The following is a 113,567-nucleotide window of genomic DNA, read 5'->3' as shown; positions in this document are numbered from 1 at the left end:
CCTGTTCCACCCGGACGCGGGCGACGTGCTCGGCGAGCACGAGCAGGGCTGGTGCCTGCCGATGCTGGCCCACCTCAGGTCCGCCCTGGAGACGTACGGCCACGACCACGAGCTCCAGGCGATCCGCCGCGACCTCGCCCAGGACCCGCTCCTGGAGGCCGCCTACCGGCAGGGCCTGCCGCACTGGATCCGCGCCGTCGGCGAGAGCGCGGCCCGGCTCGACGGGGCCGTGCGGCTGCTGCGCCACCCCGACCCGCGCCGCGGCGCCACCGAGTGCCGGGTCGTCGAGGAGACGCCCCGTGCCCTGCGGGACCTCGGCCACCGGCGCCTGACCCTGGTGCTGCGCGAGGGCCGCCGCCCCGCCGCGCCGGTGCGCCGCCCCCGCCGCCCGCGCGGCCCCGGCGCCCACCTCACGGTCGTCCCGGCCCCCGAGAACTGACCCGGCACCGCCGGCGTTCAGGTCGTCGGCGGCGCCGGGTCGAGGACGCGCGCCCACCCGTCGGCCCCCTGGCGCGACCGGCCGCCTCTCTACGCAAGCCGCTTGCAAGGCTTGCGCTACGCTTGCGTGTATGACACGACGACTTGCGGAAGTGGCGAAGAAGGTCGGCGTCAGCGAGGCGACCGTCAGCCGGGTGCTCAACGGCAAGCCGGGGGTCTCCGAGGCCACCCGGCAGGCGGTGCTGACGGCCCTCGACGTCCTCGGCTACGAACGCCCCACCCAGCTGCGCGGTGAGCGCGCCCGGCTCGTCGGCCTGGTCCTGCCGGAGCTGCAGAACCCCATCTTCCCGGCGTTCGCCGAGGTCATCGGCGGCGCGCTGGCCCAGCTCGGACTGACCCCGGTGCTGTGCACGCAGACCAAGGGCGGCGTCTCGGAGGCCGACTACGTCGAACTGCTGCTGCAGCAGCAGGTCTCCGGCGTCGTCTTCGCCGGCGGCCTGTACGCGCAGGAGGACGCGCCGCACGACCACTACCGGCTGCTCGCCGAGCGCAACATCCCCGTCGTGCTGGTCAACGCGGCCATCGAGCACCTCGGATTCCCGGGCGTGTCCTGCGACGACGCCGTCGCCGTCGAGCAGGCCTGGCGCCACCTGGCCTCCCTGGGTCACGAGCGCATCGGGCTGGTCCTCGGCCCCGGCGACCACATGCCCTCGGCGCGCAAGCTGGCCGCCGCCCGCGCGGTCGCCGGCGACCTGCCCGAGGAGCGCGTCGCCCGGGCGATCTTCTCCATCGAGGGCGGCCACGCCGCCGCGTCCCGGCTGATCGACCGCGGGGTCACCGGCATCATCTGCGCGTCCGACCCCCTGGCACTCGGCGCGATCCGGGCCGCGCGCCGCAAGGGGTACGACGTCCCGGGGCGGATCTCGGTCGTGGGCTACGACGACTCGGCCTTCATGAACTGCACCGAACCCCCGCTCACCACCGTCCGCCAGCCCATCGAGGCCATGGGCCGCGCGGCCGTCGAGCTGCTGAACGCGCAGATCGGCGGCAGCGCCGTACCCGCCGAGGAGCTGCTGTTCGAGCCCGAGCTGGTGGTGCGCGGATCCACCGCGCAAGCCCCGCGCGGCTGAGTGCCCGGAGCGGATCGAGAAGATCCAGCTGGCTGTCAAATAATTACAGATTTCGCGCGACATCTTGCGGACCGATGTCGGCGGTGCTTGAGTGTGCGGCGCCCACCGCTCCTGCCCTGCGTGCCATCTGGGGGTCCACCGATGAGAAGTGCCGGGTTCCGCCGTACCGTCGTCGCGATCGGCGTCGTCACGTCGCTAGCCCTCGCCGCCACCGCCTGCGGCTCGGGCGGCGACGACTCGGCGAGCGGCAAGACGCGCATCACCGTCAACTGCGAGCCGCCCAAGAGCGCCAAGACCGACCGCAGGTTCTTCGAGGAGGACCTCGCCTCCTTCGCCAAGCAGCACCCGGACGTCGACGTCGTCGCCCACGACGCCTTCCCCTGCCAGGATCCGAAGACCTTCGACGCCAAGCTCGCCGGCGGCCAGATGGAGGACGTCTTCTACACGTACTTCACCGACGCCCGGCACGTCGTGGACATCCACCAGGCCGCCGATCTCACGCCGTACCTGAAGGAGCTGAAGTCCTACGGCAGCATCCGCAAGCAGCTGCGGGACATCTACACCGTGGACGGCAAGGTCTACGGCATCCCGCGCACCGGATACAGCATGGGGCTGATCTACAACCGCAAGCTCTTCCAGAAGGCCGGACTCGACCCCGACAGGCCCCCGGCCACCTGGGACGAGGTCCGCGCCGACGCGAAGAAGATCGCCGCGCTCGGCGGCGGCACCGTCGGATACGCCGACTACAGCGCGCAGAACCAGGGCGGCTGGCACTTCACCGCCGAGCTGTACTCCCAAGGCGGCGACGTCGTCGGCGCCGACGGCAAGAAGGCCGCCATCGACACCCCCGAGGGCCACGCCGTGCTGCAGAACCTGCACGACATGCGGTGGACCGACGGATCCATGGGCAGCAAGCAGCTCCTCGTCATCAACGACGTCCAGCAGATGATGGGTTCGGGCAAGCTCGGCATGTACCTCGCCGCCCCCGACAACATCCCGATCCTGGTCAAGGAGAAGGGCGCGAACTACGACGACATCGCCATCGGCCCCATGCCCGGCGGCAAGGCCACCCTCATCGGCGGCGACGGCTACATGTTCAACAAGCACGACACGCCCGCCCAGATCCGCGCCGGCCTGAAGTGGCTGGACCACATGTTCCTCACCCCCGGATCCGGCTTCCTCGGCGACTACGCCCGCGCCAAGAAGAACAACGCCCCGGTCGGGCTGCCCGAGCCGCGCCTGTTCACCGGCGCCGCCGACGCCAAGGACCAGCAGGTCAAGAAGGCCAACGCCAACGTGCCGGTGAAGAACTACCAGTCCTTCCTCGACGGCAGCGCCCGGCTCCGGCTGAAGATCGAGCCGCCGGACGCCCAGCAGATCTACTCCGTCCTCGACTCCGCCGTCTCCGCCGTCCTCACCAAGAAGGACGCCGACATCGACCAGCTCCTCAAGGACGCCTCCGGCAAGATCGACAGCATCCTGGCCCGGAGCTGACCGCCATGACGAAGACGGCCGAACGGCGGCCCGTGACGCAGGCCGCCGTCCCCCCGGTTCCGGCGCCGACCCGGACAGGGAGCCTCCGGCGCCGCCGCCTCGCCGACCAGGCCCGCGCCTACGCCTTCCTCCTCGGCGGCCTCGTCTGCTTCGCCCTGTTCTCCTGGTACCCGGCGATCCGCGCGGTCGTCATCGCCTTCCAGAAGTACACGCCGGGCTCGGCGCCGCAGTGGGTGGGCACCGCCAACTTCACGCGCGTGCTGCACGACCCCGAGTTCGGCGCGGCCTGGCGCAACACCCTCACCTTCACCCTGCTGGCCCTGCTCCTCGGCTTCGCGGTTCCCTTCCTGCTCGCCCTGGTCCTCAACGAACTCCGGCACGCCAAGGCGTTCTTCCGGGTCGTGGTCTACCTGCCGGTGATGATCCCGCCGGTGGTCAGCGCCCTGCTGTGGAAGTGGTTCTACGACCCCGGCGCCGGCCTGGCCAACGAGACGCTGCGCTTCCTGCACCTGCCGACCTCGAACTGGTCCAACGGCACCGACACCGCGCTCGTCTCCCTGGTGATCGTGGCGACCTGGGCCAACATGGGCGGCACCGTCCTGATCTACCTCGCCGCCCTGCAGTCCATCCCCGGCGAGCTGTACGAGGCCGCCGAACTGGACGGCGCCGGCCTGCTCCAGCGCGTCCGGCACGTCACCGTCCCGCAGACCCGGTTCGTGATCCTGATGCTGATGCTGCTGCAGATCATCGCGACCATGCAGGTGTTCACCGAGCCGTTCGTCATCACCGGCGGCGGCCCCGAGAACGCCACGGTGACCGTGCTCTACCTGATCTACAAGTACGCCTTCCTCTACAACGACTTCGGCGGCGCCTGCGCCCTCAGCGTCATGCTCCTGGTCCTGCTCGGCGCCTTCTCCGCCGTATACCTGCGGCTCACCCGCAGCGAGGGGGACACCGCATGAGCACCCGCACCCTGATCTCCCCGGCGGCCCTCGCCCGCCGCCGAGGCAAGGCGGTCTACTGGACCGTGTTCACGGCCGTCGTCCTGCTCTTCGCGCTCGCCTTCCTCTTCCCCGTCTACTGGATGGTGACCGGTGCCATGAAGTCGCCGGACGAGGTCGCCCGGACCCCGCCGACGCTGATCCCGGAGCACTGGCACCTCAGCGGCTACACCGACGCCTGGGACCTGATGCAGCTCCCGCGGCACCTGTGGAACACCGCCGTGCAGGCCGCCGGCGCCTGGGCGTTCCAGCTGGTCTTCTGCACGGCCGCCGCCTACGCCCTGTCCAAGCTGCGGCCCGCGTTCGGCAAGGTGATCCTCGGCGGCATCCTCGCCACCCTCATGGTCCCGGCGCAGGCCCTCGTCGTACCGAAGTACCTGACCGTCGCCGACCTGCCGCTGCTGCACACCAGCCTGCTCAACGACCCGCTCGCCATCTGGCTGCCGGCCGTCGCCAACGCCTTCAACCTCTACCTGCTCAAACGGTTCTTCGACCAGTTGCCGCGCGATGTGCTGGAGGCCGCCGAGATCGACGGCGCCGGAAAGCTGCGCACCCTGTGGTCGGTGGTGCTGCCCATGTCCCGGCCGGTGCTCGGCGTGGTGTCGATCTTCGCGCTGGTCGCCGTCTGGCAGGACTTCCTGTGGCCGCTGATGGTCTTCTTCGACACCGACAAGCAGCCGATCAGCGTCGCCCTGGTCCAGCTGTCGCAGAACATCCAGCTCACCGTGCTCATCGCCGCGATGGTGATCGCCAGCATCCCGATGGTGGCGCTGTTCCTGCTCTTCCAGCGGCACATCATCGCCGGGATCAGCGCGGGCAGCACCAAGGGCTGACGCCGCCGCCTCCTCCACAGAAAGGCCAAGCTCCGTGGGACAGCCCACCCATGCCCGCAAGGACCGCGACTGGTGGCGCTCGGCCGTCATCTACCAGGTCTACGTCCGCAGCTTCGCGGACGGCGACGGCGACGGCACCGGCGACCTCGCGGGCGTCCGCTCCCGGCTGCCGTATCTCGCCGAACTCGGCGTCGACGCCCTGTGGTTCACCCCCTGGTACCTCTCGCCTCTGAAGGACGGCGGCTACGACGTCGCCGACTACCGCACCATCGACCCGGCCTTCGGCACCCTCGCCGAGGCGGAGAAGCTCATCGCCGAGGCGGCCGGGCTGGGCATCCGGACGATCGTCGACATCGTGCCCAACCACGTCTCCGACCAGCACCCCTGGTTCCGCGCCGCCCTCGCCGCCGGACCGGGCAGCCCCGAGCGCGAACTGTTCCACTTCCGCCCCGGACGCGGCCCGGACGGCGGACTCCCGCCGAACGACTGGCCGTCGCAGTTCGTCGGCTCCACCGAACCGGTGTGGACCCGCCTCCCCGACGGCGAGTGGTACCTGCACCTGTTCACCCCCGAGCAGCCCGACCTCAACTGGGCCCACCCGGCCGTCCGCCAGGAGCACGAGGACATCCTGCGCTTCTGGTTCGAACGCGGCGTCGCCGGCGTCCGCATCGACTCCGCGGCCCTCCTCGCCAAGGACCCCGCCCTGCCCGACCTGGCCACGCACCCCGAGCCGCACCCCTTCGTCGACCGCGACGAACTCCACGACGTCTACCGCTCCTGGCGCCGGGTCGCGGACGAGTACGACGGCGTCTTCGTCGGCGAGGTCTGGCTGCCCGACGCCGAGCGCTTCGCCCGCTACCTGCGCCCCGACGAACTCCACACCGCCTTCAACTTCTCCTTCCTCGCCTGCCCCTGGGACGCCGGCCGGCTGCGCGCGTCCATCGACACCACCCTCGCCGAGCACGCCCCGGTCGGCGCCCCGGCCACCTGGGTGCTGTGCAACCACGACGTCACCCGCACCGTCACCCGCTACGGCCGCGAGGACACCGGCTTCGACTTCGCCGCCAAGGCCTTCGGCACCCCGACCGACCTGGCGCTCGGCACCCGTCGGGCCCGCGCCGCCGCCCTGCTGTCGCTGGCGCTGCCCGGCGCGGTGTACCTCTACCAGGGGGAGGAACTGGGGCTGCCGGAGGCGGAGATCCCCGTCGACCGCATCCAGGATCCGATGTACTTCCGCTCCGGCGGCACCGATCCGGGGCGCGACGGCTGCCGGGTGCCGCTTCCCTGGGCCGCCGGCCTGCCGTACGCGGGATTCGGCGCGCAGCAGGAACCGTGGCTGCCGCAGCCGGCCGGCTGGCCGTCGTACGCGGTCGACCGGCAGCAGCGGGACCCCGGCTCCATGCTCTCCCTGTACCGCCGGGCCATCGCCGCCCGTCCCGTCTTCGGCGACGGCCCCCTGACCTGGCTCCCCGCCCCCGACGGCGTCCTCGCCTTCACCCGCGCGGGAGCGGTGTGCGTGGTGAACCTCGCGCCCACGCCCGTCGACCTCCCCGCGCACTCCCGGCTCCTGCTCGGCAGCGGCCCGCTGGACGACGCGGGCCGGCTGCCGCAGGACACGGCGGCCTGGCTGCACGCCTGAGCCGCACCCGTACCGCTGTCCCACGAACCCCCACCACGAAGGGATCAGCCCATGCACACCAGCACCGTCAGATATGTCAGGCGCATGCCGGCCATCGGGGCGGTCGCCGCCCTCGCCGCCGGGATGCTCGTCACCCTCGCCCCCGCCGCGCACGCGGCCGCGGGCGCCACCCTCCCCTTCACGTCCGTGGAAGCCGAGTCGGCGACCACCACCGGCACGAAGATCGGCCCCGACTACACCCAGGGCTCCCTCGTCTCGGAGGCCTCCGGGCGGCAGGCCGTCCGGCTGTCGGCCGGGCAGCGGGTGGAGTTCACCGTGCCGCGCGCCGCCAACGCCGTGAACCTCTCCTACAGCGTCCCGGACGGCCAGTCCGGCTCGCTGAACGTGTACGTCAACGGCACGAAACTGGCCAACACCCTGCCGGTGACGTCCACCTACTCCTACATCGACACCGGCTGGATCCCCGGCGCCAAGACGCACCACTTCTTCGACGACACCCGGATGCTGCTCGGCCGGACGGTCCAGCCCGGCGACAAGGTCGCCGTCGAGGCGACCGGCACCCAGGTCACGGTCGACGTCGCCGACTTCGAGCAGGTCGCGGACGCCGCCACCCAGCCCGCGGGCTCGGTGTCCGTCGTCTCCAAGGGCGCCGACCCCACCGGCAACGGCGACTCCACCCAGGCCTTCCGGGACGCCATCGCCGCCGCCCAGGGCGGCACGGTCTGGATCCCGCCGGGCGACTACAAGATCACCTCCTCGCTGAACGGCGTGCAGAACGTGACGCTCCAGGGCGCCGGCAGCTGGTACTCGGTGGTGCACACCTCCCGGTTCATCGACCAGTCCAGCTCCGCGGGGAACGTCCACCTCAAGGACTTCGCCGTCATGGGCCAGGTCACCGAACGCGTCGACTCCAGCCCCGACAACTTCGTCAACGGCTCCCTCGGCCCCAACTCGTCCGTCTCCGGCATGTGGATCCAGCACACCAAGTGCGGCATGTGGCTGACGGGCACCAACGACAACCTGGTCGTGGAGAACAGCCGCTTCCTCGACACCACCGCCGACGGCATCAACCTCAACGGCAGCGCCAAGGGCGTCGTCGTCCGCAACAACTTCCTGCGCAACCAGGGCGACGACGCCCTCGCCATGTGGTCGCTGTACTCCCCGGACACCGGCTCCAGCTTCGAGAACAACACCATCTCGCAGCCCAACCTCGCCAACGGCATCGCGATCTACGGCGGCACCGACCTGTCCGTGAAGAACAACCTGGTCTCCGACACCAACGCCCTCGGCAGCGGCATCGCGATCTCCAACCAGAAGTTCATGGACCCCTTCTCGCCCCTGTCCGGCACCATCACCGTCTCCGGCAACACCCTGGTCCGCACCGGCGCGATGAACCCCAACTGGAACCACCCCATGGGCGCGCTGCGCGTCGACTCCTACGACAGCGCGATCGACGCGACCGTGAACATCACCGACACCACCATCACCGACAGCCCGTACAGCGCCTTCGAGTTCGTCTCCGGCGGCGGGCACGGCTACCCGGTGCGCAACGTCGACGTCTCCGGCGCGACCGTGAAGAACACCGGCACGGTCGTCGTCCAGGCCGAGACGCAGGGCGCGGCCGCCTTCAAGAACGTCACCGCCACCCAGGTCGGCTCCGCCGGTGTCTACAACTGCCCCTACCCGGCGAACTCCGGGTCCTTCACCCTCACCGACGGCGGCGGCAACTCCGGCTGGAGCAGCACCTGGTCGGACTGCTCCACCTGGCCCCAGCCCGGCCAGGGCAACCCCGAGCCCGACCCGAACCGCAACCTCGCCAAGGGCCGCCCGGCCTCCGCGACCGGCTCGCAGGACGTCTACACGCCGGGCAAGGCGGTCGACGGCGACGCGAACTCCTACTGGGAGTCGGCCAACAACGCCTTCCCGCAGTCCTGGACGGTCGACCTCGGCTCGTCCTACGCCGTGCGCCGCCTGGTGCTGAAGCTGCCGCCGTCCTCGGCCTGGGGCGCCCGCACGCAGACCATCACCGTGCTCGGCAGCACCGACGGCTCGGCCTACTCGACCGTCGTGGGCTCCCAGGGCTACCGCTTCGACCCGGCCACCGGCAACACGGTCACCGTCTCCCTGCCGAGCGGCACCAGCCTGCGGTACCTCCGCCTCACCGTCAGCGCCAACACGGGCTGGCCGGCGGGGCAGTTCAGCGAGGTGGAGGCGTACCTGACGAGCTGACCCCGCCCGGGCGTGCCCCCTCCCCTCTCCGGTGCGGTGTTTCGGCCGCCGGCCCTGCGCGTGAGAAACCGGTTACGAAGCGTTCCTCCGCGCCGCGCACCGCACCGGAGAGGGCTCTGACGGCCCGGTAACGGTCCCCTCACGCCCCGGCAAGACCGAGGCGCGACGCTGGGGCCATGACCGACACCTCCGGCACCCCGGCCGCGACCGTCTCCCCGAGCCTGTTCGAGCAACTGGGCGGTGAGGAGGCCGTCGCGGCCGTCGTCGACGCCTTCTACGCCAAGGTCCTCGCCGACCCCGCCCTGGAGCCGTACTTCACGGGCGCGGACCTCGACCGGCTCAAGCGGCATCAGCGCCGCTTCATCGGCCAGGCGCTGGGCGCCGCCCGTCCCTACACCGGCCGCTCCATGCGCAAGGCCCACGAGCACCTCGCGGTGACCCGGGCCGCCTTCGACCGCGTCGTGACCCACCTGGCCGCCGCCCTGTCCGAGGCCGGGGTGGCCGAGGGGACGATCGGCACGATCGCCGACACCCTGCTGCCCCTGAAGGAGGACATCGTCACCGCGTGACGGTCCGGCCGGTCCTCACAGGTCCAGCACGAGCCGGGCACCCCGGCACCGGGAGACACAGATCATCATCGTGTCGCCCGCCGCCCGTTCCTCCTCGGTGAGGACCGAGTCCCGGTGGTCCGGGGTGCCCTCCAGCACGTCCGTCTCGCAGGTGCCGCACGTCCCCTCCGTGCAGGAGTACAGCACCTCGACCCCGGCGGCGCGCACCGCGTCCAGCACGGAGACGCCCGCCGGGACGGTCACGGTGAGCCCGCTGCGGGCGAGCGAGACCTCGAACTCCTCCTCGCCGCCCGCCGGTCGCTCCTTCGGCTGGAACCGCTCCACCCGCAGCGCCGCGGCCGGGCAGCGCGCCTCGACGGCGTCCAGCAGCGGCCCCGGGCCGCAGCAGTACACCAGGGTGCCCTCGGCCAGGTCGTCGAGCACCGGAGCGAGGTCCAGCAGGCCGGTCTCGTCCTGCGGGGCGAGGGTGACCCGGTCGCCGTAACGGGCCAGTTCCGCGGTGAACCCCATGGAGGCGCGGGTGCGTCCGCCGTACAGCAGCGTCCAGTCCGCGCCCGCCGCTTCGGCCGCCGCGAGCATGGGCAGGAGGGGGGTGATGCCGATGCCGCCCGCGACGAACCGGTAGCGCGGCGCGGGCTCCAGGCGGAAGTGGTTGCGCGGCCCGCGCACCCGTACCTTCCCGCCCTCGCCCACCTGCTCGTGCACATACGCCGAGCCGCCCCGCCCGGCCGTCTCGCGCAGCACCGCGATCCGCCACGCTGACCGGTCCGCCGGATCGCCGCACAGCGAGAACTGCCGTTCAAGACCCGGTCCGAGCAGCAGGTCCACATGGGCGCCGGGCTCCCAGCCGGGCAGCTCACGGCCCAGCGGATCGCGCAGGGTCAGCGCCAGCACGCCGTCGGCGGCCGGCTCCCGCCTGCTCACCACGAGTTCGAGTTCGCTCACCGCACGGCTCCTTCGCCGGTGTCGTGCCCTTCGGGATGCGCCAGCATCCACTCCCACATCAGCACCGGATCCTCGGCGGTGTGCTCCGCACCGCAGTGGCAGGTGCCGTGCAGCACATCGGTGCCCGGCACCCAGTCGATGCGGTACACCTCGCCGGTGCGGGGGCTCACCGGACCCCCTCGGCCGGCTTGTCGCCCTCCTCCACCAGCCGGGCCAGAATGCGCCGGGCGGCCAGACCGCCGGTGTCGATGTTGATGCTCAGCTCCTGGTACCCGGTGCGTTCGGTGCCGAGCGTGCGCTGCAGCAGGTTGAGCGCGTCCACGTCCTGCATCACCACGGTGTGGTTGTTGGCCCGCAGGAACTCGGTGACCTCGGCGTCCTCGGTGGCCCAGTCCCGGGACACCGCCCAGAAGTCGTACACCTTGCCGTCCGCCGACGGGGTGATGGCGTAGGTGATCTCGGTGTGGAAGCCGCGCGGATCGCTGCCGTCCGGCTCGGGCACGACGCCAGCCGGCGCGATCCGGCTGTGCAGCAGATACAGGCAGGGCGCGTGGTACTCGATGTCCTGCCAGCGGGTGATCCGGCCCTCGATGCCGGTCGAACGGGCGTAGAACGGCGGGCACTCGGCGTCGTCCATGTGCCGGCTGACCCGGACCACGCCCGCGCCCTCGTCCACCTCCGTGGTGATGGGCGTCTCGGCGACCTCGGGCGTGCCGATGTAACCGCCGTGCAGATACGTCTCGTGGGACAGGTCGAGGAGGTTGTCGACGAGCAGGCCGTAGTCGGCGTCGATCGGCTCCATGCCGCGTACGGTGGTCCAGCCGGGGGAGTCCAGGTGCCGGGCCCGGGGGATGGTCTGCGGGTCGGCGAGCGCCGGGTCGCCGATCCACACCCAGACCAGCGAGTCCTGCTCCACCACCGGGTAGGAGGCGACACGCGCGGTCCGCGGGACGCGCTTCTGCCCCGGCACGTACACGCAGGCGCCGGTGCGGTCGTAGGTGAACCCGTGGTACCCGCACACGATCCGGTCGCCGTCCAGGCCGCTGGAGGAGAGCGGGTACCTGCGGTGGACGCACCGGTCGTGCAGGGCGACCGGGGCGCCGTCCTCCTCGGAGCGGTACAGGACGAGCGGTTCCCCGAGGACCGTGCGGCCGAGCAGCTCGCGCCCGACCTCCTCGCCGTAGGCGGCGACGTACCACTGGTTCCTCGCGAAAGCGGTCATGTGAGGCATCTGTGCGGCTCCCGTCTGTGGGTGTGGCCACATCGTCGGGATGCGCCCGGCGGGCCGCAATGCCCGCTTCCGCCTCACGGAAGAACCGTTCGCCGGAGGGCTTAGCCGGACGCCCGCGAAGCCCTATCGTCGAGAGGTGACGTACGCACCGCCGCACGACGCGGACCACGGGGCCGGCTGGCCGAGAGGCAGCTTCCTCGGCAGGCTGTCCGACGCGGCGCTCGACGACCTGCTGGCGCTCGGGCGCCCACGCGACTTCGGGGCCAGGGACCTGTTGATCCGTCAGGGGAACACCGACCGCCACACGCTGCTGCTGCTGGCCGGCCTCGCCAAGGTCACGGCGACCGCGGAGAACGGCCGGGAGTCGCTGCTGGCCATCCGGCTCGGCGGGGACATCGTCGGGGAGATGGCGGCGGTCGCGGGCATGCCGCGGACGGCGACGGTCACCGCGTGCGGACCGGTGACCGCACGCGCCGTGTCCCAGGAGGCGCTGCGCGCGTTCCTGCTGCGCCGCCCCGACGCCGCGGTGGAGCTGGCGGGTATCGTCTCCGAGCGGCTGCGCTGGGCGAACAACAGGCGGCTGGAGTTCCGCGGTTACAGCGTGAAGGAGCGGCTCGCCAGGATCCTGGTCGACCTGGCGTCCATCCACGGCCGCCCCGGGCGGGACGGCGTGGAACTCGGCTTCACCCTGACCCAGCCGGAACTGGCGGCGCTGACGGGCGCCGCCGAGCCGACCGTGCACAAGGCGCTCAAGGAACTGCGTGCCGCGCACCTGATCGTCACCGGATACCGCAGCACGACCATCCGGGACCCCGACCGGCTGCGCGTCGAGGCGCGCCTGCTGCCGTCGGACCTGGACTGAGCCGTCAGCCCGGGACCGCCCTCAGCAGCACGCACAGCCCCGCTGTCGCGGCCATCAGGGCCGTGCAGGCCAGACCGGCCGTCGCCCAGCGGCACTTGGTCACGGTGACCGCCGCCAGGAACCGGCAGACCTCCCACAGTTCGGCCCCCGCCTGCCCCCCGGGGTCCTCGCCCGCACCGCCGGGCGGGGCCGTCACGGCCCTCGACATGGCGTGGACGCTGTACCTGTTGAACGCGGGCGGACGCCACAGCCGGGGCCGGAGGACCAGGGCGACACAGGTCACCCCCATGAGGAAGGCCAGGGCGAAGAGGGCGGCCAGCACGTCCAGCAGGGTGCCGCCGAAGGCCCGGTGCCCCCACCCGTCGCGGGCCGTGCGCACCCACGGCCCGAAGGAGACGACCAGGGCGGCCTGGACCCCGGCCAGTATCCCCGCCTTCCCGTCGGCGAGTTGATGCGTCGTCTGCAACGACGCCAGCATCACGGCCGGGTCGCCCCGCATGTGCCCGCCGCTGTCCGGTTCGTGTGCCATACCGATACCTCCGTGCCGTGAACCGCCCCTGGCTCGGGGCCCCTTCAGTAAGGCACCGCCGGCGGGGGCGGACCACCTACTTTTCCGGGTTCTCGAGAACCTCGGGAATCCCGTATTTCCACGGGGTCTCGGCCGGCCGGAACTGATACGACGGTGCCCAGTGTGCCGAGCATTTCCGGACGCGAGGTCTGCCTTGTCTCATTTCTGCAACAGCGGCACCCGGTGTCGGAGGTGTCTGTAATGCTGCACGTCCCTTCCCGATCGAAGCGTTCCGACGCGCGGAATTCGATCACCATTCCGAAGGAATAGAACATGAATCGAATGAGAGGTTTCTCGCGTCGACCCCTCCTGGCCGTGGACGCTCAGGGGTACGGGGCGAGCACTCCGCTTCGGAAGCACTGGATACAGACGGCGATCGACCACGCCCTGACCGAGGCGGCCACCGAAGTGGGCTTCGACAGGGGCGCCTGGAAGACGCAGGTCGCGGGGGACTCCGCACTGTCCGTGCTGCCCGCCGAGGAGTCCGAGCCGCTGCTCGTGGACGACTTCATGCGCCACCTCGACTCGGCCCTGTCCGAGGTCAACGACGGCCGCGAGCCCGGCGCCCGGCTGCGCCTGCGGGCCGCCGTCCACCACGGGCCCGCCGTCCCGGCGGCCGGCGGATTCTCCGACAGCGGGCCGGTGGAGATCTCCAGGATCCTCGACTGCGCACCCCTGAAGAAGGCCCTGCGCCTCAGCCCCCGCGCGCAGTTGGCGATGGCGGTCTCCCGCGAGGTCTTCCACACCGTGATCGGCCGCAAGTACACCACGCTGAAGGCGGAGGAGTTCCGGGAGTTCCGGGTCCGCGACAAGGAGTTCGACGACACGGTCTGGATCAGGGTCCTCGGCGGCGACGTCCACGGCCTCGGCGGCCTCGGCGGCCTGGACGGAGACGGCCCCGGGCCGCAGGACCCCGGGGCGCCGCCGTCCTCCCCGCCGGGGCCGGCCGGCATGCCCGGTCAGCAGTCCGTGCAGTACGTCACCGGCCCGGTGCACGGATCCGTCATCGGCATCGTGAACAACCCGGGCGCATGAACGACGGGACGGCATTCCCCGGGGTTCCGCGGCGCGAGACGGAACCGGGCGGCGGGGAAGGAATTACGGATTCGCGCACTCCGGAACGGCGGAAAGAGGAATCCGCGCGGCCGGTACCGGAAGACCGGACAGCCGAAGTGAATTCTGCGACGGATGAGGAAACCGAGGCGGCATCGCATCGCGCCTCTTCCCCGGAATCGGAGAAAGGAAGAGAAGCCGGGCCGGAGAACCGGAAGGCGCCGAAGGCAGGGAACCGAATGGCGTCCGGCGGGGAACCGGTGAGGTCGCCGGAGGGCGAGCCGCCCGCCGGCCAGAGCCCGAAGCGCGCCGCGGCCGAGGCCAGCGAGCAGGTGTCCGCCGTCCACACCACCTACATGACCGTCCACCAGAACCTGTCCGGCCCCGTGGGACCCGGCGGGGTGGTCGGCATCGCGGGGGCGGCCCCCCGCCCCCCAGGGCCGCGCCACCGGGCCCGTGCGGGAGGAGGAGGTCACCTTCCTGCTCAAGCGCTACGCCACGCCCGCCGCGTTCCCCGAAGCCCTCGAAGCCCTGCGCGCCGACCGGGTGGTGACCCTGATCGGAGAGTCCGGGACGGGCAAACGGTCCGGAGCCGTCGCCCTGCTGAAGAAGGTGATGCGCGGCGGGGGCCGGATGATCGTGCTGTCCCCGGACATCACCCTGGAGGACCTCGCGGAGCGGACCTTCGACAGCGGCAACGGTTACGTCGTACTGGACCGCGTCGACGACGGCGCCCTCAGGGACGCCCAGGCGGACTTCGCCTGGCGCCGGGTGCAGGAGCGCGTCCACAAGTGCGGGGCCCATCTCGTCGTCACCACCCGCCCGCGCATGCGGCCCGCGCTGCCCACCTCGGTCCGCCACGTCCTGTGGGAGGCCCCGTCCACCGAGGAGGTGCTGCGCCTGAGGCTGAACCTCGGCGGCTGCTCGGAGGAGACGATCGAGCAGGCGGTGAACCTGATCCGGCCCAACTGCCCCGTGGCCAAGGCCGCGGAGGTCGCCGACGGCATCTGCGCGGGACGCACGCCCGCACAGGTCTGGGAGGAGTACGACACCAACACCTACGAGACGGTGCAGCGCTGGTTCGACGCACCGGGCCGCACCATGCGGGAGATCCTCCAGGTCACCACCGTGGCCTTCGCGGCCGGCAACGGCATCAGGGCCTGCGAGCAGCTGTTCGCCCTGCTCGACTCCCACCTGAGCCGGGAGTTCACGGGCGCGGGCGCACCGCGGGGCGCGTTGAACAGCGTCCCGGTGTCCCTCACCGCGGCCGGCGTGCCGGCCGCGGCGGGCAAGGACAAGGCCCCGGCGGGGAAACGGGCCGGCGGCGCCGAGGCGGCCCTGTTCGACCACCGGCGCGCCCTGCTCGACATCGAGCTGCTGACCACCCGGCGGATCCCGATGGGCACGGTCACCCGTGAGGTCGTGCTGTTCGGCACGCCCTCGCACCGGCGCTGGGTGTTCACCGAGCTGTGCGCCCGCTTCGGGGTGGAGTTCTGGGACGCCGTGCAGACGTGGCTGACCGCCTTGCTGAGCGAGCCCGACGCCCCGTGCCCGTCCGGCACCGTCTCCGGAGACGAGTTCGAGGTGTCCATGGCCGCCGGGCTCGCGATCCTGGCGACCACGGACTTCGAGGAGGTCGTCCGCAGCTACCTGCTGCCGTGGGCCGCGGGCCACGCCGGCCGGCGCGGCCAGCGCATGGCCGTCTACGTGCTGTGGGACATGAGCCAGAGCGACCTGGGACTGGACACGGCGGCCCTCGCCATCGCCCGGGACTGGGCCCTGTCCGCCTCCCCGGAGCTGCGCGGCACCGCGGCGCTGGCCTTCAGCGGGTGGCTCGGTGTGCGCTTCCCCTCCGACGCCGTGAAGTGGCTGTGGCACCTCATCGCGAACGAGAACGGCTCCGGCATGGGCGCCGCCGCGCTGGCCCGGTTCTTCGCCCTGCTCGTCTACCACGACGAGGACCCCTCCCGCGTCCTCGGGCTGCTGACCTACCGGCTGGGCAAGCACGCCTCCACGTCCGCCCGGTCCCGTCTGAAGTCGCAGACCTTCGCCGTCGTGGTGACCATCCTGTGCATCCGGGACGCCTCGGGCAGGCCGGTGGCCATGCGCTACTTCGTGCTCCATCCCGACCGCGCGGACGCGCTTCTGCACCTGTGGGCCGGCGCCTTCTGCTACCGGCCGGTGCGCCGCATCGCGGTGCAGGCGTTCGCCGACCACCTCAGGGCCCTGCCGGTCCTCACCGAGGAGACCGAGACGGCGGCCCGCGCCCTGGGCAGGGGCTTGCGCGCCCACCTGCCCGACGCGGCGGAGCGCACCGCGCTCGGCACCGACCTCGTGCGGCTGACCCGGGGCAAGGGCCCGCACGACGCGATCCGCGCCCTGCTGGACGAACTGCGAAAGGCATGAAGATGAACGACGAGTCGCGTCCGCCCTATCCCGTGGTGTCGAGCCGGCACCTCGACCCCCCGGCCACCCGAGGCTGGCGCAGCCTGGGCGGCCCCCGGCGCGAGCCCGCGGAACTGCCCAGGCTCGGCCCTCACCAGGTGGCCGTGTACCGGGTCGGTGAGACCTGGGTCGAGGACCGGGGAGGCCTCGACCCGCGCTCGGACACGGCGGTCTCGGCCACCTCGGTGAGCGTGGTGGACAAGCGCAGGAACGTCCTGGTGGAGGCCATGGTCACCATACCCTCGGCCGACACCGACGACTTCGCCGTACGCGGCCGCTTCCGCTGCACGGTGGACGACGCCGTCGCCCTCATGCGCGACGGGGGACCGCCGGAGGCCGCCGAGGCCCTCGCCTCCTACCTGCGGGGCTGCCCCGGGCTCGGTGACGAGGGCCTGGACTACGGCGCCGGACAGCTCACCGAGGCACGCAAGACGGTCTCCGCCCGGGTCACCGCCTACTCCCTCACCGAACCGCCCCGGCTGCCCGGCATGTCGGCCGAACTGGTCGGTGTCGAGCTGCTGACACCAAGTCAACTCCGCGATTTCCACAAGAAGCTGGAGGAGCTGGAGCTGCGGCGCCGGCAGGACGAGGTGGAGCAGGCGGTCGAGCAGGACCGCAAGGTGCGCGAGCAGGAGCACCGGCAGCAGCTGGAGCTGCGGGACAAGCGGCACCAGGAGGAACTCCAGCGGCGCGACCAGGAGATCGAGCTGCAGCTGGCCGAGCAGCGGGCCGCCTACGAACGCGAACAGGAGGAACTGGACGCCGGCCAGACGGCGAAGCTGGGTTCCCGCTGGGCCCTGCTGCGGGCCTACCGCAGGAAGGAGCTGACGGCCGAACAGCTCGCGGACCGGCTCAGCGCGGCCGAGCAGGAGGTGCGGCAGGCCGAGGAGCGCCGGGACGAGACCGAACGGGCCCTGCTGGAGCGGCTGTCCACCCTCTGGCGCGAGGACCTCGTGCGCGACACCGAGCGGGCCGACCGGCGCTGGGAGCTGGAGCGGGAGCAGAAGATCCGCGAACTGGAGGCCATGCGGGAGGACCGCCTGGTGCGCAGCAAGGAGCAGCGCGAGGACCAGCTCCGCCGCGAACAGCACCAGCGCGAGGACCTGCTGCGCCACGAGCGCGACAAGAAGGCCCGCGTCGACCGACAGCAGGAGATGTACTTCGAGCTCTACAAGAAGCTCATCCAGGAGGGCCACACCGACACGACCCCGATCAACATGCAGACGCTGCTGGAGCGGATCGTCGGCGCCGGCCTCGGACCGGACGCCGGCGATGCCGGCAAGCAGCTGGAGAACGGCGACCCCATCGAGGGGGAGGCGCTCCAGGACCCGGCCGGCGAGAGCCCGTCCGACACTCCCGCGGACGGCGCCGCCCGGGTCGGCAAGGACGCCCCGCCGCACGACGAGGACCACGACAGCGACACCTACGACATCGGCGACGTGGGCAGGGAAGAAAATGGCTACTGACCGACGCATATCCCCCCTCCCCGCGGACCCGGCACGCGGGGACCGGGCCGGCCGGGGCCCGGGGCGGCTGCTGCGCGCCCAGATCGGCGTCCACGAACCCGTCCTCGACCGCGTTCCGTCCGAGCGCGTCGCCTACAGCCGGTACGGCGGGATCGTCCTCGCCACCGCGGTCCTCGGTGGCATCGCGGTGTGCCTGGCCCTGAACTCCCTGCTCGGGTCGGCCTCGCCCTGGGCTCTGCTGGCGGCCGGGACGGTGTGGGCCGTCTTCGTCTTCCTCGTCGACAGCTGGCTGGTCTCCAGCACACACGGCAGGATCACGGGCCGCCGGCGTCTCGCGCTGCTGCCGCGCTTCCTCCTGTCGCTCCTGCTGGGGCTGGCCATGGCGGAGCCGTTGCTGTTCCAGGTGTTCGCGCCCGAGATGAACAAGCACCTGGCCGGGGAGCGGGAGCAGGCCGTGCAGGCCTACTACCGCGACCTGCTGCGCTGCAACCCGGCCGACGGAACCTCCACCGAGAACCTGCCGGGCTGCGCCCACGCCCAGCTGGGGCTCCAGGGCTCCCCGGCGGCGCTGCGCACCCAGATCGGATCCGTGAAGGACCAGCTGGCGAAGCTCACCGCGCACATCGACGCGGTGGACAAGCGGCAGGCGAAACTGGACGCCACCTCCAACGAACTGTGCAGCAGGAAGAACTACATCCGCGTGGGCGGCGGACTGGACGTCACCCAGCAGTGCCGGATCGCCCGCCAGGAAGCCGACGGCTACCGCCACGGCAACGACGTCGACGCCGACCGCGCCAGGGCCACCGCCCTGCGGAACCGGATCGACACGCTGACGACCCGGATGAAGTCGGCCACCGACGAGTACCGGGTCAAGGTCCTGGACGCGGCCCGGACCAAACGCGCGGCCAAGGACCGGGAACTGCGCTCCACCGGCCTGCTCGACCGCGCGGACGCCCTGTGGGCGGTGATGACCAGCGCGTTCTATCCGTGCTTCCTCGGCATCGTGCTCCACCTGCTGCTGCTGGTCCTGGATTCCCTGCCGGTCCTGGTCAAGCTGATGGGCGGCGTCAGCCGCTACGACCGGCTGCTGCACCGCCACCTGGAGAGCGCGGAGCGCAGGTACGAGGCGGAACTCCGCGCGGAGGAGGACCGGCACCGGGAGCGCCTGGAGAAGGAACTGGCCGTGCTGCGCGCCGAGGGCGCACAGGTCAGGGAAGCAGCGTCCCACGAACTCGCCAAGGCCCGCGCCCGCCGTGAGTCGGAGCGCCGCGCCCTGATCGACGAACTCGCCGAGCGGCTGCTGCGCCGGGACGCCGAGAAGGACCTGACGGCCACCGCTCCCGACCTGGCAGGCGACGACCTGGCGCCCTGGGGTGCCGGGCGCTGAGACGCACGCCGAGGAGGCCGGCCGGCCCGCGCCGCCCGGCCCACCGGATCCGGGCCGGCGCCGGCCCGCCACCCCGCTCTCGCCGTACCCCCGACTTTCACACGGGCGCCATCGCACCCTTCCCTGACGTTTGCTGCTCTTGGAACACTCGCTCCGCGCAGATTCCGTCAGCCGAACGGCATCACGTACGTCAGGACGAGAGGACCCCCAGACCCATGCCCGAAGTCAACCGGCGCCGATTCCTCCAACTCGCGGGCGCCACCACGGCGTTCACCGCGCTGTCCAGCAGCATCCAGCGCGCCGCCGCGCTGCCCGCGCTCCACCGCACGGGCACGGTCCAGGACGTCGAGCACATCGTCGTCCTGATGCAGGAGAACCGATCCTTCGACCACTACTTCGGCACGCTCCGGGGCGTCCGCGGCTTCGGCGACCCCCGCCCCGTCACGCAGAACGGCAGGTCCGTCTGGAAGCAGTCCGACGGCACCCGGGACCTGCTGCCCTTCCACCCGGACGCCGACGACCTGGGTCTGGCCTTCATCCAGGACCTGCCGCACGGCTGGCAGGACACGCACGCCGCCTTCAACGGGGGCAAGTACGACAAGTGGGTGCCTGCCAAGGGCTCCACGACCATGGCGCACCTGACCCGCCAGGACATACCGTTCCACTACGCGCTCGCCGACGCCTTCACCGTCTGCGACGCCTACCACTGCTCCTTCATGGGCTCCACCGACCCCAACCGCTACTACATGTGGACGGGGTACGTCGGCAACGACGGCCAGGGCGGCGGCCCGGTCCTCGGCAATGACGAGAAGGGCTACGGCTGGACGACGTACCCCGAGCGGCTGGAGAAGGCCGGGGTCTCCTGGAAGATCTACCAGGACGTCGGCGACGGCCTCGACGCGAACGGCGGCTGGGGCTGGATCGACGACGCCTACCGCGGCAACTACGGCGACAACTCCCTGCTGTACTTCGACCAGTACCGCGACGCGGTGCCCGGCGACCCGCTGTACGACAAGGCCCGCACCGGCACCGACGCCCGCAAGGGCGAGGGCTTCTTCGACCGGCTGAAGGCCGACGTCAAGGCGGGCAAGCTGCCGCAGGTCTCCTGGATCGTGGCCCCCGAGGCCTTCACCGAGCACCCCAACTGGCCCGCCAACTACGGCGCCTGGTACGTCTCGCAGGTCCTGGACGCGCTCACCTCCAACCCCGAGGTGTGGGGGAGGACCGCGCTGTTCATCACCTACGACGAGAACGACGGCTTCTTCGACCACGTGATCCCGCCCTTCCCGCCGGCCTCCGGCGACCGGGGCAAGTCGGCCGTCGACGCCTCCCTCGACCTGTACAAGGGCGACGCGAGCCATGTCGCCGGCCCCTACGGGCTCGGCCAGCGCGTGCCGATGCTGGTCGTCTCCCCGTGGAGCAAGGGCGGTTACGTCTGCTCCGAGACCTTCGACCACACCTCGATCATCCGGTTCATGGAGCGCCGCTTCGGCGTGCACGAGCCGAACATCTCGCCCTGGCGCCGTACCGTCGCCGGCGATCTCACGAGCGCCTTCGACTTCTCCCGCAAGGACACCGGGCCGGTCGCGCTGCCGTCCACGGCTTCCTACCAGCCGCCGGACCACGACCGCCACCCCGACTACGTGCCCAAGCCGCCCGCCGACCCCGCCCTGCCGAAGCAGGAGCCCGGCAGCCGGCCCACCCGCCCGCTGAAGTACGCCCCCGTCGTGGACGGTTCGGCGGACACCGCGGCCGGCACGCTGAGGCTGACCTTCGCCTCGGGGCCGGAGGCGGGCGCCGCCTTCCTGGTGACCTCCGGCAACCGCACCGACGGCCCCTGGACCTACACCACCGCGGCCGGCACGTCCCTGTCCGACACCTGGAACTCGGCCTACTCCGGCGGCGTGCACGACCTCGCGGTGCACGGCCCCAACGGCTTCCTGCGCGTGTTCAAGGGCAGGGGCAGGGCGGCGGGACCGGAGGCGACCGCGCGGCACGTGGGCGACGACCTCGAGCTCACCTTCACCAACAAGGGTTCCGGCACGGTGAGGCTGAAGGTCGTCAACGGGTACGGCGGCGGCCCGGTCACCGTGACCGTACGGCCCGGTGCCACCGTCCGGCGCACCGTGGACCTCACCGCGAGCAGGCGCTGGTACGACGTGACGGTCACCTGCGAGGCCGACCCGGCCTTCCTGCGCGGCTTCGCCGGCCATGTCGAGAACGGACGGCCTGGCGTCAGCGACCCGGCGATCGCCACGGAGTGAACGGGCGATGAACACCGCTCCGTGCGGACTGGTCAGGTACCGGTCACATCACGGTAGTGTGCCCCGGTGACCACGCAATCGAACACTCCTGCAGGCTGGTACCCGGATCCGCACGGAGCACCGCAGACGCTGCGCTACTGGGACGGCGCGCAGTGGACCGAGCACACCAACCCGGCGCAGCAGCCCGCCGGTCAGGTGCCGCAGCAGCAGGCCGCGCCGCCGCAGCAGACGGCCCCCCAGCACCAGGCCGCGCCCCAGCAGTACGGCGCCCCGCAGGCGCAGGGCGCCGACCCCAAGGTGCAGCGCCAGGTGCAGCAGCAGGCCGGGGTCGCCGCCGGCGGCCCCGGCGGCGGCACCCTCTTCACCGAGCCCGTCCTGGTCGTGAACCAGAAGGCCAAGCTGATCGAGCTGACCAACGAGTACAAGGTCATGGACCAGCACGGCCGGGAGATCGGCTCGGTCACCGAGGTCGGGCAGAGCGCGCTGAAGAAGATCCTGCGCTTCGTCTCCAGCCTCGACCAGTTCATGACCCACAAGCTGGAGATCCGCGACGCCCACGGCCGGCCGCAGCTGCTGCTGACCCGGCCCGCGAAGTTCTTCAAGTCCCGGGTGATCGTCTCGCGTCCGGACGGCTCGCAGGTCGGCGAGATCGTCCAGCAGAACATGATCGGGAAGATCAACTTCGCGATGAACGCGAACGGCCAGCAGGTCGGCGCGATCAAGGCGGAGAACTGGCGGGCGTGGAACTTCGCGATCGTCGACCACGCGGACAACGAGGTCGCCCGGATCACCAAGACCTGGGAGGGCCTCGCCAAGACGCTCTTCACCACCGCGGACAACTACGTCCTGCAGATCCACTACCAGCTGCCCGAGCCGCTGCTGAGCCTCGTGGTGGCGACGGCCCTCACCGTCGACACCGCCCTCAAGCAGGACTCGCGGGGCTGGAACTGAGCGGGCCCCGACGGGGGGAGGTCCCGGACCTCTGAGCTACCTCAAGTCCCTTGTCCGTCAAGGGACCTGCGGCCAGCATGATCCCCATGGCTGTTTTCACGGGGTTGAGCAGGAAGCACGATGTCGTGCCGGTCATCCGGGACGCGGACGTGGTCGCCGACGCGCTGCGTGCGGCGCTGGCCGGGGCGCCGCCCGAGGAGCGCCCGGGCCTGGAGCGCGCCCTGGCACTCGTCGAGTCGGCGGCGTCCGGCAGCGAGGGCCGGGTCCGCGCCCGCTGGACCCGGTCCCGGCTGGCCGCCGTGGGCTTCACGGGGGACCTCGCCTCGGTCGCCGCGGTGAAGGCGCTGCGCCAGGCGGAGCCGAGGCTGAGCCTGCTGGCAGCCGTGCAGCTGCAGAAGGAAGCACTGGTCCACGCGGAGTGAACCGGCCCGCCGGCGCGGGACCCGCGTCGACTGCCGCGCCGGCGTGTCCGGGAGTCCCGGGCGTCAGAGCGCCGTGAGGTGTCCGGGCTGCTCCGGCTGCCGCGGCACCAGGGCCGGTTCGGCCGCCGCCGTGTCCGGTTCCAGGGCCAGCACCCGGGCGACGGGGTGGTCCTCCCCGGCGTCCACCGGCTCGGGTGCGCCCTGCGGCGCGATCCGGGTGAGCAGCACCACGCCCCAGGACGCCAGGCCCGCACCGGCGAGGGCCAGCAGGACGCCGACCGGGCCGCCGTGGAGGCCCTGGCCGAGCAGGGTGAGGCCGATGACCGCGGCGGCCACCGGGTTGGCGAGGGTGACCAGGGCCAGCGGCGCGCCGAGGCCGCCGCGGTAGGCGGTCTGCGACAGCAGCAGCCCGCCGACGGCGAACGCGGCGACGAGTACGGCGACCACGATCACCTCGGTGCTCAGCGCCGGGCCCGTGCGGTCGGTGGCGGCCACGGTCACCGTCTGGGTGAGCGCGGAGGCGACGCCGGAGGCGAGACCGGACGCCGTGGCGTGCCGGAGCCCGGGCCGGGCGCCGGGCCGGGAGAGCGTGCCGATCGCGGCAGCGGCCGTACCGGCGACCGCCAGCGCCTCGGGGAGCGACAGCACCCGCGCGGGCGCCGGACCGGAGGCGGTGACGAGCATCGCGGCGAGCCCGAGCAGCGTCAGCGCCGTACCGCGCCACTCCACCGCGCTGACCCGCCGCCCGGCCGCCCGCGCGCCGAGCGGCACGGCCGCGACCAGGGTGAGCGCGCCCAGCGGCTGGACCAGGGTGAGCGGTCCGTACTTGAGGGCGACGACGTGCAGCAGCGCGGCGGCCGCGTTCAGCCCGACCGCCCACCACCAGGCGCCCGTGCCGAGCAGCCGCAGCAGGCCGGTGCCGGTGGTGCGGGAGGCGAGGCGTTCCTGGGCGACGGCGGCCAGCGCGTAGGCGACCGCGGAGACGAGGGAGAGCGCGACGGCGGCCACGGCGGCGGCGTTCATCGGCCCGCTCCCGCCAGGACGGGCTCGCGCGGCGCGAGCCGGCCGGTACCGCGCCCGGCCGCGGTGGCGGTCCGGTGCGGCGGATGGATCACCGCGAGGGCGGTGCCGAGCATGGCGGTGGCGATGATCGCGTCGAGCCAGTAGTGGTTCGCCGTGCCCACGATCACCAGCAGGGTGATCAGCGGGTGCAGCAGCCACAGCCAGCGCCACCGGGACCGGATGGCCGCGATCAGGCCGACGGCCACCATCAGCGCCCAGCCGAAGTGCAGCGAGGGCATCGCCGCGAACTGGTTGGACAGATGGTCGCTGGAGGGCGGGCCGTACACGTCCGGGCCGTAGACCCGCGCGGTGTCCACCAGGCCGGTGCCGGTCAGCATCCGCGGCGGCGCCAGCGGGAACGTGAACGGCAGCACCAGCGCGGCCGTGGTGACGACCGCGAGGACCCGGCGGGCCCACACGTAGTGCGCGGGGCGCCTGAGGTACAGCCAGACCAGGAAGGCCAGCGTCGCCGGGAAGTGGACGGTGGCGTAGTAGGTGTTGGCGAGGTGGACCAGGGTGGTGCCGTGCAGCAGCGGGGACTGCACCGCGTTCTCGTGCGGCAGGCCGAGGGTCCGCTCCAGGTGCCACACCCGGTGGGCGTTGCGCAGGGCCTCGGCGGTGTGGCCCGTGGCCAGCTGGCGGCCGAGCTTGTAGACGAGGAAGAGCCCCGCGACCAGCAGAAGCTCACGTATGAGTGCGGGGCGCGCGGTCGTGTGCCGCGGCTCCGGCGCCGCCTCTGCAGGCGCGGTTCGGGCAGTCATCCCCCGGCCCCTTCGCTGACGGTGGTGCGTGTGTGGTGCGGACGAACCCCCGCCCTGGGCCGGGGTTCTTCGATACGTCCTCGTACCGATACGACAGTGTACCGATACGCCAGTGTACCGATACGGTCGAGTACCGGTACACTGGCGTATCGGTTGATGTGCGACACACTGGAGCCACAGGCTCCACAGCCCGGTTCGAGCCCTGCTCGAACCGGGCTTGAGTGGGCCGTGCCGAAGTCACCGCCGGACACGAGTGAGGGGAAGCAGCGCATGACGTCGCAGGCCGCGGAGGGACCGGAGACGGTCGTCGCCTCGCGCCGCTCCAAGATCACGCCCGAGCGTGAGCGGGAGTTCTTCGACGCCGTGCTGGACCAGATCCGCGAGTGCGGTTACGAGTCCGTCACCATGGAGGGCGTCGCCGCCACCACCCGGTGCAGCAAGTCCACGCTGTACCGGCAGTGGAAGACCAAGCCCCAGTTCGTCGCCGCCGCGCTGCGCGCCAGCCGCCGGGTGCGGTTCGCCGGCATCGACACCGGATCGCTCGCCGAGGACCTGCGCCGGGCCGCGCGGGCCGCGGGGGACTGGTCCGGCAAGGACACCAAGCTGCTGCAGGCCCTGGGGCCCGCGGTGACCGCCGACCACGAACTGGCCCAGGCGCTGCGCGAGGCGCTGGTGAACCCGGAGATCGCGGCGCTGCAGGAGATCCTCGCGCGCGGCGTCGAGCGGGGCGAGATCAGGGCCGGTCATCCGGCGCTGGAGTTCGTCCCGGCCATGATGTTCGGCGTGCTGCGCGTACGGCCGGTGCTCTGCGGCGAGTACGCCGACTCCGACTATCTGAGCCGGTTCGTCGAGGCCGTCGTGCTGCCCGCGCTCGGACTGGCCGAAGGGCCGCCCGGCGACGAGCACTGACCCGAGCCCAGGCCGCCGTTCAGGGGATGACGGAACGGTGACCTGTCCGCGCCGCACCGTGGGGACGGGGGCGGCGCGCACCGCCGGCCGGGTGGGGCACCCCTTGAGCGGAGGGGTGCCCCGCCCGGCCGCACACGTCCGGGCGCGGCCCGCCCGGGCCGGCGGTCAGACGTCCTGGCCGCTGCCGCCGGCGGAGGAGACCTTGATCCCCTTGAGGATCTCGTCGACGACCGACGTCTTCTGTCCGACGTCGATGCCGAACCGCACCACCACCATCTGCTGGGCGTCGTTCGGCGAGGGGAAGGCGACGGACTCCACATAGCCGTCGGCGCCCTTGCTGGTGACCGCCTTCCAGCGCACCATGTACCCCTTCTGCCCGGCCACCGTCACCGCGCCGGAGCCCAGCACCTGGTGCGAGGTGATGCCGCCGTAGACCTTGCCGCCGTAGGACTCCTCGGCGTTGGCCGCGATGTCCGCCTTGGCGACCTCCTCGGCCGTGTCGCCCTTCGTGCCCACCGCCTGCGCCGGGGTCGAGTAGGCGCCGCCGGGGGTGCAGGTCTGTGCGGAGTCGCCCGGGCACTTGTAGGAGTCGTCGGAGGTCACCTGGGCGCCGGCGCGGAACGTCTGCCCGGTCCAGCCCTTCGGCACCGGCAGGCTGATGCCGTCGACCGGGTCCGGCACCGTGCCGCCGCCCGGCACCTTGGGCGCCTCGGACTGGTCCGGCGACGGCGAGGCGCCGCCCGAGCCCCCCGGACCCTCCGTGCCGCCGGACCCGCCCTGGCCGCCGAAGCCGCCGCCCGGCCCGCCCTGGCCGCCGTTCGGTCCGCCCGCCGCTCCCTGCCGGGAACCGGCCTGGTCGGCGCCGGTGCCGGGGTCCTTGGTGAGGGCCCACACGCCGACTCCGATGCACGCCAGCACCGCGGCCGCCGCCGCCACGGCTATGCCCGTGCGCACCCCGCGCCGCGGCCCGGCCGGGGGCGGCGCGGGATACGGCGGATACGCCGGGTAACCGGGCTGCCCGCCGTACGCCGGCGCGGCCTGCCGGGCCGGCTGCGGATCCCCCACCGGGGGCTGCGGCGGGGGACCCCAGACGGCGGCCGTGCCCGCGGGGCGGGTCCGGTCCGTCCAGGCATTGCCGTCCCACCAGCGCTCGGTGGGCGGGCCGTCGTTCGTCTGCCCGGGGTCGGGGTACCACCCGGGAGGAGTCACCTGCGTCATGACCCCACCGTATGAGGCGTCGGTGAAAGCGGGATGAGAGGATCCGCCGCCAAACCACCGGACCGGACATTTCACCACCGGTTTTTTTCTCCGTGCCGCTCCGGACCGGCGCCCGGCCCGCCCGGACGTCGCCCGTGCGCACCCGCTTTCACCCTCCGGGGCACCACCTGCCCCGTGCGGCCGCCACGTGTCCCACCGGACGGCTACGCTCGGCGTGTACGTCATCCGGGCGACCTGGGGAGGGAACGGCATGACGGAGGGACGGCCGCCGGCGGCTGCCTCGGCTTCCCTGTGGGAGCGGGACGCGGAACTCGCCACCGTCACGCGGGCACTGGACCTCCTGTGCGCCGACCGGTCGTCCGCGGGCGAGCTGCTGGTCTTCCGCGGCGAGGCGGGCATCGGCAAGACCGCCCTGCTGGCCGAGATCCGCCGCGTCGCCGAACGCCGCGGCTGCACCGTGTGGTCCGCGCGAGGCGCCGAGACCCTGCGGTCGGTCCCGTTCAACGTCGTACGACAGCTGCTCCAGCCCGCCCTGCTGTCCTTACTGCCCGAGGAGGCCCGCGAGTACCTCGGCGACTGGTACGACATCGCCGGCCCCGCGCTGGGCATAGCGCTCCCGCAGGAGGCCAGCGTCGACCCGCAGTACGTGTGCGACGGCCTCGTCGCCGCGGTACGCCGGCTCGCCCGCCGCGAATGGCCGCTGGTGCTGCTGATCGACGACGCGCACTGGGCCGACCAGGAGACCCTGCGCTGGCTCGCCGCCTTCGCCGAGCGCCTGGACGACCTGTCCGTCCTCGTCGTCGTCGCCCGCCGCCCCGGCGGGACCGGCGGCGACAGCGCCCGCCACCTCGACGCGGTGGCCGCCGCGGCGGGCCGCCCCGTCGGCAACCTCAAGGCCCTCACCCCCGACGCCGCCGCCGGACTCACCCGCGCCGCCCTCGGCCGGGCCGCCGACGACGCCTTCTGCCGCGAGGTCTGGGCCGTCACCGCCGGCAACCCCTACGAGACCACCGAACTCCTCGCCAAGGTGCGGGACAGCGAGCTGCAGCCGGTCGAGGCGAGAGCCGGTGAACTGCGCGCTCTCAACCGCGCCGCGCGCGGCGGCGGAATCGTCGACCGGATCAAGCAACTCGGCCTGGAGGCCACCCAGTTCGCCTGGGCGGCCGCCATCCTCGGCACCGGCATCACCGCCGGCACGGTCGCCCGCCTCGCCACCATGGAGGAGCCCGTCGCCCGGCACTGCGCCGAACTGCTCTGCGCCGCCCGCATCCTCACCGCGCCCGACCCCGCGGCCGGCGGCGAACACGAGGACGGCGAGCTGGAGTTCGTCCACCCGCTCATCGCCAGCGCGGTCTACGACTCCATCCCGTCCGGTGTGTGCACCGCCATGCACGGCGTCGCCGCCCAGCTCATCACCGAGCTGGGACGCGGCGCCGCCCAGGCCGCCCGGCACCTGCTGAAGGTCCACCCCGACGGCGACGAGGAACTCGTCGAGCAGCTGCGCGAGGCCGCCCGCGAACACCTCGCCGTCGGCGCCCCCGACGCCGCCCGCACCTGCCTCGAACGCGCCCTGCGGGAACCCCCGCTGCCCGAGGTCCAGCCGCACGTCCTGTACGAACTGGGCTGCGCCACCCTGCTCACCGCGCCCGCCGTCACCGTCGAACACCTCCGGCACGCCCTCGGCATGCCCGGCCTCGGCCCCGAACGCCGGGTCGACGCGGTGGTCCGGCTCTCCCAGGCGCTGCTCCACAACGACCAGCTGGAAGAGGCCGTCCGCACGGTCGAGGCCGAGGCCGCCCGGCACCGGCCGGGTCCCGTTCGGATGCGGCTGCAGGCCGTGCAGTTCATGTGGGAGGCCATCCACGGCGAGACCGTCTCCCCGGCCCGCTCCCGGCGCCTGGCCGAACTCGCGCGCACCTGCACCGGCCGCGACAACTCCGAACGCGCGCTGCTCGTCCTGCGCGGCTTCGACGCCATGGCCCACGGCGAGAGCGCCGAGGAGGTCCTGGACCTGTGCGACCGCACCCTCGTCAACGGCCGGCTCGCCCCCGGCCTCGGCTGGACCGACCCCGAGTGGGGCATCGAGCTGCTGATGATGCTCGGCAGCGCGTACGCCTACGCCGACCGGCTGGACCGCGCCGAGAGCCTGTTCGCCGAGGCCCTGCGCGTCTACACCACGGCCGGCTGGCGCGGCGGCCACCTCTCCCTCGCCAACGCCTTCCTCGGGCTCGCCTACCGCAGGCAGGGCCGGCTGCGCGACGCCGAGTCCACCCTGCGCGAGGCCCTCGCCCTCGCCGAACGCGTCGGCCGCCGCCTGCCGCTGTACTGGTCGGCGACCTGCGGACTGGTCGACACCCTGCTCGCCCGCGGCCGTACCGACGAGGCCTGGTCGATCGCCGAGCAGTACGGCTTCGCACCGCCCTACCCGTCCACGATCGTGCTGCCCGACATCCGCTGTGTGCGCGGCCGGCTGCTGCTCGCGGTCGGCCGCACCGAGGACGGCATCCACGAACTGGAGGCCGCCGAGAAGACCGCGGCCTCACGCGGCGGCCACAACCCGGTCCTGTCCCCGTGGTCCGTCGACCTCGCCAAGGCCCTCGCCGGACAGCACCCCGAGCGCGCCGCCCACCTCGCGGCAGAAGCCCGCCGGCAGGCCGAACGCTTCGGCACGGACACCGCCATCGGCGAGGCCCTGCGCTGCGCCGCCGCCCTGGAGACCGGCAGCCGCGCGGTCGAGCTCGCCGCCCGGGCCGTCGCCCACCTGGAGGCCTCACCCTGCCAGTACGAACACGCGGCGGCCCGCGTGGAGTACGGCATCGCCGCCCGTTCCGGCACCGAACTGCGCCGGGGCCTCGACCTCGCCCGGGCCTGCGGCGCGGACGGACTCGCGGCCCGCGCGCGACAGGCACTGGAGACGGCACGCGGGCTGCGGTAGACGGACGGCGGTTCCGCCGCCGGTGTGCGCGGGCCTCACACCGTCAGCAGCTGCTCCGTGACCGCCGCCAGCCGCCGCCGCACCTGAGGGTCGTACGCCTCCTCGTGCGCACGTGCCCGCCGCGTCCCGTCGAAGTAGCCCCCGCTGCCCAGGTCCTGCGTGGCCAGCGCCAGGACGCCGGGCGCGCCGTCGGAGACCGGGTTCCACGGGGCGATCCCGCTCTCGCGGACCATCGCGGTGTCCATGAAGGTGGCCGGGTGCAGGACGTTCACCGAGACGCCGCTGCCGGCGAGTTCCTCGGCGAGGGCGAAGGTGTGCGCGGCGAGGGCGAACTTGCTGCGGCAGTACGCCGACATCCCGCTGTAGCCGCGGGTGAGTTCCGGGTCGGCGAAGTCGAGGGGTTCCTGGCCGGCCGAGCCGACGTTCACGATCCGGGCCGGTGCGCCTGCCCGCAGGACCGGCAGCAGGGACCGGGTGAGGACGACGGGCGCGAGGTAGTTCACGGCGAGCCGCAGCTCGTGCCCGTCGGCGCTCAGCTCCCGCCCGGAGCCGGGTGTGCCGCCGCCCACACCCGCGTTGTTGATCAGCACGTCGAGGTCCGGGCGGGCCTCGGCGACCCGCGCGCCCAGCTCGCGCACCTCGGCCAGCCACGCCAGGTCGGCGACGAACCCCTCGGCCTCGCCCTCGGTGCGCAGCTCCGCGACCAGCCGCTCGGTGCGGTCCCGGTCCCGGCCGTGGGCGAGCACGGCATGGCCGGAACGGACCAGTTCGAAGGCGACGTACCGGCCGAGCCCGGAGGTGGCGCCGGTGATCAGGATGGTGGACATGCCGCCACCCTAGGCACGGGCCGGCGCCGCGAGGGAGGTGCTGCCGAAGCTACGACCGGCAGGGTCACACTCCTTCGCCGTCCTCCTCGGCGAGCACCCGCTGGGCCGTCGCGAACGCCGAGTTGGCGGCCGGCACCCCGCAGTACACGGCGGTCTGCAGCAGCACCGCGCCGATCTCCTCCGGCGTGAGCCCGTTGCGCCGCGCCGCGCGGACGTGCATCGCCAGCTCGTCGTAGTGCCCGTGGGCGACCAGCGCGGTCAGCGTGATCATGCTGCGTTCGCGCCGGGACAGCGTCGGATCGGTCCAGATCTCGCCCCAGGCGTAGCGGGAGATGAGGTCCTGGAAGCGGGCGGTGAACGGGGTCTGCCGGGCCTGCGCCCGGTCCACGTGCGCGTCGCCCAGCACCTCGCGGCGCACCGCCATCCCGACGGCCGGCGGCCCGTCGAGCTGGCTGCGCAGCGCGGCCAGCACGTCACGCGGGCACTCGGCGGGCGCGAGATGGGAGGCGCCGGGCAGCTCCACGAGCGTCGCGCCGGGCACCGCGTCGGCGATCTCCCGCAGATGCCCGGGCGGCGTCGCGGGATCCTGCTTGCCCGCCACCAGGAGCGTCGGTACGGCGATGGCACCGAGCCGGTCCCGCAGGTCGAACGCGGCGAGCGCGTCGCAGCAGGCGGCGTACGCCTCCGGGTCGGCCTCGCGGTGGTCCCGGACCAGCCGCGGCACGGTGAACCCGGGAGTGAACCAGCGGGCGTCGGCGCTCTGAGCCAGCCACTCCATGCCCTCCCGGCGCACCCGCTGCGCCCGCTCCCGCCAGGGCGTCTCGCCGCCGAAGTGGGCGGAGGAACAGATGGCCGCGAGCGAGGTCAGCCGGTCGGGGTGGTGCACGGCCAGGTGCAGGCCGACCGCGCCGCCGAGGGAGACGCCCGCGTAGGCGAACCGGTCGATGCCGAGCGCGTCGGCGAGATCCAGCACCAGCGCGGCGAGGTCGGCGACGGTGGCGCCCGGCCCGATCAGCTCCGGCGCGCTGCCGCCGTGCCCGGGCAGGTCCCAGCGCACCACGCGGTGACGGGCCGACAGTTCCGGGGCGAGCGCGTCCCACAGGGCGTACGAGGTGCCGAGCGAGGGCCCGAGCAGCAGCGCGGGCGCCGAAGCCGGGCCTTCCGTCCGGTGGTTGAGGAGTTTCTCGGTCAACGTCGCTCCAGGGCACGGTCGGTGAGGGCACCGGCGAAACCGGTGTAGCGGGCGGGGTCGGTCAGCTCGGCCAGGTCCAGATCCAGGTCCTTCACCTCGGGCTCCTCCGCGAGGAGTTCGCCGAGCGAGCGGTGCTCGGCGTGGGTGCGGCGGGCGAGCGTGGTCAGCAGCTCCTTGGCCCGGGCGCGGCCGAGCCGGGGCGCCAGGACGGCGGACAGCCGCTCGGAGACGATCAGTCCACGGGTCAGGTCCAGATCGCGGCGCATGGCGTCGGCGTGCACCTCGAGGCCCGCGGCGAGTCCGGCCGCGTCGCGTGCAGCGCCGCCGGTCAGCCGGAGCAGGTCGCGCAGCGGCTCCCACTCGGCGTGCCAGGCCCCGGCCGGTCGTTCGTCCCCGGCGGCGACACAGCCGTACAGGGTGGCCGCGAGCTGGGGGGCGCGCCGGGCCGCGGCCGAAAGGAGGGTGGAGCGCACGGGGTTGGCCTTGTGCGGCATGGCGGACGAGCCGCCGCCGCTGCCCTCGGTCACCTCGCCGATCTCGGTGCGCGACAGGGTCAGCACGTCCTCGCCGATCCTGCCCAGGGCGCCCGCGGTGAACGCCAGGCAGCCGGCCAGGTCGGCGATCGGGGTGCGCAGGGTGTGCCAGGGCAACCGCGGTGCGGCCAGGCCGGTTTCACGGGCGTACGCCGCCGTCAGCGCGGCCGGGTCCTGGGCGCCGTACGCCTGGAAGGCCGCCAGTGTCCCGGCGGCGCCGCCGAGTTGGGCGGGCAGCTCCTCGCGTACCGCCGTGACGCGGTCCCGGGCGTCCAGTACCAGCGACCGCCAGCCGGCCGCCTTCAGGCCGAAGGTCGTCGGCACCGCGTGCTGGGTGAGGGTGCGGCCCGGCATCGGCGTGTCCCGGTGCGCGGCGGCCAGGTCCGCCAGCGCGCGCCCGGTGCGGTCGAGGTCGGCGCGGAGCAGGTCCAGGGTGCGCGCGGCGACCAGCATCAGCGCGGTGTCCAGGATGTCCTGGCTGGTCGCGCCCCGGTGCACATACTGGCCGTACGGCTCGCCCACGGCGGCGGTGAGATCGGCGACGAGCGGGATGACCGGGTTGCCGCCGGCGCGGGCGCGTTCGGCGAGGGAGCGCACGTCGAAGCGGGCGGGGTCGGCGGCCCGGGTCACCGCCTCGGCGGCCTCGGCCGGGGCGAGGCCGAGCGCGGCCTGGGCCCGGGTCAGGGCGGCCTCGGCGTCCAGCATGGCCCGCAGGCCCGCGCTGTCGCCGGTCGCGTCGGCGGCGGGGGAGCCGGCCCACCCGGGGGCGAGCAGGCCGGTGTCGCCGTCCCTGTGGTCTGGGGGCACCGCCCGCCCGAAGGGTGGGGGAGTCACTGGTACTCCAGGAAGACCGTCTCGCCTTCGCCCTGAAGGCGGATGTCGAAACGGTAGGCGGCCGGACCCTCCTCGGCGGCGATCAGCGTGTCGCGCCGCTCGCCCACCCGGGTGAGCAGCGGGTCGGCGGCGAGCGCGGCCTCGTCGCCCGGCAGATAGATCCGGGTGAACAGGTGCACGAGCAGGCCGCGGGCGAACACGCAGACACTGAGGTACGGCGCGCCCCGGCCGCGGACCCCGGGGCGCAGGGTGCGGGCGTACCAGTGGCCGTCGGCGTCGGTCTGGATCCGGCCCCAGCCGGTGAACTCCACGCCGTTGCGGCCGAGATAGCCGCCGGTAGCCGGATCGCGCCGGATGGAGCCGTCCACCTGCGGGACCGTGCCGTCGGGGCGCGGACCCCACAGCTCGACGAGCGCGTCCGGCAGCGGCTCACCCGCGCCGTCGAGGACGTACCCGTGCACGGTGATCGTGTCCGGGTGTCCGAGCGGGGCGATCTCCTCGCCGCCGCGGAAGGGCAGGGCGTAGCCGTAGAAGGGGCCGACCGTGTGGGACGGGGTGGGCAGCACCTGCTCCGGGCTGCTCGTGTCGATCTTCGTCATGGCGGTCAGCGTCCTTCTTCGATCCAGGTGGCGGCCGGGCCGTCCAGCACGATGTCCCAGTGGTAGCCGAGGGAGAACTCCGGCACCGACAGACCGTGGTCGTAGGTGGCGACCAGCCGTTGCCGGGCCGAGTCGTCCGTCACCGACTGCAGGATCGGGTCGTACGGGAACAGCGGGTCGTTCGGGAAGTACATCTGCGTCACCAGCCGCTGGGTGAACGCCGTGCCGAACACCGAGAAGTGGATGTGCGCCGGGCGCCAGGCGTTCACATGGTTGCGCCACGGGTAGGGTCCGGGCTGGATGGTGGTGAAGTGGTAGCGGCCCTCGGCGTCGGTGACGGTGCGGCCGAAGCCGGTGAAGTTCGGGTCCAGCGGGGCGTCGTGCTGTTCGCGCTGGTGGGCGTAGCGGCCGGCCGAGTTGGCCTGCCAGATCTCGATCAGCTGACCGCGCACCGGGCGCCCGTCGCGGTCGAGCAGCCGCCCGGAGACGGTGATCCGCTCGCCGACCGGTTCGCCGCGGTGGTGCCGGGTGAGGTCGTTGTCGATCCCGGTGATGTCGCGCTCCCCGAAGGCGGGGGAGTGCAGCTCCACCATCTCCGGGTCCTGGGCGGTGTCGATGGCGACCAGCGGCTGCTTGGGGTGGCGCAGCACCGAGGAGCGGTACGGCGCGTAGTCGCGGCGCGGGTGGTGCTCGACGGGCGCGCCGTCGGCGACGCGCTTCTCGTACGCCGCGTGCTCGGCGGCGATCTCCTGGTCGATGTCCTGCTGGGTGAGCGTCATGGCGAGTCCTAGGGGTCAGCGTTCGAGGACGAGGGCGAGGCCCTGGCCCACGCCGATGCAGAGGGTGGCCACACCGGTGCCGGAGCCGCGGCGGGCGAGCTGGTGGGCGACCGTGCCGGCGAGGCGGGCACCGGAGGCGCCGAGGGGGTGGCCGAGCGCGATGGCGCCGCCCTGGGGGTTGAGGACCACCGGGTCGAACTCGGGCCACTCGGCCAGGCAGCCCAGCACCTGGGCGGCGAAGGCCTCGTTCAGCTCCAGCACGTCCAGGTCGGCGAAGGTCCGGCCGGCCCGGGCGAGGGCGCGGTTGACGGCTTCGACGGGGGCGAGCCCGAAGTAGTGCGGGTCGACGGCGTGGATGCCGGTCGCGGAGATCCGGGCCAGCGGTTCCCGGCCGGTGGCCTTCAGGCCCTCCTCGTCGGTGAGCAGCAGGGCGGCGGCGCCGTCGTTGAGCGGAGAGGCGTTCCCGGCGGTCACTGTGCCGTTCTCGGTGCGGAAGGACGGCATGAGCCGGGCCATCGCGGCGAGCGAGGCGTCGGGCCGTACGGACTCGTCCTCGGTGAACAGCTCGGGCTCGCCCTTGCGCCGCGGGACGGGCACGGGCACCGACTCGGCGTCGAACAGGCCCTGTTCGCGGGCGGCGGCCGCCTTGCGGTGGGAGGCGAGGGCGAACTCGTCCTGCTGCTCGCGGGTGATCTTGTGCTTGTCGGCGATCAGTTCCGCCGACTCGCCCAGCGGGACGGTCCACTGCGGGTCCATCCGGGGGTTGACCATGCGCCAGCCGAGGGTCGTGGAGTACAGCTCGGCGTGCCCGGCCGGGAACGGGCGGTCGGACTTGGGCAGCACGTAGGGGGCGCGGGTCATGGACTCCACGCCGCCCGCCACGGCGATGTGCGCGTCGCCGACGGCGATGGCGCGGGCCGCCTGGACCACCGCTTCCAGACCGGAGGCGCACAGCCGGTTGACGGTGACGCCGGGCACGGAGGTGGGCAGGCCGGCCAGCAGGGCGGCCATGCGGGCCACGTTGCGGTTCTCCTCGCCGGCGCCGTTGGCGTTGCCGAGGTACACGTCCCCGATCCGGGCCGGGTCCAGGTCCGGGGTGCGGGCGAGGAGTTCCCGGATCGTGTGGGCGGCGAGGTCGTCGGGGCGTACGGAGGCGAGGGCGCCGTTGTAGCGGCCGATGGGGGTGCGGACGGCGTCGACGACGTACACCGTGTTGAGCGGGTTCACAGCAGGTCCTCGCTGATGATGAGTTCGGCGTCGGTGCGGGCGACGACGTCGTCGGCGGTGACGCCCGGCGCGCACTCGGCCAGGGCGAGCCCCTGCTCGGTGACGTCCAGCACCGCGAGATCGGTGATGATCCGGTTCACACACGCTTTGCCCGTGAGCGGCAGCGTGCACTCCTCGAGGATCTTCGGGGAGCCGTCCTTCGCGGTGTGCGTCATCACGACGATCACCTGCCGGGCGCCGTGCACGAGGTCCATCGCGCCGCCGATCCCGGTGACCAGCTTGCCCGGCACCGCCCAGTTGGCGAGATCGCCGCCGGCGGACACCTGCATCGCGCCGAGCACGGCCACGTCGATGTGCCCGCCCCGGATCATCGCGAAGGACAGCGCCGAGTCGAAGAAGGACGCGCCCGGCAGCACCGTGACGGTCTCCTTGCCCGCGTTGATCAGATCCGGGTCGATCTGGTCGTCGGCGGGGTAGGGGCCGGTGCCCAGGATGCCGTTCTCGCTCTCCAGGACGACCTCGACGCCCTCGGGGAGGTGGTTGGGGATCAGCGTGGGCAGGCCGATGCCGAGGTTGACGTACTGGCCGTCCCGCAGCTCCCGCGCCGCCCGCGCGGCCATCTGTTCGCGTGTCCAGGTCATCAGCCGCTCACCGTCCGCCGCTCGATCTTCTTGTCCGCCGCCTGCTCGGGGGTGAGGGCGACCACCCGCTGCACGAAGATGCCCGGCAGATGCACCGCGTCCGGGTCGATCACGCCGGGCTCGACCAGTTCCTCGACCTCGGCGACGGTGATCCGCCCGGCCATCGCGGCCAGCGGGTTGAAGTTCCGGCTGGACTTGCTGAAGACGAGGTTGCCGTGCCGGTCCCCGCGCGCCGCGCGGACCAGCGCGAAGTCCGTGCGGATGGCGCGTTCGAGGACGTACTCGGTGCCGTCGAACTCCCGCACCTCCTTCGCCGGCGAGGCCAGCGCGACCCCGCCGGAGCCGTCATACCGCCAGGGCAGTCCGCCCTCGGCGACCTGCGTACCCACTCCGGCCGGCGTGTAGAACGCGGGGATCCCGGCGCCGCCCGCCCGCAGCCGCTCGGCCAGCGTGCCCTGCGGGATCAGCTCGACCTCGAGCTCCCCGGCCAGGTACTGGCGGGCGAACTCCTTGTTGGCGCCGATGTAGGAGCCGGTCACGCGGGCGATCCGGCCCGCGGCCAGCAGCACCGCGAGGCCGGTGTCCATGGCCCCGCAGTTGTTGGAGACGACCGAGAGAGAGCCGACTCCGCGCTCGTACAACGCCTGGATCAGCACGTTCGGCACGCCGCTCAGCCCGAACCCGCCGACGGCGAGGGACGCGCCGTCCGGCACGTCGGCCACCGCCTCAGCGGCCGTGGCGACCACCTTGTCCATCCGTGAAGCCCCATCTCTTCGCAATTAATCAGGGCACTGAGTATTTCAGCGAGGTGTCCCTCACGCTGCCACCGGCGCGCGAAACCGTCAAGACCTCAGCTTTTACCGGTTTCTGCCGGGCGACATGCGGCCGGGGTGCCGGGTATTGTTCAGTGCACCTACGAATCGATCAGGGGAGTGCACATGGCCGCGGTGGACCTCACCACCCATCCCGGGCACCTGGCGCGGCGGCTGCAGCAGGCGCACTACCTGCTGTGGAACACGATGGTCTCCGAGGAGATCACCTCACCGCAGTTCGCGGTCATGAACGCGCTCGTCGCCGAGCCGGGCCTCGACCAGCGGACCGTGGGGGAGCGGGTGGGCCTGGACCGGTCGACCGTCGCCGAGGTCATCAGCCGGCTCGGCCGCCGCGGCCTGCTGCACAAGGTGCGCGACCCGCAGGACGGCCGGCGCTTCCTGCTCCGGCTCACCGACGAGGGGCTGCGCACCCACCGCAGGCTGACCGTGCGCACCGCCCGGATGAACCAGGTCTTCCTCGCGCCGCTGTCCGCCGAGGAGCAGACCGTGTTCTTCGACCTGATACGCCGGGTCGCGGACGCGGCGGAGGACCTGCGCAACCCGGCCGAGCCGCTCGCCGCGCAGAGCTGACCGGGCGGGAGCGGCAGGCCGCGCGGCACCCGTCACGGCGCCGGCGCGAACACCACCCACACCTGGCCGTCGGCGAAGTTCACCGGGCTGCCGTCCGCCGCCGTGAACGTCGTACCGTCCGCCGCGGCCGGCCGGGACCAGGAGGCGTCGAAGGACCGGCCGTCGCGCAGCACCTGCGCCTTTCCCGAGCCGACCGTCTCGGTGTACGGCGTGGGGTTGCCGAGCACGTCGTGGTAGCGGGAGGCCGTGACCTTCACGTACTGCACGACGACCGTCGCCGCCGCCACCCGTGCGCCGTCCGTCGTCGTCGTGGGCGTGCCGTCCATCGCGACCAGCCAGCGGTGCCGTCCGGGCGACCAGGTGAAGCCGAAGCGGGCGGCCGGGTAGCGGACGGTGCGCGAGCCGGTGGGGGTGCCACCGGACGGGGCCGGGCCGTAGCGGAACCCGGTCGTCAGCGCCGCCCTGCCCGGGGCGGACGGCAGGAGCCTGCCGGGGTGGACGTAGAGGTTGTGCGGGGCTGCCCTGCCGCCGCCCCGGAAGTAGGCGGCGGGGGCCTCGTCGGGGGACTCGGCCCGCAGCGGCGCCTTGCCGATCAGCGGAAGCAGCTTGTGCTGGGCGCCGGAGAAGGCGAGCGTCGGCCGGTGGAACTGGCGCAGCAGCTCCAGATCCGACGCGCGGGCGCTGCGCACCGGCCCGACGGTCCGGGGGAGCCGGGTCGCGTACACCGCCATCAGCCGGCTCAGTCCGCCCTCCACCTGCTCGGCGTACACCACGTCGGCGGCGTCGAGCCCCGTCTGAGGGCGGGCCGCGGACACGTTGTCGATCTTCACGGCCAGCGGTGAACCGGCCGCCGTGGCCGACGGAGCCGGGGACGACGACGGCGGGGGCGCGGTGTCCGTCTGCCGCGGCGGCCGGGCGTCGTCCCGGCCGTGATGGGTGCAGCCCGCCAGCAGGGAGAGGGCCAGGGCCAGGGTCATCGGAGCGGTCAGCGGTGCCGCGCGTCGTATGCGCGCTCTGTGTCCTTCGCCCATGGCGCCCCCGTTCGTTTGTCCGATTGTGCGCTCGTCGGGTCGCCACTGGCCATACCCGCACGTACGAAGGTGCCCCGGGCCGGCCGGTCGGGAGGGGTTCGGCGCAGATGGCCCCGGGTACCCGGGCGCCACCGCGAAACGCCCACGCGAGCGAGGGAGCGCGACCCCATGAAGGCAGTCACTTGGCAGGGCAGGCGGGACGTCCGGGTCGAGGACGTGCCCGATCCGCGGATCGAGGAGCCCACCGACGCCGTCATCCGGATCACGTCCACGGGACTGTGCGGCTCGGATCTGCACCTGTACGAGGTGCTCACGCCGTTCATGACACCGGGGGACATCCTCGGGCACGAACCGATGGGCATCGTCGAGGAGGTCGGCCCCGCCGTGCCGGATCTCAAGGCCGGCGACAGGGTCGTGGTGCCGTTCCAGATCGCCTGCGGCACCTGCTGGATGTGCCTGACCGGGCTGCCGACCCAGTGCGAGACCACCCAGGTCACCGGCGAGCACATGGGCGCCGCACTGTTCGGCTACACCCGCCTGTACGGCTCGGTGCCCGGCGCCCAGGCCGAGTATCTGCGGGTGCCGCAGGCGCAGTTCGGGCCGATGAAGGTGCCCGAGGGCCCGCCGGACGACCGCTTCGTCTACCTCTCCGACGTCCTGCCCACCGCCTGGCAGGCCGTCGAGTACGCCTCCGTACCCGCCGGCGGCACCCTCGCCGTCCTCGGCCTCGGCCCGATCGGCGCCATGGCGTGCCGCATCGCCAAGGTGCGCGGCGCGGAGCGCGTCTTCGGCGTGGACCTGGTGCCGGAACGGCTGGCCCGGGCCGAGCGGGACGGCGTGCAGACCTACGACATCAGGGCCTTCGACGACGAGAAGGCGCTGGTCAACGCCATCCGCGACGAGACCGCCGGCCGGGGCCCGGACGCCGTGATCGACGCCGTCGGCACCGAGGCGCACGGCAGCGCCGCCGCCAAGCTCGCCCAGACCGCCACCGGGCTGCTGCCCCGCAAGCTCAGCGCGCCCCTCGCGGAACGCTTCAGCGTCGACCGGCTCGGCGCCCTCTACATGGCGATCGACCTGGTCCGGCGCGGCGGCACCATTTCACTGAGCGGTGTGTACGGCGGCATGGCCGACCCGATGCCGATGCTCACCCTGTTCGACAAGCAGATCCAGATGCGCATGGGCCAGGCCAACGTCCGCCGCTGGACCGACGAGATCATGCCGTACCTCGTCGATGACGACCCGCTCGGCGTCGACGACTTCGCCACCCACCGGCTGCCGCTCGCCGAGGCGCCGCACGCCTACGACATGTTCCAGCACAAGCAGGACGGCGCCATCAAGATCCTCATGCAGCCCTGAGTCCGGGCGCCCGCGACGGCCGGCCGTCAGCCGCGCTCCTTCTCGCCGAGGATCTCCGCGAGGTCGTAGCGCACCGGCTCCTCCAGCTGGGCGTAGGTGCAGCTCTCCGGTGTGCGGTCGGGGCGCCAGCGGCGGAAGCGGGCGGTGTGCCGGAAACGCTGCCCGTTCTCCATGTGGTCGTAGGCCACCTCCGCGACCCGCTCCGGCCGCAGCGGCACCCAGGACAGGTCCTTCTTGCCGGACCAGCGGCTCGGCGCGCCGGGCAGCCGGGCCGTCTCGTGGGCGGCCTCGTCCGACCAGGCCGCCCACGGGTGCCCGGCCACGTCGTCCATGCGCAGCGGCTCGAGCTCCTCGACCAGCTCCGCCCGCTTCTTCATCGGGAAGGCCGCCGACACGCCCACGTGCTGCAGAGCGCCCCGGTCGTCGTACAGGCCGAGCAGCAGCGAGCCGACCACCGGGCCGCTCTTGTGGAGCCGGTACCCGGCGACGACGACATCCGCCGTCCGCTCGTGCTTGACCTTGAACATGACCCGCTCGTCCTGCCGGTAGCGCAGGTCGAGGGGCTTGGCGACGACGCCGTCGAGTCCCGCGCCCTCGAACCGCTCGAACCAGTGCCGTGCCACCTCGATGTCGGTCGTCGCGGGCGCCACGTGCACCGGCGGTGTCGCGTCGGCGAGCGCCCGTTCCAGCAGGGCCCGGCGGTCGGTCAGCGCCACGTCGAGCAGGGACTCGTCGTCCAGGGCGAGCAGGTCGAAGGCGACGAAGGACGCCGGGGTCTTTTGGGCCAGCATCCGCACCCGGGAGTCGGCCGGGTGGATCCGCTCGGTCAGCGCGTCGAAGTCCAGATGGCCCTCGCGCGCGATCACGATCTCCCCGTCCAGCACGCACCGCTCGGGCACCCGCTCCGTCAGCGCCTCGACCAGCTCGGGGAAATACCTGGTCAACGGCTTGCCGGTACGGCTGCCCAGCTCCACCTCGGCTCCGTCCCGGAACACGATCGAACGGAACCCGTCCCACTTGGCCTCGTAGTGCATGCCCGGCGGGATCCTCGCCACCGACTTGGCGAGCATGGGCTTCACGGGCGGCATGACGGGGAGATCCATGACACCGATTCTGCTCGCATCCGTCCCGTGCCGCCCGGTATGCGAGCAGCGCGGGGTGCGCCTACCGTGGCCGCATGGGTGCTGCGGTGGAACTGGAGGTGGACGGCCGGACCGTACGGCTGTCCAGCCCGGACAAGGTCTTCTTCCCCGATCGGGGCTTCACCAAGCTCGACCTCGCCCGGTACTACATCGCCGTCGGCCCCGGCATCCTGCGCGCCCTGCGCAACCGCCCCACCACCCTGGAGCGCTACCCGGACGGCGTCGGCGGCGAGTGGTTCTTCCAGAAACGGGCCCCGAAGGGCATGCCCGACTGGATCCCGACCGCCCACATCACGTTCCCGAGCGGCCGCAGCGCCGACGAGATGTGCCCCACCGAGCAGGCCGCCGTCGTCTGGGCCGCCCAGTACGGCACGCTCACCTTCCACCCCTGGCCGGTGCGCGCCACGGACGTCGACCACCCCGACGAGCTCCGCATCGACCTCGACCCGCAGCCCGGCACCGACTACGACGACGCGGTCCGCGCCGCCCACGAACTGCGCGCCGTCCTCGACGAGTTCGGCGGGCTGCGCGGCTGGCCGAAGACCTCCGGCGGCCGGGGCCTGCACGTCTTCGTGCCGATCGAACCGCGCTGGACCTTCACCCAGGTGCGCCGCGCCGCGATCGCCGTCGGCCGGGAGATGGAACGCCGGATGCCCGAACGGGTGACGATCAAGTGGTGGAAGGAGGAACGCGGCAGCCGTATCTTCCTCGACTACAACCAGACGGCCCGTGACCGCACCATCGCCTCCGCCTACTCCGTGCGCCCCCGCCCGAACGCCACGGTCTCCGCGCCCCTGCGCTGGGACGAGGTCGGCGTCGCCCGCCCCGCCGACTTCGACCTCGCCACCATGCCGGCCCGCTTCGCCGAAGCCGGCGACGTCCACGCCGACATGGACGACCACGCCTACTCCCTGGAGGCCCTGCTCGAGCTGGCCCGCCGGGACGAACACGACCACGGCCTGGGCGATCTGCCGTACCCGCCCGAGTATCCGAAGATGCCCGGCGAACCCAAACGCGTCCAGCCGAGCCGGGCCCGCAAGGAGCCGACGTCCTGAGACCCTCGCGGCTCGGCCGGTGCGCCCGCTCGCGGTTATCCTGACCCGCAGCCGCCGATGAGGAGAGTCCCGAAGTGACCGAGGCAGTGTCGCGTCCCACGCTGGAGGCCGTGGCCGCGCGGGCCGGAGTGTCCCGGGCCACGGTGTCGCGGGTGGTCAACGGCGGCGACGGGGTGCGCGAGCCTCTGGCCGAGCGGGTACGGCAGGCCGTCGCGGAGCTGGGCTACGTCCCCAACCAGGCCGCCCGCAGCCTCGTCACCCGGCGGCACGACGCCGTCGCCGTCGTCATCGCCGAGCCCGAGACCCGGGTCTTCGCCGACCCCTTCTTCGCGCTGCAGCTGCGCGGCATCAGCAAGGAACTGACCGCCCACGACAACCAGTTGGTGCTGCTGCTCACCGAGGGCCGGGACGACCACGCGCGCGTGGCCCGGTATCTCGCCGGAGGCCATGTCGACGGCGCGCTCGTCTTCTCCCTGCACCTCGACGACCCGCTGCCCGGCCTCATCCACGACGCCGGGGTGCCCACCGTGTTCGGCGGGCGGCCCGGCTGGGGCGACGACGGCCGCGCGAGCGGCGCCGCGCGCCGCACGGAGGACGTCCCGGACGTGGTGTACGTCGACTGCGACAACCGGGGCGGGGCCCGCGCGGCCGTACGGCATCTGGTGGCACTCGGCCGCACACGCGTCGCGCACCTCACCGGCGTGCTGGACCAGACGTCGGCGGTGGACCGGCTCGACGGCTACCGGGACGTCATGGCCCAGGTGCCGGGCGGGTACGACCCCCGGCTGGTCGTGGAGAGCGACTTCACCCCGGCCGGCGGCGAACGCGCCATGCGCGAGCTGCTCGACCGCTGCCCGGACGTGGACGCCGTGTTCGCCGCCAACGACCTGACCGCGCTCGGCGCCCTGCGGGTGCTGCGCGCGAGCGGCCGCCGGGTGCCCGAGGACGTGGCCGTGATCGGCTTCGACGACATGCTGCCCGTCGCCGAGGAGGCCGACCCACCGCTGACGACGGTCCGTCAGGACATCGAGGGCATGGGCCGCCTCATGGCCCGCCTGCTGCTGCGCGGCCTGTCCGACGGCCGTGAGCGGGGCAGCGGCGGCGAGCGCACCGGCGGCCCGGACCGGACCCGGGCCGCGGCGGACGAAACGCCCCACGGGGGCGTGATCGTGCCGACCACGCTGATACGACGGGCGTCCGCCTAGCCACCCGACGACGGACCGAGCACACCGATGCGGGGCGTGCGCCGGCCGGCGGGACCCGGCGGAGCCGGCCGTCTCACCCCTGCCGGGACTCGCTCTTGATGACCGCGAAGCGGGCGCCGTACGGGTCGGCCAGCTTGGCCATGCGGCCGACGCCCTCCATGGTCGTCGCCGGCATCCGCACCCGGCCGCCGAGCTGCTGCGCCTTCTCCACCACCGAGTCCGTGTCCTCGACCTCGAAGTACGGCAGCCAGTACGGGCCGCTCCCGGTTTCGGACGGGTCGTCGGCCAGCGGCACGACGCCGCCGAACATCGCGTCCTCCCCGCCGGTGGACGGGTTGACGCAGGTGTAGGTCCCGCCGGGGAAGGGTGCAGCGGAGGTCTCCAGGCCGAGCACCTGGTGGTAGAAGGCGGCGGCCGCCGCGATGTCCGGGGTGTACAGCTCGACCCAGCACAGCGAGCCCGGCTCGCTCGCCACGTCGATGCCCTTGGTCCGGCCCGGCTGCCAGATCCCGAAGGCCACGTGCGCCTGGTCGGCCAGGACGGCCATGTGCCCCTGGCCCATCACGTCCATCGGCTGGACCAGCACGCTGCCGTGGGCCTGCTCGGCCGCCTTGGCGGTGGCCTGCGCGTCCGCGCTCTGAAAGTACACCGTCCAGGACGGCGGGCCCTGTTCGGGGCCGGACTGCATGCCGCCCGCGACGGTCCTGCCGTCCAGCTGGAAGAAGCCGTAGCCGCCGGCTTCCGGCCCGGCCGACTGGAGCTGCCAGCCGAAGAGACCGCCGTAGAAGGCGGCGGCGCCGTCGATGTCGGGAGTGGCGACGTCGATCCAGTTCGGAGCGCCGTCGACGAAACGGGTGGTGAGCATCTTCGCCCTCCTCGCAAGGGGTCCCGTCCTCTGCACTGCCGAGTCTGGCACCCCCCACTGACAATCGCGGCCGGAGCGCCGCGACGCGCCGGGCCGCGCCCGCTCTCACCATGGGTGACCGGCCGCGCTCGCCGGGTTTTCGCCCCGGGCCCGCGCGCCGCCGTGCGCCGGGGCGGTGCCCGGGAGCATCATCGGAGCGGCCGGAGGCCCTGCCCCGCCGCGTTGACCCGGCGTTGATCGAACGTTTTTCGCCGCACGGCACGATCCTGGCCATGCACTTCGAAGCGATCACCCCGGCCGACGAGACCTGGCAGGCGCAGGCCCTGTGCGCGCAGACCGGGCCGGAATTCTTCTTCCCCGAGCCCGGCAGCTCGGTGCGCGAGGCGAAGCGCATCTGCGCCATGTGCGAGCTGCGCCCCGCCTGTCTGGACTACGCGCTGGCCAACGACGAGCGGTTCGGCGTCTGGGGCGGCCTGTCCGAGAAGGAGCGCCTCGCCCTGCGCCGCACGTCCCGCTGACACACGCCACGCCGAGCCGGCCCAGCTGCCCGGTGAACGGGACTGCGACACCGAGCCGAGGCTGACGCCGACGGGGAGTCGAAGAGGTCGCCGAGGCGGAGTCGATGCGGACGCCGAGGCAGGGTCGAGGCAGATGCCCGGATGAAGCGGACGGCGAGATGCCGGGCCGGGGTAACCTTCGCCCCGAGCCGAGGCTGACGCCGCCGCCGAGTGGAAGCCGACGCCCAGTTGACGCCGAAGCCGACGCCGGGATGCCGAGCCGAGGCGAATGCCTGCCCCGAGCCGAAGCAGACGGCGATGCCGGCGCGACCCGGCCGTCCACCCCCGGGAGCGGACGCCCGGAGCGCTCACCGGGCCGGCGGCCGGCGTCGCGGTGCCGGGCGTCAGAGCGCGGCGCGGCTCGCCATCCGGGCCTTGCGGGCGGCCAGCCTCTCGTCGAACTTCGCGGCCTCCGCGTCCAGGCCGCCCATGAACAGGCCGAGTTCCTCCTGCGCCTGGCGCCCCTCGGGGCCGAGGCCGTCGATCTCCATGACCTTCAGGAAGCGCAGCACGGGCTGCAGCACGTCGTCGTGGTGGATGCGCAGGTTGTAGACCTCGCCGATGGCCATCTGCGCGGCGGCCCGCTCGAAGCCGGGGATCCCGTGGCCGGGCATGCGGAAGTTCACCACGACGTCCCGGACCGCCTGCATGGTCAGGTCGGGTGCCAGCTCGAACGCGGCCTTCAGCAGATTCCGGTAGAAGACCATGTGCAGGTTCTCGTCGGTCGCGATGCGGGCCAGCATGCGGTCGCAGACCGGATCGCCCGACTGGTGCCCGGTGTTGCGGTGCGAGATCCGGGTGGCCAGTTCCTGGAAGGCGACGTAGGCGATCGAGTGCAGCATCGAGTGCCGGTTGTCGGACTCGAAGCCCTCGCTCATGTGGGACATGCGGAAGCGTTCCAGCTTGTCCGGGTCCACCGCGCGCGAGGTGAGCAGATAGTCGCGCATCACGATGCCGTGCCGGCCCTCCTCGGCCGTCCAGCGGTGCACCCAGGTGCCCCACGCGCCGTCGCGGCCGAAGAGCGAGGCGATCTCGTGGTGGTAGCTCGGCAGGTTGTCCTCGGTGAGCAGGTTGACCACCAGGGCGATACGCCCGATCTCGGTCACCTTGGACTGCTCCTTGTCCCAGGCCTCGCCGTCCTCGAACAGGCCGGGGAAGTTGCGGCCGTCGCTCCAGGGCACGTACTCGTGCGGCATCCAGTCCTTGGCGACCGTCAGATGCCGGTTCAGTTCCTTCTCGACCACTTCCTCCAGTGCGAACAGCAGTCGTGCGTCGGTCCATGCGGACGTGCTGCCGAGGTGAGGGGAAGTGATCGTCACGTGAACTCCAGGGGACGCCGAACAACGGGCAGAAGGGGACGGGCCGGCGAGCGGTGCCGGAAACCTACGTGATCGTAGGCTACGAAACCGTAGGTTACGAAGCCGTAGGTTAAGGTTGCTGTAAAGATCGCTGATCAGCGTGGCCGTACCCGCCTCGGCCCACCCCGTGTCCCCGCGCCGTCGCCGAGCGCCCCGGAGGCGCCGACGGCCCCGGGACCTGCGGATCCCGGAGCCGTCGCGGACAGGGAGGGTGAGCGTCAGGCGTACAACTCCCGCAGCCGCACCGAGAGACACGTCACACAGCCCTCCAGCTTCTCGAACTCGCTGATGTCCACGGTGACCACCTCGTGCCCCAGATCGGTCAGCAGCTCCGCGGTCTTCGGGGCGCTCGCCGCCATCAGCAGCTTGTGGCCGCCGAGCAGCACCACGTGCGCGCCGGACTCCTCCGGCACCGACAGGAAGCCGGGGAACAGCGACGGACGGTCCACCTTCGGGATGTGCCCGATCACCGTGCCGTCGGGCAGCGCGGTCACCGCCGACTTCAGGTGCAGCACCTTGCTGACCGGCACGGCCACCACGCGTGCGCCCAGCGGCTCGAACGCGGCCCGCAACTGCTGCACACCGGCCGCGTTGGTGCGCCCGCCACGGCCGACGTACACCGTGTCGCCGACCTTCAGCACGTCACCGCCGTCCAGCGTGCCCGGCTCCCAGATCCAGTTCACCGAGCAGCCGAGGCGCGCCACCGCCTCCTCCACGCCGACGGTCTCCATGCGCCGGGACTCCGCGCCCGGCCGGGTGATCAACGCGACGTTCCTGTACATGACGACGGTGTCCTCGACGAACACCGAGTCCGGGCAGTCGTCCTCGGGGTCGACCTCGACCGTCTCCCAGCCGTGCGTGCGCAGGGCCTCGACGTAGGCCTCCCACTGCTCGACGGCGAGCCCGACATCGACCTTCTCCCGCTCGATGTGCGTCACCAGGCCTTCGGCGAGGCGGGGGCTGGGGCGGCGGACGAGGGCCTTCTTGCTGGGCACGAGGGGCCTTTCGAATCGGTGGTGCGGTGGTGGTGCCGGTGTACGCGGCACCGATCCGCCATCATGCAGGCCCCGGCGGCCCGGACAAAACCCTCGTTGTCAGGCTGTGGCCCTCCTGAGATGCGCCACGTCGTCCGGCGTGATCTCCGTCAGTTCCCCCTCCTCCATCAGCAGCCAGCGGGTGATGCCCACCGACTCCAGGAACGGCAGATCGTGGCTGGCCACCATCAGCGCACCCTCGTACGACTCCAGGGCCGAGGTCAGCTGCCGCACGCTGGCCATGTCGAGGTTGTTGGTCGGCTCGTCGAGCAGCAGCAGCTGGGGCGCCGGCTCGGCGAGCAGCAGGGCGGCCAGGGCCGCCCGGAACCGCTCGCCGCCCGACAGCGTGGCCGCCTTCTGGTCGGCCCGCGCGCCCCGGAACAGGAAGCGGGCGAGGCGCGCCCGGACCCGGTTGTTGGTGGCGTCCGGCGCGAACCGGGCCACGTTCTCGGCGACCGTCAGGTCGTCGTCCAGCACGTCCAGCCGCTGGGGCAGAAAACGCAGCGGCACGTGCGCGCGTGCCTCTCCGGAGACCGGCGCCAGTTCCCCGGCGACGGTCCGCAGCAGCGTCGTCTTCCCGGCGCCGTTGCGGCCGACGAGCGCGATCCGCTCCGGGCCCCGCAGATCGAGGATGCCCCGCACTCGCGCGCCGTAGGCCATGGCGAGGTTCTCCAGGGTGAGTACCTGCCGGCCGGGCGGCACGGTCGTGTACGGCAGGTCGACGCGGATCTCGTCGTCGTCCCGCACCGCTTCCACCGCCTCGTCCAGGCGCTCCCTGGCCTCGGCGAGCCGCTCCTCGTGCATGATGCGGTGCTTGCCCGCGGACTCCTGGGCGGCGCGTTTGCGGGCGCCCATGACGATCTTCGGTTCGCGCTTGGCGTCCCACATCTTCTGCCCGTACCGCTTGCGGCGGGCCAGTTTCACCTGAGCGTCGGACAGTTCGCGCTTCTGCTTGCGCACATCGGCCTCGGCGACGCGCAGCATCCGCTCGGCGGCCTCCTGCTCCACGGCGAGGGCCTCCTGGTACGCCGAGAAGGTGCCGCCGTACCAGGTGACCTCCCCGGAGCGCAGGTCCGCGATCTGGTCGACCAGGTCGAGCAGTTCCCGGTCGTGGCTGACGACGACCAGCACGCCCGGCCATGCGGCGACGGTCTGGTACAGCCGGCGGCGCGCGTACAGGTCGAGGTTGTTGGTGGGTTCGTCCAGCAGCAGCACGTCCGGGCGGCGCAGCAGCAGCGCCGCCAGCCGCAGCAGCACGGACTCGCCTCCGGAGACCTCGCCGACGGTGCGGTCCAGGCCGATGTGGCCGAGGCCCAGCTCGCCGAGGGTGACGAGGGCGCGCTCCTCGACGTCCCAGTCGTCGCCCAGCGTCTCGAAGTGCTCCTCGGCCGCGTCGCCCGCCTCGATGGCGTGCAGCGCGGCCCGCCGGCCGGCGATGCCGAGGGCCTCGTCGACGCGGAGCGCGGTGTCGAGGGTGACGTTCTGCGGCAGGTGTCCGATCTCGCCGGAGACCTTGACGGTGCCGTCGGCCGGGGTGAGTTCCCCGGCCAGCAGCTTCAACAGGGTCGACTTCCCCGAGCCGTTGCTGCCGACGAGGCCCGTGCGGCCGGGGCCGAAGGCGATGTCGAGGCCGTCGAAGACGGCGGTGCCGTCGGGCCAGGCGAAGGACAGGGACGTGGCGGTGAGGGAAGATGACATGAGGGCCTCGCAGGGTTTCGTGCGGTCGGTGGGCGCATGTCGAGACACCGCGAGGCGGAAACCGAAGGGCCGTGGGCGAAGAGGCCATGAAAAAAGGCCTGTGCCGGAGGACGGCTCGGACGCCGAGGTCGCAACGCCGCGCGCGCACCCGAACGGTGCGACGCGATGTCTCGGGACCTCAGACGAGCAACGTCCTTCTCCAATCGACGGCAACAGGACCGAGACTGACGGTAGAAGGGCGTCAGAGGGCTGTCAACGCAATTAAAAAGCGGCTCAGCAGGCGTCGCGCATCAGGACGGCCAGGTCGTGGTCCAGGTCCAGCTGGAGGTGTTCCAGACCGACGGGCACGAGGGCGCTGCATGCCTCCAGGAAGCGCCGGATCTCGCCCGAACGCACGTGCACGACGGCGGTGCCCTCGGGTGCGTGGAACTCCAGCACCGTGCGGTCGTACCCGTACGGCCGCACCCGCACGTCCCCGTGTCCCTCGGGCCCCTGCAGCCCGGCCGTGAGCAGCTCGCGGGAGAAGGTCCAGCACACCTCGACCCCTTCGAGCGTGGCCGGGGCGGGGAAGGTCATGACGACGGCGAACGGATCGCTCCGGTCGTAGCGCAGCGTGGCGGGAATGCTCGGCATACGCGGTGCGGCGGCGACGAGCCGCGCCTCTACGGGCTGCTCGATGACGGTGGACAACGCCCTGCTCCCTCGTGACGGCCTGACTGCGCCCGGGTGTACGCCACCCGGCAGTGGAAGAGACGACGGATCCGGCCGATCCGTGCACACACAGCACGAGTGACCTCGGTCACCGCATTCATGCACGCCGGGGCGCCGGCCGTTCCCGCCCGGGCGACGGGCAGTTGGCCTCTGGACGGCACCCGCCCGGTGGGCTAGCTTCGCCCGCCATGAGGCGCATGGGGAGCACACGACGCACGGGACGCACGAGCAGACTGGTGGCGGCAGGGGTGGCGTGCGGGGCGGCGCTCGCCGCGCTGACCGTGCCGGCGGCCGAGGCCGCGCCGCCCGGGCAGAGGAGTGTGCACTGGGCGCCGAAGGACCCCGGCACCCCGCAGGTCCGCTTCCGGGGGCTCGCGGCCGTCGACCGGCGCACCGCCTGGCTGGCCGGCACCGGCGGCACGGTGCTGCGCACCACGGACGGCGGAGCGAGCTGGCGCGACGTCTCCCCGCCCGGCGCGCAGGACCTGCAGTTCCGGGACGTCGAGGCGTTCGACGCGCGGCACGCCGTGGTGCTGGCCATCGGCGAGGGCGAGGCGTCCCGCGTGTACCGCACCGAGGACGGCGGGGCCACCTGGACGGAGTCCTTCCGCAACACCGACCCCGCCGCGTTCTACGACTGCATGGCCTTCTTCGACCGCCGGCACGGCCTCGCGATGAGCGACCCCGTGGACGGGCGGTTCCGCATCCTGTCCACCAGTGACGGCGGCCGCTCCTGGCGGGTGCTGCCCTCGGCCGGGATGCCGCCCGCCCTGGACGGCGAGGCGGGCTTCGCCGCCAGCGGGCAGTGCCTGGTCACCTCCGGCCCCGAGGACGTGTGGCTGGCCACCGGCGGCGGCGCCCACGCGCGCGTGCTGCACTCCGCCGACCGCGGGCTGACCTGGACCGCCGCCGACACACCGCTGCCCGCCGGCGATCCCGCCAAGGGCGTCTTCGCGCTCGCCTTCCGCGACCGCGACCACGGCCTCGCCGTCGGCGGCGACTACCGCCCCGACCAGCCCTCGCCGCGGGCCGCCGCCGTCACCGCCGACGGCGGCCGCACCTGGACCCCGGCCGCCACACCCCCGCCCGCCTACCGCTCCGGCGCCGCCTGGCTCCCGCACAGCCGCACCGCCGCACTCGCCGTGGGCCCGACCGGCACCGACCTCACCACCGACGCGGGCCGCACCTGGCGCACGATCGACACCGGCTCCTACGACACCGTGGACTGCACGCCCGACCTCGGCTGCTGGGCGGCCGGCGAACAGGGCAGGGTGGCGCGGCTGGAACGCTGAGGTAGACGTCCGGAACCGGGGGTACTCGTTTCCCGCAGCAAAGGACCTGCGCAAGACCCTTGCGCGGGCCCGCCGCACAGGAAGGGAGCGATCATGCCGGCCGGTTCCAGCGCCAAGCGCGAGCGGCAGTACGAGCACATCAAGAAGAGCGCGCAGGACCGGGGCGAGAGCACCGGGCGCGCCAAGGAGATCGCCGCGCGGACGGTCAACAAGGAACGCGCCCGCTCCGGCGAGTCGAAGACCGCGAGCCGCAGCTCCACGCAGGACATGTCGTCCGGCAAGCGCGGCGGTCAGCGGTCCGGCAACCGGGTCGGCTCGCACGGCCCGACCCGCGACCAGCTGTACAACGAGGCGAAGCAGCGCGGCATCGAAGGCCGTTCGCACATGAACAAGGACGAGCTGCAGCGCGCGCTGAACGCCAAGAAGGGATAGCCGCGGCGATCAGACCGATCAGTCCGGTGTCTGCCGGTGGCGCGCCAGCTCCGGCGCCGTCTTCGTGGCGATGAACTCCGTGATGCGGTACGTGCACACGCTGCCGGTCAGGAAGGGGTCGCCCGCCACGATCTTTTCGATGCGTGCGCGGTCCTCGGCGACGGCGAGGATCACCCCGCCGTCGCGGGGCTCCATGCGCCCCGAGGCCAGGAAGAGGCCCTTCTCGTACTGCTCTTCCAGCCAGGCCACATGGTCCGGCAGCAGCGCGTCGACGGCGTCGAGGGGTGCGGTGTAGGTCAGCTCCAGCACGAACATGATCGCGAGCCTACCCCCCGCTCCTCCGGGGCGCCGCAGAACCGTACAGTCGACGTCACCATGACGACCGTAGGCGTACCGGCGGGCTGGCCCGCGACCGAGGAAGAGGCCCGCGCGGTCCAGGACGAACTGCGCGGGCGCGTGGTGCTCGACGAACCGGGACCCGAGCCCCGGACCGGCCGGGTCACCGGCGTCGACGTCGCCTACGACGACGAGCACGACCTCGTCGCCGCGGCGGCCGTCGTGCTCGACGCCGTCACCCTGGACGTGGTGGCCCAGGCGACGGCCGTCGGCCGGGTCTCGTTCCCGTATGTGCCCGGCCTGCTCGCCTTCCGCGAGATCCCGGCCGTCCGGGCCGCCCTGGAGCGGCTGCCCTGCCCACCCGGCCTCGTCGTGTGCGACGGCTACGGCCTCGCCCACCCGCGCCGCTTCGGCCTCGCGAGCCACCTCGGCGTGCTCACCGGCCTGCCGGTGATCGGCGTCGCCAAGAACCCGTTCACCTTCACCTACGAAGAACCCGGCGCACGGCGGGGCGGCGCTGCCCCGCTGCTCGCCGGGGACGAGGAGGTCGGGCGCGCGCTGCGCACCCGCGACGGCGTCAAACCGGTCTTCGTCTCCGTCGGCCACCGGGTGAGCCTGGACAACGCCGTCGCCCACACCCTCGCACTGACCCCGCGCTACCGGCTGCCGGAGACCACCCGCCAGGCGGACGCCCTGTGCCGCCGGGCCCTGCGGGAGGCGGCACACGGCTGCGGCGCCCGCTGAGCGCGCGGCGGCGGGCCGGGACGCCCGTCCGGCGCCCGGCGGCGTCCGCCGCGAGAGTCTCAGCGGGACCGGGAGGCGCCCGCGTCCGTGGCCGCTACCCGGAAGGTGATGCCCGCGGCGCGCAGTCGCCCGGTCAGGGCGTCGCCCATCGCCTGCGCCGTGGTGACCTGTCCGGCCGTGGGCGGCAGGTCGTCGAAGAGCAGGCTGAGGGCCGCCTCGGCGAACATCTTCGCCGTCTCGTCGTATCCGGGGTCGCCGCCCGCCACCTCCGTGAACACGCGCCGGCCGCCGCCCTCGCCGACGAACCGCACCGCGAACCGGCTCCGTGCCCGCCGCTCCGCGGGCGGGCCGTCCCCCGGCCGCAGCCGGCCCGACAACCAGCGCCGCGCGGGCGGCAGTTGGGCGGCCGCCAGCACCGCGCCGACGGTGGCGACCCCGCCCAGAGCCACCGGCAGCCGCCGCACGGCGGCGTAGTGCCGGTAGCGGAAGTCGGGGCCGTACCGGTCGAGGGCCCTGGCCGAGCGGCGCACGATCTGCGGGTCCACGGTCGGCAGCGGCAGCGCCCAGGCGCCGATCTCCCCGGCGAACACCGGCACGCCAGGCGCCGCCGTGGTCCGGCGCCCGATCAGCCGCGGCTCGTGCCGGCGCCGCTCGCGCGCCGCGGCCAGCAGCTGAGGGCCGCGGGCGAACTGGTTCAGCGCCGAGGCCAGGGTGCCGCCGGAGAAGGCGGCGTCGACGGACACATAGCCGTCCACGGTGAGCGGGACCCCCTCCGGCAGCTGCCGGACGGTGAAGTACACACCCAGGTCGTGCGGCACGGAGTCGAAGCCGCAGGCGTGCACCAGGCGTGCGCCCGTCTCGCGCGCGCGTGCGTCGTGCCGGACGTACGTGAGGTCCACGAACTCCGGCTCGCCCGTCAGGTCCAGATACCGGTGTCCGCGCAGGCGGCGACCAGTTCCTCGCCGTGGAGCACGTACGGCCCGACGGTGGTGGCGACCACGCGCGCGTGCTCGGCGAGGGCGCGCAGGGTCGCGGGCTCGCTCACGTCGGCCCGCAGCACGCCGATCTCCTCCGCGCCGGGCAGCCGCTCGCGCAGCCGCTCCAGCCGGCCCTCGTCGCGGCCGGCCACCGCCCAGCGCAGGTCCTTCGGCGCGTGCGCGGCGAGATACTCCGCCGTGAGGGCGCCGACGAAGCCGGTGGCTCCGAAGAGCACGAGATCGTAAGGACGGTCCGTCCTGTTCAGCCTGCTCATGACACCCCTTGGTCCCGCAGCCCGCGCCGCTGTCGGTGGCTGAGGCTAGCGTGAGGAGTGCGAGTGCCGACGACCAGCCCGGAGGCAGCGGTGGCCGCAGCCAGGAACGCCCCGACGAATGGGAAGAAACTGCCCGCGTCCGCGCTCGGGCCACCAGGCCCCGGCGGCCCCGGCCCGTGCCCGGCACCGGCGCCCCGCCGAGCGCCGCCACCGCGCCTCGGCCGCCGCAGACCCTCTGCCACGCCGCCCGCACCCTGACCGGCACCCAGCGCCGACCCGGTGCCGCGGACAGGCACCGAGGCGGCCCTGAGGCTCGGCCACCGGCGCCCCGCCGCCGGTGGCTCGACGGAGGACCCCGTCCGGAACCGCCCCCGGCGGCCCTCCAGAACGGTCCCGGCACACGCGCCTCTCACTCTCCCGGGTGATCGGCGCGGCTCCGGGCACTCGACTAAGCGCTTGCTCGTTAGGTCTTGTGTCCGGTGGAACACGTTCTTAGCATCACCGGTGTTACATCGTTTGTGTCACACACGCTGGGGAGCAGAGCATGACGACGGCAGGGACGCCGGCGGCGCCGGGCAGCGGTCCGCTCTCCGGCGTGCGCGTGGTGGAGCTGGCCGGCATCGGGCCGGGCCCGTTCGCCGCCATGCTCCTCGCCGACCTCGGCGCGGACGTGGTCCGCGTGGACCGCCCGGGCGGCCCCGGCCTCGGGATCGACCCCGCGTACGACGTGACCAACCGCAACAAGCGCTCGGTCGTGATCGACCTGAAGGCGCCCGACGGCCCCGCGCGCGTGCTGGACCTCGCCGAGCGCGCCGACATCCTCCTCGAGGGCTACCGTCCGGGCGTCGCCGAGCGGCTCGGCGTCGGCCCCGAGCAGTGCCGCGCCCGCAACCCCCGCCTGGTGTACGGCCGGATGACCGGATGGGGCCAGGACGGTCCCCTCGCCGACCGCGCGGGCCACGACGTGGCCTACATCGCGGTCACCGGCGCCCTCGGCATGACCGGCCGCCCGGACGAGCCTCCGGTCTTCCCCGCCAACCTGCTCGGGGACTACGCGGGCGGCGCCCTCTACCTGGCCGTCGGCGTGCTCGCCGCCCTGCACCACGCGCGCGTGACCGGCGCCGGGCAGGTCGTCGACGCCGCCATCGTCGACGGCACGGCCCACCTGTCCGCGATGATCCACGGCATGCTCGCGGCCGGCGGCTGGCAGGACCGGCGCGGCGCCAACCTCCTCGACGGCGGCTGCCCCTACTACGGCACCTACGAGACCGCCGACGGCCGGTACATGGCGGTCGGCGCCCTGGAGGGCCGGTTCTACGCCGAGTTCCTGCGCCTGCTGGGCCTGGAGGACCTGGCGCCGGCCCACACGGACCCCACCCGCTGGGGCGAGCTGCGCGAGCGCGTCGCCGCCCGCTTCAAGTCCCGCACCCGGGACGAGTGGACCCGGGTCTTCCAGGGCACCGACGCCTGCGTCGCCCCGGTGCTGTCGCTGCGCGAGGCCCCGCACCACCCGCACCTGGCCGCCCGCGGCACCTTCACCGACCACGCCGGCATCACCCAGCCGGCCCCCGCCCCCCGTTTCTCCGCCACCCCCGCCTCCGTCCGCACCGGCCCCGCCCTGCCCGGCGCCGACACGGACGCGGTGGCCCGCGACTGGGGGACACCCGCACTCGTGAACCACGACCCGGTCACCGACGCCGGCTGACCCCGGCCCCCCGCTCGGCCCACCCTCTGCGAAAGGCACACCAGTGAGCACCGAAGCGTACGTGTACGACGCGATCCGCACCCCGCGCGGCCGCGGCAAGGCGAACGGCGCCCTGCACGGCACGAAGCCCGTCGACCTGGTGGTCGGGCTGATCCACGAGATCCGCGACCGCTTCCCCGGCCTCGACCCGGCCGCCGTCGACGACATCGTGCTCGGCGTCGTCAGCCCGGTCGGCGACCAGGGCTCCGACATCGCCCGGATCGCGGCGATCGCCGCCGGCCTGCCCGACACGGTCGCGGGCGTGCAGGAGAACCGCTTCTGTGCCTCCGGCCTGGAGGCCGTCAACCTGGCCGCCGCGAAGGTCCGCTCCGGCTGGGAGGACCTGGTCCTGGCGGGCGGCGTGGAGTCCATGTCCCGGGTGCCCATGGCCTCCGACGGCGGCGCCTGGTTCAACGACCCGATGACCAACCTCGCCGTCGACTTCGTGCCGCAGGGCATCGGCGCCGACCTCATCGCCACCATCGAGGGCTTCTCCCGCCGCGACGTCGACGAGTACGCGGCCCTGTCCCAGGAGCGCGCCGTCACCGCGTGGAAGGAGGGCCGCTTCGAACGCTCCGTCGTCCCCGTCAGGGACCGCAGCGGCCTGGTCGTCCTCGACCACGACGAGCATCCGCGCCCCGGCACCACCGCCGACTCCCTCGCGAAGCTCAAGCCGTCCTTCGCGGACATCGGCGAACTCGGCGGCTTCGACGCCGTGGCGCTGCAGAAGTACCACTGGGTGGAGAAGATCGACCACGTCCACCACGCGGGCAACTCCTCCGGCATCGTGGACGGCGCCTCCCTCGTCGCGATCGGCTCCAAGGAGGTCGGCGAGCGCTACGGCCTCACCCCGCGTGCGCGGATCGTCTCCGCCGCCGTCTCCGGCTCCGAGCCCACCATCATGCTCACCGGCCCCGCCCCCGCCAGCCGCAAGGCGCTGGCCAAGGCCGGCCTCACCATCGACGACATCGACCTGGTCGAGATCAACGAGGCGTTCGCCGCGGTCGTGCTGCGCTTCGTCAAGGACATGGGCCTGACCCTGGACAAGGTCAACGTCAACGGCGGCGCGATCGCCCTCGGCCACCCGCTCGGCGCGACCGGCGCCATGATCCTCGGCACCCTCGTGGACGAACTGGAGCGCCAGGACAAGCGCTACGGCCTCGCCACCCTGTGCGTCGGCGGCGGCATGGGCATCGCCACCGTCGTCGAGCGCGTCTGAACTCCCCGCGGAATCACCGGACCTCAACGAAAGAACACTGTCATGACCGAGAGCACCACGATCCGCTGGGAACAGGACGCCACCGGTGTCGTCACCCTCGTCCTGGACGACCCCAACCAGTCCGCGAACACCATGAACGAGGCCTTCCGGGCCTCCATCACGGCGATCGCCGACCGCGCGGAGGCCGAGAAGGACTCCATCCGCGGCATCGTCTACACCTCCGCCAAGAAGACCTTCTTCGCGGGCGGCGACCTCAAGGACATGATCAAGGCCCGGCCCGAGGACGCCCAGCGCGTCTTCGACACCGCGACCGCGATCAAGAGCGCGCTGCGCCGCATCGAGACACTCGGCAAGCCGGTCGTCGCCGCCGTCAACGGCGCGGCCCTGGGCGGCGGTTACGAGATCGCGCTCGCCTCCCACCACCGCATCGCGCTGGACACCCCCGGTTCCAAGATCGGGCTGCCCGAGGTCACCCTGGGCCTGCTGCCCGCGGGCGGCGGCGTCACCCGCACCGTGCGCCTGATGGGCATCACCGACGCGCTGCTGAAGGTGCTGCTGCAGGGCACCCAGTACAACCCGCGCCGCGCCCTGGAGAACGGCCTGGTCCACGACCTGGCCGCGACCGAGGAGGAGATGCTCGCCAAGGCGCGCGCCTTCATCGACGCCCACCCCGAGTCCCACCAGCCCTGGGACGTCCCCGGCCACAAGATCCCGGGCGGCACCCCCGCGCACCCGAAGTTCGCCGCCAACCTGCCCGCGTTCCCGGCCAACCTGCGCAAGCAGACGAACGGCGCCCCCTACCCGGCCCCGCGCGCCATCATGGCCGCGGCCGTCGAGGGATCCCAGGTCGACTTCGAGACCGCGAGCACCATCGAGACCCGCTACTTCACCGAGCTGGTCACCGGGCAGACCGCCAAGAACATGATCCAGGCGTTCTTCTTCGACCTCCAGGCGGTCAACTCCGGCGCCAACCGCCCCAAGGGCGTCGAGCCGCGCCAGGTCCGCCGGGTCGCCGTGCTCGGCGCGGGCATGATGGGAGCCGGCATCGCCTACTCCTGCGCCCGCGCGGGCATCGACGTCGTGCTGAAGGACGTCTCCCTGGAGGCGGCCGTCAAGGGCAAGGGCTACTCCGAGCAGCTGTGCGCCAAGGCCGTCGCCAAGGGCCGTACCAGCCAGGAGAAGGGGGACGCGCTGCTGGCCCGGATCACGCCCACGGCCGACGTGTCCGACCTCGCCGGCTGCGACGCCGTGATCGAGGCCGTCTTCGAGGACACCGCGCTCAAGCACAAGGTGTTCCAGGAGGTCCAGTCCGTCGTCGCGCCCGACGCCCTGCTGTGCTCCAACACCTCCACCCTGCCCATCACCACGCTCGCCGAGGGCGTGGAGCGCCAGGCCGACTTCATCGGGCTGCACTTCTTCTCGCCGGTCGACAAGATGCCGCTGGTCGAGATCATCAAGGGCGAGCGCACCGGCGAGGAGGCCCTCGCGCGCGCCTTCGACCTGGTCCGGCAGATCAGCAAGACGCCGATCGTCGTGAACGACTCGCGCGGCTTCTTCACCTCGCGGGTGATCGGCCACTTCATCAACGAGGGCGTCGCCATGGTCGGCGAGGGCATCGAGCCCGCCTCCGTGGAACAGGCCGCAGCCCAGGCCGGCTACCCGGCCAAGGTGCTGTCCCTGATGGACGAGCTGACCCTCACCCTGCCGCGCAAGATCCGCAACGAGACCAGGCGGGCCGTGGAGGAGTCGGGCGGCACCTGGACCGCGCACCCGGCGGAGGCGGTCATCGACCGCATGGTCGACGAGTTCGGCCGCACCGGCCGCAGCGGCGGCGCCGGCTTCTACGACTACACCGAGGACGGCAGGCGCGCCGGGCTGTGGCCGGGCCTGCGCGAGCACTTCACCAAGCAGGGCCACGAGATCCCGTTCCGGGACATGCAGGAGCGGATGCTCTTCTCCGAGGCGCTGGACACCGTGCGCCTGCTGGAGGAGGGCGTGCTGACCTCCGTCGCCGACGCCAACATCGGGTCGATCCTCGGCATCGGCTTCCCGGGCTGGACCGGCGGTGTGCTCCAGTACATCAACGGCTACGAAGGCGGCCTGCCCGGTTTCGTGGCACGCGCGCGTGAGCTGGCCGAGCGCTACGGCGAGCGGTTCACCCCGCCGGCGCTGCTGGTGGAGAAGGCCGGGAAGGGGGAGGTGTTCGCCGACTCAGCCCGTTCCTGACCGGGTGATCCACTCGCTCAGCTCCTCGCGCAGCGACCGCTGGAACGTCGTCAGCAGCGCCTGCACCACCAAGGGGTGCATGTGGGCCGACAGCGACCGCACGTCCCGGGCGTCACGCTCCGCGACCTCGCCGCGCAGGAGCTGGGAGAGTTCGTGAGCCGCAGCGCGCGAGTGCTCGACGAGCACCTTGCGCGCCGCGAGGATCGCCTCCTGCGACAGGGGCACGTCCAGCAGCTGCACGCCGAGCCGGAGCAGCCCGGAGTCGACCCGGAAGGTGCCGCCCTCCGCGGCGGCGACCACGTTCATCGCCGCGAGCCGCTCCAGGTCCTCGTCCGTGAGCGCCCGCCCCGCCCGCCGTCCGAGTTCCTCCCGGGACACCGTCTCCACCTCGTCCGGCGCCCAGGAGGCGACCACCGCGCGGTGAATGGCCAGGTCGTGCGGGGAGAGGTCCGCGGGCAGCCGGCGCAGATAGCGCTCGATCGCCGACAGGGTCATGCCCTGCCGCTGCAACTCCTCGATCAGCGCGAGCCGCGCCAGGTGCTCCGGCCCGTAGTGCCCCACCCGGCGCGGGCCGATCACCGGCGGCGGCAGCAGGCCCTTGCTGCCGTAGAAACGGACGGTGCGCACCGTGACGCCCGCCCGGGCGGCCAGCTCGTCGATGGTGAGGGGCGTGTCCCCGGCATCGGTGGTCATGTGGAGCAGTATCGCTGTCTCACCACTGCTGTGAAACCTGTGGTGAACGTCGTGTGGACGCTGAGTTGATCGTGTGAGAAGTAACGCTGTGTGACATGGACCACCGCGGAGACAGGCAGGGGTCTGAGAAGCTGCTGTCTCGGTCTGTGCCCCGACTCACCAGGGTGGTGCGGACCGAGCCCTGCACGTCCCCCGGGCCCACGAGGACCGGGCGCACCAGGAAGTGAACCACCCGTGAGCAAGGACGCCGTGGAATCGGCACAGGCCACCGCCCGCACCCAGGCGGCACAGGCGGCCCAGACGCCCGCGGACGCGGGCGACGCCGGTTACAGCAAGGACCTCAAGGCCCGCCACATCAACATGATCGCCATCGGCGGCGCCATCGGCACCGGCCTCCTCCTGGGCGCCGGCGGCCGCCTGCACAACGCCGGCCCGGCACTCGCCCTGGCCTACCTGGTCTGCGGCGTGTTCGCCTTCTTCGTCGTCCGGGCCCTGGGCGAGCTGGTCCTGTACCGGCCGTCCTCCGGCTCCTTCGTGTCGTACGCGCGCGAGTTCCTCGGCGAGAAGGGCGCCTACGTCGCCGGCTGGATGTACTTCCTGAACTGGTCGACCACCGGTATCGCCGACATCACCGCGATCGCGCTCTACACGCACTACTGGAGCTTCTTCACCTCGATCCCGCAGTGGGTGCTGGCGCTGATCGCCCTCGCGGTGGTCCTCGCCGTGAACCTGATCTCGGTGAAGATCTTCGGCGAGATGGAGTTCTGGTTCTCGATCATCAAGGTCGCGACCATCGTCGGCTTCATGCTGATCAGCATTTTCCTGCTCGCCACCCACCACAAGGTCGGCGGCCACACCCCCGGCCTGAGCGTGATCACCGGCCACGGCGGTGTCTTCCCGCACGGCGTGATGCCGGTCGTCCTGGTCATGCAGGGCGTGATCTTCGCCTACGCGGCGCTGGAGCTGGTGGGCGTCGCGGCGGGCGAGACCGCCGAGCCGGAGAAGGTCGTGCCGCGCGCGGTCAACTCGATCATGTGGCGCGTGGGCCTGTTCTACGTCGGCTCGGTCGTGCTGCTGGCCCTGCTGCTGCCCGGCTCCGTGTACTCCGCCGACGAGAGCCCGTTCGTCACGGTCCTGTCAAAGATCGGCGTCCCGGCGGCCGGCGACGTGATGAACCTGGTCGTGCTGACCGCCGCCATGTCCTCGCTGAACTCCGGCCTGTACTCCACCGGCCGCATCCTGCGCTCGATGGCCATGGCGGGCTCCGCGCCCAAATTCACCGCGCGGATGAGCCGCAGCCAGGTGCCCTACGGCGGCATCCTGCTGACCTGCGCGGTCTGCGTCCTCGGCGTCGGCCTGAACTACCTGATGCCCAGCCAGGCCTTCGAGATCGTGCTGAACGTCGCCTCCCTCGGCATCGTCAGCACCTGGGTGATCATCATGATCTGCCACATGGTCTTCGTCCGCCGCGCCCGCGCGGGCCTCGCGACCCGACCGCACTTCCAGCTGAAGTTCAGCCCCGTCACCGAGATCGCCACGATCGCCTTCCTGCTGGCCTGCCTCGGCATGATGTGGAACGACCCCGAGGTCGGCCGCAAGACGGTCCTGCTCATCCCGGTGATCGCCGTCCTGCTGGTCGCCGGCTGGTTCGGGGTGCGCCGCCGGGTGAACCGCCGCACCGACGACGAACTGTCGCAGCTGGCGAAGTAGCGGCTCAGCGCCACTGTTCAGTGGCACCGCCCACGGTGGCGTCACCCCGGACACCCCCTGCGTCCCAGGTGACGCCACCGTGCCGTGTACGGTCGGGGACGCTCCCGATGAGGGTGTACGACCACGGAGAGGCCGGCGGATGAGCACTCCCACCCCGACGGACGTCCTGGTGCTGGGCGGGGCCGGCGCCGACACGGTCATCCATGTCCCCGAACTGCCCCTGCCGGACGCCGACAGCTACATGATCGACTCCGGGATCCGCACCCGGGCCGGACAGACCGGCGACTTCGTCGCGCTGGGCCTCGCCGCACTGGGTCTGCGCACCCACCACCTCGACCTGCTCGGCGACGACCCGGAGGGCGACCTCGTGCGCGCCCTGCACCGCGAGCACGGCATCGCACTGACCGCGCTCCCGCAGCCGGCGGGCACCAAGCGGGCGGTCAACCTGGTCGGCCCGGACGGCCGCCGCCTGTCCCTGTACGACACCAGCCGCGCCCGCCCCGGCGACCGCTTCCCGCCGGAGCTGCTGCGCATGCTCGCCGGGGCGAGCCGGCACGTGCACGTGACGATCACCCAGCCCTGCGCGGAAGCCCTGCCGGTGCTGCTCCCCACGGGCGTCGGCCTGTCCACCGATCTGCACGACTGGGACGGCGAGAACCCGTACCACGAGCCGTTCGCCCACGCCGCCGACGTCGTCTTCCTCTCCGCGGCCGCGCTGTCCGACCCCGAGCGCACCATGCGGCGCATCGCCGAGCGGGGCCGGGCGGAGGTGGTCGTCGCCACCGCGGGAGCCGACGGCGCCTATCTGCTGGCCGGCGGCGGGCTGACCCGGGTGCCCGCGGCGGAGCCGCCCGCACCGGTGGTGGACTCCAACGGCGCGGGCGACGCCTTCGCCGCCGCGTTCCTCTACGGCCGGCTCGCCGGTAAGCCCCCCGGGACCTGCGCCCGCTACGGCGCGGTCGCGGGCGCCCACGCCTGCACGGTCCCGGCCTCCCGGGCGGAGCCGATAGGCCGGGACGCGCTGCTCGAGCGGGCCGCGGACGGCGGCGGAAGCAGGCCTTAGCCGGTCCCGTTCAGTGCCCGCGGGTGTCGTGGAGGCCGTTCGTCGCCTCGATCTTCTTCCACGACTTCGGCTGGGCCGCCTTCGTGCCGGCCGCCGTCAGGGACGCGGCGCGCGCCGCGGGCGCCGCCGGCTTCGACGGCTGGTACAGCCAGGTGTCGAACAGCGAGGCGAGCGGCTTGCCGGAGACCTGCTCGGCGTAGCGCTCGAAGTCGGCCACCGAGGCGTTGCCGTAGGCGTGCTCCTTCGGCCAGCCCTTCAGGATGCGGAAGAACGCCTCGTCCCCGACCGCGTTGCGCAGCGCCTGGATGGCCAGCGCCCCGCGGTCGTACACGGCGATGTCGAACTGGTCGTCCGGGCCCGGGTCGCCGGGCTTCACCGTCCAGAACGCGTCGTCGGCCGGGTGGGAGGCGTACACGTAGTCGGCGAGTTCCTGCGTGGTGCCCTCGCCCTCGTGCTCCGACCACAGCCACTGCGCGTACCGGGCGAAGCCCTCGTTGATCCAGATGTCCTTCCAGCCCTTGAGCGACACGTCGTCGCCGTACCACTGGTGGGCCAGCTCGTGCACGACCACGGAGGTGTTGGAGCCGTTCGCGAACTGCTTGGGGCTGTAGTAGACCCGGGTCTGGGTCTCCAGCGCGTACCCGGTGGTGGTGTTCGGGACGTAGCCGCCCGCGGTGCTGAACGGATATGGCCCGAAGTAGCCGCTCAGCCAGTCGACGATCTCCCCGGTGCGCTCCACGCTCGCCCGCGCGGCCCCGTCGTCGTCGCCGAGGTCCTTGCTGTAGGCGTTGACGACCGGCACCCCGCCGTCGGACGTGCTCGTCGTGATGTCGAACTTCCCGATGGCGAGGGTGGCCAGATAGGTGGCCTGCGGCTTGTTCTGCCGCCAGGTGTAGCGGGTCCAGCCCAGCCTCGAAACGGTCGACTGGAGCGTGCCGTTGGAGATGGCCTGGGTGCCGTCGGGCACGGCCACCGACACGTCATAGGTGGCCTTGTCGCTCGGGTGGTCGTTGCTCGGGAACCACCACCACGCGGCCTCGGGCTCGTCGGCCGCGACCGCGCCGTCCGGGGTGCGGTGCCAGGTGGTGAAGCCGTAGGCGCTCTTCGTCGACGGCACCCCGCTGTAGCGGACCACCACCGTGACCGGCGTGCCCTTGGCCAGCGGCGTCTTCGGCGTGACCACCAGTTCGTGCTGCTGGGCGTGCGTGAAGGCGGCCTTCGCGCCGTTGACCCGGACCTCGCTCACGTCCAGCAGGAAGTCCAGGTCGAAGCTGGACAGGTCCTGCGTGGTCCGCGCCAGGATCGTCGCCGTGCCCTGCAACTCGTCCGTCTTCGGCTGGTACTGGAGCCTCAGGTCGTAGTGCGAGACGTCGTAGCCGCCGTTGCCGTAGTACGGGTAGTAGGGGTCGCCGATGCCCGGCGCGCCGGGGGAGTAGCTCGCGGCCGATGCCGGGATCGCCAGCAGGAGGGAGGCCGCCGCCAGTGCGCCGGGCGCGATGATTCTGCGGTGCACGTCAGCTCCAAGTCGTCAGGACGAAAGGTCCGTTCGGAAGATTCTTCGAGAACCTGTCCGGAGCCTATTCAGTGCCTGTGGCCGCCGGCCTGTCCATGGCACCCGCTGTCACACGATCGCCATTCGGCCGTCACGAGCCCACGGATCGCCGCGAGTCCCTCTTCTGTACGGGAGTTGACCGCAGTACCGTCCGCGCATGCCGACACGCATCCTCCTCCTCGCGCGCTCCACGATCTGGAGAGCGCTCGCGACCGCGGTCGTCGCCGTCCTGACGGCCGCGGTCCTCACCCCGACCGCCGCCCGGGCCGCCGCCACGGGCCCGGCCCCACGGGAGAGCCGGCCCGTCTACTCCTACGCACACGCCGTCCGCGAGTCCGTGTGGGTGGACACCGGCCTCGACGAGGACGGCGACGGCAGGACCGACCGCGTCGCCGCCGACATCGTCCGGCCGTCCGAGCCCGCCCGCCAGGGCCGCAAGGTGCCCGTCATCATGGACGCCAGCCCCTACTACTCCTGCTGCGGCCGCGGCAACGAGAGCCAGGTCAAGACGTACGACCCGCAGGGCCGCGTCGTGCAGATGCCGCTGTTCTACGACAACTACTTCGTGCCCCGCGGCTACGCCTTCGTCGGCGTCGACCTCGCCGGCACCAACCGCTCCGACGGCTGCGTCGACGTCGGCGGCCGCTCCGACATCCAGTCGGCGAAGGCCGTCGTCGACTGGCTGAACGGCCGCGCCACGGCGTACACCACCCGGACCGGGACGAAGACCGTGAAGGCCGGCTGGACGAACGGCCGGACCGGGATGATCGGCAAGAGCTGGGACGGCACGATCGCCAACGGCGTGGCCGCCACCGGCGTCAGGGGACTGAAGACCATCGTCCCCATCAGCGCCATCTCCTCCTGGTACGACTACTACGACGCGCAGGGCGCCCCGCTGTACGACGGCGGCCCCGACGAACTGGCCGGATACGTCGAGAGCGACGCCGCGCACGCCCACTGCGCGGCCGTGCAGAAGAAGCTCGCCGACGGCAGCCCGCGCAGCGGCGACTGGACGCCGCTGTGGACCGAGCGGGACTACGTCAAGGACGCGGCCAAGGTGCGCGCCAGCGTGTTCCTGGTGCACGGCATGCAGGACCTCAACGTCCGCACCCAGCACCTCGGGCAGTGGTGGGACGCCCTCGCCCGGCACGGGGTGAAGCGCAAGATCTGGCTGTCGCAGACCGGGCACGTCGACCCCTTCGACTACCGGCGCGGCGCCTGGGTGGACACCCTCCACCGCTGGTTCGACCACGAACTCCTCGGCTACGACAACGGCGTCGACCGCGAGCCGATGGCCGACATCGAACGCCACCCCGACCAGTGGGTCACCTCCCGCCTCTGGCCCCCGCGGACCACCGGTACCGCCGTCCTCCACCCGGCCCCCGGCACCCGGGCGGGCATCGGCACGCTCGGTCTGCGCCCGGCCCGCGGCACCGAGACCTTCACCGACGACCCGGCGCTGAGCGAGACCGACTGGGCGGGCCGCCTCACCACGCCGACCCCGGAGAAGACCGGCTTCCTCACCGCGCCGCTCACGCACGACCTGCGCCTGTCCGGTTCGGCCACGGTCACGGTGAACGCCACCCCGACCACCGCCTCGGCCCACTTGTCCGCCGTCCTGGTCGACCTCGGCCCGGACACCGTCCGCGACTACGCCGACGCCGGGGAGGGCATCACCACGCTGACCACCCGCAGTTGCTGGGGAGAGAGCACGGCCGGGGACAGCGCCTGCTTCAAGGAGACGGCGGCCAGGACGGCGAAGGTCGACTACACCGTGTTCAGCCGCGGCTGGGCCGACCTCGGCCACTACGCCTCCCTCGGCAAGGGCGTCCCGCTCACCCCGGGCAAGGCGTACACGATGACCCTGCGGCTGGCGGCCACCGACCATGTCGTCCCCAAGGGCCACCGCCTCGCCCTGATCATCGCGGGCACGGACAGGGACCTCATCGACCCGCCGTCCACGAAGCCGACCGTGACGGTGTCCCTGCCGGGTACGACGGCGAACCTCCCGCTGGTCGGCGGCGCGGCCGCGTTCGCCCGCGCCACGGCGGGCAGCGCGGCGGCACTGCCGGAGCCGAGGGTTCTCCAGGGAGTCCGCGTGACGAACCCGCCTCGGCACGTGCCACTGGGCTGACCGGGGACGCGCCGCAGCGGTGCCTCCTCGGGGAGCCGCAGTCCCGCCGGCGTTCCCGGCCGCCGTCGTTCAGGCGGCCGGGAACGCCAGCTCCGCCGCCTCCCGGGCGCACCCCCACGCCACCGTCACCCCGGCGCCGCCGTGCCCGTAGTTGTGCACCAGCACGCGCCCGTCCGGCAGCGGCTGCCGTTCCAGCCGTACCGCGTCCCGGGCCGGGCGCAGCCCCACCCGGTGGTCCAGCACCCTGGCCCCCGCGATCTCCGGCCGGACCTGCGCGCACCGGGCGACGATCGCCGCCGCGACGGCCGGATCCGGGTCCAGGGACCAGTCGTCCTCCTCCGCCGTGCCGCCGAGCAGCAGCCCGCCCGGCTGCGGGATGAAGTAGGTGGACGCGGCGGAGGAGTGGTCGACGGCGGTGAACCAGCCGGTGATCCCCGGGTTCTCCACGACGACCAGCTGCCCGCGCACCGGACGCACCGCCGGATCCGGCACCAGCGAACGCGCGCCCAGGCCCGTGCAGTTGACGACGACGGGCGCCGGCACCGCGCCGAGGTCCGTCACCTCGCGCGCCTCCACCGCGCCTCCCGCCTTCGCGAGCCGCTCCCGCAGCCACGCCAGATGCACCGGCATGTCGATCACCGGCAGCCGTGCCGCCAGGCCCTGAGGCACCGCCCGCAGGCCCGGCACCCGGCCCGCCCAGGCGCCCAGGTCGTCCAGCCGGGCCCCCTGGTGTACGCCGTCGACCAGGCGTACGCCCGTCTCCTCCGGCCGGTCCGCCCACTCCTCGTACACCGCGAGGGACGCGAGCGCCCACGCGCCCACCAGCGGCTCCGGTTCGATGCGGTACGGCCACCACAGGCCGCCGGCGACCGCCGAGGTCGTACGCTCGGCCTGCTCACGCGCCCACACCCGCACCCGGCGCCCGGACTCGGCCAGCACCAGGGCCGTCGTCAGCCCGGCGACCCCGCTTCCGACCACGATCGCTTCGTCATTCGGCTCGCTGTCCACTCCAGGACGATAGATCCTGTCCAGCCGGCTCCGACATGCCGCGCTCACATCGCTGTCCGTGTGGGGATACTCACAGCATGTCTGCCGTATACGCCACCTTCGGCCTGGCACCGGCGATCCGCGCCGGCGGTGTGCTCGCCGACGGCGGCTACCAGCTCCACCGCGACTTCGTGGACTTCGTCGTGGACGGCCGTCCGCTGCTGTTCCGGCTGTCCGACCTGGACGCCGTCTCCCCGCTCGCCTCGGACGTCCCGCCCGCCGTCTTCACCGAGCAGGTGCACGCGCTGCTGCTGGAGGCCGAACCGCCGCTCCCGGGCGGCCGGTTCGTCATCTACGGCTGCCCCGAGTGCGCCGACCTGGCCTGCGGAGCGGTCACCGCCGTCATCCGGCGCGACGGCGAGGACTACATCTGGCGGGACTTCGCCTGGCAGACGGACGAGCACGCAGACCTGGCACTCAACGGCTACCACGGCATAGGGCCCTACCGGTTCCGGGGCGCCGAGTACCGGGCGGCGCTCGCCGCGCTGATCGACGCGGCCGCCGCGCCCCGCCGCCGGGTCCTGCTGATCGGCGCCCGGGTCGCCGTGCTCGCCAGGCTGGCCGCCGCGCTGCGCACCATCGGCATCGGCGCCGACATCACCCAGGACGCCGGGGCCGTCCCCGCCGAGGAACTGCGCGGCTACGGCGCCGTCGCCTTCGGCCGCGCGGTCGGCGAGGCCGAACGGGCCGCCGTACTGGAGGCGTTCGAGCGGGCGGGCGCCGAGGTCGCCCGGGTGGACGGCCTGGCGCCGATCGTGCCGCTGCTGGTGGCCCAGATCGAGCACGCCCTGGACCGCAGCCCGCTCGCGGGGCGCCGGCTCACCGGGTTCACCGCCGCCGACGGCTCCGCGGACGTCGAGGTGACGTCGGCCTGCCGGGTGCGGATCACCGCCTACCGCCTCGACCGGCTGCACCGCACCCACACCCGCGAGGTGTTCGACGGCGTGCTGGAGCCCGGCCGGCACCGCCTCCCGCTGGACCCGCGGGCGCTGCGGGGGGAGGCGTACCTCGTGGCGCGCACGGCGGGAGGCGTGCGCACCGCAGCAGCCGTCACCGGCGGACGACACGGCTGAGCCGCGGACGCCCGGCCCATTAGGATCGGCGTCCTGATGACTGCCACACTCGTCGTGAAGAACCTCGCCGCCGGGCACGGCGACCGCTCCCTGTTCTCCGGGCTGGACCTCGTCGTCGCGCCCGGCGACGTGATCGGTCTCGTCGGCGCCAACGGCGCGGGCAAGTCCACCCTGCTGAGGCTGCTCGCCGGGCTCGCCAAACCCGAGCAGGGCGAGCTGCGGCTGTCCCCGCCGACCGCGACCGTCGGCCATCTGCCGCAGGAGCCGGAGCGCAGGCCGGGGGAGAGCGTCCGGGAGTTCCTGGCCCGGCGCACGGGGGTGGCCGAGGCCCAGCGCGTCATGGACGAGGCCACGCAGGCCCTCGTGGACGGACTGCCCGGCGCCGACGACGCCTACGCCACGGCCCTGGAGCGCTGGCTCGGGCTCGGCGGCGCCGATCTCGACGAGCGCGCGGAGGAGGTCGCCGACTCCCTCGGCCTCGCCGTCGGCCTGGACCAGCCGATGACGTCCCTGTCCGGCGGCCAGGCGGCCCGCGCGGGCCTCGCCTCGCTCCTGCTCTCCCGCTACGACGTCTTCCTCCTGGACGAGCCCACCAACGACCTCGACCTCGACGGCCTGGAGCGCCTGGAACGCTTCGTCACCGGGCTGCGCGCGGGCACGGTCGTCGTCAGCCACGACCGCGAGTTCCTCGCCCGCACGGTCACCAAGGTCCTCGAACTCGACCTCGCCCAGCGGTGCGTCAACCTCTACGGCGGCGGCTACGAGGCCTACCTGGAGGAGCGCGAGGTGGCCCGCCGGCACGCGCGCGAGGACTACGAGGAGTACGCCGACAAGAAGGCCGCCCTCCAGGAGCGCGCGCAGATGCAGCGGGCCTGGATGGACAAGGGCGTGAAGAACGCCCGGCGCAAGGCCGGCGGCGACAACGACAAGATCGGCCGCAAGTTCCGCAGCGAGGCCAGCGAGAAGCAGGCAGCCAAGGCGCGGCAGACCCAGCGCATGATCGAGCGCCTTGAGGTGGTCGAGGAGCCGCGCAAAGAGTGGGAGCTGCGCATGGAGATCGCCTCCGCCCCGCGCTCCGGAGCGGTCGTGGCCACCCTGCGGGACGCCGAGGTGCGGCGCGGCGACTTCACCTTCGGCCCGGTGTCCCTGCAGATCGACTGGGCGGATCGGGTCGCGGTGACCGGCGCCAACGGCTCCGGCAAGTCCACCCTGCTCGGCGCCCTGCTGGGCCGGGTGCCGCTGGACTCCGGGCACGCCGCGCTCGGCTCCGGCGTCCTGGTCGGCGAGGTCGACCAGGCCCGGGGGCTCTTCCACGGCCCCGAGACCCTGCTGGACGCGTTCTGCGCGGCCGTCCCCGACACCGAACCGGCCGAGGTGCGCACCCTGCTCGCCAAGTTCGGCCTGAAGTCAGGCCACGTGCTGCGCCCGGCCGCGACCCTCTCGCCGGGCGAACGAACCCGCGCTGCCCTGGCCCTCCTCCAGGGCCGGGGCGTCAATCTCCTGGTCCTGGACGAGCCGACGAACCATCTCGACCTGCCCGCGATCGAGCAACTGGAGTCGGCCCTCGACGCTTACGAGGGCACCCTGCTCCTGGTCACCCACGACCGGCGCATGCTGGACGCGGTCCGGGTGACCAGACGCCTGGAGGTGGCGGACGGCAAGGTGACGGAGCGGTAGCGCTCCACCAGGGGGTGGCCGCGCCATGACGGCGAACACGGCCGTGCGCCCCTTCGGGGTGGTGCCCGTCAGGCCGGGACGAGCGGTCCCGGCCTGACGCGCGGGGTCACCGCTTCTTCGGATCCAGCAGGCCCGCCCGGCGCAGTGCGTCCGCCATCGCGCTGTTGGCCGGCGCCGGTGCCTGCCGGCCGCCGCGGTCGCCGGCGCGGCCCTCCCGCCGGCCCTGACCGCCGCCGCCCTGCCGCTGCTGGGGCGGCCGGGCGCCGCGCTGCTGCCGGCCGCCGCCCTGCCCCTGCTGCGCGGTGGTCTCGTCGTCCAGGCGCAGGGTCAGCGCGATCCGCTTGCGCGGGATGTCCACGTCGAGGACCTTCACCTTGACGATGTCACCGGGCTTGACGACATCGCGCGGGTCCTTGACGAACGTCTTGGACATCGCCGACACGTGGACCAGGCCGTCCTGGTGGACGCCGACGTCGACGAACGCGCCGAACGCAGCCACGTTCGTCACCACGCCCTCCAGGATCATCCCGGCGGACAGGTCGGAGATCTTCTCCACGCCCTCCTTGAAGGTGGCCGTTTTGAAGGCAGGACGCGGGTCGCGGCCCGGCTTCTCCAGCTCCTTCAGGATGTCCGTCACGGTCGGCAGGCCGAAGGTGTCGTCCACGAAGTCGGCGGGCCGCAGCGAGCGCAGCACGCTCGTGTTGCCGATGAGGGAGGCCACCTCCTGGCCGGTCGTCTTCACCATGCGGCGGACCACCGGGTAGGCCTCGGGGTGCACGCTGGAGGCGTCCAGCGGGTCGTCGCCGCCGCGGATGCGCAGGAAGCCCGCGCACTGCTCGTACGCCTTCGGGCCGAGCCGCGGCACCTTCTTCAGCTCGGAGCGGGACGTGAACGGGCCGTTGGCGTCGCGGTGCGCCACGATGTTCTCGGCGAGGCCGGAGGAGATGCCCGACACGCGCGCGAGCAGCGGCACGGACGCCGTGTTGACGTCCACGCCGACGCCGTTCACACAGTCCTCCACGACCGCGTCCAGGGAGCGGGACAGCTTCACCTCCGACAGGTCGTGCTGGTACTGGCCGACGCCGATGGACTTCGGGTCGATCTTCACCAGCTCGGCCAGCGGGTCCTGCAGGCGCCGGGCGATGGAGACCGCGCCGCGCAGCGACACGTCCATGTCCGGCAGCTCCTGCGAGGCGTACTGCGAGGCCGAGTACACCGACGCGCCCGCCTCGGACACCATCACCTTGGTGAGCTTCAGCTCCGGGTGCCTGGCGATGAGTTCGCCGGCGAGCTTGTCGGTCTCGCGGGAGGCCGTGCCGTTGCCGATCGCGATCAGCTCGACCGCGTGCTCCTTCGCGAGCCGGGCCAGCTTGGCCAGCGCCTCGTCCCACTTGTTCGCCGGGACGTGCGGGTAGATCACGTCCGTGGCGACGACCTTGCCGGTCGCGTCGACGACGGCGACCTTCACGCCCGTACGGAAACCCGGGTCCAGGCCCAGCGTCGCGCGCGTGCCGGCCGGGGCGGCCAGCAGCAGGTCGCGCAGGTTCGCCGCGAACACGTTCACCGCCTCGTCCTCGGCGGCCGTACGCAGCCTCAGCCGCAGGTCGATGCCGAGGTGGACGAGGATCCGGGTGCGCCAGGCCCAGCGGACCGTGTCCGTCAGCCACTTGTCGGCGGGACGGCCCCGGTCGGCGATCCCGAACCGGTGCGCGATGATCCCCTCGTACGACGACGGGCCCTCCGTGGGCTCCTCCGGCTCCAGGACGAGGTCGAGGACCTCCTCCTTCTCGCCGCGGAACATCGCCAGAATGCGGTGCGAGGGCAGTTCGGTGAACGGCTCGGCGAAGTCGAAGTAGTCGGCGAATTTCGCGCCCGCCTCCTCCTTGCCCTCGCGGACCTTGGCGGCCAGCCGTCCGCGCACCCACATGCGCTCGCGCAGCTCGCCGATCAGGTCGGCGTCCTCCGAGAACCGCTCGGTGAGGATCGCCCGCGCGCCCTCCAGCGCGGCCTGCGGATCGGCGACGCCCTTGCCGGCGTCCACGAACGCGGCGGCGGCCGCCGGCGGCTCCACGCCCGGATCACCCAGCAGGCCGTCCGCCAGCGGCTCCAGGCCGGCCTCGCGCGCGATCTGGGCCTTGGTGCGCCGCTTGGGCTTGTACGGGAGGTAGATGTCCTCCAGGCGCGCCTTGGTCTCGGCGCCCCGGATCCTCGCCTCCAGCTCGTCGGTCAGCTTGCCCTGCTCGCGCACCGACTCCAGGATCGCGGTGCGCCGCTCCTCCAGCTCCCGCAGATAGCGCAGCCGCTCCTCGATCGTGCGCAGCTGCGCGTCGTCGAGCATCTCGGTCGCTTCCTTGCGGTAGCGGGCGATGAAGGGCACGGTCGAACCGCCGTCGAGCAGTTCCACCGCGGCCCTCACCTGCCGCTCCCGTACGCCGAGTTCCTCGGCGATCCTGCCTTCGATGGATCCTGCTTCGATGGATCCGGGTGTCGTCACGATCCCGTACCGCCTTCTCCACTGAGGTTGCGCGGCAATTGTGGCAGGTGACACCGACAACCGGGGATCAGGGCAGGGCGTGGCGGCGCACCGGGACGGGACTCAGGCCCGGCCCCCGTGCGCGGACGACGACGCCCCGCCGAACAGCCGGGCCACGGCGCGGAACGGCAGCGTGACCACAGTGGCGATGGCGCCGCCCACCTGGCGCAGGACGTCTGCGATGGCAGCGAACACGAGAATCCTCCTCCTTCACGTCGACCGGCCGCCGGGTACCGCACCGGCCACCCCTTCATGCCCGGCCGCCCCTGCCGCCTTCCCATGGCAGGAAAGGTGGGAATCGTGTCATTGCAGCCATCCGCAGGGCGGCGAAGAATCGGGGACATGCCGCAGCGAACCCTTCTCCTCGTCCTCTTCGACGGCGTCCAGAGCCTCGACGTCACCGGGCCGCTCGAGGTGTTCGCGGGCGCGGAGAAGCACACGCCGGGCAGCTACCGGATCCGTACGGCCTCCCTGGACGGCGGCCCGGTGCGCGCCTCCAGCGGCCTGACCCTCGTACCGAACGAGGCGCTGCGCACCGCGGCCGACCCGCACACGCTGCTGGTGCCGGGCGGCGAGGGCACCCGCCGTCCGGACCCGCGGCTGGTCGACTGGCTGCGGGAGCGCGGACCGCGCGCACGGCGCCTGGTCTCGGTGTGCACGGGCGCCATCCTGGTCGCCGCCGCCGGACTCCTCGACGGCCGCCGGGCCACGACCCACTGGGCGTACTGCGACAAACTGGCCCGCGACCACCCGGCCGTCGCCGTGGACCCGGAGCCCATCTACGTCCGGGACGGTCACGTCGCCACCTCGGCCGGGGTCACCTCCGGCATCGACCTCGCCCTGGCGCTGGTGGAGGAGGACCTGGACCGGGACGTCGCGCTCGCGGTCGCCCGGCACCTCGTGGTGTTCCTGCGCCGGCCCGGCAACCAGGCCCAGTTCAGCGCCCAGCTCGCCGCGCAGACCGCCCGGCGCGAGCCGCTGCGGGAGGTCCAGCGGTGGATCACCGAGCACCCTGCGGGCAACCTGACGGTCGACGCGCTCGCCGCCCGCGCCCGCCTCTCACCGCGCCACTTCGCCCGCGCCTTCCGCGAGGAGACCGGCATGACCCCCGGCCGCTACGTCGACCGGGTCCGCCTGGAACACGCCCGCCGCCTGCTGGAGGACGGGCCCGCCGGCATCGAGGAGATCGCCCGCGCCAGCGGCTACGGCACCCCCGAGGCCATGCGCCGCGCCTTCGTCAAGGCCTTCGGCACCTCCCCGGCGGAGTACCGCCGCCGCTTCCGCCCCGCCCCGGCCCGCTGAACGCGACCGGCAGGCGAACCACCACCTTCCGCTTCCTCGGCGTGCCCCGCCGAGGCGGGCCGGCGCGCCGTCGGCCCCCCACCCGCACCGAAGGGACGCCCCTCATGCAGATCGCCGTTGTCGTCTACGACCGCTTCACCGCCCTCGACGCCGTCGGACCCTACGAGATCCTCTCCCGGCTCCCCGGCGCCGGCATCGTCTTCGTCGCCGAGCGCACCGGCCCCGTGCGCACCGACACCGGCGCCCTCGCCGTCGTCGCGGACCGCTCGCTGGCGGAGGTCACGCGGCCGGACGTCCTGGTGGTCCCGGGCGGGCCCGGCCAGAGCGACCTGATGGAGCACCGGCCGCTGCTGGACTGGCTGCGCGAAGCCGACGCGCACAGCACCTGGACGACCTCGGTGTGCACGGGCTCCCTGCTGCTGGCCGCCGCCGGACTCCTCGACGGGCGCCGCGCGACCTCGCACTGGCTGGCGCTCGACCAGCTGACCCGGTTCGGCGCCGACCCGACCGGGGAGCGGGTGGTGACCGACGGCAAGTACGTCACCGCCGCCGGGGTCTCCGCCGGCATCGACATGGCGCTCACCCTGGCCGGCCGGATCGCGGGCGACGAACACGCCCAGGCCCTCCAGCTCGCCACCGAGTACGACCCTCGGCCGCCCTACGCCGCCGGGTCCCCGGACCGGGCCCCCGCCCACCTCGTCGAGCGGCTGCGCGCCGGGAGCCGGTTCATCCTGACGCAGCCACGCTCCACGTGAACCGGGGCTGCCGCCGCTCCAGGAACGCGGCGACCCCCTCCACCGTGTCGGGGTTGCCGCGGGCCCGCGCCGCCCAGTGGGCGTCCCGGTCGGTGCGGCCGGCCGCGAACTCCTTCGCCGCGGCCTGGGTGAGCTGCGAGCGCGAGACCAGCATCCCGGTCAACTCCGCGACCCGCTTGTCCAGTTCGCCCTCCGGCAGCACCTCGTCGGCCAGCCCGCAGCGCAGCGCCCGCCCCGCGTCGATCAACTCGGCCGAGAACAGCAGGTACTTGGCGGTGGCCGGACCCACCAGCGACACCAGGCGGCGGGTGGAGGAGGCCGGGTAGACGATCCCGAGTCTCGCCGGGGTCACCCCGAACAGCGCGCCCTCCTCCGCCAGCCGCAGATCGCAGGCGGCGGCGAGCTGCGCCCCGCCGCCGACGCAGTGCCCGCGCACCGCGGCCACGGTCGGCTTGGGGAACGCGGCGAGCGCCTCCTCGGCCGCCACGGCGAGTCTCTGCGCCTCCTCCGGCGAACCCCGGAGCGTGCCGATGTCCGCCCCCGCGCAGAAGGTCCCGCCCGCGCCGGTGAGCACCAGCGCCCGCACCGCGGGGTCCTGCGCGAACGCGTCCAGCAGTTCCGGGAGCCGCCGCCACATCGCGGCGGTCATGGCGTTGCGCTTGGCCGGGTGGTCGATGACGACGGTGGCGACGGCGCCGGTGACATGGTGGGACAGCTGGGGCTCCATGAGCCGGATGCTATGCGCGCGGCCCGTGCCCACCAAGGACAGGGCGCACGGCCCCCGGGTGTTACGGGTCTCACCCAGCGGGGACAAACAGGAGAGAACCAGGCGAATCCCACAGGACCGAGGGGGCCGCGATGGCCAAGTCCGGCACGCGCGAGGACCGCGCCACCCGACTCAACCGAGGCTTCGGGCTGCTCGCCGTCCTCGGCGCCGTCCTCGTCCTCGGCGGGCTCGTCGGACTCCTCTACACCGCCGTGGCCACGCTGACCTCCATGCTGCTGTTCGGCTGGCTGCTGCTGGTCGGCGGGATCGTCGGCCTGCTGCACGCGGTCCAGGCCCGCGGCACCAGCTTCTTCTGGCTCGGCGCCGTCGTCGCCGCCCTGAACATCGCGGCCGGCGTCGTCGTCATCCACCTGCCGCACGCCACGGCCGCCGCGCTCACCATGTTCGCCGCGCTGCTGTTCCTGTCCGCGGGCCTCTTCCGGCTGGCCGGCGGCCTGGTCGTGCGCGGGCCGCAGCTGGGCTGGACACTGCTCCTCGGCGCCTTCGACCTGCTGCTCGGCATCCTGGTCCTCGGCTCCTGGCCGAGCAGCAGCCAGTACGTCATCGGAACCTTCTTCTCGCTGGCCCTGCTCTTCGACGGGCTCGGCCTCGTCGCCACCGGCTACGGCGGCCGCCGTGTCGTCGGACTCGTCTCGGGCCGGGAGCAGCCCAAACCCGTACGACCCGATTAGTTCGCGAACCGGCGTCCGGGCGACCGGAAGCAGTCCTCCACGTGACCGTGTCATACGCACTCGGTCAGAAACCGCTCGATACCCGCTGACTTGTGTTCAGGTCGGCGGAGCGGAGCGGATCGTTACCAACACTCGACGTGTGGTGACAATCGAGCGCGAGGGTGGCGACCGGACGATGGACAACCACGGGCGCGGGGACGGCCCGCGCCCAGCGGGGGGCGCCGAGCGGCCGCCCGATCCACTGCCGTACGAGGGCGTCTGGCGGTTCACCGCGCCCGCGGTGGACGCCTCGGTGCCGCAGGCCCGGCACGCCGTACGGGACCTGCTGCTGCGCCAGGGCGTGCCGGTCTCCGACGACCTGGTGCACGGCCTGCTGCTGATCGTCTCCGAGCTGGTCACCAACGCGGTCCGGCACGCGGCGCTGCTGTCGCCGACGCTGGCCGTGGAGGTCGCCGTCGGAGCCGAGTGGGTGCGGGTGTCCGTGGAGGACAACCACCCGTACCGCCCGACCGCGCTGGAGGCCGATCACGGCCAGACCGGCGGCCGGGGCCTGCTGCTGGTCCGCGAGGTGGCACGGGAGGCGGGCGGGACGGTCGACGTGGAGCACACCGCGAGCGGCGGCAAGGTCATCTGGGCCGCCCTGCCGCTCAAGCCCGCGACGGTGCTGTAGCGCCTGTCCGGCCCCGCACCCACGGCATGCGTCGGCCGCTCCGCAGCGGGCGCACGGCCGCCCCTCGGGCAACGACGCGCAGTACCGGGCAGGCCCTCGCGGCGCGGGCCCGTGCCCGCGCCCGGAGGCGGCGGGGCACAGGCCCGGCAACGCTTGTGCGGAAGGTGCTCACCAGCCCGCGGACGGGCCCGTCAGCTCCCTGATCGCGGGACGGGCCGCGTCCAGCACGGTCATGAACCAGGCCGAGAACGGATCGCGGGCGTGCCGCTCCGCCAGCTCGGCCGCCGTCACGAACGCGGTCTGGGCGACCTCGTCGGCGTCCGGCGCGAGCGGCGCCTGCACCAGGCCGACGAACAGGTGGTTGTACTCCTGCTCCACCAGGCCCGAGGCCGGGTCCGGGTGGTTGTAGCGGACCGTGCCCGCCTCCGCCAGCAGCGAGGGCGACACGCCCAGCTCCTCGAAGGTGCGCCGGGCCGCGGCGGCGAACGGCGCCTCGCCCGGGTACGGGTGGCCGCAGCAGGTGTTGGACCACACACCGGGGGAGTGGTACTTGCCGAGCGCCCGCTGCTGCAGCAGCAGCCGGCCGTGGTCGTCGAAGAGGAACACCGAGAACGCGCGGTGCAACTGCCCCGGCGGCTGATGGGCGGCGAGCTTCTCCGCCGTACCGATCGTCACACCCTTCTCGTCGACCAGTTCCAGCAAAATCGCCTCTGCGGTGCCATTGGACGAGCTGTGCGTCGCGGTGGCAGGTGTGATCGGCATACCCATCCTTCGCCTCGGTCTTCGCACCCCAAGTCTGCCGTACGAATCCGGCACTCCCGGCACTTACCGGCACCTCCGCGCGCGGCGCGCGCCGGATGGCGGACCCGGTAGATCATCGTGCCCGCGACGGCGGAGCCCGGAACCTCCCCCCACCGGGGAACACCCGGCCGGGGCTCAGTGGCACAGCCGGGCCTCGTGCTCCGCGTGCCCGCCCGGCTCCAGCTGGAAGGTGCAGTGCTCGACGTCGAAGTGGTCGCCGAGGCAGCCCTGCAGCTCGTGCAGCAGTTTCTCGTGACCCACGGCGCTCAGCAGGTCGGAGCTCACCACCACATGGGCCGAGAGCACCGGCATCCCGGAGGTGATCGTCCAGGCGTGCAGGTCGTGGACGTCCTCCACGCCGTCCAGCGCCAGGATGTGGGCCCGGACCTCGGCCATGTCGACGCCCTTCGGGGCCGCCTCCAGCAGCACGTCCAGCGTCTCGCGCAGCAGCTTCAGCGTCCTCGGCACGATCATCAGGCCGATGGCCAGCGAGGCGACCGGGTCCGCGCGCTGCCAGCCGGTGGTCAGGATCACCAGCGCGGAGACCAGCACCGCGAACGAGCCGAGCGCGTCCGCCGCGACCTCCAGGAAGGCGCCGCGCACGTTCAGGCTCTCCTTCTGCCCGCGCATCAGCAGGGTCAGCGAGACCGAGTTCGCGACCAGTCCGATCACACCGAACACGACCATCAGACCACCGCGGGTCTCCGCGGGCGTCACGAACCGCTGGGCGGCCTCGTACAGGACGTATCCGCCGACCCCGAGCAGCAGCAGGCAGTTGGCCAGGGCGGCGAGGATCTCCGCGCGGGCGTAGCCGAACGTGCGGTTCGCGCTGGGCGGGCGGTTGGCGAAGTGGATCGCGAGCAGCGCCATGCCGAGGCCCACGGCGTCGGTGGCCATGTGGGCCGCGTCGGCGATCAGCGCCAGCGAGTCGGCCAGCACACCGCCGACCAGCTCCACCACCATGATCGTGAGCGTGATGCCCAGCGCGATCCGCAGCCGGCCGCGGTACGCGGCCGCGGCCGTTCCGGTGGCCGGGGCATGGCTGTGCGCGTGCCCGTGGTCGTGCCCTGCCCCCATTGCCAACCGCCCTTCCGCGCTCCGTCCGGCACCCAGTGAACTACGGGCGGGGGGTATGGGGCAACGCGGCATTGAACACCGTTGTCATGTGCCGTGACCTGCGGAAACGTTCCGCAGGTGAGGGGCGGGGCGGTTCGGTGTGCACCGCCGCTCCGGTACGGCTCGAGCGCGGGCCCACCCGCCCCGGTGCAGCCGCCGGCCCCGCTCGCGGGCTTCCGGCTCCGCCGGTGATCGGCCGGTCATGGACGTCCACCCCGTGCGGGACCCTCGCCTGTCCCGGTTGCCCCGGTCTGCGCCGACGGGTTTGTGGGGCGGGCCCCGGATCCCCGATGATGATCGCGGCAAAGGCCGGGGCAGCCTGCGTGGGCCGGGCCGTGAACGGCCGGTGAACACGGGTCTGCGGCCATCCGATAGCCTCTGCCGACATGCCGCCCGGGTGCCGTCGGCAGGGCGCCCCACCATGCGAGACAGCCGGTGCCAACGCGCCGGCACCCAGGGAGTGAGTTCGGTTGTCGACCGCCATCGTCACCGGTCAGCCGGTCCCCGGATCGACCCTCGAGCACGATCTGCGGTCTCTCGGCTTCGACGTCCGGGTGGCAGCGGACGCCGCCGAGGCCGAGACCCTGCTCGCCGCCGCTCCGGCCGGCGACCGCGTGGCCCTGGTCGACGCCCGCTTCGTCGGCCACCGGCACGCCCTGCGCCTCGGCCTGACCGACCCGCGCTTCCCGCTCGCCGCGGTCCCCGGCGCCGTCACCGCCCAGCCGGCCGCCCGGCAGGCGCTGACCCGGGCCGTGGCCCGCGAGACCACCGCCGGCGGCGGCACCGCGCTCGCCGTGGACAGCCTCGCCGACCGGGTCGTCACCGCCCTCGACGCCGACGGCTGCGAGGTGCACCGACCGGAGCTGGGCAGTCTGGTCGCCGCCGTCCCCGCCGACCCGCAGGCACGCAACGAGGCACGGCAGGCCGTCGCCGCCGTCGACGACGAGGCCGTACGCCTGAAGTCCGCCGTGAAGTCCCGCGACGGGTTCTTCACCACCTTCTTCATCAGCCCCTACTCCCGCTACCTCGCCCGCTGGTGCGCCCGCCGGGGCCTGACCCCCAACCAGGTCACCACGGCCTCGCTGCTCACCGCCCTCGTCGCGGCCGGCTGCGCGGCGACGGGCACGCGCGCGGGGTTCGTCGCGGCCGGCGTGCTGCTGATCGCGTCCTTCGTGCTGGACTGCACCGACGGCCAGCTCGCCCGCTACGCCCTGAAGTACTCCACGCTCGGCGCCTGGCTGGACGCCACCTTCGACCGGGCCAAGGAGTACGCCTACTACGCCGGCCTCGCCCTCGGCGCGGCCCGCGGCGGCGACGACGTGTGGGCCCTCGCCCTCGGCGCGATGGTCCTGCAGACCTGCCGGCACGTCGTCGACTTCTCCTTCAACGAGGCCAACCACGACGCCACCGCCAACACCAGCCCCACCGCTTCCCTCTCCGACAAGCTGGACAGCGTCGGCTGGACGGTCTGGGTGCGCCGCATGATCGTCCTGCCCATCGGCGAGCGGTGGGCGCTGATAGCGGTCCTGACGGCGGCGACGACCCCGCGGATCACCTTCTGGGTCCTGCTCGCCGGCTGCGCCTTCGCGGCCGCCTACACCACGGCGGGCCGCGTGCTGCGCTCCCTGACCCGCAAGGCCCGGCGCACCGACCGCGCCGCGCGGGCGCTGGCGGACCTCGCCGACAGCGGGCCGCTCGCCGGCCTGCTGGTCCGCGCGGGCCGTGGCGCCTATCCGCGCGCCGCGTCGTACGCCGCCCTGGCCGGCGGCGCCCTGGTGACCGCGGGGGCGCTGCTGTGGGGCGCCGGCTGGCCGACCGTGCTGTGCGCCGCCGGGTACACCGTCCTGTCGGCGGTGGCCGTCTCCCGCCCCCTCAAGGGCGCCCTCGACTGGCTGGTCCCGCCCTTCTTCCGCGCCGCCGAGTACGGCACCGTCCTGATCCTCGCGGGCAAAGCAGGGGTGAACGGCGCCCTGCCGGCGGCTTTCGGCCTGGTGGCGGCCGTCGCCTACCATCACTACGACACGGTGTACCGCATCCGCGGCGACGCCGGAGCGCCCCCGGCCTGGCTGGTGCGCTGCATCGGGGGGCACGAGGGGCGCACGCTCCTCGTCACCGTCCTGGCCGCGGTGCTCACCGCCGCGCAGTTCACGGTCGCGCTCACGGTCCTCGCCGTGGCCGTCGCCCTCGTGGTGCTCGCCGAGAGCATCCGCTTCTGGGTCTCCGCCGGGGCCCCAGCCGTACACGACGAAGGAGAACCCGCATGATCGGCCTCGTGCTCGCGGCCGGCGCCGGACGGCGTCTGCGCCCGTACACCGACACCCTGCCCAAGGCGCTGGTGCCGGTGGGGCCCGCGGGCATAGAGGGCGAACCGACGGTGCTGGACCTCACCCTCGCCAACTTCGCCGAGGTCGGCCTGACCGAGGCCGCGATCATCGTGGGCTACCGCAAGGAAGCCGTGTACGAGCGCAGGGCGGCCCTGGAGCGGAAGTACGGCCTCAAGCTCACCCTGATCGACAACGACAAGGCCGAGGAGTGGAACAACGCCTACTCCCTGTGGTGCGGCCGTGACGCCCTCAAGGACGGCGTGATCCTCGCCAACGGCGACACCGTCCACCCCGTCTCCGTCGAGAAGACCCTGCTCGCCGCGCGCGGCGAGGGCAAGAGGATCATCCTCGCGCTGGACACCGTGAAGTCCCTCGCGGACGAGGAGATGAAGGTCGTCGTCGACCCCGGGAAGGGCATGACGAGGATCACCAAGCTGATGGACCCCGCCGAGGCCACCGGCGAGTACATCGGCGTCACCCTGATCGAGGGCGACGCCGCGCCCGAGCTGGCCGACGCGCTGAAGACGGTCTGGGAGACCGACCCGCAGCAGTTCTACGAGCACGGCTACCAGGAACTGGTGAACCGCGGTTTCCGCATCGACGTGGCGCCGATCGGCGACGTGGACTGGGTCGAGATCGACAACCACGACGACCTGGCCCGGGGACGGGAGATCGCGTGCCGCTCCTGACCCGGCTGATTCCCTCGCCGGTCGTCGTGGACATCCGCCCGGGTGCCCTGGACGACCTGGCCGGTGTCCTCGCCGACGAGCGCATCGCGCAGTCCGGCCGGCTCGCGGTCGCCGTCAGCGGCGGCTCCGGCGCCAGGCTGCGCGAGCGGATCGCCCCCTCGCTGCCGGGCGCCACCTGGTACGAGGTCGGCGGCGGCACCCTCGACGACGCGATCCGGCTGGCCGGCGAGATGAAGTCCGGCCACTACGACGCGGTCGTCGGCCTCGGCGGCGGCAAGATCATCGACTGTGCCAAGTTCGCCGCGGCCCGCGTCGGCCTGCCCCTGGTCGCCGTACCGACGAACCTCGCGCACGACGGCCTGTGCTCGCCGGTCGCCACGCTCGACAACGACGCCGGACGCGGCTCCTACGGCGTGCCCAACCCCATCGCGGTCGTCATCGACCTGGACGTGATCCGCGAGGCCCCGGCCCGCTTCGTCCGCGCCGGCATCGGCGACGCGGTGTCCAACATCAACGCGGTCAAGGACTGGGAGCTGTCCAACCGGGTCAACGGCGAGAAGATCGACGGTCTCGCCGCCGCCATGGCCCGCCAGGCCGGCGAGGCGGTGCTGCGCCACCCCGGCGGCATCGGCGACAACGACTTCCTCCAGGTGCTCGCCGAGGCGCTGGTGCTCAGCGGCATCTCGATGTCGATCTCCGGCGACTCCCGCCCGTCGTCCGGCTCCTGCCACGAGATCAACCACGCCTTCGACCTGCTCTTCCCCAAGCGGGCGGCCGCCCACGGCGAGCAGTGCGGACTCGGCGCGGCCTTCGCGATGTACCTGCGCGGGGCGCACGAGGAGGCGGTCCACACGGCCGGGGTGCTGCACCGGCACGGGCTTCCGGTGCTGCCGGAGGAGATCGGCTTCACCGTGGACGAGTTCGTCCGGGTCGTGGAGTTCGCCCCGGAGACCCGCCCCGGCCGCTACACGATCCTCGAACACCTCGACCTCAAGACGAACCAGATCAAGGACATCTACGCCGACTATGTCAAGGCCATCGGTAGCTGAACTCCGTCCGGTCGTCCACCCCGCGGGGGTGAAGGACCGGCGCAGCGGTGAGCACTGGATGGGACGCCTCTACATGCGCGAGGTGTCCCTGCGGGTCGACCGCTACCTGGTGAACACCAGGGTCACGCCCAACCAGCTCACGTACCTGATGACCGTCTTCGGCGTGCTCGCGGCCCCGGCACTGCTGGTGCCGGGGATCGGGGGCGCCGTGCTCGGCGTGGTCTGCGTGCAGCTGTACCTGCTGCTGGACTGCGTCGACGGCGAGATAGCGCGCTGGAAGAAGCAGTACTCGCTCAACGGCGTCTACCTGGACCGGGTCGGCGCCTACCTCACGGACGCCGCGGTGCTCACGGGCTTCGGCCTGCGCGCCGCCGACCTGTGGGGCAGCGGCCGTATCGACTGGCTGTGGGCCTTCCTCGGCACCCTCGCCGCGCTCGGCGCGATCCTGATCAAGGCCGAGACCGACCTGGTCGGCGTCGCCCGCCACCAGGCCGGCAAGCCGCCGGTCAAGGAGGCCGCCGCCGAGATGCGCTCTTCCGGCATGGCGCTGGCCCGCCGGGCCGCCGCCGCCCTGAAGTTCCACCGGCTGATCCTCGGCATCGAGGCGTCCCTGCTGATCCTGGTCCTCGCGATCGTCGACCACGTGCGCGGCGACCTGTTCTTCTCCCGGCTGGGGGTGGCGGTGCTGGCCGGCATCGCCCTGCTGCAGACCCTGCTGCACCTGGTGTCCATCCTCGCCTCCAGCAGGCTGAAGTGAGCGCGGCCATGCGGGTCGGCGCCGTCGTCATCACCATGGGCAACCGGCCGGAGGAGCTGCGGGCCCTGCTCGACTCGGTCGCCAAGCAGGACGGCGACCCGGTCGAGGTGGTCGTCGTCGGCAACGGCTCGCCGGTCCCGGACGTCCCCGAGGGCGTGCGCACCATCGAGCTGCCCGAGAACCTGGGCATCCCCGGCGGCCGCAACGTCGGCATCGAGGCCTTCGGACCCGGCGGCCGCGATGTCGACATATTGCTCTTCCTCGACGACGACGGCCTGCTCGCCCGGCACGACACCGCCCAGCTGTGCCGGGAGGCGTTCGAGGCCGACCCGAGGCTCGGCATCATCAGCTTCCGCATCGCCGACCCGGAGACCGGCGAGACCCAGCGCCGCCACGTGCCCCGGCTGCGGGCCTCCGATCCGATGCGCTCCTCGCGGGTCACCACCTTCCTCGGCGGCGCCAACGCGGTGCGCACCCGCGTCTTCGCCGAGGTCGGCGGGCTGCCCGACGCCTTCTTCTACGCCCACGAGGAGACGGACCTGGCCTGGCGGGCCCTCGACGCCGGCTGGATGATCGACTACCGCTCCGACATGGTGCTCTACCACCCGACGACCGCGCCTTCGCGGCACGCGGTCTACCACCGCATGGTCGCCCGCAACCGCGTGTGGCTGGCCCGCCGCAACCTCCCGGCGCCCCTGGTGCCCGTCTACCTCGGCGTGTGGCTGCTGCTCACCCTGGTCCGCCGTCCCTCGCGTCCGGCGCTGCGGGCGTGGTTCGGCGGCTTCCGGGAGGGCTGGACCACGCCGTGCGGCCCACGCCGCCCGATGAAGTGGCGCACGGTGTGGCGGCTGACCCGGCTGGGCCGGCCCCCGGTGATCTGACCGACCCGGCTGGGCCGGTCCGCGGCGATCTGAGAAGCTTCTCTTACCCGAAGAGAGCAAGCTTCTTACCCAAGAGAGTCCGGATTTCCACTCGTGAGTCACACAACGCATGACGGCGGGGTCGCGGTGAGCGCGATACCGTCGCCCGACGAGGGGCTGACGGCGGCGCAGCTGGCCGCCAAGTACGGGCTCGCCGTGAGCGGCGCCCGCCCCTCCCTGCCCGGTTACGTCCGCCAGCTGTGGGGGCGGCGCCACTTCGTCCTCGCCTTCTCGCAGGCGAAGCTGACGGCGCAGTACAGCCAGGCCAAGCTCGGCCAGCTGTGGCAGGTGGCGACGCCGCTGCTGAACGCGGGCGTGTACTACTTCATCTTCGGCGTGATCCTGCACGCGAGCCGCGGCCTGTCCCAGGACGTCTACATCCCGTTCCTGGTCACGGGCGTGTTCGTGTTCACCTTCACGCAGAGCTCGGTGATGTCCGGGGTCCGCGCGATCTCCGGCAACCTGGGCCTGGTGCGGGCCCTGCACTTCCCGCGTGCCTCGCTGCCCATCTCGTTCTCGCTGCAGCAGCTCCAGCAGCTGCTGTTCTCGATGATCGTGATGTTCGTCGTGGCGATCGGCTTCGGCAGCTACCCGAGCCCCGCGTGGCTGCTGATCGTGCCGGTCCTGCTGCTGCAGTTCCTGTTCAACACCGGGCTCGCGCTGATCGTGGCCCGGATGGGCGCCAAGACACCGGACCTCGCGCAGCTGATGCCGTTCATCCTGCGCACCTGGATGTACACCTCGGGCGTCATGTTCTCCATCAACAAGATGATGGAGGGCCGCTCCGAGATCGCCGTCCGGCTGCTCCAGGTCAACCCCGCCGCGGTCTACATGGACCTGATGCGCTACGCCCTGATCGACGGCTACGGCGCCTCCAACCTGCCGCCGCACGTGTGGGCCATCGCGCTGTTCTGGGCCGTCGTCGTCTTCGCCGGCGGGTTCGTGTACTTCTGGAAGGCGGAGGAGCGGTACGGCCGTGGCTGAGCAGCACACCGGGGAGCGCCGCCCCACCGTCATCGCGGACGACTTGCACATCGTCTACCGCGTCAACGGCGCCAGGACCGGCAAGGGCAGCGCGACGGCGGCCCTCAGCCGCATCGTCGGGCGGGGCTCCGGCGACTCGGCGCGGGGGGTGCGCAAGGTGCACGCCGTGCGCGGCGTGTCCTTCGTCGCCTACCGCGGCGAGGCGATCGGGCTGATCGGCTCCAACGGCTCCGGCAAGTCCACGCTGCTGCGGGCCATCGCCGGCCTGCTGCCCGCCGAGCGGGGCAAGGTCTACACCGACGGCCAGCCCTCGCTGCTCGGTGTCAACGCGGCCCTGATGAACGACCTCACCGGCGAGCGCAACGTCATCCTGGGCGGGCTCGCCATGGGGATGTCCCGGGAGGAGATCAAGGAGCGCTACCAGGACATCGTGGACTTCTCGGGCATCAACGAGAAGGGCGACTTCATCACCCTGCCGATGCGCACGTACTCCTCCGGCATGGCCGCCCGGCTGCGGTTCTCCATCGCCGCCGCCAAGGACCACGACGTCCTCATGATCGACGAGGCGCTGGCCACCGGTGACCGCAAGTTCCAGAAGCGCTCGGAGGCACGCATCCGGGAACTGCGCAAGGAGGCCGGCACGGTCTTTCTGGTCAGCCACAACAACAAGTCCATCCGGGACACCTGCAACCGCGTCCTGTGGCTGGAGCGAGGCGAACTGCGGATGGACGGGCCGACCGAAGAGGTGCTGAAGGAGTACGAGAAGTTCACCGGCAAGTGACGCGTTTCGGCCACGGCCCCGCCGGAATCCGTCCGGCGGGGCCCCGCGTCTATAACGGAATCGTCAACTCCGTTTGATGTCAGGAATCTTGGAGCCAATCGGTGTGTTGTTGTGATGTGCAGGACACCCCGACGAACCTCGCTGCGTTGTACAACGTAAGCTGTACTGGCGCCTGAAAGCGGCAAGTGGGGCGATAATGCGCGACACCCCGAGCCGGGGCGACCTCGCGAATTGCTGGGCGGCGTGTCCGAAATAGTGTGTATTGGGTCGGCAGTGTAGAACGGGAGATGTGACGGCAATGGCTACGGAAACTCCCCAGCTCAACGCAGCATGTGCCGTCCCCGCGCCGGGCAGCGCCCGATGACGGCGACCGAGACGGCGCAAGACCCGGAGCGCGCCACCCTCGACAAGGCCGCGAGCGAGAACTTCCCCGTGGCGCCGTTCTTCCTGCCCAGGGCCTGGCGCGCCGACCTCACGGCCGTCTACGGCTTCGCCCGCCTGGTCGACGACATCGGCGACGGTGACCTCGCCCCCGGCGGCGCCGACGCCCGTTTCCTCGGCGTGTCGGCCACCGAGGCCGAGAACCGCCTCGTCCTCCTCGACGCCTTCGAGGCCGACCTGCGCCGCGTCTTCGACGGCACCCCGCGCCATCCGCTGCTGCGCCGGCTGCAGCCCACCGTCCGCCGCCGCTCCCTCACCCCCGAGCCCTTCCTCGGCCTGATCGCCGCCAACCGGCAGGACCAGCTCGTCTCCCGCTACGAGACCTACGACGACCTCCTCGCCTACTGCGAACTGTCCGCCAACCCCGTCGGCCGCCTCGTCCTCGCCGTCACCGGGACCTCCACCCCCGAGCGGGTCCGGCTCTCCGACGCGATCTGCACCGCGCTGCAGATCGTGGAGCACCTCCAGGACGTCGCCGAGGACCTCCGCCGGGACCGGATCTACCTCCCGGCCGCGGACATGAAGCGCTTCCACGTCCAGGAATCCGATCTTGGCGCGAAAACCGCGGGCGCATCGGTGCGCGCCCTGGTTGCATACGAGGCACAACGCGCCCGTGATCTGCTGAATGAAGGCGCTCCCCTCGTGGGTAGCGTCCACGGCAGGTTGAAGCTGCTGCTCGCAGGGTTCGTGGCGGGGGGAAGGGCGGCGATCCGCGCGGTCGCCGCCGCCGATTACGACGTACTTCCCGGCCCGCCCAAGCCCGGCAAGGTCCAGTTGCTGCGTGAGGCGGGCGTGATCCTGCGAGGAGAGGGGTGATCCGGACCGTGGATTCTCCGTCGCACGTGTCCGCACCGGTACTCGCCGCCTACAGCTACTGCGAGACCGTCACCGGGCAGCAGGCGCGCAACTTCGCCTACGGCATCCGCCTGCTGCCCACGCCCAAGCGCCGCGCCATGTCGGCGCTGTACGCGTTCTCCCGGCGCGTGGACGACATCGGCGACGGCGACCTGGCCGACGAGGTGAAGCTGAAGCGGCTCGAGGACACCAGGGCGCTGCTCGCCCGGGTCCGCGCGGACGAGGTCGAGGAGGACGACACCGATCCGGTCGCCGTCGCCCTCGCCCATGCGGCGCGCGCCTTCCCGATCCCGCTCGGCGGACTCGACGAGCTGATCGACGGCGTCCAGATGGACGTGCGCGGCGAGACCTACGAGACCTGGGACGACCTGAAGGTGTACTGCCGGTGCGTCGCCGGCGCCATCGGCCGGCTCTCGCTCGGCGTCTTCGGCACCGAACCGGGAGCGCGCGGCGCCGAGCGCGCCCCCGAGTACGCCGACACCCTCGGCCTCGCCCTGCAGCTGACCAACATCCTCAGGGACGTCCGCGAGGACGCGGCCGGCGGCCGTACCTATCTGCCCGCCGACGACCTCGCCAAGTTCGGCTGTTCGGCCGGGTTCGACGGGCCGACCCCGCCGGAGGGCTCCGACTTCGCGGGCCTCGTGCACTTCGAAGTGCGACGGGCCCGCGCTCTTTTCGCCGAGGGCTACCAGCTGCTCCCCATGCTCGACCGGCGCAGCGGAGCCTGTGTGGCCGCCATGGCCGGCATCTACCGCCGGCTGCTGGACCGCATCGAGCGCGACCCCGAGGCGGTGCTGCGCGGCAGGGTCTCGCTGCCCGGACGCGAGAAGGCGTACGTCGCCGTACGCGGTCTGTCCGGTCTGGACACCCGGCATGTGACCCGCCATGTCCCTCCCCGTTCCCTCAGGAGGCGCGCCTGATGGAACACGGCGAACCAGGAGACATGCGGCAGGCAACCCTCCACTGCGGCGTGGCGTCCCTGACTGCGACGGCGGAGCGTGCACCGTTCAACCTGCACGCTCGGCACGTACGGAAGGACGCACCATGAGCGACGGCTCGCGCCCCGCACAGGCGCACGGCACCGCCGGAGAGGAGGGCGCCGCGGGCCGCCGCGCCGTCGTGGTCGGCGGCGGGCTCGCCGGGATCACCGCGGCCCTGGCACTCGCCGACGCGGGGGTCCGCGTCACCCTGCTCGAAGGCAGGCCCAGGCTGGGCGGCCTCGCCTTCTCCTTCCAGCGCGGCGACCTGACCGTCGACAACGGCCAGCACGTGTACCTGCGCTGCTGCACCGCCTACCGCTGGTTCCTCGACCGGATCGAGGGCGCGGCGCTGGCACCGCTGCAGGACCGCCTGGACGTGCCCGTCGTCGACGCCGCCAAGCCCGAGGGCAGGCGGCTCGGCCGGCTGCGGCGCGACCCGCTGCCCGTCCCCCTCCACCTGGGACGCAGCCTGGCCGCCTATCCGCACCTCTCGCTCGCCGAGCGCGCCGCGGTCGGGCGGGCCGCGCTCGCGCTGAAGGGGCTCGACCTCGCCGACCCGGTCCTGGACACCCAGGACTTCGGCAGCTGGCTGGCCGCGCACGGCCAGTCGGCGCGCGCCGTCGAGGCCCTGTGGGACCTGGTCGGGGTCGCCACCCTCAACGCGGTCGCCTCCGACGCCTCGCTGGGGCTCGCCGCGATGGTGTTCAAGACCGGTCTGCTGTCCGACCCGGGCGCGGCCGACATCGGCTGGGCCCGCGTCCCGCTGGGCGAACTGCACGACCGGCTGGCCCGCAAGGCGCTCGACTCCGCGGGCGTCCGTACCGAGGTCCGTACACGCGTCACCTCCGTCTCTACCAACGAAAACGGCACGTGGAGCGTTCAGGTTCCCGGAGAGAGCCTGGAAGCCGACGCCGTCGTCCTCGCCGTACCCCAGCGCGAGGCCCACGGCCTGCTGCCGCCCGGCGCCCTCGACGACCCCGAGCGGCTGCTCGCGATCGGCACCGCGCCGATCCTCAACGTCCATGTGGTCTACGACCGCAGGGTGCTCGCCCGGCCGTTCTTCGCGGCCCTGGGCACCCCCGTGCAGTGGGTGTTCGACCGCACCGACGCCTCCGGGCTGACCGAGGGCCAGTACCTGGCGCTGTCCCAGTCGGCCGCGCAGGACGAGATCGACCTGCCGGTCTCCGAGCTCCGCGAGCGCTACCTGCCGGAGCTGGAACGAATCATTCCGGGTACCCGCGGCGCCGTGGTGAAGGACTTCTTCGTAACCCGGGAGCGCACGGCCACGTTCGCCCCCGCCCCCGGCGTCGGACGCCTCAGGCCCGGCGCCCGCACCAAGGCCCCCGGCCTGTACCTGGCCGGTGCGTGGACCGCCACCGGGTGGCCCGCGACCATGGAGAGTGCGGTCCGCAGCGGAGTGAGCGCGGCCGACGCCGCCCTCGGCGCCCTGGGCCGGCCCCGCCCCCGCCACCTCTTCGAGTTCGAGGAGGCGGCCTGATGCCCGATCAGCAGCCCGCGGCAGGCCCCCGCACCCCCGGTACCGCAACAAGAGGAGAGACTGTGCCCACTGTGCCCCCGGCCTCGACGCCCGCCCCACGGGCCGCGGTGGACGTGACCGCGCTGCTGGAGCGCGGCCGGACCCTGGCCACTCCGGTCCTGCGTGCGGCCGTCGACCGGCTGGCGCCTCCGATGGACACCGTCGCCGCCTACCACTTCGGCTGGATCGACGCCGCCGGCAACCCGGCCGACGGCGACGGCGGCAAGGCCGTGCGCCCCGCGCTCGCCGTGCTCTCCGCCGAGGTCACCGGCGCCGCGCCCGAGGTGGGCATCCCGGGCGCCGTGGCCGTCGAACTCGTACACAACTTCTCGCTGCTGCACGACGACCTGATGGACGGCGACGAGCAGCGCCGGCACCGCGACACCGTCTGGAAGGTGCACGGCCCCGCCCAGGCCATCCTGGTCGGCGACGCGCTGTTCGCCCTGGCCAACGAGGTCCTGCTGGAACTCGGCAGCGTCGAGGCCGGCCGCGCCACCCGCCGGCTCACCACCGCCACCCGCGCCCTGATCGACGGTCAGGCCCAGGACATCTCCTACGAGCACCGCGACCGCGTCAGCGTCGAGGAGTGCCTGGAGATGGAGGGCAACAAGACCGGCGCGCTGCTCGCCGCGTCCAGCTCCATCGGCGCGGTCCTCGGCGGCGCGGACGACGCCACCGCCGACGCGCTGGAGCGCTACGGCCACCACCTCGGCCTCGCCTTCCAGGCCGTCGACGACCTGCTCGGCATCTGGGGCGACCCGGAGGCCACCGGCAAGCAGACCTGGAGCGACCTGCGCCAGCGCAAGAAGTCCCTGCCGGTCGTCGCCGCGCTCGCGGCCGGCGGCCCCGCCTCCGAGCAGCTCGGCGAGATGCTCGCCGCGGACGCCAAGAGCAGCGACTTCGAGAACTTCTCTGAGGAGGAGTTCGCGGCCCGCGCGGCCCTCATCGAGCAGGCCGGCGGCCGCGACTGGACGGCTGAGGAAGCGCGCCGTCAGCACACCATCGCCATCGAAGCCCTCGACGCCGTCGACATGCCCGACCGGGTGCGGGAGTCCTTCACGGCGCTCGCCGACTTCGTCGTCGTACGAAAGAGATGATCACTATCGGCCGAACACGCCTCGCGTAGTCGCCGGCCGGTGTCCGAGGATCGAGACAAGGACACCGGCCGACGGCGGACCCACAGCAGCACGACTCGCACGACTGCACGAAGGGGAAGCCATGACAGCGACGACCGACGGAAGCACCGGGGCGACTGTGCCGTCCCGCGCTGCCGCGGCCAGCGACACCACCCTCACCACCCCCGCGGCGGCCGGGGTACAAGAAGCCGCCGCACGCGCCGCACGGCGCGCCACCGACTTCCTGCTCGCCCGGCAGGACGCCCAGGGCTGGTGGAAGGGCGACCTGGAGACCAACGTCACCATGGACGCCGAGGACCTGCTCCTGCGCCAGTTCCTGGGGATCCGCGACGAGCGGACCACACAGGCCGCCGCGAAGTTCATCCGCGGCGAGCAGCGCGAGGACGGCACCTGGGCCACGTTCTACGGCGGGCCCGGCGAGCTGTCCACCACCGTCGAGGCGTACGTCGCCCTGCGCCTGGCCGGCGACGCGCCCGACGCGCCGCACATGGCGAAGGCGTCCTCCTGGATCCGCGAGCGCGGCGGCATCGCCGCCTCCCGGGTCTTCACCCGGATCTGGCTCGCCCTGTTCGGCTGGTGGAAGTGGGAGGACCTGCCCGAACTCCCGCCGGAGCTCATCTACTTCCCCACCTGGTTCCCGCTCAACATCTACGACTTCGGCTGCTGGGCACGGCAGACCATCGTGCCGCTGACCATCGTCTCCGCCAAGCGCCCGGTGCGCCCGGCGCCGTTCGCGCTGGACGAGCTGCACACCGACCCGGCGAACCCCAACCCGCCGCAGCCGCTCGCCCCGGTGGCCAGCTGGGACGGGCTGTTCCAGCGGCTCGACAAGGTGGTCCGCGGCTACCGCAAGGTGGCCGTGCGCAGACTGCGCAGAGCGGCGATGAACTCCGCCGCCCGCTGGATCATCGAGCGCCAGGAGAACGACGGCTGCTGGGGCGGCATCCAGCCCCCGGCCGTGTACTCGGTCATCGCCCTGCACCTGCTCGGCTACGACCTCGAGCATCCGGTGCTGCGCGAGGGCCTCGCCTCGCTGGACCGTTTCGCCGTCTGGCGCGAGGACGGCGCCCGGATGATCGAGGCCTGCCAGTCCCCGGTGTGGGACACCTGCCTCGCCACCATCGCGCTCGTCGATGCGGGACTGCCCGTCGACCATCCGCAGCTGGTCAAGGCGGCCGACTGGATGCTCGGCGAGGAGATCGTCCGGCCCGGCGACTGGGCCGTACGGCGCCCGCAACTGCCGCCGGGCGGCTGGGCGTTCGAGTTCCACAACGACAACTACCCCGACATCGACGACACCGCCGAGGTCTCCCTCGCGCTGCGCCGGGTCAGGCACCACGACCCCGAGCGCGTGGACAAGGCCATCGGGCGGGCGGTGCGCTGGAACCTGGGGATGCAGTCGAGGAACGGCGCGTGGGGCGCCTTCGACGCCGACAACACCAGCCCGTTCCCCAACCGGCTGCCGTTCTGCGACTTCGGCGAGGTCATCGACCCGCCGTCCGCGGACGTCACCGCGCACGTGGTGGAGATGCTCGCCGCCGAGGGGCTCGCCCACGACCCGCGCACCCGGCGCGGCATCGAGTGGCTGCTGTCGGAACAGGAGCCGGACGGCTCCTGGTTCGGGCGCTGGGGCGTCAACTACATCTACGGCACCGGCTCGGTGGTCCCCGCGCTGACCGCGGCCGGACTGCCCGGCTCCCACCTGGCGATCCGGCGGGCCGTGGCCTGGCTGGAGAGCGTGCAGAACGACGACGGCGGCTGGGGCGAGGACCTGCGCTCCTACAAGTACGTCAAGGAGTGGAGCGGCCGCGGCGCCTCCACCGCCTCGCAGACCGCGTGGGCGCTGATGGCGCTGCTCGCCGCGGGGGAGAAGGACTCCAAGGCCGTCGAGCGCGGCATCCGGTGGCTGGCCGACACCCAGCGCGAGGACGGCACCTGGGACGAGCCGTACTTCACCGGCACCGGCTTCCCCTGGGACTTCTCCATCAACTACCACCTATACCGGCAGGTCTTCCCGCTCACCGCGCTGGGCCGGTATCTGCACGGCGACCCCTTCGAACGCGGTCTGCTCACCCGTACGCCGCTGCCCGAGGCGAAGGGGAGCTGACCCATGACCCCCCGGCCCGCCCCCGTCCCGCTGCTGGTCGCCTGCGCGCTCGGCATCGAGCACCTCGCCCTGCGCACCGGGGACAGGAACGGGGCGGACGGGCCGGTCACCTTCCTCCGCACGGGCATGGGCCCCCGGGCGGCGGAACGCTCCGTCGTCCGGCGGCTCGCGGACCCGGCGCTCGCCGACGCGGCCGTGCTGGCCACCGGATTCTGCGCCGGGCTCGCCCTCGGCATGCACCCCGGCGACCTGGTGGTCGCCGAGCAGACCCGGGACCCGCGCGGCAGCGTCGCCTGCGTGGGCACCGAACTGCTGGTCAAGGAACTCGTGCGCATCCTGCCCGGACGCACGGTCCACACCGGCCCGCTCACCGGCTCCGACCACGTCGTGCGGGGCCATGAGCGGTCCGACCTGCTCGCGACCGGTGCGATCGCCGTCGACATGGAGTCGGCGGCCACGCTCCTGACGGCCGTACGCGACGGGGAACGCCCCGTAGCCGCCGTACGGGTGGTCGTGGACGCTCCCGAACACGAACTCGTCAGGATCGGCACCGTGCGCGGCGGAATATCCGCTTTCCGCGTTCTTCGTTCTGTTCTTCCCGCATTTTTCGAATGGCACCGTTCTTTGCCGCTCCCCCGGAGGTGAGCCAGATGGCCATGCCGTTGCGCCAGTCCATCAAGGTCGCTACATACCTGGCCGAACAGAAGCTGCGCAGGCGGGACAAGTTTCCGCTCATCGTCGAGCTGGAGCCGCTGTTCGCCTGCAACCTCAAATGCGAGGGCTGTGGCAAGATCCAGCACCCGGCGGGCGTGCTCAAGCAGCGCATGCCGGTCGCCCAGGCCGTGGGCGCGGTGCTGGAGTCCGGTGCGCCGATGGTCTCCATCGCCGGCGGCGAACCGTTGATGCACCCTCAGATCGACGAGATCGTGCGCCAGTTGGTGGCCAAGCGGAAGTACGTCTTCCTGTGCACCAACGCGATGCTGCTGCGCAAGAAGATCGACAAATTCAAGCCCTCTCCCTACTTCGCCTTCGCCGTGCACATCGACGGGCTGCGTGAGCGGCACGACGAGTCCGTTGCCAAGGAGGGCGTGTTCGACGAGGCGGTGGAGGCCATCAAGGAGGCCAAGCGGCGCGGCTTCCGGGTGACCACCAACTCGACCTTCTTCAACACCGACACCCCGCAGACCGTCATCGAGGTGCTCAACTTCCTCAACGACGACCTGAAGGTCGACGAGATGATGATCTCGCCCGCATACGCCTACGAGAAGGCCCCCGACCAGGAGCACTTCCTCGGCGTCGAGCAGACCCGAGAACTGTTCAAGAAGGCCTTCGCGGGCGGCAACCGCAGGAAGTGGCGGCTCAATCACTCCCCGCTCTTCCTGGACTTCCTGGAGGGCAAGGTCGACTTCCCGTGCACCGCCTGGGCGATCCCGAACTACTCGCTCTTCGGCTGGCAGCGCCCCTGCTACCTGATGAGCGACGGGTACGTGCCGACGTACCGCGAACTCGTCGAGGAGACCGACTGGGACAAGTACGGCCGCGGCAAGGACCCGCGCTGCGCCAACTGCATGGCGCACTGCGGCTACGAGCCCACCGCCGTCCTCGCCACCATGGGCTCGCTGAAGGAGTCGCTGCGGGCCATGCGCGAGACCGTCTCCGGGAACCGGGAGTGACGCGATGACCGCTGTTCCCCTGGGTGTCCCCGAGGTACCGGCCCGGCCGGTCGCGCCGCGCAGGCGGTCGCGGCAGATCCACGTCGGGCCGGTGCCGGTGGGGGGCGGGGCTCCCGTGTCGGTGCAGTCGATGACGACGACCCGGACCTCGGACATCGGCGCCACCCTGCAGCAGATCGCGGAACTCACCGCGTCCGGCTGCCAGATCGTCCGCGTCGCCTGCCCCACGCAGGACGACGCGGACGCCCTCGCGACCATCGCTCGGAAGTCGCAGATCCCGGTGATCGCGGACATCCACTTCCAGCCGAAGTACGTGTTCGCGGCGATCGAGGCCGGCTGCGCGGCCGTGCGCGTCAATCCCGGCAACATCAAGAAGTTCGACGACCAGGTGAAGGAGATCGCGCGGGCCGCCAAGGACCACGGCACTCCGATCCGCATCGGCGTCAACGCCGGCTCCCTGGACAAGCGCCTGCTGCAGAAGTACGGCAAGGCGACGCCGGAGGCGCTGGTCGAGTCCGCGCTGTGGGAGGCGTCCCTCTTCGAGGAGCACGACTTCCGGGACATCAAGATCTCCGTCAAGCACAACGACCCGGTCGTGATGATCGAGGCCTACCGCCAGCTCGCCGAGCAGTGCGAGTACCCGCTGCACCTGGGCGTGACGGAGGCGGGCCCGGCGTTCCAGGGCACGATCAAGTCGGCGGTGGCCTTCGGCGCGCTGCTGAGCCAGGGCATCGGCGACACGATCCGCGTCTCCCTGTCCGCCCCGCCCGTCGAGGAGGTCAAGGTCGGCATCCAGATCCTGCAGGCCCTCGGTCTCAGGCAGCGGCGCCTGGAGATCGTCTCCTGCCCGTCCTGCGGCCGTGCCCAGGTCGACGTCTACAAGCTCGCCGAGGAGGTCACCGCGGGCCTCGACGGGATGGAAGTGCCGCTCAGGGTCGCGGTGATGGGGTGTGTGGTCAACGGTCCGGGCGAGGCCCGTGAGGCCGACCTCGGAGTTGCCTCAGGCAACGGAAAGGGGCAGATCTTCGTCAAGGGCGAGGTCATCAAGACCGTCCCCGAGTCGAAGATCGTGGAGACCCTCATCGAGGAGGCCATGAAGCTCGCGGAGCAGGCGAGCCCCGCAGACGAGTGAATCGAGACAGCACGGCACGGACCGAGAGGGGGCCCAGCGTGACCATTCTGGAGAACATCCGGGGACCACGCGACCTGAAGGCGCTGTCGGAGGCGCAACTCGGCGAACTGTCCGAGGAGATACGCGAGTTCCTGGTGCAAGCGGTGTCGAGGACCGGCGGTCACCTCGGGCCCAACCTGGGAGTGGTGGAACTGTCCATCGCCCTGCACCGGGTCTTCGAGTCGCCGGTCGACCGCATCCTGTGGGACACCGGCCACCAGTCCTATGTACACAAGCTGCTGACAGGGCGTCAGGACTTCTCCAAGCTGCGCGGCAAGGGCGGACTGTCCGGCTACCCCTCGCGCGAGGAGTCCGAGCACGACGTCATCGAGAACAGCCACGCCTCCACCGCGCTCGGCTGGGCCGACGGCCTGGCCAAGGCCAACCAGGTGCTCGGGGACAAGGGCCATGTGGTCGCCGTCATCGGCGACGGCGCGCTGACCGGCGGCATGGCCTGGGAGGCGCTGAACAACATCGCGGCCGCCAAGGACCGCCCGCTGATCATCGTCGTCAACGACAACGAACGCTCCTACTCCCCGACCATCGGCGGCCTCGCCAACCACCTGGCCACCCTGCGCACCACCGACAGCTACGAGAAGATCCTCGCCTGGGGCAAGGACGTGCTGCTGCGCACCCCGATCGTCGGGAACGCCCTCTACGAGTCGCTGCACGGCGCGAAGAAGGGCTTCAAGGACGCCTTCGCCCCGCAGGGCATGTTCGAGGACCTGGGTCTGAAGTACGTCGGCCCGATCGACGGCCACGACATCAAGGCCGTCGAGTCCGCGCTGCGCCGCGCCAAACGCTTCCACGGCCCGGTCCTGGTCCACTGCCTCACCGTCAAGGGCCGCGGCTACGAACCCGCCCTCGCCCACGAGGAGGACCACTTCCACAGCGTCGGCGTGATGGACCCGCGCACCTGCGAGCCCCTGGCGCCCGCCAACGGGCCCTCGTGGACCTCCGTGTTCGGCGACGAGATGGTGCGGATCGGCGAGGAACGCGACGACGTCGTCGCCATCACGGCGGCCATGCTGCATCCGGTGGGCCTCGGCGGGTTCGCCGAGCGCTTCCCCCACCGGGTGTGGGACGTGGGCATCGCCGAGCAGCACGCGGCGGTGTCGGCGGCCGGCCTCGCCACCGGCGGGCTGCACCCGGTCGTCGCCGTCTACGCCACCTTCCTCAACCGCGCCTTCGACCAGCTGCTCATGGACGTCGCCCTGCACCGCTGCGGGGTCACCTTCGTGCTCGACCGGGCCGGCGTCACCGGCTCCGACGGACCCTCCCACAACGGCATGTGGGACATGTCGGTCCTCCAGGTCGTGCCCGGACTGAGGATCGCCGCACCGCGCGACGCGGACCAGCTGCGCGCCCAGCTGCGCGAGGCCGTCGCCGTGGACGACGCGCCCACCCTGGTCCGCTTCCCGAAGGAGTCGGTCGGCCCGGACATCCCGGCGGTCGGCCGGGTCGGCGGGATGGACGTGCTGCACCGCGCCGAACGCCCCGAGGTGCTGCTGGTGGCCGTCGGCGTGATGGCCCCGGCGTGCCTCCAGGCGGCCGACCTGCTGCAGGCCCGCGGCATCGGCTGCACGGTGGTGGACCCGCGCTGGGTCAAGCCCGTCGACCCCGCGCTGCCGCAACTCGCCGCCGAGCACCGGCTGGTGGCCGTGGTGGAGGACAACAGCCGCTCCGCGGGCGTCGGTTCGGCCGTCGCCCTCGCCCTCGGCGACGCCGACGTGGACGTGCCGGTACGGCGCTTCGGCATCCCGGAGCAGTTCCTCGCGCACGCCAAGCGCAGCGAGGTGCTCGCCGACATCGGCCTCACGCCCGTCGAGATCGCCGGGCGGATCAGTGGGAGCCTGGCCGTCAAGGACGCGGACGGCACAGCCAAGGAGAGTGAATGAGCACGGAGTTCGACCTCGGCGCGCTGCTCGCCGAGCGCGGAGCCGAACGCTACGAGCTGCACGCGAAGTACCTCAATCCGCAGCTCCCGCGCATGCTGCACACGATCGGCTTCGACAAGGTCTACGAACGGGCCGAGGGCGCCCACTTCTTCGACGCGGACGGCAATGACTACCTCGACATGCTCGCCGGGTTCGGGGTGATGGGCCTCGGCCGCCACCACCCCGTCGTCCGCAAGGCGCTGCACGACGTGCTCGACCTGGACCTCGCCGACCTCACCCGCTTCGACTGCCAGCCGCTGCCCGGCCTGCTCGCCGAGCGCCTGCTCGCGCACAGCCCGCACCTGGACCGGGTGTTCTTCGGCAACAGCGGCACCGAGGCCGTCGAGACGGCCCTGAAGTTCGCCCGGTACGCCACCGGCAGGCCCCGCGTCCTGTACTGCGAGCACGCCTTCCACGGCCTGACCACCGGCTCCCTGTCGGTCAACGGCGAGAGCGGCTTCCGCGACGGCTTCGCGCCGCTGCTGCCCGACACCGCCGTACCCCTCGGCGACCTCGACGCCCTGGCCCGGGAGCTGAAGAAGGGCGACGTGGCCGCGCTGATCGTGGAGCCGATCCAGGGCAAGGGCGTGCACGAGGCCCCGCCCGGCTATCTGCGCGCCGCCCAGGACCTGCTGCACCGGCACAAGGCGCTGCTCATCGCCGACGAGGTGCAGACCGGCCTCGGCCGCACCGGCGACTTCTACGCCTACCAGCACGAGGACGGCGTCGAACCGGACCTGGTGTGCGTGGCCAAGGCCCTGTCGGGCGGATACGTCCCGGTCGGCGCCACGCTCGGCAAGGACTGGATCTTCAAGAAGGTCTACTCGTCCATGGACCGGGTCCTCGTCCACTCGGCGAGCTTCGGCTCCAACGCCCAGGCCATGGCATGCGGCCTCGCGGTGCTGTCCGTCATGGAGAACGAGCAGGTCGTGGCGGGCGTGCGCAGGACGGGCGAGCTGCTGAAGTCCCGGCTGACGGCGCTGACGGACACATACGAACTGCTCGCCGACGTGCGCGGCCGGGGTCTGATGATCGGCATCGAGTTCGGCCGGCCGACCTCGCTGAAGCTGCGCAGCCGCTGGACCATGCTCCAGGCGGCCCGCAAGGGCCTGTTCGCGCAGATGGTCGTCGTGCCGCTGCTGCAGCGGCACCGGATCCTCACCCAGGTCTCCGGCGACCATCTGGAGGTGATCAAACTGATCCCGCCGCTGATCATCGACGAGGCGGACGTCGACCGCTTCGTGGAGGCCTTCACGGCAGTGATGGACGACGCGCACAGCGGCGGCGGGCTGATGTGGGACTTCGGCAAGACCCTGATCAAGCAGGCCGTGGCCAACCGCTGACCGGTGCCCCGCTTTTGCCCCTGAGGCAAGGAAATTGCCCAGCGGGCAAAGCTGGGGCTGAATGGAGGCATGAACGCCTCAGACTCCGGGCCACCTGCGGGCCCGGGCGACGAGCTGCCCGCCGTCGCACCCCAGCTGCGCGCCCTGCGCCGGCGCGCCGGTCTCACCCTGGAGGCCGCCGCCCGCGCCGCCGGGCTCTCCCCGGCGCATCTGTCCCGGCTGGAGACCGGAGAGCGGCAGCCCTCCCTGCCGATGCTGCTGGGCCTCGCCCGCATCTACGGTACGACCGTCTCCGGACTGCTCGGCGAGCGGGCCGCCGACCCGGACGCGATCGTGCGGGCCGGGGACATGGAGCCGACCCGGGCCGGCGGCTGGACGTACGTCCAGGCCGGTGCCCCCGGCCGCGCGATGCAGGCGCTGCGCGTGCGCGTGCCGTACGGCTCGCAGGGCGACATCGTGCGCGTCCACCCCGGCGAGGAGTGGCTCTACGTCCTGCGGGGGCGGCTGCGGCTGCGGCTCGGTGACACCGCGCACCTGCTCGCGCCCGGCGACAGCGCGCACTTCGACTCGCTCACCCCGCACCGGCTCGCCGCCGAGGACCACGACGGCGTCGAGCTGCTGTTCGTCCACACCCTGCTGCAGAGCCCCACGGCCACGCTGTGCCTGGGGCCGCTGACCGGAGACATGCCGTGAGCGACTTCGAGACCAAGTTCCCCCGTTCCCTGTGGATCCGCCTGATCATCTACATCGCCGCCGGCCACGTCCTGGCCGCGTTCCTCTTCCTGCTCTTCGCCCTCGGGGCGAAGAACTGAGAAGAACCGACCCGGGCGGGCGGGGCTCTCAGTCCAGCAGACGCTCGCGCAGGCGGTCGCAGGACGCCGGGCCGAGGCGCAGGCCCTGCTCCAGATAGGCGTCGACTCCGCCCCAGGTCTCCTCGATGGTCTCGAACGCCGCTTCCAGGTACTCGGCGCGGGCGTCGAAGAGGGGGCTGAGCAGCTCCATGACCTCCGGGGTGTACGCGGTGTCCGCGCTGCCGCTGCGGCGGACCTTGTAGCGCCGGTGCTTGGCGTTGGACTCCAGGTAGTCGGCCACGATCGCCTCGCGCTCCACACCCAGGGCGAGGAGCGTCACGGCTATGGAGATGCCCGCGCGGTCCTTGCCCGCCGCGCAGTGCATCAGGGCGGGCACGCTGTCCTGGGCGAGCGCCCGCAGCACCCGGGAGTGCCCGGCGGTGCGCTCCTTGACGATCGTCCGGTACGAGGCGATCATCCGGGCCGCCCCCTTGCCGTCGGCCAGGATCCCGCGCAGCTGGTCCAGGTCGCCCTCGCGGACCATCTTCCAGAACTCGGCGCCGTCCGCCGGGTCGCTCAGCGGCAGGTTCACGTTCCGCACGCCGGGCAGCTCGACGTCCGGGCCCTCCAGCTTCTGGTCGGCCGCGTTGCGGAAGTCGAAGATCGTGTGCAGGCCCAGGGAGGCGAGGAAGGCCGCGTCCTCGTCGGTGGCGTGCGCCAGGTGGCCGCTGCGGAACAGCACGCCGTACCGCACCCGGCGCCCGTCGACGGTCGGCAGTCCGCCCACGTCACGGAAATTGCGCACTCCGGCCAGCTCCGGCTCGGTCGACGGGACCTGCTGCGTCACGGGGGCTCCTCCCGGCTCTGGGCCCGCCGCCGCGTCTCGCGGCGGGCGCTCTGACGACCATACGACATCGGTTTCCTGGGGCAAGGAGTTGTCCACAGGCATTGTCACCAGGGCCCGGAGGACCAATGATGTTGGCACTTGAGCGGATCTGTTGAACCCTGTGAGGTCTTACGTGGTGGACATCGCCGACGACGGTCGTACCTGGCTCCTCTCGGGGCCCACCAGCAGTTACGCCCTGCATCTCACCGACGCGGACGAGCTGCTCCACCTGCACTGGGGGCCGCGCATCGCGCTCGCGGACGCCGAGGCCCTCGCCGCCGGCCCGCTGCCCGGCTACCGGCCCTTCGAGTCCCCGCTCGACGGCCGTGAGGAGTACCCCGTCGAGGGCGGCCCGCGCTTCGTCCGCCCCGCCCTGTCCGTGCGCACCGGCGAGCGCCGCGGCACCGAGTGGCGCTTCACGGCGCACGAGGTCGCGGCCGACGGCACGGAGGGCGACGAGCTGCGGCTGCGCTTCGACGACGACGGCCTCGCCGTCACCCTGCACTACCGGATGCGTGGTGACGTCGTCGAGCGCTGGGTCACCGTGGCCAACGGCACCGACGCGCGCCTGGAGCTGCTTCGCGCCGACGCCGCCACCTGGACCCTGCCCGACCGCGACGGCTGGCGGCTGTCCCAGCTGCACGGCCGCTGGGCCGCCGAGTCCCGCCTCACCAGCGCACCCCTCACCTACGGCGAGAAGGTCATCGGCAGCCGCCGCGGCCACACCGGCCACCAGCACCTGCCCTGGGTGGCGCTCGACACCGACGCCACCGAGGAGCACGGCGAGGTCTACGGCTGCGCGCTGGGCTGGTCCGGCTCCTGGCGCATCGCGGTCGCCCAACTCCCCGACGCGCGCGTGCAGATCACCGGCGGCGCCGGCTACGACGACTCGGGGCTGCTGCTCCTTCAGCCGGGGGAGTCGTACACCACCCCGGTCTTCGCGGGCCTGTGGAGCGACGGCGGCTTCGGCGGTGCGAGCCGCGCCTGGCACGCCTACCAGCGCGCGCACGTCATCCCGGACGCCGGGCGGGACCGGCCGGTGCTCTTCAACTCCTGGGAGGCCACCTACTTCGACATCTCCGAGGAGCAGCAGCTCGCGCTCGCCCGGCGGGCCGCCGACATCGGGGTCGAGCTGTTCGTCGTGGACGACGGCTGGTTCGGCGCCCGCACCAGCGACCGCGCGGGCCTCGGCGACTGGACGCCCAACCCCGACCGCTTCCCGCACGGCCTGAAGCCCCTCGCCGACCAGGTGCACGGCCTCGGCATGAAGTTCGGCATCTGGGTCGAGCCCGAGATGGTCAACCCGGACAGCGAGCTGTACCGCGCCCACCCCGACTGGGTGCAGTACCAACCAGGACGTAAGCGGACGGAACTGCGCAACCAGCTCGTCCTCAACCTCGCCCGCGAGGACGTCCAGGAGTATCTGTGGGAGCAGCTCGACGCCCTGCTCTCCAGCGCGCCGATCGACTATGTGAAGTGGGACTTCAACCGCTGCTTCACCGACGCCGGCTGGCCCGGCGAGCCGTACCCGCAGCGCCTGTGGGTGGACCACGTCCGCGCGCTGTACGCCCTGCTGGACCGGTTGCGCGCGGCTCACCCGCACGTCGCCTTCGAGTCCTGCTCTGGCGGCGGCGGCCGGATCGACCTCGGCGTGCTCGGCCGCACCGACCAGGTGTGGACCTCCGACAACACCGACCCGCTCGACCGCCTGGCCATCCAGCACGGCTTCAGCCAGATCCACCCCGCCCGGGTGATGGCCGCCTGGGTCACCGACAGCCCGAACACCCAGCTCAACGGGCGGGTCAGCAGCCTGCGCTTCCGCTTCGTCAGCGCCATGGCGGGCGTCCTCGGGGTCGGCGGCGACCTGACCGAGTGGACGGCCGGGGAACTGGCCGAGGCGCGGCGCTGGGTCGAGCTGTACAAGGAGATCCGCCCGGTCGTCCAGCAGGGCGATCTGTACCGGCTGCGGCCTCCGGCCGGCGGTCTGAGCGCGGTCCAGTACGTCCTGGGTCAGGAGGCGGTGGTCCTCGCCTGGCTCCAGGCGCAGAGCTACGGCGAGCCGCTGCCGGCGCTGCGGCTGCGCGGACTCGACCCGGCCGCGTCGTACGAATGCCGCGAGACGGGGGAGGTGCACCGGGGCGCCGTCCTGCTGCACCACGGGCTGCGCACGGGGCTCAAGGGCGACCTGGACGCCACGGTCCTCCGCCTGCGCCGGGTCTGAGCGTTCCGCCCGGCCGTATTCCCGGATCGCAAACGAATTAAGGGTGTCTCATCTCACGGGTAGTCAACCCTTCCTTACGGTCGCGTAGGTCACATCCGAAGGTGAATCATGGGCCGATGTGGCAGACGATTCGAAGAGTGACAACAGATCAGTGATCGGGTCGTACGTGGCGGTGGGGGACAGCTTCACCGAGGGCGTCGGCGACCCCGGGCCCGACGGGGCGTTCGTCGGCTGGGCCGACCGGTTCGCGGTACTGCTCGCCGACCGGCGGCCCGAGGGCGACTTCACCTACACCAACCTCGCGGTGCGCGGCAAACTCCTCGACCAGATCGTGCGGGACCAGGTCCCCAAGGCCGTCGAACTGGCCCCGGACCTGGTCTCCTTCTGCGCCGGCGGCAACGACATCATCCGCCCCGGCACCGACCCGGACGAGGTGGCCGAGCGCTTCGAACGCGCCGTGGCCCGGCTGGCCGAGGCGGCCGGCACGGTCATGGTGACGACCGGGTTCGACACCCGCGGCGTCCCCGTGCTCAAGCATCTGCGCGGCAAGATCGCCACGTACAACGGGCATGTGCGCGCCATCGCCGACCGGTACGGCTGCCCCGTGCTCGACCTGTGGTCCCTGAAGTCCGTCCAGGACCGCAGGGCCTGGGACAGCGACCGCCTGCACCTCTCACCCGAGGGGCACACGCGCGTGGCGCTGCGCGCCGGCCAGGTCCTCGGCCTGGAGGTCCCGGCCGACCCGGAGCAGCCGTGGCCTCCCCTGCCGCCCCGCGGCACCCTGGAGATCCGCCGCGACGACGTGCACTGGGCCCGCGAGTACCTGGTCCCCTGGATCGGCCGCCGGCTGCGCGGTGAGTCCTCCGGCGACCACGTCACGGCGAAGGGCACCCTGTCGCCCGACGACATCAAGGTGCGCATCGCGTCGGTGGCGTGACGACAGCGGCCCCGCCCCCGCCCCGCACCGCACGGCTTGCGGCGCGGGGCGGGGCCGGTCGCGGAAGCACCCTGGGCTTCCGCCAACGCCGCCCGGCGCAGGCCCGGTTGCCCTGCGAGTGAGTCGTTCGCCCACGGGTGTGCGCGCGTTCTGCTCGACCCCGCGCAACCGCGCTCGCCACGCCGGTCCCTGCGACCGGCCGCCGAAGGGCGCCGCAGACGGCCGCGTCACCGCCGGAATCGCCGGAGGGGCGGGGCAACGGGCGCGGCCGGTTTGTCACAGGGGCCGACCATAATGGGGAGCCTCACCCACTTCACCGGGAGGTACCGTGACCGGACTGCGTTCCTCGAGCTCCGCGCTCCGCGCGCTGCGGCCCGCGGCCTTCGGCGCGGACCCGGGCGGTGAGCGCATGGCACGCATCCGTCGCTCCCCCCACTTCAAGGACGGCGTCTTCCAGAACCCGGGCGGCGCCGCACGCACCCGGCCCTCCGGTTCCGCGCTGGACTTCGCGAAGGTCTTCTTCGACCGGGAGACCCGGCCGCTGCGCGCCCCGAAGGGCACCGTTCCGGTACACCCGACCACCTTCGCCGACCTGGCCGGACCGCCCGCCACGGGACTCCGGCTGACCTGGATGGGCCACTCCAGCGTGCTCGCGGAGATCGACGGCCACCGGGTGCTGTTCGACCCGGTCTGGGGCGAGCGCTGCTCCCCGTTCCCCTTCGCCGGCCCCAGGCGACTGCACCCCGTGCCCCTGCCACTGGCCGCGCTCGGCGAGGTCGACGTGGTGGTCATCTCCCACGACCACTACGACCACCTGGACCTGCCCACCATCAAGGCGCTGGCCGGCACGGACACCGTCTTCGCCGTGCCGCTCGGCGTCGGCGCCCACCTGGAGCACTGGGGCGTCTCCCCGGACCGGCTGCGCGAGCTGGACTGGAACGAGTCGACGCGGGTCGGCGGCCTCTCCCTCACCGCGACGCCCGCCCGCCACTTCTGCGGCCGCGGCCTGCGCAACACCCAGCACACCCTGTGGGCGTCCTGGGCCGTCGCCGGCGAGGAGCACCGGATCTACCACAGCGGCGACACGGGCTACTTCGAGGGCTTCACGGACATCGGCGCGGCCCACGGCCCGTTCGACGCCACGATGATCCAGATCGGCGCCTACAGCGAGTTCTGGCCCGACATCCACATGACGCCCGAGGAGGGCCTGCGCGCCCACCTCGACCTGCAGGGCGGAGCGCCGCACGGCGTGCTGCTGCCGATCCACTGGGGCACCTTCAACCTGGCCCCGCACCCGTGGGCGGAGCCCGGTGAGTGGACGAAGGAGGCGGCTGAGGAGAGCGGCCAGGCGGTGGCCCTGCCCCGGCCGGGCGAGCCCTTCGAGCCGGCGGGCAAGCTTCCGGCGGAGGCGTGGTGGCGCGGTGTGTCGGGGGAGGTCCGGCGCACCTGGCGCTCGGTCGGCGCGTTCGTGGCGGAGCCGCCGGCGCGGGCCTGAGACACCCGGCTGGCCAGGGCCAAGGGTGTGACGCTCCGTTACATCGCTGGCGATGCCCGCGGTCGCCGGAGGCGGCCTCTGGTGGCGCTTCCCCGGAGCGGCGGGTGGCCGCACGGCCGGAAGCGGACGCCCGAAGGGGTGGTGGACCGACGAGGTCCACCACCCCTCGTCTTTTCTTCTCGACCGCTTTTGATCAGGTCTTATCGCTCTCTTTCGACTCCATGAGGGGCGCGCGGCCGGGTTATCGGTCTGTCGTACGAGGCTTCATACCAGAGCGGGACGCTCCTCGGGTGACTTTGTCAACTGCCCACCGCACATGATGCTCAGGCAACTACTGTGAGTGTCCGTCGCAGCGCGAGGCCGGATCCGCCGGCCTGCGGGCCCGACACCGCGATGACGCCTGCCCGCCTCGCGCACCGCACGAGGAACGGGCCCGACGGACCAGTACGAGGACGCAGATGTCTGACCTGCGAGCACCGGCCGCTGCCGACCGCCGAGAGGGCGGCCGGCACGGGCGGCCGGTGGCCCGGCCCGCTCCCGCACTGCCCGAGACGCCGATACGGCCCCAGCTCATGCGGCTCGCCGTCCTGCCGCCCCTCGCGGTGGCGCTCAGCGCCACCGCCGCCGTCCTCGTCAGCATCCGCTCCGCAGGCGCCCGCACCGGACCCACCCTCTGGTCCGTGCTCGCCGGGGCGGCCACCGTGGCCGTCGCCGGCATCCTCATCGCCGCCGTGGCCGCCGACCGGGCCGCCCGCTCGGTCTCCGACCGCGTCGACGCGCTGCGCCGCACCGCCGCACGCGGCGAGGCCGACCTGCACGCCCTGGTCGACGCGCTGCGCCAGGGCGAGGCCCCGCCCCCGCGCGCACCGCGCCGCCGGCCGCCCGCCGACGCCGACGACTTCGACCTGCTCGCCGCCGACCTGGCCCGTGCGCACGACGGCGCCGTCACCGCCGTCGTGCGCGCGGCCCAGCTCTCCAGCCAGGCGGGCAGCGAGCAGAAGCTGGAGGTGTTCGTCAACCTCGCGCGCCGGCTGCAGTCCCTCGTGCACCGGGAGATCTCCATCCTCGACGAGCTGGAGAACGAGATCGAGGACCCCGACCTGCTCAAGGGCCTCTTCCACGTGGACCACCTGGCCACCCGCATCCGGCGGCACGCCGAGAACCTCGCCGTGCTCGGCGGCGCCGTCTCCCGGCGCCAGTGGAGCAACCCGGTCAGCATGACCGAGGTGCTGCGTTCCGCCATCGCCGAGGTCGAGCAGTACTCCCGGGTCAAGCTGGTGCCCCCCGTCGACGGCGAACTGCGCGGCCACGCCGTCGCCGACGTCATCCATCTGCTCGCCGAACTCATCGAGAACGCCTCGGTGTTCTCCGCCCCGCACACACAAGTGCTGCTCCGCGCGGGCCTGGTCACCTCCGGGCTCGCCGTGGAGGTCGAGGACCGCGGCCTCGGCATGCCCGTCGCGGAGCAGAACCGGATGAACGCCCTGCTCGCCGACCCCGACCAGGTCAACGTCGCCAGCCTGCTGGCCGACGGGCGTATCGGCCTCTACGTCGTCTCCCAGCTCGCCCGGCGGCACGGCATCCACGTCCGGCTCCAGACCAACATCTACGGCGGCGTGCAGGCCGTACTCGTCGTCCCGCAGGCATTGCTGGGTACGGCCGCCAGTCCGAACGGCACGGTCGCCGGGGCGGGCACGGGGACGGTCGCCGGCACGGCCGTACACCAGCCGCAGTCGCCGACGGGCACCGGACACGGGGCGGGGCAGGCGCGCGGGTCCGTGCCGGACTCGCCCTCCGCGCCTGCCACGGGAGCGCGCGCGGCAGAGGCGGCCTCCGCGTACGGCGGCACCGCGACCGGTGCCGGGATCCCGGCGGAGCCGGTGCCGGAGGCCGGGGGAGGAGTCGTGACGGCCTCATGGAGTGAGGCCGGCGGCCAGGCCGGCCCCGCCGGCGGGCAGGCACGGGCGACCGGGCGCCGGCGGCACGCCCAGCCGGGCAGCGCAGGCCACGGCGGCGAGAACGCGGCAGGGCAGCACGGCGAAAGCGGCTCCCCGTGGCCCGGCGAGAGCGGGGCCGGGCACCATGGCGAGAGCGGTGACAGCGGTCGCAGCGGAGGGGGTCTCGCGCCGCTTCCCGTGCGGGGCGCCCGGCAGGACCGGCCCACCCCCGCCGAGGCCCGGCCCGGCATCGGCGCGGAGGACCGGGCGGCGGTCGAGGCGCACGCGGGCATCCTGCCCACGCCCCGCACCGGCACCGTGCGCGGCACCATGGGCAAGCCCCGGCTGCCCCGCCGCCGTGCCCAGGAGCACATCGTCCCCCAGCTGCGCGGCGGCCCCCTGCCCCGCCAGGAGGGCGACACCGTCCCGGGCCACGACCCCGGACTGATGGCGGCGTTCCAGCGCGGGATCGGACTCGCCGAGGCGCAGCAGCACCTGGAGAGCGAGGAGCAGTCCGTCGCCCATCGGGAACCCGGGCACCAGGGATTCGGTCACCCGAACCCCGGCGGTCCGCAGGATCCCGGCTACCCGGACGAGCCCCCCATGCAGTCCGCCCCGCCGGACGCCAACCACACCGCCTTCATGACGGCCCAGCAACTCCAGCCGGTCATGCGGGAATTCACCGACCCATCGCGTGTCCAGCCGGACCACACGGGTCCGGAGCACATGGACCGCACCTCCATATCCCCCGGGCGCCACGACGCGCCCGCCTCCGACGGTGCCCGTGGCGCCGGCCGGCCCGACGGGAGCGCCCCGGCCGGCTGACGCCCGCACCGCATCCACCCCCACCTCCGACCGCGTGCCCCCCATCCCAGCGCTCCCGCAGACCTTCGTACCCCAAGGAGTCGATCCACCATGGCGAGCGATGCGCCGACCACCGCCCACGCCGACCTCGACTGGCTGCTGAGCGGCCTCGTGCAGCGCGTACCGCACACCTCCAGCGCGGTGCTGCTGTCCTGCGACGGGCTGGTGAAGTCCGTGCACGGCCTGGACGTCGACAGCGCCGACCACATGGCGGCCCTGGCATCGGGCCTGTACTCCCTCGGCCGCAGCGCGGGCGTCCGGTTCGGCGACGGCGGGGACGTCCGCCAGGTCGTCGTCGAACTCGACTCGACCCTGCTGTTCGTCACCACCGCCGGCTCCGGCACCTGTCTCGCCGTGCTCGCCGGACGCGAGGCCGACGCCGCCGTGCTCGGCTACGAGATGGCGATGCTCGTCAAGAGCGTCCGGCCGTACCTGGTGACCGCCCCCCGGCAGCACGCCGTCGAACCCACGGCGACGAGGCCTTGAGCGTGGCCGCAGCCGGCGACGGGCCCTGGCTGGACGACGCGGCCGGGCGGCTGGTGCGCCCGTTCACGGTCAGCAACGGACGCACCGAGCCCAGCGTCGCGCTGGACCTGATGTCGCAGGTGATGGCCACCGGCGTCACCCCGCTCGGCTATCTCGGCCCCGAACACGCCCAGGCGCTCGAGCTGTGCCGGGGGCCCGTCTCGGTCGCCGAGATCGCCGCGCATCTGAAACTGCCCGCCGTGGTCACCAAGGTGCTGCTCTCGGACCTCGTCGACTGCGGGGCGCTGACCACCAAACCCCCCGCCTTCCACCACACACCCACTGACCGGTCTCTGCTGGAGGCAGTGCTCGATGGACTACGACGACAGCTCTGACCCGTTCCCGACCGCACTGAAGATCCTGGTGGCGGGCGGGTTCGGGGTCGGCAAGACGACCTTCGTGGGCGCGGTCAGCGAGATCGCGCCGCTCAGCACGGAGGAGCTGCTCACCACGGTCAGCGTCGGCACGGACAGTCTCGACGGCGTCGAGAACAAGATGGAGACGACGGTCGCCATGGACTTCGGCCGGATCACCCTCGATCCGGACCATGTGCTGTACCTGTTCGGCACCCCGGGGCAGGAGCGGTTCTGGTTCATGTGGGACGAGCTGTCGGAGGGCGCGCTCGGCGCGGTGATCCTCGCCGACACCCGCCGCCTGCAGGACTGCTTCGCCGCCGTGGACTTCTTCGAGGAACGCGGACTCGGCTTCATCGTCGCCGTCAACGAGTTCGACGGCGGGTACCGCTACGACACCGAGGAGGTGCGCGCCGCCATCGACCTCGACCCCGAGATCCCCGTCGTCCGCTGCGACGCCCGGATCTCCAGCTCGGGGGTCCAGACCCTGCTCACCCTCGTACGCCATCTGCTCGCCCACGCCCCGGCGCCCGCGCCGAGCCACGGCGCGCACATGTGAAACCGCCCTACCGCCCACGGAGTTCCCCCATGAGGTACGCCCACAGCGACGCAGCCCGGCCAGGAGCAAGGCCATGACCTACGAGCCGCCCCGTCCGGTCCGGGGTCTGCTGCTCACCCCCGAGGACAAGGAGGCCCCCGCCCGCGTCCACCGGCTGCGCCTGCTCGGCCTGGCCGACCGTCCCGACCCGGCGCTGGACGCCTTCGCGGAGCATCTCGCCCGCCTCACCGGCGCTCCGTACGCCATGGTCAACTTCGTCGGCGAGGAGCACCAGTTCTTCGCGGGCCTGTGCGTCCCCGCCGTACCGCCGTTCCTGCGGGAGGACGGCACGCGGCCGGAGTTCGGCCGGGTGCTGTCGCGCCGGCACGGGTTCTGCCCCCATGTCGTGGTGCGCCGCAAGGCACTCGTGCTGGAGGACGTCCGCGACTATCCGCGGTTCGCCGGGAACCCGGTCGTGGACGAGTACGGCATCCACTCCTACCTCGGCGCCCCGCTCATCGACAGCTCCGGCATGGCGCTCGGCACCGTGTGCGCGGCCGGCACCGAACCGCGGGCCTGGGGCCGCTCGGGCCTGGAGACCATCAAGGCGCTCGCCGCCGACCTCGTCGTACGCCTCGAACGGAGCACCGGGGACGGGCTGCCGCTGTGACGCCCCGGCACGCCCGCGCCCGCGGCGCCGGCGGCGTGAAGGAAAGCTGAGGCGGCGGTTAAGAAAAGCTCGATGGACCCGCGAGGCGCGCATACGGCAGATTGCAGGGTGATTCCACCCCTCTGACCCGGTGCGGGCCGTGTACGTCCGCCCGCTGACCCGGGACCTCACCCACAGGAGCCGCACGCGTGAAGGCGCTGGTCAAGGACAAGGCGGAGCCGGGACTCCGGCTGACGGACGTCCCGGAGCCCGAGATCGGTCCGGGTGACGTACTGATCAAGGTCATGCGCACCGGTATCTGCGGCACCGACCTGCACATCCGGGCCTGGGACGGCTGGGCGCAGCAGGCGATCCGCACGCCGCTCGTGCTCGGACACGAGTTCGTCGGGCAGGTCGTCGAGACCGGCCGGGACGTGACCGACATCCGCATCGGGGACCGGGTCAGCGGCGAGGGGCACCTGGTGTGCGGCAAGTGCCGCAACTGCCTGGCCGGGCGCCGCCACCTGTGCCGGGCCACCGTCGGCCTCGGCGTCGGCCGGGACGGCGCGTTCGCCGAGTACGTCGCCCTGCCCGCCACCAACGTGTGGGTCCACCGGGTGCCCGTCGACCTCGACGTCGCCGCCATCTTCGACCCGTTCGGCAACGCCGTGCACACCGCGCTGTCCTTCCCGCTCGTCGGCGAGGACGTGCTGATCACCGGCGCCGGACCGATCGGTCTGATGGCCGCCGCCGTCGCCCGGCACGCCGGCGCGCGCAACGTCGTCATCACCGACGTCAGCGCGGAGCGCCTGGAACTGGCCCGCAAGATCGGCGTGAGCCTCGCCCTGAACGTCGCCGAGACCACCATCGCCGAGGGGCAGCGCGAACTGGGGCTGCGCGAGGGCTTCGACATCGGCCTGGAGATGTCCGGCCGCCCCGAGGCCATGCGGGACATGATCGCCAACATGACGCACGGCGGCCGGATCGCCATGCTGGGTCTGCCCGCGCAGGAGTTTCCGGTCGACTGGGCCCGGATCGTCACCTCGATGATCACCATCAAGGGCATCTACGGCCGCGAGATGTTCGAGACCTGGTACGCGATGTCGGTGCTGCTGGAGGGCGGCCTGGACCTCGCGCCCGTGATCACCGGCCGGTACGGCTACCGCGACTTCGAGGCCGCGTTCGACGACGCGGCGAGCGGCAGGGGCGGCAAGGTCATCCTCGACTGGACCGCGTAACTCCCGTCATCCGCAAGCACCTTCAGGAGAGCACCCCCATGTTCGACACCGTACGCGACGACCTGCGCGCCACCCTCGACGAGATCCGCGCCGCCGGACTGCACAAGCCCGAGCGGGTCATCGGCACCCCGCAGTCCGCGACCGTCGAGGTCACCGCCGGCGGCCGCCCCGGCGAGGTCCTCAACTTCTGCGCCAACAACTACCTGGGCCTCGCCGACCACCCCGAGGTGATCGCCGCCGCCCACGCCGCACTGGACCGCTGGGGCTACGGCATGGCCTCCGTCCGCTTCATCTGCGGCACCCAGGAGGTCCACAAGGAGCTGGAGGCGCGCCTGTCGGCGTTCCTCGGCCAGGAGGACACGATCCTGTACTCCTCCTGCTTCGACGCCAACGGCGGTGTCTTCGAGACGCTGCTCGGCGAGGAGGACGCGGTGATCTCCGACGCCCTCAACCACGCCTCCATCATCGACGGCATCCGCCTGTCCAAGGCCCGCCGCTACCGGTACGCCAACCGGGACCTCGCCGACCTGGAGGCGAAGCTGAAGGAGGCGTCCGACGCCCGGCGCCGGCTGATCGTCACCGACGGCGTCTTCTCCATGGACGGCTATGTGGCGCCGCTGCGCGAGATCTGCGACCTCGCCGACCGCTACGACGCGATGGTCATGGTCGACGACTCGCACGCCGTCGGCTTCGTCGGCCCCACCGGCCGCGGCACCCCCGAGCTCCACGGCGTCATGGACCGAGTCGACATCGTCACCGGCACCCTCGGCAAGGCCCTCGGCGGCGCCTCCGGCGGCTATGTCGCCGCCCGCGCCGAGATCGTCGCCCTGCTGCGCCAGCGGTCCCGGCCGTACCTGTTCTCCAACACCCTCGCCCCGGTGATCGCCGCCGCCTCCCTGAAGGTCCTCGACCTGCTGGAGTCCGCCGACGACCTGCGCGTCCGCCTCGCCGAGAACACCGCCCTCTTCCGCCGCCGGATGACCGAGGAGGGCTTCGACGTCCTGCCCGGCGACCACGCCATCGCGCCGGTGATGATCGGCGACGCGGCCAGGGCGGGCCGCATGGCCGAGCTGCTGCTCGAGCGCGGCGTGTACGTGATCGGCTTCTCCTACCCGGTCGTCCCGCAGGGCCAGGCCCGCATCCGCGTCCAGCTGTCCGCCGCGCACTCCACCGAGGACGTCGACCGCGCGGTCGACGCCTTCGTGGCCGCGCGCGCCGAGCTGGAGGCCTGAGCAGCCCGGACCCCCTGGGATAATTGACCGCATGATCGAGGCACGGCGGCTCCACATCCTCCGTGCGGTGGCCGACCACCGCACGGTCACCGCGGCGGCCGCCGCGCTCTACCTCACCCCCTCGGCCGTCTCCCAGCAGCTGACGGCCCTGGAGCAGGAGACCGGCCACCGGCTGGTCGAGCGCAGCGCCAAGGGCGTACGGCTCACCCCGGCCGGCGAGATCCTGCTCAGCCACACCAACGCCGTCCTCGCCCAGCTGGAGCGGGCCGAGGCCGAGCTGGCCGCCTACGGCTCGGGCGAGGCGGGCACGGTCACCGTGGCCGCCTTCGCCACCGGCATCGCCCAGGTCGTGGCGCCCGCCGTGGCCCGGCTCGCCCACACCGCGCCCGGCATACGGATCCGCGTCCAGGACGCCGAGGGCGACGCGAGCCTGCCCATGGTGCTGGACCGGCAGGTCGACGTGGCCGTCGCCGTGGAGTACCGGGGCGCCCCGCCCGCCGACGACCCCCGGCTCACCCATGTCCCG

101 protein-coding genes and 1 pseudogene (2 of these 102 only partly in view) are annotated in these 113,567 nt (G+C 72.7%); 69 read left to right on the top strand and 33 right to left on the bottom strand.

Annotated elements, in window-relative coordinates; genetic code table 11:
• The 8 genes from ACGFZN_RS27630 to ACGFZN_RS27595 all read left to right on the top strand — a co-directional run.
• Positions 1-439: the 3' portion of a hypothetical protein gene (locus tag ACGFZN_RS27630; protein WP_393861193.1), read on the top strand. The gene continues 233 nt to the left of window position 1, outside the view; the window shows 439 of its 672 coding nt (coding positions 234-672); the start codon falls outside the window, past its left edge; its stop codon occupies positions 437-439.
• Between the two features lie 130 nt (positions 440-569).
• Complete coding sequence (locus ACGFZN_RS27625) at positions 570-1,568, top strand: LacI family DNA-binding transcriptional regulator (RefSeq protein WP_393861192.1); 999 nt, start codon at positions 570-572, stop codon at positions 1,566-1,568.
• A 141-nt stretch (positions 1,569-1,709) separates the two neighbouring features.
• The gene (locus ACGFZN_RS27620) at positions 1,710-3,062 is read left to right on the top strand and encodes an ABC transporter substrate-binding protein (RefSeq protein ID WP_393861191.1); all 1,353 of its coding nucleotides are present in this window, start codon (positions 1,710-1,712) and stop codon (positions 3,060-3,062) included.
• Positions 3,063-3,067: 5 nt separating this feature from the next.
• Positions 3,068-4,024: a carbohydrate ABC transporter permease gene (locus ACGFZN_RS27615; protein WP_393861190.1), complete on the top strand. Its 957-nt coding sequence runs from the start codon at positions 3,068-3,070 to the stop codon at positions 4,022-4,024.
• A complete protein-coding gene (locus ACGFZN_RS27610; protein WP_393861189.1) occupies positions 4,021-4,896 on the top strand; it encodes a carbohydrate ABC transporter permease in 876 nt (291 codons plus the stop codon). The genes ACGFZN_RS27615 and ACGFZN_RS27610 overlap by 4 nt, the downstream gene beginning before the upstream one ends.
• Positions 4,897-4,930: 34 nt before the next feature.
• Positions 4,931-6,535 carry an alpha-amylase family glycosyl hydrolase gene (locus tag ACGFZN_RS27605; RefSeq protein WP_393861188.1) on the top strand — a complete coding sequence of 535 codons (1,605 nt, stop codon included), beginning with the start codon at positions 4,931-4,933 and terminating at the stop codon, positions 6,533-6,535.
• Positions 6,536-6,586: 51 nt separating this feature from the next.
• A complete protein-coding gene (locus ACGFZN_RS27600; RefSeq protein WP_393861187.1) occupies positions 6,587-8,764 on the top strand; it encodes a discoidin domain-containing protein in 2,178 nt (725 codons plus the stop codon).
• A 176-nt stretch (positions 8,765-8,940) separates the two neighbouring features.
• Positions 8,941-9,333, top strand: a complete 393-nt coding sequence (locus ACGFZN_RS27595; protein WP_393861186.1) for a group 1 truncated hemoglobin — start codon at positions 8,941-8,943, stop codon at positions 9,331-9,333.
• Positions 9,334-9,348: 15 nt separating this feature from the next.
• Here ACGFZN_RS27595 and ACGFZN_RS27590 read toward each other — a convergent pair whose 3' ends face one another.
• The 3 genes from ACGFZN_RS27590 to ACGFZN_RS27580 are packed head-to-tail and all read right to left on the bottom strand — an operon-like array spanning position 9,349 to position 11,509.
• Positions 9,349-10,278 (bottom strand): PDR/VanB family oxidoreductase, encoded by a 930-nt coding sequence (locus ACGFZN_RS27590; RefSeq protein ID WP_393861185.1) that lies wholly within the window; start codon positions 10,276-10,278, stop codon positions 9,349-9,351.
• A complete protein-coding gene (locus ACGFZN_RS27585; RefSeq protein WP_393861184.1) occupies positions 10,275-10,448 on the bottom strand; it encodes a hypothetical protein in 174 nt (57 codons plus the stop codon). The genes ACGFZN_RS27590 and ACGFZN_RS27585 overlap by 4 nt, the downstream gene beginning before the upstream one ends.
• On the bottom strand, positions 10,445-11,509 hold the full coding sequence (locus tag ACGFZN_RS27580; protein WP_393861183.1) for a Rieske 2Fe-2S domain-containing protein: 1,065 nt from the start codon (positions 11,507-11,509) through the stop codon (positions 10,445-10,447). The genes ACGFZN_RS27585 and ACGFZN_RS27580 overlap by 4 nt, the downstream gene beginning before the upstream one ends.
• Positions 11,510-11,645: 136 nt before the next feature.
• On the opposite strand from ACGFZN_RS27580, the gene ACGFZN_RS27575 reads away from it, so the two are divergent.
• Positions 11,646-12,371 carry a Crp/Fnr family transcriptional regulator gene (locus ACGFZN_RS27575; protein ID WP_393861182.1) on the top strand — a complete coding sequence of 242 codons (726 nt, stop codon included), beginning with the start codon at positions 11,646-11,648 and terminating at the stop codon, positions 12,369-12,371.
• A gap of 4 nt (positions 12,372-12,375) precedes the next feature.
• Here ACGFZN_RS27575 and ACGFZN_RS27570 read toward each other — a convergent pair whose 3' ends face one another.
• Positions 12,376-12,900, bottom strand: coding sequence for a hypothetical protein (locus tag ACGFZN_RS27570; RefSeq protein WP_393861181.1), 525 nt, complete (start codon positions 12,898-12,900; stop codon positions 12,376-12,378).
• A 312-nt stretch (positions 12,901-13,212) separates the two neighbouring features.
• Here ACGFZN_RS27570 and ACGFZN_RS27565 point away from each other — a divergent pair, with 312 nt between their 5' ends.
• From ACGFZN_RS27565 to ACGFZN_RS27535, 7 genes are all read left to right on the top strand, one after another.
• Positions 13,213-13,974, top strand: coding sequence for a hypothetical protein (locus ACGFZN_RS27565; RefSeq protein WP_393861180.1), 762 nt, complete (start codon positions 13,213-13,215; stop codon positions 13,972-13,974).
• 474 nt (positions 13,975-14,448) lie between these two features.
• A complete protein-coding gene (locus tag ACGFZN_RS27560) occupies positions 14,449-16,398 on the top strand; it encodes a hypothetical protein (protein WP_393861179.1) in 1,950 nt (649 codons plus the stop codon).
• A gap of 2 nt (positions 16,399-16,400) precedes the next feature.
• Positions 16,401-17,903 carry a hypothetical protein gene (locus tag ACGFZN_RS27555; protein ID WP_393861178.1) on the top strand — a complete coding sequence of 501 codons (1,503 nt, stop codon included), beginning with the start codon at positions 16,401-16,403 and terminating at the stop codon, positions 17,901-17,903.
• Positions 17,893-19,290: a DUF4407 domain-containing protein gene (locus tag ACGFZN_RS27550; RefSeq protein ID WP_393861177.1), complete on the top strand. Its 1,398-nt coding sequence runs from the start codon at positions 17,893-17,895 to the stop codon at positions 19,288-19,290. The genes ACGFZN_RS27555 and ACGFZN_RS27550 overlap by 11 nt, the downstream gene beginning before the upstream one ends.
• A gap of 215 nt (positions 19,291-19,505) precedes the next feature.
• Positions 19,506-21,554 carry a phosphocholine-specific phospholipase C gene (locus tag ACGFZN_RS27545; RefSeq protein WP_393861176.1) on the top strand — a complete coding sequence of 683 codons (2,049 nt, stop codon included), beginning with the start codon at positions 19,506-19,508 and terminating at the stop codon, positions 21,552-21,554.
• A gap of 66 nt (positions 21,555-21,620) precedes the next feature.
• On the top strand, positions 21,621-22,505 hold the full coding sequence (locus ACGFZN_RS27540) for a phospholipid scramblase-related protein (protein ID WP_393861175.1): 885 nt from the start codon (positions 21,621-21,623) through the stop codon (positions 22,503-22,505).
• A gap of 86 nt (positions 22,506-22,591) precedes the next feature.
• Positions 22,592-22,927 (top strand): hypothetical protein, encoded by a 336-nt coding sequence (locus ACGFZN_RS27535; protein WP_393861174.1) that lies wholly within the window; start codon positions 22,592-22,594, stop codon positions 22,925-22,927.
• Positions 22,928-22,990: 63 nt separating this feature from the next.
• Here the strand turns inward: ACGFZN_RS27535 and ACGFZN_RS27530 are convergent, their stop codons facing one another.
• Both ACGFZN_RS27530 and ACGFZN_RS27525 read right to left on the bottom strand, forming a co-directional pair.
• Positions 22,991-23,950: a hypothetical protein gene (locus ACGFZN_RS27530; RefSeq protein WP_393861173.1), complete on the bottom strand. Its 960-nt coding sequence runs from the start codon at positions 23,948-23,950 to the stop codon at positions 22,991-22,993.
• A complete protein-coding gene (locus tag ACGFZN_RS27525) occupies positions 23,947-24,750 on the bottom strand; it encodes a phosphatase PAP2 family protein (protein WP_393861172.1) in 804 nt (267 codons plus the stop codon). The genes ACGFZN_RS27530 and ACGFZN_RS27525 overlap by 4 nt, the downstream gene beginning before the upstream one ends.
• A gap of 270 nt (positions 24,751-25,020) precedes the next feature.
• Here ACGFZN_RS27525 and ACGFZN_RS27520 point away from each other — a divergent pair, with 270 nt between their 5' ends.
• Complete coding sequence (locus ACGFZN_RS27520; RefSeq protein WP_393861171.1) at positions 25,021-25,659, top strand: TetR/AcrR family transcriptional regulator C-terminal ligand-binding domain-containing protein; 639 nt, start codon at positions 25,021-25,023, stop codon at positions 25,657-25,659.
• Between the two features lie 165 nt (positions 25,660-25,824).
• On the opposite strand, the gene ACGFZN_RS27515 is transcribed toward ACGFZN_RS27520, so the two are convergent.
• The gene (locus ACGFZN_RS27515) at positions 25,825-26,877 is read right to left on the bottom strand and encodes a DUF2510 domain-containing protein (RefSeq protein WP_393861170.1); all 1,053 of its coding nucleotides are present in this window, start codon (positions 26,875-26,877) and stop codon (positions 25,825-25,827) included.
• 250 nt (positions 26,878-27,127) lie between these two features.
• On the opposite strand from ACGFZN_RS27515, the gene ACGFZN_RS27510 reads away from it, so the two are divergent.
• Positions 27,128-29,812, top strand: coding sequence for an ATP-binding protein (locus ACGFZN_RS27510; RefSeq protein WP_393861169.1), 2,685 nt, complete (start codon positions 27,128-27,130; stop codon positions 29,810-29,812).
• Positions 29,813-29,847: 35 nt separating this feature from the next.
• Here ACGFZN_RS27510 and ACGFZN_RS27505 read toward each other — a convergent pair whose 3' ends face one another.
• The 8 genes from ACGFZN_RS27505 to ACGFZN_RS27470 form a co-directional block, all read right to left on the bottom strand.
• Positions 29,848-30,639, bottom strand: a complete 792-nt coding sequence (locus tag ACGFZN_RS27505; protein ID WP_393861168.1) for an SDR family NAD(P)-dependent oxidoreductase — start codon at positions 30,637-30,639, stop codon at positions 29,848-29,850.
• Positions 30,640-30,703: 64 nt separating this feature from the next.
• Positions 30,704-31,831, bottom strand: coding sequence for a 3-oxoadipate enol-lactonase (gene pcaD / locus ACGFZN_RS27500; protein WP_393861167.1), 1,128 nt, complete (start codon positions 31,829-31,831; stop codon positions 30,704-30,706).
• Positions 31,828-33,198, bottom strand: a complete 1,371-nt coding sequence (gene pcaB / locus ACGFZN_RS27495) for a 3-carboxy-cis,cis-muconate cycloisomerase (RefSeq protein ID WP_393861166.1) — start codon at positions 33,196-33,198, stop codon at positions 31,828-31,830. The genes pcaD and pcaB overlap by 4 nt, the downstream gene beginning before the upstream one ends.
• On the bottom strand, positions 33,195-33,797 hold the full coding sequence (gene pcaG / locus ACGFZN_RS27490) for a protocatechuate 3,4-dioxygenase subunit alpha (RefSeq protein WP_393861165.1): 603 nt from the start codon (positions 33,795-33,797) through the stop codon (positions 33,195-33,197). The genes pcaB and pcaG overlap by 4 nt, the downstream gene beginning before the upstream one ends.
• A gap of 5 nt (positions 33,798-33,802) precedes the next feature.
• On the bottom strand, positions 33,803-34,576 hold the full coding sequence (gene pcaH / locus ACGFZN_RS27485; RefSeq protein ID WP_393861164.1) for a protocatechuate 3,4-dioxygenase subunit beta: 774 nt from the start codon (positions 34,574-34,576) through the stop codon (positions 33,803-33,805).
• Between the two features lie 15 nt (positions 34,577-34,591).
• Positions 34,592-35,803 (bottom strand): thiolase family protein, encoded by a 1,212-nt coding sequence (locus ACGFZN_RS27480; protein ID WP_393861163.1) that lies wholly within the window; start codon positions 35,801-35,803, stop codon positions 34,592-34,594.
• Positions 35,800-36,444 (bottom strand): CoA transferase subunit B, encoded by a 645-nt coding sequence (locus ACGFZN_RS27475; RefSeq protein WP_393861162.1) that lies wholly within the window; start codon positions 36,442-36,444, stop codon positions 35,800-35,802. Before ACGFZN_RS27475 ends, ACGFZN_RS27480 begins: the two co-directional genes overlap by 4 nt.
• The gene (locus tag ACGFZN_RS27470) at positions 36,444-37,199 is read right to left on the bottom strand and encodes a CoA transferase subunit A (RefSeq protein WP_393861161.1); all 756 of its coding nucleotides are present in this window, start codon (positions 37,197-37,199) and stop codon (positions 36,444-36,446) included. The genes ACGFZN_RS27475 and ACGFZN_RS27470 overlap by 1 nt, the downstream gene beginning before the upstream one ends.
• A 183-nt stretch (positions 37,200-37,382) precedes the next feature.
• Between ACGFZN_RS27470 and ACGFZN_RS27465 the strand changes: the two genes are divergently transcribed.
• A complete protein-coding gene (locus ACGFZN_RS27465) occupies positions 37,383-37,847 on the top strand; it encodes a MarR family winged helix-turn-helix transcriptional regulator (RefSeq protein WP_393861160.1) in 465 nt (154 codons plus the stop codon).
• A 32-nt stretch (positions 37,848-37,879) separates the two neighbouring features.
• Here the strand turns inward: ACGFZN_RS27465 and ACGFZN_RS27460 are convergent, their stop codons facing one another.
• On the bottom strand, positions 37,880-38,878 hold the full coding sequence (locus ACGFZN_RS27460) for a DUF3048 domain-containing protein (protein ID WP_393861159.1): 999 nt from the start codon (positions 38,876-38,878) through the stop codon (positions 37,880-37,882).
• Positions 38,879-39,046: 168 nt separating this feature from the next.
• Between ACGFZN_RS27460 and ACGFZN_RS27455 the strand changes: the two genes are divergently transcribed.
• Complete coding sequence (locus ACGFZN_RS27455; protein ID WP_393861158.1) at positions 39,047-40,237, top strand: zinc-dependent alcohol dehydrogenase; 1,191 nt, start codon at positions 39,047-39,049, stop codon at positions 40,235-40,237.
• A gap of 26 nt (positions 40,238-40,263) precedes the next feature.
• Here ACGFZN_RS27455 and ACGFZN_RS27450 read toward each other — a convergent pair whose 3' ends face one another.
• On the bottom strand, positions 40,264-41,340 hold the full coding sequence (locus ACGFZN_RS27450; RefSeq protein WP_393861157.1) for an ATP-dependent DNA ligase: 1,077 nt from the start codon (positions 41,338-41,340) through the stop codon (positions 40,264-40,266).
• Positions 41,341-41,414: 74 nt separating this feature from the next.
• Here ACGFZN_RS27450 and ligD point away from each other — a divergent pair, with 74 nt between their 5' ends.
• Together ligD and ACGFZN_RS27440 are read left to right on the top strand one after the other, a co-directional pair.
• On the top strand, positions 41,415-42,434 hold the full coding sequence (ligD, locus tag ACGFZN_RS27445; RefSeq protein ID WP_393861156.1) for a non-homologous end-joining DNA ligase: 1,020 nt from the start codon (positions 41,415-41,417) through the stop codon (positions 42,432-42,434).
• Positions 42,435-42,508: 74 nt separating this feature from the next.
• Positions 42,509-43,639 carry a LacI family DNA-binding transcriptional regulator gene (locus tag ACGFZN_RS27440; RefSeq protein ID WP_393861155.1) on the top strand — a complete coding sequence of 377 codons (1,131 nt, stop codon included), beginning with the start codon at positions 42,509-42,511 and terminating at the stop codon, positions 43,637-43,639.
• Positions 43,640-43,712: 73 nt separating this feature from the next.
• Here ACGFZN_RS27440 and ACGFZN_RS27435 read toward each other — a convergent pair whose 3' ends face one another.
• The gene (locus ACGFZN_RS27435) at positions 43,713-44,504 is read right to left on the bottom strand and encodes a VOC family protein (RefSeq protein WP_393861154.1); all 792 of its coding nucleotides are present in this window, start codon (positions 44,502-44,504) and stop codon (positions 43,713-43,715) included.
• Between the two features lie 272 nt (positions 44,505-44,776).
• Here ACGFZN_RS27435 and ACGFZN_RS27430 point away from each other — a divergent pair, with 272 nt between their 5' ends.
• A complete protein-coding gene (locus tag ACGFZN_RS27430) occupies positions 44,777-45,022 on the top strand; it encodes a WhiB family transcriptional regulator (protein WP_393861153.1) in 246 nt (81 codons plus the stop codon).
• A 383-nt stretch (positions 45,023-45,405) separates the two neighbouring features.
• On the opposite strand, the gene ACGFZN_RS27425 is transcribed toward ACGFZN_RS27430, so the two are convergent.
• The 4 genes from ACGFZN_RS27425 to ACGFZN_RS27410 all read right to left on the bottom strand — a co-directional run bounded on the left by ACGFZN_RS27425 (position 45,406) and on the right by ACGFZN_RS27410 (position 49,841).
• Positions 45,406-46,380 (bottom strand): acyl-ACP desaturase, encoded by a 975-nt coding sequence (locus tag ACGFZN_RS27425; protein ID WP_393861152.1) that lies wholly within the window; start codon positions 46,378-46,380, stop codon positions 45,406-45,408.
• Between the two features lie 257 nt (positions 46,381-46,637).
• Positions 46,638-47,414, bottom strand: coding sequence for a dimethylargininase (gene ddaH, locus ACGFZN_RS27420; protein WP_393861151.1), 777 nt, complete (start codon positions 47,412-47,414; stop codon positions 46,638-46,640).
• A gap of 99 nt (positions 47,415-47,513) precedes the next feature.
• The gene (locus ACGFZN_RS27415) at positions 47,514-49,151 is read right to left on the bottom strand and encodes an ABC-F family ATP-binding cassette domain-containing protein (protein ID WP_393861150.1); all 1,638 of its coding nucleotides are present in this window, start codon (positions 49,149-49,151) and stop codon (positions 47,514-47,516) included.
• A 273-nt stretch (positions 49,152-49,424) separates the two neighbouring features.
• On the bottom strand, positions 49,425-49,841 hold the full coding sequence (locus ACGFZN_RS27410) for an SsgA family sporulation/cell division regulator (protein WP_393861149.1): 417 nt from the start codon (positions 49,839-49,841) through the stop codon (positions 49,425-49,427).
• Between the two features lie 218 nt (positions 49,842-50,059).
• Between ACGFZN_RS27410 and ACGFZN_RS27405 the strand changes: the two genes are divergently transcribed.
• Together ACGFZN_RS27405 and ACGFZN_RS27400 are read left to right on the top strand one after the other, a co-directional pair.
• Positions 50,060-51,154: a WD40/YVTN/BNR-like repeat-containing protein gene (locus tag ACGFZN_RS27405; protein WP_393861148.1), complete on the top strand. Its 1,095-nt coding sequence runs from the start codon at positions 50,060-50,062 to the stop codon at positions 51,152-51,154.
• A gap of 93 nt (positions 51,155-51,247) precedes the next feature.
• On the top strand, positions 51,248-51,586 hold the full coding sequence (locus tag ACGFZN_RS27400) for a plasmid stabilization protein (protein WP_360156883.1): 339 nt from the start codon (positions 51,248-51,250) through the stop codon (positions 51,584-51,586).
• Between the two features lie 18 nt (positions 51,587-51,604).
• On the opposite strand, the gene ACGFZN_RS27395 is transcribed toward ACGFZN_RS27400, so the two are convergent.
• On the bottom strand, positions 51,605-51,901 hold the full coding sequence (locus tag ACGFZN_RS27395) for a YciI family protein (protein ID WP_393861147.1): 297 nt from the start codon (positions 51,899-51,901) through the stop codon (positions 51,605-51,607).
• A gap of 60 nt (positions 51,902-51,961) precedes the next feature.
• On the opposite strand from ACGFZN_RS27395, the gene ACGFZN_RS27390 reads away from it, so the two are divergent.
• A complete protein-coding gene (locus tag ACGFZN_RS27390; RefSeq protein WP_393861146.1) occupies positions 51,962-52,666 on the top strand; it encodes an endonuclease V in 705 nt (234 codons plus the stop codon).
• 59 nt (positions 52,667-52,725) lie between these two features.
• Here the strand turns inward: ACGFZN_RS27390 and ACGFZN_RS27385 are convergent.
• A pseudogene (locus tag ACGFZN_RS27385) lies at positions 52,726-53,918 on the bottom strand (saccharopine dehydrogenase family protein).
• A 544-nt stretch (positions 53,919-54,462) separates the two neighbouring features.
• Between ACGFZN_RS27385 and ACGFZN_RS27380 the strand changes: the two are divergent.
• From ACGFZN_RS27380 to ACGFZN_RS27370, 3 genes are read left to right on the top strand one after another with little or no spacing between them, the layout of a single operon-like run.
• Positions 54,463-55,623, top strand: coding sequence for a CaiB/BaiF CoA transferase family protein (locus ACGFZN_RS27380; protein ID WP_393861145.1), 1,161 nt, complete (start codon positions 54,463-54,465; stop codon positions 55,621-55,623).
• Positions 55,624-55,666: 43 nt separating this feature from the next.
• Entirely contained in the window at positions 55,667-56,881 is a 1,215-nt protein-coding gene (locus ACGFZN_RS27375) for an acetyl-CoA C-acetyltransferase (RefSeq protein WP_393861144.1), read from the top strand.
• 42 nt (positions 56,882-56,923) lie between these two features.
• The gene (locus ACGFZN_RS27370; RefSeq protein WP_393861143.1) at positions 56,924-59,107 is read left to right on the top strand and encodes a 3-hydroxyacyl-CoA dehydrogenase NAD-binding domain-containing protein; all 2,184 of its coding nucleotides are present in this window, start codon (positions 56,924-56,926) and stop codon (positions 59,105-59,107) included.
• On the opposite strand, the gene ACGFZN_RS27365 is transcribed toward ACGFZN_RS27370, so the two are convergent.
• Positions 59,093-59,800 carry a MerR family transcriptional regulator gene (locus ACGFZN_RS27365; RefSeq protein ID WP_393861142.1) on the bottom strand — a complete coding sequence of 236 codons (708 nt, stop codon included), beginning with the start codon at positions 59,798-59,800 and terminating at the stop codon, positions 59,093-59,095. The genes ACGFZN_RS27370 and ACGFZN_RS27365 overlap by 15 nt on opposite strands.
• Positions 59,801-60,034: 234 nt before the next feature.
• Here ACGFZN_RS27365 and ACGFZN_RS27360 point away from each other — a divergent pair, with 234 nt between their 5' ends.
• Both ACGFZN_RS27360 and ACGFZN_RS27355 read left to right on the top strand, forming a co-directional pair.
• Positions 60,035-61,510 carry an amino acid permease gene (locus ACGFZN_RS27360; RefSeq protein WP_393861141.1) on the top strand — a complete coding sequence of 492 codons (1,476 nt, stop codon included), beginning with the start codon at positions 60,035-60,037 and terminating at the stop codon, positions 61,508-61,510.
• Positions 61,511-61,649: 139 nt separating this feature from the next.
• A complete protein-coding gene (locus ACGFZN_RS27355; protein WP_393861140.1) occupies positions 61,650-62,573 on the top strand; it encodes a PfkB family carbohydrate kinase in 924 nt (307 codons plus the stop codon).
• 10 nt (positions 62,574-62,583) lie between these two features.
• Here the strand turns inward: ACGFZN_RS27355 and ACGFZN_RS27350 are convergent, their stop codons facing one another.
• Positions 62,584-64,086 carry a M1 family metallopeptidase gene (locus tag ACGFZN_RS27350; protein ID WP_393861139.1) on the bottom strand — a complete coding sequence of 501 codons (1,503 nt, stop codon included), beginning with the start codon at positions 64,084-64,086 and terminating at the stop codon, positions 62,584-62,586.
• A 196-nt stretch (positions 64,087-64,282) separates the two neighbouring features.
• Between ACGFZN_RS27350 and ACGFZN_RS27345 the strand changes: the two genes are divergently transcribed.
• Positions 64,283-66,259 carry a Xaa-Pro dipeptidyl-peptidase gene (locus ACGFZN_RS27345; RefSeq protein ID WP_393861138.1) on the top strand — a complete coding sequence of 659 codons (1,977 nt, stop codon included), beginning with the start codon at positions 64,283-64,285 and terminating at the stop codon, positions 66,257-66,259.
• Between the two features lie 69 nt (positions 66,260-66,328).
• On the opposite strand, the gene ACGFZN_RS27340 is transcribed toward ACGFZN_RS27345, so the two are convergent.
• Positions 66,329-67,267, bottom strand: a complete 939-nt coding sequence (locus ACGFZN_RS27340; protein ID WP_393861137.1) for an FAD-dependent oxidoreductase — start codon at positions 67,265-67,267, stop codon at positions 66,329-66,331.
• A 77-nt stretch (positions 67,268-67,344) separates the two neighbouring features.
• On the opposite strand from ACGFZN_RS27340, the gene ACGFZN_RS27335 reads away from it, so the two are divergent.
• Together ACGFZN_RS27335 and ACGFZN_RS27330 are read left to right on the top strand one after the other, a co-directional pair.
• Positions 67,345-68,379, top strand: a complete 1,035-nt coding sequence (locus ACGFZN_RS27335; RefSeq protein WP_393861136.1) for an oxidoreductase — start codon at positions 67,345-67,347, stop codon at positions 68,377-68,379.
• A 36-nt stretch (positions 68,380-68,415) separates the two neighbouring features.
• The gene (locus ACGFZN_RS27330; RefSeq protein ID WP_393861135.1) at positions 68,416-70,056 is read left to right on the top strand and encodes an ABC-F family ATP-binding cassette domain-containing protein; all 1,641 of its coding nucleotides are present in this window, start codon (positions 68,416-68,418) and stop codon (positions 70,054-70,056) included.
• A 106-nt stretch (positions 70,057-70,162) separates the two neighbouring features.
• Here the strand turns inward: ACGFZN_RS27330 and ACGFZN_RS27325 are convergent, their stop codons facing one another.
• Positions 70,163-72,550, bottom strand: a complete 2,388-nt coding sequence (locus tag ACGFZN_RS27325) for a Tex family protein (RefSeq protein WP_393861134.1) — start codon at positions 72,548-72,550, stop codon at positions 70,163-70,165.
• Positions 72,551-72,652: 102 nt separating this feature from the next.
• The gene (locus tag ACGFZN_RS27320; protein ID WP_330336682.1) at positions 72,653-72,784 is read right to left on the bottom strand and encodes an LPFR motif small protein; all 132 of its coding nucleotides are present in this window, start codon (positions 72,782-72,784) and stop codon (positions 72,653-72,655) included.
• A 147-nt stretch (positions 72,785-72,931) separates the two neighbouring features.
• Here ACGFZN_RS27320 and ACGFZN_RS27315 point away from each other — a divergent pair, with 147 nt between their 5' ends.
• Both ACGFZN_RS27315 and ACGFZN_RS27310 read left to right on the top strand, forming a co-directional pair.
• Positions 72,932-73,891 (top strand): GlxA family transcriptional regulator, encoded by a 960-nt coding sequence (locus ACGFZN_RS27315; RefSeq protein ID WP_393861133.1) that lies wholly within the window; start codon positions 72,932-72,934, stop codon positions 73,889-73,891.
• A 104-nt stretch (positions 73,892-73,995) separates the two neighbouring features.
• Positions 73,996-74,646 carry a DJ-1/PfpI family protein gene (locus ACGFZN_RS27310; protein WP_393861132.1) on the top strand — a complete coding sequence of 217 codons (651 nt, stop codon included), beginning with the start codon at positions 73,996-73,998 and terminating at the stop codon, positions 74,644-74,646.
• Here the strand turns inward: ACGFZN_RS27310 and ACGFZN_RS27305 are convergent.
• The gene (locus ACGFZN_RS27305) at positions 74,618-75,373 is read right to left on the bottom strand and encodes an enoyl-CoA hydratase/isomerase family protein (RefSeq protein ID WP_393861131.1); all 756 of its coding nucleotides are present in this window, start codon (positions 75,371-75,373) and stop codon (positions 74,618-74,620) included. The two genes, ACGFZN_RS27310 and ACGFZN_RS27305, sit on opposite strands and share 29 nt — an antisense overlap.
• A 131-nt stretch (positions 75,374-75,504) precedes the next feature.
• Here ACGFZN_RS27305 and ACGFZN_RS27300 point away from each other — a divergent pair, with 131 nt between their 5' ends.
• Positions 75,505-76,104, top strand: a complete 600-nt coding sequence (locus tag ACGFZN_RS27300) for an HdeD family acid-resistance protein (RefSeq protein WP_393861130.1) — start codon at positions 75,505-75,507, stop codon at positions 76,102-76,104.
• A gap of 175 nt (positions 76,105-76,279) precedes the next feature.
• Entirely contained in the window at positions 76,280-76,774 is a 495-nt protein-coding gene (locus tag ACGFZN_RS27295; protein WP_393861254.1) for an ATP-binding protein, read from the top strand.
• Positions 76,775-76,942: 168 nt separating this feature from the next.
• Here the strand turns inward: ACGFZN_RS27295 and idi are convergent, their stop codons facing one another.
• Both idi and ACGFZN_RS27285 read right to left on the bottom strand, forming a co-directional pair.
• Entirely contained in the window at positions 76,943-77,536 is a 594-nt protein-coding gene (gene idi / locus ACGFZN_RS27290) for an isopentenyl-diphosphate Delta-isomerase (RefSeq protein ID WP_393861129.1), read from the bottom strand.
• A gap of 174 nt (positions 77,537-77,710) precedes the next feature.
• Positions 77,711-78,652 (bottom strand): cation diffusion facilitator family transporter, encoded by a 942-nt coding sequence (locus ACGFZN_RS27285; protein WP_393861128.1) that lies wholly within the window; start codon positions 78,650-78,652, stop codon positions 77,711-77,713.
• Between the two features lie 509 nt (positions 78,653-79,161).
• On the opposite strand from ACGFZN_RS27285, the gene ACGFZN_RS27280 reads away from it, so the two are divergent.
• From ACGFZN_RS27280 to ACGFZN_RS27185, 20 genes are all read left to right on the top strand, one after another.
• Positions 79,162-80,955, top strand: a complete 1,794-nt coding sequence (locus ACGFZN_RS27280; RefSeq protein ID WP_393861127.1) for a DUF5941 domain-containing protein — start codon at positions 79,162-79,164, stop codon at positions 80,953-80,955.
• On the top strand, positions 80,952-81,704 hold the full coding sequence (locus tag ACGFZN_RS27275) for a sugar phosphate nucleotidyltransferase (protein WP_393861126.1): 753 nt from the start codon (positions 80,952-80,954) through the stop codon (positions 81,702-81,704). Before ACGFZN_RS27280 ends, ACGFZN_RS27275 begins: the two co-directional genes overlap by 4 nt.
• Positions 81,692-82,753 carry an iron-containing alcohol dehydrogenase family protein gene (locus ACGFZN_RS27270; protein ID WP_393861125.1) on the top strand — a complete coding sequence of 354 codons (1,062 nt, stop codon included), beginning with the start codon at positions 81,692-81,694 and terminating at the stop codon, positions 82,751-82,753. The genes ACGFZN_RS27275 and ACGFZN_RS27270 overlap by 13 nt, the downstream gene beginning before the upstream one ends.
• Complete coding sequence (locus tag ACGFZN_RS27265) at positions 82,731-83,510, top strand: CDP-alcohol phosphatidyltransferase family protein (RefSeq protein WP_393861124.1); 780 nt, start codon at positions 82,731-82,733, stop codon at positions 83,508-83,510. Before ACGFZN_RS27270 ends, ACGFZN_RS27265 begins: the two co-directional genes overlap by 23 nt.
• On the top strand, positions 83,507-84,391 hold the full coding sequence (locus ACGFZN_RS27260) for a glycosyltransferase family 2 protein (RefSeq protein WP_393861123.1): 885 nt from the start codon (positions 83,507-83,509) through the stop codon (positions 84,389-84,391). The genes ACGFZN_RS27265 and ACGFZN_RS27260 overlap by 4 nt, the downstream gene beginning before the upstream one ends.
• A gap of 93 nt (positions 84,392-84,484) precedes the next feature.
• A complete protein-coding gene (locus ACGFZN_RS27255; RefSeq protein WP_393861122.1) occupies positions 84,485-85,414 on the top strand; it encodes an ABC transporter permease in 930 nt (309 codons plus the stop codon).
• Entirely contained in the window at positions 85,407-86,195 is a 789-nt protein-coding gene (locus ACGFZN_RS27250) for an ABC transporter ATP-binding protein (protein ID WP_393861121.1), read from the top strand. The genes ACGFZN_RS27255 and ACGFZN_RS27250 overlap by 8 nt, the downstream gene beginning before the upstream one ends.
• A 360-nt stretch (positions 86,196-86,555) precedes the next feature.
• A complete protein-coding gene (gene hpnC / locus ACGFZN_RS27245) occupies positions 86,556-87,452 on the top strand; it encodes a squalene synthase HpnC (protein WP_393861120.1) in 897 nt (298 codons plus the stop codon).
• Positions 87,449-88,411, top strand: coding sequence for a presqualene diphosphate synthase HpnD (gene hpnD, locus ACGFZN_RS27240; protein WP_393861119.1), 963 nt, complete (start codon positions 87,449-87,451; stop codon positions 88,409-88,411). The genes hpnC and hpnD overlap by 4 nt, the downstream gene beginning before the upstream one ends.
• Positions 88,411-88,539 carry a DUF6380 family protein gene (locus ACGFZN_RS27235; RefSeq protein WP_393861118.1) on the top strand — a complete coding sequence of 43 codons (129 nt, stop codon included), beginning with the start codon at positions 88,411-88,413 and terminating at the stop codon, positions 88,537-88,539. The genes hpnD and ACGFZN_RS27235 overlap by 1 nt, the downstream gene beginning before the upstream one ends.
• Positions 88,536-89,969, top strand: a complete 1,434-nt coding sequence (gene hpnE / locus ACGFZN_RS27230; protein WP_393861117.1) for a hydroxysqualene dehydroxylase HpnE — start codon at positions 88,536-88,538, stop codon at positions 89,967-89,969. The genes ACGFZN_RS27235 and hpnE overlap by 4 nt, the downstream gene beginning before the upstream one ends.
• Positions 89,969-91,105, top strand: a complete 1,137-nt coding sequence (locus tag ACGFZN_RS27225; RefSeq protein ID WP_393861116.1) for a polyprenyl synthetase family protein — start codon at positions 89,969-89,971, stop codon at positions 91,103-91,105. Before hpnE ends, ACGFZN_RS27225 begins: the two co-directional genes overlap by 1 nt.
• A gap of 121 nt (positions 91,106-91,226) precedes the next feature.
• The gene (gene shc / locus ACGFZN_RS27220) at positions 91,227-93,251 is read left to right on the top strand and encodes a squalene--hopene cyclase (RefSeq protein ID WP_393861115.1); all 2,025 of its coding nucleotides are present in this window, start codon (positions 91,227-91,229) and stop codon (positions 93,249-93,251) included.
• Positions 93,252-93,254: 3 nt separating this feature from the next.
• A complete protein-coding gene (locus tag ACGFZN_RS27215) occupies positions 93,255-93,896 on the top strand; it encodes a 1-hydroxy-2-methyl-2-butenyl 4-diphosphate reductase (protein WP_393861114.1) in 642 nt (213 codons plus the stop codon).
• 5 nt (positions 93,897-93,901) lie between these two features.
• Positions 93,902-94,924 carry an adenosyl-hopene transferase HpnH gene (hpnH, locus tag ACGFZN_RS27210; RefSeq protein ID WP_361988934.1) on the top strand — a complete coding sequence of 341 codons (1,023 nt, stop codon included), beginning with the start codon at positions 93,902-93,904 and terminating at the stop codon, positions 94,922-94,924.
• Positions 94,925-94,928: 4 nt separating this feature from the next.
• A complete protein-coding gene (ispG, locus tag ACGFZN_RS27205) occupies positions 94,929-96,056 on the top strand; it encodes a flavodoxin-dependent (E)-4-hydroxy-3-methylbut-2-enyl-diphosphate synthase (protein WP_393861113.1) in 1,128 nt (375 codons plus the stop codon).
• Between the two features lie 38 nt (positions 96,057-96,094).
• On the top strand, positions 96,095-97,993 hold the full coding sequence (dxs, locus tag ACGFZN_RS27200; RefSeq protein ID WP_393861112.1) for a 1-deoxy-D-xylulose-5-phosphate synthase: 1,899 nt from the start codon (positions 96,095-96,097) through the stop codon (positions 97,991-97,993).
• The gene (locus tag ACGFZN_RS27195; RefSeq protein ID WP_393861111.1) at positions 97,990-99,375 is read left to right on the top strand and encodes an aspartate aminotransferase family protein; all 1,386 of its coding nucleotides are present in this window, start codon (positions 97,990-97,992) and stop codon (positions 99,373-99,375) included. The genes dxs and ACGFZN_RS27195 overlap by 4 nt, the downstream gene beginning before the upstream one ends.
• 69 nt (positions 99,376-99,444) lie before the next feature.
• Positions 99,445-100,068, top strand: a complete 624-nt coding sequence (locus tag ACGFZN_RS27190) for a helix-turn-helix domain-containing protein (RefSeq protein WP_393861110.1) — start codon at positions 99,445-99,447, stop codon at positions 100,066-100,068.
• Positions 100,065-100,187 (top strand): DUF6126 family protein, encoded by a 123-nt coding sequence (locus ACGFZN_RS27185; RefSeq protein WP_351807035.1) that lies wholly within the window; start codon positions 100,065-100,067, stop codon positions 100,185-100,187. Before ACGFZN_RS27190 ends, ACGFZN_RS27185 begins: the two co-directional genes overlap by 4 nt.
• A gap of 28 nt (positions 100,188-100,215) precedes the next feature.
• Here ACGFZN_RS27185 and ACGFZN_RS27180 read toward each other — a convergent pair whose 3' ends face one another.
• Entirely contained in the window at positions 100,216-101,013 is a 798-nt protein-coding gene (locus ACGFZN_RS27180; RefSeq protein ID WP_393861109.1) for a tyrosine-protein phosphatase, read from the bottom strand.
• A 172-nt stretch (positions 101,014-101,185) separates the two neighbouring features.
• On the opposite strand from ACGFZN_RS27180, the gene ACGFZN_RS27175 reads away from it, so the two are divergent.
• From ACGFZN_RS27175 to ACGFZN_RS27125, 11 genes are all read left to right on the top strand, one after another.
• Complete coding sequence (locus tag ACGFZN_RS27175) at positions 101,186-103,273, top strand: alpha-galactosidase (RefSeq protein ID WP_393861253.1); 2,088 nt, start codon at positions 101,186-101,188, stop codon at positions 103,271-103,273.
• A 151-nt stretch (positions 103,274-103,424) separates the two neighbouring features.
• Positions 103,425-104,210 carry an SGNH/GDSL hydrolase family protein gene (locus ACGFZN_RS27170; protein ID WP_393861108.1) on the top strand — a complete coding sequence of 262 codons (786 nt, stop codon included), beginning with the start codon at positions 103,425-103,427 and terminating at the stop codon, positions 104,208-104,210.
• A gap of 328 nt (positions 104,211-104,538) precedes the next feature.
• Complete coding sequence (locus ACGFZN_RS27165; RefSeq protein WP_393861107.1) at positions 104,539-105,705, top strand: MBL fold metallo-hydrolase; 1,167 nt, start codon at positions 104,539-104,541, stop codon at positions 105,703-105,705.
• A gap of 458 nt (positions 105,706-106,163) precedes the next feature.
• Positions 106,164-108,467 (top strand): sensor histidine kinase, encoded by a 2,304-nt coding sequence (locus tag ACGFZN_RS27160; protein WP_393861106.1) that lies wholly within the window; start codon positions 106,164-106,166, stop codon positions 108,465-108,467.
• A gap of 90 nt (positions 108,468-108,557) precedes the next feature.
• Positions 108,558-108,992, top strand: a complete 435-nt coding sequence (locus tag ACGFZN_RS27155) for a roadblock/LC7 domain-containing protein (protein ID WP_393861105.1) — start codon at positions 108,558-108,560, stop codon at positions 108,990-108,992.
• Between the two features lie 2 nt (positions 108,993-108,994).
• The gene (locus ACGFZN_RS27150; RefSeq protein WP_393861104.1) at positions 108,995-109,366 is read left to right on the top strand and encodes a DUF742 domain-containing protein; all 372 of its coding nucleotides are present in this window, start codon (positions 108,995-108,997) and stop codon (positions 109,364-109,366) included.
• Positions 109,344-109,943, top strand: coding sequence for an ATP/GTP-binding protein (locus tag ACGFZN_RS27145; protein WP_330336652.1), 600 nt, complete (start codon positions 109,344-109,346; stop codon positions 109,941-109,943). Before ACGFZN_RS27150 ends, ACGFZN_RS27145 begins: the two co-directional genes overlap by 23 nt.
• Before the next feature lie 73 nt (positions 109,944-110,016).
• Positions 110,017-110,592 (top strand): GAF domain-containing protein, encoded by a 576-nt coding sequence (locus tag ACGFZN_RS27140; RefSeq protein ID WP_393861103.1) that lies wholly within the window; start codon positions 110,017-110,019, stop codon positions 110,590-110,592.
• A gap of 188 nt (positions 110,593-110,780) precedes the next feature.
• Positions 110,781-111,809 carry an L-threonine 3-dehydrogenase gene (gene tdh / locus ACGFZN_RS27135; RefSeq protein WP_393861102.1) on the top strand — a complete coding sequence of 343 codons (1,029 nt, stop codon included), beginning with the start codon at positions 110,781-110,783 and terminating at the stop codon, positions 111,807-111,809.
• Between the two features lie 38 nt (positions 111,810-111,847).
• Positions 111,848-113,041, top strand: a complete 1,194-nt coding sequence (locus ACGFZN_RS27130) for a glycine C-acetyltransferase (protein ID WP_393861101.1) — start codon at positions 111,848-111,850, stop codon at positions 113,039-113,041.
• A gap of 31 nt (positions 113,042-113,072) precedes the next feature.
• Positions 113,073-113,567, top strand: the 5' portion of a protein-coding gene (locus ACGFZN_RS27125; protein ID WP_393861100.1) for a LysR family transcriptional regulator. The gene runs 411 nt beyond the window's last position; only the first 495 of its 906 coding nucleotides appear in the window; the start codon lies at positions 113,073-113,075; its stop codon lies off the right edge, out of view.

This window comes from Streptomyces sp. NPDC048192 (assembly GCF_043202415.1).
GTDB lineage: Bacteria > Actinomycetota > Actinomycetes > Streptomycetales > Streptomycetaceae > Streptomyces.
This window is presented reverse-complemented; position numbering and strand designations above follow the sequence as displayed.

What these genes read in the sequence shown, in the direction of transcription:
- ACGFZN_RS27625 (WP_393861192.1), top strand. Translation starts at nt 570, where the DNA reads ATGACACGACGACTTGCGGAAGTGGCGAAGAAGGTCGGCGTCAGCGAG.
- ACGFZN_RS27620 (WP_393861191.1), top strand. Translation starts at nt 1,710, where the DNA reads ATGAGAAGTGCCGGGTTCCGCCGTACCGTCGTCGCGATCGGCGTCGTC.
- ACGFZN_RS27615 (WP_393861190.1), top strand. Translation starts at nt 3,068, where the DNA reads ATGACGAAGACGGCCGAACGGCGGCCCGTGACGCAGGCCGCCGTCCCC.
- ACGFZN_RS27610 (WP_393861189.1), top strand. Translation starts at nt 4,021, where the DNA reads ATGAGCACCCGCACCCTGATCTCCCCGGCGGCCCTCGCCCGCCGCCGA.
- ACGFZN_RS27600 (WP_393861187.1), top strand. Translation starts at nt 6,587, where the DNA reads ATGCACACCAGCACCGTCAGATATGTCAGGCGCATGCCGGCCATCGGG.
- ACGFZN_RS27595 (WP_393861186.1), top strand. Translation starts at nt 8,941, where the DNA reads ATGACCGACACCTCCGGCACCCCGGCCGCGACCGTCTCCCCGAGCCTG.
- ACGFZN_RS27580 (WP_393861183.1), bottom strand. Translation starts at nt 11,509, where the DNA reads ATGCCTCACATGACCGCTTTCGCGAGGAACCAGTGGTACGTCGCCGCC.
- ACGFZN_RS27570 (WP_393861181.1), bottom strand. Translation starts at nt 12,900, where the DNA reads ATGGCACACGAACCGGACAGCGGCGGGCACATGCGGGGCGACCCGGCC.
- ACGFZN_RS27565 (WP_393861180.1), top strand. Translation starts at nt 13,213, where the DNA reads ATGAATCGAATGAGAGGTTTCTCGCGTCGACCCCTCCTGGCCGTGGAC.
- ACGFZN_RS27555 (WP_393861178.1), top strand. Translation starts at nt 16,401, where the DNA reads ATGAACGACGAGTCGCGTCCGCCCTATCCCGTGGTGTCGAGCCGGCAC.
- ACGFZN_RS27550 (WP_393861177.1), top strand. Translation starts at nt 17,893, where the DNA reads ATGGCTACTGACCGACGCATATCCCCCCTCCCCGCGGACCCGGCACGC.
- ACGFZN_RS27545 (WP_393861176.1), top strand. Translation starts at nt 19,506, where the DNA reads ATGCCCGAAGTCAACCGGCGCCGATTCCTCCAACTCGCGGGCGCCACC.
- ACGFZN_RS27535 (WP_393861174.1), top strand. Translation starts at nt 22,592, where the DNA reads ATGGCTGTTTTCACGGGGTTGAGCAGGAAGCACGATGTCGTGCCGGTC.
- ACGFZN_RS27530 (WP_393861173.1), bottom strand. Translation starts at nt 23,950, where the DNA reads ATGAACGCCGCCGCCGTGGCCGCCGTCGCGCTCTCCCTCGTCTCCGCG.
- ACGFZN_RS27525 (WP_393861172.1), bottom strand. Translation starts at nt 24,750, where the DNA reads ATGACTGCCCGAACCGCGCCTGCAGAGGCGGCGCCGGAGCCGCGGCAC.
- ACGFZN_RS27520 (WP_393861171.1), top strand. Translation starts at nt 25,021, where the DNA reads ATGACGTCGCAGGCCGCGGAGGGACCGGAGACGGTCGTCGCCTCGCGC.
- ACGFZN_RS27515 (WP_393861170.1), bottom strand. Translation starts at nt 26,877, where the DNA reads ATGACGCAGGTGACTCCTCCCGGGTGGTACCCCGACCCCGGGCAGACG.
- ACGFZN_RS27510 (WP_393861169.1), top strand. Translation starts at nt 27,128, where the DNA reads ATGACGGAGGGACGGCCGCCGGCGGCTGCCTCGGCTTCCCTGTGGGAG.
- ACGFZN_RS27505 (WP_393861168.1), bottom strand. Translation starts at nt 30,639, where the DNA reads ATGTCCACCATCCTGATCACCGGCGCCACCTCCGGGCTCGGCCGGTAC.
- pcaG (WP_393861165.1), bottom strand. Translation starts at nt 33,797, where the DNA reads ATGACGAAGATCGACACGAGCAGCCCGGAGCAGGTGCTGCCCACCCCG.
- pcaH (WP_393861164.1), bottom strand. Translation starts at nt 34,576, where the DNA reads ATGACGCTCACCCAGCAGGACATCGACCAGGAGATCGCCGCCGAGCAC.
- ACGFZN_RS27475 (WP_393861162.1), bottom strand. Translation starts at nt 36,444, where the DNA reads ATGACCTGGACACGCGAACAGATGGCCGCGCGGGCGGCGCGGGAGCTG.
- ACGFZN_RS27470 (WP_393861161.1), bottom strand. Translation starts at nt 37,199, where the DNA reads ATGGACAAGGTGGTCGCCACGGCCGCTGAGGCGGTGGCCGACGTGCCG.
- ACGFZN_RS27465 (WP_393861160.1), top strand. Translation starts at nt 37,383, where the DNA reads ATGGCCGCGGTGGACCTCACCACCCATCCCGGGCACCTGGCGCGGCGG.
- ACGFZN_RS27460 (WP_393861159.1), bottom strand. Translation starts at nt 38,878, where the DNA reads ATGGGCGAAGGACACAGAGCGCGCATACGACGCGCGGCACCGCTGACC.
- ACGFZN_RS27455 (WP_393861158.1), top strand. Translation starts at nt 39,047, where the DNA reads ATGAAGGCAGTCACTTGGCAGGGCAGGCGGGACGTCCGGGTCGAGGAC.
- ACGFZN_RS27450 (WP_393861157.1), bottom strand. Translation starts at nt 41,340, where the DNA reads ATGGATCTCCCCGTCATGCCGCCCGTGAAGCCCATGCTCGCCAAGTCG.
- ligD (WP_393861156.1), top strand. Translation starts at nt 41,415, where the DNA reads ATGGGTGCTGCGGTGGAACTGGAGGTGGACGGCCGGACCGTACGGCTG.
- ACGFZN_RS27435 (WP_393861154.1), bottom strand. Translation starts at nt 44,504, where the DNA reads ATGCTCACCACCCGTTTCGTCGACGGCGCTCCGAACTGGATCGACGTC.
- ACGFZN_RS27430 (WP_393861153.1), top strand. Translation starts at nt 44,777, where the DNA reads ATGCACTTCGAAGCGATCACCCCGGCCGACGAGACCTGGCAGGCGCAG.
- ACGFZN_RS27415 (WP_393861150.1), bottom strand. Translation starts at nt 49,151, where the DNA reads ATGTCATCTTCCCTCACCGCCACGTCCCTGTCCTTCGCCTGGCCCGAC.
- ACGFZN_RS27405 (WP_393861148.1), top strand. Translation starts at nt 50,060, where the DNA reads ATGGGGAGCACACGACGCACGGGACGCACGAGCAGACTGGTGGCGGCA.
- ACGFZN_RS27400 (WP_360156883.1), top strand. Translation starts at nt 51,248, where the DNA reads ATGCCGGCCGGTTCCAGCGCCAAGCGCGAGCGGCAGTACGAGCACATC.
- ACGFZN_RS27395 (WP_393861147.1), bottom strand. Translation starts at nt 51,901, where the DNA reads ATGTTCGTGCTGGAGCTGACCTACACCGCACCCCTCGACGCCGTCGAC.
- ACGFZN_RS27390 (WP_393861146.1), top strand. Translation starts at nt 51,962, where the DNA reads ATGACGACCGTAGGCGTACCGGCGGGCTGGCCCGCGACCGAGGAAGAG.
- ACGFZN_RS27380 (WP_393861145.1), top strand. Translation starts at nt 54,463, where the DNA reads ATGACGACGGCAGGGACGCCGGCGGCGCCGGGCAGCGGTCCGCTCTCC.
- ACGFZN_RS27370 (WP_393861143.1), top strand. Translation starts at nt 56,924, where the DNA reads ATGACCGAGAGCACCACGATCCGCTGGGAACAGGACGCCACCGGTGTC.
- ACGFZN_RS27365 (WP_393861142.1), bottom strand. Translation starts at nt 59,800, where the DNA reads ATGACCACCGATGCCGGGGACACGCCCCTCACCATCGACGAGCTGGCC.
- ACGFZN_RS27355 (WP_393861140.1), top strand. Translation starts at nt 61,650, where the DNA reads ATGAGCACTCCCACCCCGACGGACGTCCTGGTGCTGGGCGGGGCCGGC.
- ACGFZN_RS27345 (WP_393861138.1), top strand. Translation starts at nt 64,283, where the DNA reads ATGCCGACACGCATCCTCCTCCTCGCGCGCTCCACGATCTGGAGAGCG.
- ACGFZN_RS27335 (WP_393861136.1), top strand. Translation starts at nt 67,345, where the DNA reads ATGTCTGCCGTATACGCCACCTTCGGCCTGGCACCGGCGATCCGCGCC.
- ACGFZN_RS27330 (WP_393861135.1), top strand. Translation starts at nt 68,416, where the DNA reads ATGACTGCCACACTCGTCGTGAAGAACCTCGCCGCCGGGCACGGCGAC.
- ACGFZN_RS27315 (WP_393861133.1), top strand. Translation starts at nt 72,932, where the DNA reads ATGCCGCAGCGAACCCTTCTCCTCGTCCTCTTCGACGGCGTCCAGAGC.
- ACGFZN_RS27310 (WP_393861132.1), top strand. Translation starts at nt 73,996, where the DNA reads ATGCAGATCGCCGTTGTCGTCTACGACCGCTTCACCGCCCTCGACGCC.
- ACGFZN_RS27305 (WP_393861131.1), bottom strand. Translation starts at nt 75,373, where the DNA reads ATGGAGCCCCAGCTGTCCCACCATGTCACCGGCGCCGTCGCCACCGTC.
- ACGFZN_RS27300 (WP_393861130.1), top strand. Translation starts at nt 75,505, where the DNA reads ATGGCCAAGTCCGGCACGCGCGAGGACCGCGCCACCCGACTCAACCGA.
- ACGFZN_RS27295 (WP_393861254.1), top strand. Translation starts at nt 76,280, where the DNA reads ATGGACAACCACGGGCGCGGGGACGGCCCGCGCCCAGCGGGGGGCGCC.
- idi (WP_393861129.1), bottom strand. Translation starts at nt 77,536, where the DNA reads ATGCCGATCACACCTGCCACCGCGACGCACAGCTCGTCCAATGGCACC.
- ACGFZN_RS27285 (WP_393861128.1), bottom strand. Translation starts at nt 78,652, where the DNA reads ATGGGGGCAGGGCACGACCACGGGCACGCGCACAGCCATGCCCCGGCC.
- ACGFZN_RS27275 (WP_393861126.1), top strand. Translation starts at nt 80,952, where the DNA reads ATGATCGGCCTCGTGCTCGCGGCCGGCGCCGGACGGCGTCTGCGCCCG.
- ACGFZN_RS27265 (WP_393861124.1), top strand. Translation starts at nt 82,731, where the DNA reads ATGTCAAGGCCATCGGTAGCTGAACTCCGTCCGGTCGTCCACCCCGCG.
- hpnC (WP_393861120.1), top strand. Translation starts at nt 86,556, where the DNA reads ATGACGGCGACCGAGACGGCGCAAGACCCGGAGCGCGCCACCCTCGAC.
- ACGFZN_RS27235 (WP_393861118.1), top strand. Translation starts at nt 88,411, where the DNA reads ATGGAACACGGCGAACCAGGAGACATGCGGCAGGCAACCCTCCACTGC.
- hpnE (WP_393861117.1), top strand. Translation starts at nt 88,536, where the DNA reads ATGAGCGACGGCTCGCGCCCCGCACAGGCGCACGGCACCGCCGGAGAG.
- ACGFZN_RS27225 (WP_393861116.1), top strand. Translation starts at nt 89,969, where the DNA reads ATGCCCGATCAGCAGCCCGCGGCAGGCCCCCGCACCCCCGGTACCGCA.
- shc (WP_393861115.1), top strand. Translation starts at nt 91,227, where the DNA reads ATGACAGCGACGACCGACGGAAGCACCGGGGCGACTGTGCCGTCCCGC.
- ACGFZN_RS27215 (WP_393861114.1), top strand. Translation starts at nt 93,255, where the DNA reads ATGACCCCCCGGCCCGCCCCCGTCCCGCTGCTGGTCGCCTGCGCGCTC.
- hpnH (WP_361988934.1), top strand. Translation starts at nt 93,902, where the DNA reads ATGGCCATGCCGTTGCGCCAGTCCATCAAGGTCGCTACATACCTGGCC.
- ispG (WP_393861113.1), top strand. Translation starts at nt 94,929, where the DNA reads ATGACCGCTGTTCCCCTGGGTGTCCCCGAGGTACCGGCCCGGCCGGTC.
- ACGFZN_RS27195 (WP_393861111.1), top strand. Translation starts at nt 97,990, where the DNA reads ATGAGCACGGAGTTCGACCTCGGCGCGCTGCTCGCCGAGCGCGGAGCC.
- ACGFZN_RS27190 (WP_393861110.1), top strand. Translation starts at nt 99,445, where the DNA reads ATGAACGCCTCAGACTCCGGGCCACCTGCGGGCCCGGGCGACGAGCTG.
- ACGFZN_RS27160 (WP_393861106.1), top strand. Translation starts at nt 106,164, where the DNA reads ATGTCTGACCTGCGAGCACCGGCCGCTGCCGACCGCCGAGAGGGCGGC.
- ACGFZN_RS27155 (WP_393861105.1), top strand. Translation starts at nt 108,558, where the DNA reads ATGGCGAGCGATGCGCCGACCACCGCCCACGCCGACCTCGACTGGCTG.
- ACGFZN_RS27145 (WP_330336652.1), top strand. Translation starts at nt 109,344, where the DNA reads ATGGACTACGACGACAGCTCTGACCCGTTCCCGACCGCACTGAAGATC.
- ACGFZN_RS27140 (WP_393861103.1), top strand. Translation starts at nt 110,017, where the DNA reads ATGACCTACGAGCCGCCCCGTCCGGTCCGGGGTCTGCTGCTCACCCCC.
- ACGFZN_RS27130 (WP_393861101.1), top strand. Translation starts at nt 111,848, where the DNA reads ATGTTCGACACCGTACGCGACGACCTGCGCGCCACCCTCGACGAGATC.